The sequence below is a fragment of the Achromobacter sp. LC458 genome (assembly GCF_001005835.2).
Lineage (GTDB): Bacteria > Pseudomonadota > Gammaproteobacteria > Burkholderiales > Burkholderiaceae_B > Achromobacter > Achromobacter spanius_B.
Genome location: NZ_LBHW02000008.1, coordinates 53,928 through 161,554, shown reverse-complemented (window position 1 = coordinate 161,554; position 107,627 = coordinate 53,928). Strand labels below are relative to the sequence as shown.

The following is a 107,627-nucleotide window of genomic DNA, read 5'->3' as shown; positions in this document are numbered from 1 at the left end:
CCGTCAGCAGGTATCGGGCAGCACCCCCGGACACTACGCTGCGCGCCGTGCTGGCGCGCTGGGCCGGTGATTCGGGCTGGACCTTTCGCCCGCAACACTGGGCTGTCGACGTCGACATTCCCCTGTCCGCCTCGGCCGATTTTTCCGGCGATTTCAAATCCGCTGTCCGCGAATTGCTGAGCGCCACCGAGCTGGCCGACAAGCCCTTGCAGCCTTGCTTCTACGGCAATCAGGTCCTGCGTGTGGTGCCGTTGGCCCAACCGTGTTCGCGGGCCGCGCCTGCGCAAGGGGGTGGGGCATGAACCGGCTTCAATGGTTTGGCGTGGCTGCGACTTGCGCGCTAGCTGGCTGCGCGGCAACGGAGCAGGTGGCGCACTTGAATCGGGCGGCAAACGAACGGCTTGATGTTGTCTCCGGCCATCACCGCGCGTTCGCCCAGGGCTTGTCCGACCGCCAGGCGCGCATCGCCGCGCAGGACGTGGCGGCGCCGTGGGTGGCCGGCACGCCGCAACCCTTGGCGCGCGACGTGTCGCTGCCGCCCGCGTTGCGCGAGAACGTGCCCACCACGTTGATGCTTGCGGACGACGCCGATCTTTTCGGATTGGCGCAACGCCTGGGCGCTGCCACCGGCATCCCGGTGCGAGTGCAACCCGAAGCGTTGCTGCCGCTGGAGCAATTTCTGCCGCGTCTGGCCGTAACGGGCGGCTTGTCCGTGCCGGCGCCGTACCGCATGGAAGTCCGGGACGGCCCCTTGCCGCTTGCCGACTTGCTGGACGCGTTGGCTGCGCGCTTTTCGGTGCATTGGCGATACGTGCGCAACGCGCTGGAGTTCTACCGCACCGAGACGCGCGTGTTCGACGTGCGCGCGCTGTCGTTGGCAAGCGCGGTCGACGTGCGCCTGGGCAGGTCCGGCAACGCAGACGGCGAGGGCTTCGAAAGCACCTCCAGCACCACATTGGCGGCCAAGGAACACAACGCGCTGGCCGTGCTGCGGGCCAGCATCGCGCCGTTCCTGACGCGGTCGGGCTTGATTGCCGATGCGGTGGACGGCGCATCGTCCCTCGTCGTCACTGACACTCCCGACGCGTTGGAGCGCATCGCGGTCTTCCTCGAACGCGAAAACAAAGCCATGACGCGTCGCGTACGCCTTGTCTTCGAAGAAATCACCGTCATCGTCAAGCAATCGGCCTCGGGTGGCCTGGACTGGAACGCGCTATACGCGGCGGCGGGCGCTTCCGCGCGCTACGCCATGCCGGCCGTGGCGGTTGCCGGAGCAAGCACGCTTGACGTGTCGGCGGGGCGGGGCGCCTGGCAAGGGTCGCAAGCGCTGGTGTCTGCGCTAAGCACAATGGGCGCGATCGTCCGGCACAACAAGGTTCCTGTTTTGACGCTTAACCGGCGCCCGGTCACTCATGCCATTCGCACCACGTTTTCCTACATCGATCGCGTACAAAGCACCGCGGTGCCGGGCACCACGGCGGGGGGCGCCAACGGCACGTTGCCGGCCGTGTCCATCACGCAGAAAGAAGAAACCGTGGGCTCGTTCCTGACCCTGGTTCCTGATATCCAGCATGACGGCCAGATCTTGCTGTCCGTGGCGTATGACAACGCGGTGGCGCAACCACTGAAGACCATCACCTTTGGCGAGCGCGGCAATCAGGTCCAGGTGCAGCAGATCACGATTGACGGCAATGGCACGGTTCAGCAAATAGAGCTGCGGCCGGGGCAACCCGTGATTTTGTCCGGCTTCGACCGCAGTACCGACCAGCATGCAGGCCAGCGCCTGGCCCCGGGGCTACCGCTGATCACCGGCGGGCACGACAGCGCCGAGCAGGCGCGCGAGACGACGTTGATGCTCGTCACCGCCCAAGTAGAAGAGGGGTACTAAGCCGCCATGAAACGAGCCCCCGACCCGTTATTGCTTGACTGCCCCGGCGCCGGCCATCGCCTGGCGTTCGGCCTGCGATGGCTGGTATTGATCGGCTCCGACACGCAGGCCCTTGCGCGCGCGCGTGGGCGCCGGTTGCGCGCCACGCACGTCGTCGTAGGCGGTTCGCCTGCAACGATGGCGGGGTACGGGCGCCTGCGCGGAATGCGGCGTGCACGCGCTGGTGAATGGTGGCGCAATCGCGTAGCCAAACACGTAGACGGCCACGTAGGCAATCGGGCAGCGGACGCCGCGCCTGGTCGCGCGGCCCGCCGTCCTGCAAGGCCCTTCGTCCTGGCTGCCGCGCAGCTTTACGCGCTGCGGTTTCCGTCCGGCGGACACTGCGTCATCGCGCTTCCTGATGGTCGGTACTGGCTGGTCGCAGCTCAGGACGGTGTGGTGCTGTCCCAGGCGGATCGTGTGTTTGTGTCTCACGATGACGCGTTGCAGGCGCAAGCGCGGTTGCAAGAACAACGTCCTGGCTTACCGGCGCACGATCCCGACTCCATCTGGGCTTGCCTGATCAGCGCGGTGGATTCGGGCGCCCGCCTCGCGCCTTTGCCATCGCGCTGGGCGGGCGTGCCGTTTGCGCTGCGTCTGTTTCTGCTGTGCGTCGCCATGGCGGCCCTTGCACCGCCGGTTTGGCGGTCGGTTGTCCCTTATGTTCTGTCCCATTGGGCGGCAGCGCCTGCTGAGGATTCCGTGCCACCCGATCCGCGAAGCGCCCATCAGGCTATGTTGGGCGCCCTGACCGCGCATGGGCCGAACGATGTCGCGCGGCTGCTACGCAGTGTGGGACTGTTGCCCATCCAGGTACAGGGCTGGGCGCTACGCCGCGCGCAGTGCGATGCCGGCCAGGGCGTTTGGCGTTGTGCGGCGGTCTATGCGCGCGCGCACCGTTTCGCGACGAATCAACGCTTGTACGCGCGGCTGCCCGCTGGCTGGCAGGTGTCATTCAAGCCCTTGAATGAAGCCACGTTAGCGTGGCGCGTGGCATCCGAACCTATTCCTCTGACTGCCTTAGCGCTGCCTAGCGGCTTGCATGTCGACACCGAACTGGTGGCCGCATTGCAGCGCTTGCAGCCTGCATTCGCGTCAGTGTCGCTGGCGTCGGCGGTGGCATTGCCGCTGTCGTTGTCGAACGCATCGGTCGTTGGCGCCCAAGTCTCCCCGTCGCGGACCCTCCCGGTATTGCGACGGCGCGCGCTGCGTCTGCAAGGTCCGTTGCGGTCGATCGGCCTTATCCCCACCGCGCTTACCCCCGCGCTTACGCCCGCGCGTTGGTCTCGTCTTGTGGTGGACGTCCAAGCACAGGCCAAGCCTACCTTGGTGGCCAGCACGCTGGTTGCCGAACTACAAGGAGATCTCTATGAACAAGACTAAACCGGGACTTGTCGCCATTGCGTTCGTGGCGCTATGCGGCGGCGGGGCCTCACATGCAACAACGCCGCCGCTTGAAGACGCCCGGCCCTGGCCGGAGGTTGAAACGGTGCAGACCTTGTTGCGTGCCGACGCGGCTGCCGCGCTGGCCGATTGCCGTGTGCCCGGCATCTGCCCGTCGGGCCGCGCGACGGCACCGCCCGACGAGCCCACGGCCCGGCAGGTAGACGCCATCCGCGTGGCGGCCATTTACGGATCTACCCGCCGCCTCAACGTCGACGTCGTTATCAACGGCGCGCTATTGCGCTATCGGGCCGGCCACCAAGCCCCTGTCGCCGGCGCCTACTCTGCGCGCGCTTATCGACTGCTGGCCGTCGAAGGCGCCTGCGTGCATTTGCGCCGCGACGATCTTGACCACACCGCTTGCGTCGATACCGGAGCAGCAACGCCATGATCCCGCGCGTTATTCCAAGCCCCTCGCAGCCGCCTCCATTGTTGGGCACCCTCGATGACATCGCGCGGCTGACCCCCGCGCTTGTGCGGGCGCTGGCCCGCGAGTTCGACCTGGCCTCGTTAGCCGGCAGGCTGTGCCCGGTTTTGCTGGACAGTGGCGAGGTGGCCATCTTCGCGGTCAAGGAATATGTTCACGGCGATGCCATCGACGAGTTGCAGCGCATGGTGGCTGCGGCCGGCTACCGCCTGGCCGTGCCCCTGCGTTACCAGTTGCCCGCGCCCTTGCTCCTGATGATTGCGCGGGGCCAATTGACAGCGTCCGGCGTGGGCGGATCGGGCGCCGGTCCTCAGGCGGATCGCGCATCTGCCCTGGCCGCGCTGTTCCTGGACATTGTTCGCTGGGGCGTCTTGCAGGGCGCCAGCGATGTGCATATCAACGTCAATCGACGGCACGAGACCTGCGACATCCGCTACACGATCAACGGCGACTACGTGTCCACGGACCGGTTCGCCGGGTTGTCGAACGACACGCTGCTGGAGGTGCTGGCGGTGGCCTGGATGGACGTGCGCGGCGGCAATGGCGCCGTCTTCGACCCCGCGCTTGAACAGCAAGGGCGATTGGCCTTTGTGGTCGATGGCATTCCGATCGTGTTGCGATGGGCCTCTCTGGCCGCCGATGCCGGGCCGTCGGTGTGCTTGCGCATCCTGCGCCTGGACGCCACGGCCGACGGCAACCTCCAGACCCTGGGCTACCCGCCCGGGCAAATCGCCACCTTGCTACGCGCCCGTGACCGCGAGGGCGGCGCCATCGTGCTGGCCGGCGTGGTCGGGTCGGGCAAGTCCACGACCATCGCGACCTTGATGCGCGGTATCGACCCCACGCGCAAGGTCATAACGTTGGAGGACCCGGTGGAATACATCATCGCCAATGCGTTGCAAAACACCTTGGGTGGTGCGTTGGCGGAATCCGCCTGGGCGTCATTCGATGCCAAGTTGAAGACCATCAAGCGCTCGGCCATGAATGATCTGCTGATCGGTGAAATCCGTGACGTCAATACGGGCCGCGCGTTCATGGACCTTGCCAGTTCGGGCATCAGCCTTTACGCCACGACCCATGCGGGCGCGGCCGCCATGATTCCCGAACGCCTTGCTTCGGATGCCATCGGGGTGTCGCGAGATTTCCTGGCCACGCCGGGCATTTTGAAATTACTGGTCTATCAGACGCTGTTGCCGCGTTTGTGTCCGGCGTGCGCGTTGCCGGTGGACAGCCTCTGGCGGGCAGCTGATGCCGTTGGGGGCGTCGAAGGCGCCTACGCGGCGTACGACGCGGCGGGTTGGCGGGCGTGGGTGCACGCACTTCAGATCGCCTATCAGTTGGATGCCGGCCAGCTACGGGTCAGGAACGCGGACGGATGTCCGGCGTGCCGACGCCCACAGTTGTCGCAGCTGAACGGCACGTCGGGTCGCTGTGTAGCGGCCGAAATGATCGAGCCCGAGCGCCTGGACGGATTTCTGGACCGCGTGCGCGACCGTGATAACGCCGGGCTGGACAAGCTGGTGCGCGAGGCGGGTTTTCAGTCGGGCACGGAGCCGGAGGCGGCTGGGCAAGACTGGCGGGAATCCGCCACGCGAGGGGCACGCGCGCTGCACTGTGCACTGCTTAAGGTCAGCACTGGCGAGGTAGACCCGCGCGCGCTGTTGCGGCGTTTCGATGTCCCGATGGGGGCGCCGGCGGCGGCTGTGCGTCAAACCCCGCGAGGCGCCTCATGAACCGACCGCAAACACTTGCTCGCGGGTGGCCGCGAATCACAGGGCAAGGCATGTCGCCATGGTTCGACGCACTAAGGTTTCGGCCTCATCGCGCGGATTATTACGCGTATCTGGCCGATCTTATCGAGGGCACGCAGGGGCGTAAAAGCCTGCGCGACATCTTCGAGGACGATGCGCGCCGCTATGGCCCGCGAACAGTGCGTGGCCGCCTGTCCCGACATTGGGCGTCTTCCTATCAGGAGGAAGGCGGCGACCTTGGTGTTGCATGGTCTGGCACCTTGCCGCTGGACGAATGTCGTCTTGTCAGTTGTGTGCAGGAAGAGGGCGGTGACCTTGCCGCTGCGTTGCGCGATCTTGCCGGGGCCGTCCGCTTGGCGGGGCAAGCGTGGCTGGCCGTCGCCTCTGCCGCTGCCGCGGGAGTGGTCGCGGCCACGGTCGCCTTTGCGTTGCTATGCGCCATTCCGTACTTCACCGTGCCGCGCCTCCAATCGGTCTTCCAGCTGGTGCCGCCGGAAGACTACGGCCGCTTGACGCGCAACCTGTTCGGGCTGGCGGGCGCGCTGGATCAGTGGCTGCTGCTATGGCTGGTGCTGAGCCTGGGCATCGCCTTGCTAAGCCTCTGGTCCTTGCCGAATCTGACCGGCGGCGCCAGAGCCGCTTTGGACCGATGGTTGTTATGGCGCTTGTATCGCGACTTTCAGGCGATTCGCTTTCTGTGCCTGTTGTCTGTGCTGATCCGGCAACGCGGGTCGGCGGACACCCGGCTTCGTCGTGCGCTGTCGGTGCAGGCGGGGGGCGCGTCGCCTTGGCTGCACACGCATCTGCAAGCCATGTTGGACCACATTGATGCGGGCGATAGCGGGCCGGACATCTTCGCCACCGGCATGCTGGACCAGGAAACCTGGTGGTACATGGCCGACATGATGGATGCGTTGGGGCTTGAAGCGGGCTTGGCGCGAGTACGCCAGCGTGTCGAAGCGCGCCTGCTGGCGCGGGTGCGCAGACAGGCGACCGCATTGCGTTGGTCGCTGCTTGTCGCCTCGCTGGCAACGGTATTGGGCATCACGCTTTGGCACTACGGCGTCATTGACGAGTTGCGGCGCGCCCTTACGAATTTTTATGCAAGTCAGTAGCGCGGGGCAGGACTGTACCGAACCACCACTCGCGCACATTTCATTTATCCACGGAGGCAGCGATGCAGCGAATACCCATGAACAGTAAAAACCGGCGTCGATGCCGCATAACGCGGCAGCGGGGCTTTTCCTTGATGGAGGTGTCCATCGTGACCGCCATCGTGTTGTTGATCGCCATCGTCGGGATTCCGGCGATAGGCGCCTATGTCATCGAAAACAAGGTGCCCAAGGTCGGGGAAGAAATTCAGCGTTTCATTGCCAGCATGAAAATCAATGCCCAGGGTGGTGGCGTGACGCCGTACGAGGGGCTGGACACCGGCGCGCTGGCGAATGCGCTGCGCGACTCCAGCGTGCTGGCTGTCGTGGGCAGTGGGGCGTCGGCACGGGTGGTGCACGGTCTGGGCGGCAGCGGAACGGGCCGCAACGGTGTGGTCGAGGTGGCTGCCGCCGCGTCCGGCGGGGGCGGGCTGGGGTCGGCATTCGTCGTCACCCTGACTAACGTCAGCCATGCTGCGTGCCCAGCGCTGGCCTCGGTGTTGCAACGGGTCTCGGACGCTATCTCCATAGGCGGCGGCACGGGAGCAAAAGTCGTGAAAGACGCGCTGGCCGTTCCCGACGTGCCGTATCGCGCCGCCCTGGCGCAGGCGCAATGCAGCCAGGGTGAAGTCAACACCTTCACTTTCACCGCAAGATGACGCCGCCGCTCTTTGGCAAGGGCGCGCGCGGGTCGCCGCGCGCATGCCGGCCCCAAGGCGGGTTCTCGCTGGTCGGTCTGGCGGTGGCGCTGGCATTGACGTCCATGATTGCGATTTGGGCGTCAAACCAGCTCGTCCAGCGGATCGAAGACGCGGCGGCGCGCTCCACGGGCGTGTGGCTGATGCAGGTCAGACAGGCGATGGCGCAAACGCTCCAGCGCCATTTCGACGCCTTGTCCAAGGGCGGCCCTTTGGTGGGCGAGGGCGGAGCCCCGTTGTTCGCTGACCCGTTTGCACCCACCGTGGCGGAATTGCGCACGCAGGCATATTTGCCCGCTGATTTTCCGGCGCGCACGGCGATGGGATTCGGCGTGCGGGTTCATATCGTGAGACACGACGCGTGCCCCGGTCCGCGCTGCCGGCTTGATGCCCTGGTCTACAGCGACACGCCCGTGCTGAAAAAGGGAACGCATGCGCCGGATCGAGTCGGCATCTCCACGATCATCGACGCTGCGCAAGGGTATGCGGGCGCGGTGTGGCCCGAGGCGCCCGGGCGGGTGAGGGGGCCGGCCTTCAGTTTTCCCAACCCCTTGGCCAACGCCCCGCCCTATGCGGCGGGCACCGTGGCGCTCTGGGCGGGCATCGGCGGACAAGCCGAGACCAGCGTCCAGCCCGTCATGCCGGACCTGACGCCGTACGTAAAGATTGGCGATGCGCGGGACCCCAGCTTGGCGGGGTCGCTCACCGCGGCATCCTCCATCATCGCCGGCGGGTATCTTTCCGTGGGCGCCCGCGGCACGGCTGGTCACCCCTGCAACGTCGGGGTTGGCACCGTGGCGTCATCCCACGAAAGTGAATTGTTGACGTGCCAGTCCGGGGTTTGGCAGCGTGCATCAAGCGGTTTTGGCGGCGCCTACAGCCTCAATCATCCGCGTGGGTGCAGGCATTACACCGGCGTGTCGACGGCCAATCCCGTGACAGGGCAGTGTTCCTGTCCCCCGGGCTTTGCCGGGGTCATCGTGTCCGCGGGCGGAAAATGGACGGAAACGGAAGGGTGGACGACGGGATATGTGTGTGTCAGATAGGGCAGCCGGACCGGCCTTTTCCGCGCTTTCGCGCTAACCCTCTATAATCAAAGATTCGCCTAAATCTGCGTCATCCACGATGAAATCCTCCGAGATTCGCCGCCAGTTTCTGCAATTCTTCAAGTCGAAGGGGCACACCATTGTCCCGTCGTCCTCGCTCGTTCCCGGCAACGATCCGACCCTGCTTTTCACCAATTCGGGCATGGTCCAGTTCAAGGACGTGTTCACGGGCAAGGAATCGCGGTCGTACACGCGGGCCACGTCCTCGCAGCGCAGCGTGCGCGCGGGCGGCAAGCATAACGATCTGGAGAACGTGGGCTACACCGCCCGGCACCATACGTTCTTCGAAATGCTGGGTAACTTCAGCTTTGGCGACTACTTCAAGCGCGACGCCATCCAGTACGCCTGGGAGCTGCTGACGCAGGTCTACAAGCTGCCGGCCGAAAAGCTCTGGGTCACCGTCTATCAGGAAGACGACGAGGCCTACGACATCTGGGCCAATGAAGTGGGCGTGCCGCCCGAGCGCATCGTGCGCATCGGCGACAACAAGGGCGCGCGCTACGCGTCGGACAACTTCTGGCAGATGGCCGACACCGGGCCCTGCGGCCCTTGCTCGGAAATCTTCTTCGACCACGGCCCGGACGTCTGGGGCGGTCCTCCCGGATCGCCCGAAGAAGACGGCGACCGCTACATCGAAATCTGGAACCTGGTTTTCATGCAGTTCGAGCGCGACGCCGAAGGCAATATGCCGCGTCTGCCGCGCCCCTGTGTCGATACCGGCATGGGGCTGGAGCGCATCGCCGCCGTTCTGCAAGGCGTGCATTCCAACTATGAAATCGACCTGTTCCAAAAGCTGATCCACGCCGCCGCGCGCGAAACGGGCGTGCAGGACCTCGAGAACAACTCGCTGAAGGTCATCGCGGACCACATCCGTGCCTGCTCGTTCCTGATCGTCGACGGCGTGATCCCCAGCAACGAAGGTCGGGGCTACGTGCTGCGCCGCATCGTGCGTCGCGCCTTGCGCCACGGCTACAAGCTGGGCCAGACCAAGCCGTTCTTCCACCGCCTGGTGCCTGATCTGGTCGCCGAAATGGGTGAAGCCTATCCGGAATTGGCCAACATGGCCGACCGCGTGGCGCAGGTGCTCAAGCAGGAAGAAGAGCGTTTCGGCGAAACGCTGGAACACGGTATGCGCATCCTGGACACGGCCTTGGCCAATGTGCCCAAGGGTGGCGTGCTGGACGGCACGACGCTGTTCACCCTGTACGACACCTACGGCTTTCCCGTCGACCTGACCGCCGACATCTGCCGCGAACGCGAAGTCGAAGTCGACATGGCGGGTTTTGAAGTGTCGATGGAACGCCAGCGGGATCAGGCGCGCGCCGCCGGCAAGTTCAAGATGGCCGAAGGCCTGAGCTACGAAGGCGCCGAAACGCGCTTCGAAGGCTACGAAAAGCTGGAGCTCGACAACGTCAAGGTCACGGCCCTGTACGTGGACGGCACGCAGGTCCAGCAGGTGCAGGCTGGCCAGAATGCCGTCGTGGTGCTGGACGCCACGCCGTTCTACGCTGAATCCGGCGGCCAGGTCGGCGATACCGGCTTGCTGGAAGCCGACGGCGTACGATTTGCCGTCGCCGACACCCTGAAGATTCAAAACGGCGTGTTCGGTCACCACGGAGTGCTGGAAGCGGGTTCGTTGTCGGTAGGCACGACGCTGCTGGCGCGCGTGGACGCCGTGCGCCGTGCGCGTACCGTGCGCAACCACTCGGCCACCCACTTGATGCACAAGGCCTTGCGCCAGGTGCTGGGCGCGCACGTGCAGCAGCGCGGTTCGCTGGTCGATGCCGACAAGACCCGCTTCGACTTCGCACAAGATGCGCCGATGACCGCCGAGCAGATCGCGCGCGTCGAAGCCATCGTCAACGCTGAAGTGTTGGCCAACCATCCCACCGTTGCCCAGGTCATGGCATACGATGACGCCGTCAAGGGCGGCGCCATGGCGCTGTTCGGCGAGAAATACGGCGATACGGTGCGCGTGCTGGATATCGGCTTCTCGCGCGAGCTTTGCGGTGGCACGCACGTCAGCCGCACCGGCGACATCGGTCTGTTCAAGATCGTGTCCGAAGGTGGCGTGGCGGCGGGTGTGCGCCGTATCGAAGCCATTACCGGCGACAACGCGCTGGCCTGGGTGCAGAACCAGAACGCCTTGCTGACCCAGATCGCCGGCATGCTGCGCAGCACGCCGGCCGACGTGCCGGCGCGTATCGCGCAGGTGCAGGATCAGATCAAGGCGCTTGAGAAAGACCTTGAGCAGTCCCGCAACAAGCTGGCGGCCAGTGCCGGCAACGACCTGGCGACCAGCGCCGCTGTCGACGTCAAGGGCATCAAGGTCCTGGCCGCCAGCATTGGCGACGTGGACCCGAAGGCCCTGCGTGGCATGGTCGACAACCTGAAAGACCGCCTGAAGCCGGCTGTCGTGCTGCTTGCCACCGGCTCGGCCGACGGCAAGATCAGCGTGGTGGGCGGCGTCACCGCCGACCTGACCGACCGCATCAAGGCGGGCGACCTGGTTGGCTTCGTCGCCAGCCAGGTGGGGGGCAAGGGCGGCGGACGTCCGGACATGGCCATGGGCGGCGGCACCGACCTGGCCGCCTTGCCGGCCGCCATCGCCGGTGTGCAAAAGTGGGTGGACGAGCGTCTCTGATGAGCAGCGCGGATACCGGTGTCGACGCCGGCGCGCAAGCGCCGGCTTTCGAGCACGAGATCGATGCCAGCGGCCTGACGTGCCCGCTGCCCATCCTGCGCGCCAAGAAGGCGTTGGCGCAGATGGCCAGCGGCGAAGTTCTGCGCGTTGTCACCACCGACCGCAATGCAATCCGCGACTTTCAGGCGTTTGCCCGTCAAACCGGCAATACGCTGGTCGCGCAGCACGAGGCCGAGGGGCGCGGCGTGCATTACCTGCGCCGCCGATAGCCGGCGCAGCCGTTTATTCCCGGATTGCGCCGCGCAGAAGCGCCATTAGGTCCGCAGTCCGCTACCCGCTACCCGCTATCCGATACGCACCGGCAAAAAGGCCCGCTTGCATCAAGCGGGCCTTTTCTTTGCCGGTGCTCGGTTTATTTGTGGATGGCCGCGGCCACGGCTTGGGTAATCGTGAAATCCACCAAGTCGCCTTCCTTGAGTTGTTGCAGGCGCGCTTGCAAGGCGGGGTCTTTGACCTGGATCGTGCGCATGCCGCCCTGCGGCCCCTTCAGCGTGACCAGGTTGGCGCTTTTGTTGATGTGCCAGATCTCGGCGGTGATGGTGGTTTGGCGGCCCACTGCGCCGCCCGGCTTGGCGCCGTCGGCGCTGCGTGTCGCCGCCGTTTCAGTCTTGACTTCGGGGGCGCCCGAACCCGCCGGGCGCACATCCACCCCCACGGATTCGTAGTAGTCCAAGGTCAGCATGTCGCCCGGCTTGATCTGCTGGAAGTTGCGGACCTCGGGGCCGGCGACGACCTCGACCGTATTGCCGTTGTTGCCTTGCAAGGTAATGGCGCGCGTGGCCGGGTCCACGGCGGTGACCTTGCCCGTAGCGGTGGTCATCGCCGCGCCGACGATGCGGGCAGAAGCGGCGATGGGCATCGCCAGCGTGCCCAGCAATAGGCCGGTCAAGGCCAGGCGTGCGACGGGTTTGAAGACGGATGTCGGGTTCTTCATGGTGTGGCACCCTCCGAGAGAGGAAGTGTGGGGGAAAAAACACGAACGAACAGGCGTAACGATGCCGGAAGGAGTAAATCCGTCGTCAGGATGAAGATTGGAAAACAGGGGAAATGCCGCGCCGAAGGGGCACAGCGAAAGGCAGGCAAACGGGGGGTCTGGCGTAGGACGACATAAATCCGATCTCTCCAACCGGTTATTTCTTCAAACGCACTAAGGTGATTCGCAGGAAATGCGGGCGAAAGCGCGGCCAGGCGGCTACACTTTGGCCTGCGGCGGGCTTCGGCCCGTTTTGTAGAATACCCGGATGCGGTGTTTTACGATACAAATTGCGCCGCCCCGACTGATTCAGCACCTGCATTTGCCAGCTGGCTTGTTTAAGTGCTAGAATTTCCCGTTTTTCACAACTAATTCAAGGGATTACCTATGGTGGTGATTCGCCTGGCCCGCGGTGGGTCCAAGAAGCGTCCGTTTTACAACCTGGTGGCCACCGATTCGCGTAACCGTCGCGACGGCCGCTTCATCGAGCGCGTGGGTTTCTACAACCCCGTAGCTAGCGAAGGCACGGAAAACCTGCGCATTGCGCTGGATCGCGTGCAGTACTGGACCGGCAATGGCGCCCAACTGTCGCCCGCCGTCGAGCGTCTGGTCAAGGACTACTCGGCTAAGGTTTCCGCCGCAGCTTAATTGCCTGCGTCGTACAACCGAACCGTTAGTTCAGCTGTAAAGCTACCATTCTTAGCTGTTTCATAATTACCAAGAGCACGATACATGTCTGATGCCGCAACCTCTAACGCGGCGCCTACGGATTTGATCGAGCTGGGCCGCATCACTGCAGCCTACGGTGTGAAAGGCTGGGTTAAGGTGCAGCCTCATTCGGCCAATGCCGAAGTGCTGCTCTCAGCATCTCAATGGTGGTTGACTCGCCCTGTGCCTGAATTGGCGCGGGGCGCTGTCGCGTCTGCGCCTGTCGCAATCAAGGTATTGCAATCCCGTTCACAGGGCGCCACAGTGGTGGCCCAGCTGGCGGGTATTGCGGACCGCGATCAGGCCGAAGCCTTGCGCGGATATTCCGTCCAGGCGCCGCGCGGTTCCTTTCCCGCGCCCAAAGAAGACGAATACTACTGGGTCGACCTCATCGGCTGCGCGCTGTATACCAGCGCCGACGGTGAACCCACGCTGATTGGCGTGGTGGACGAAGTCCTTGATAACGGCGCTCATGCCGTTTTGAAGGTCTTGTGCCAGAAGGTTGGAGCCGAAGGGCCCGAACCTATTCTGAACGCCAAGGGCCGACCCGCCGAAATGCTCGTTCCGTTCGTACGCGCGCACATCCACGCCGTCGATCTGGCTGCTCGCCGCATTGACAGCGACTGGCCGGCGGATCTTTGATGCGATTCGACGTCATTACGCTCTTTCCCGAAATGTTCGGGGTGGTGCGCGATTTAGGTGTCACCGGTCGGGCGCATGCCCAGGGCCGGTGGTCCCTTCATGCGTGGAATCCTCGCGATTTCACGCAGGACGTCCATCGCACGGTGGACGACCGCCCCTACGGCGGCGGCCCCGGAATGGTGATGATGGCAGCGCCACTGGAAGCTGCCGTCAACGCCGCCCAGGAGGCGCGCGCCGCGCAAGGCCTGGGCCGTGCCCCCGTGGCGCTACTGGCTCCGGTCGGCCAGCGCTATAACCAGGCGGGCGCCGAAACCCTGGCTGCCAGCGACGGCATCATCTTGATTTGCGGCCGCTACGAAGGCGTTGACCAGCGCTTCATTGAACGTTGCGTTACGCACGAGATTTCGCTGGGCGACTTTGTTCTGTCCGGCGGCGAAATAGCCGCGCTTGCCGTCATCGACGCCGCTGTGCGGCTGTTGCCTGGTGTGCTGAACGATGGCGATTCCGCATTGCAGGACTCGTTCAACGACACCTTGTCCGGTCTGCTGGACAGCCCCCATTACACGCGCCCGGAAGTCTACGAGGGCGAATCCGTGCCCGCGCCGCTACTAAGCGGCCATCACGCGAACATCGCCCGCTGGCGGCGAGAGCGTTCGCTGGCATTGACGGCCTCGCGCCGCCCGGAGCTGATTGAATCCGCGCGCGCCAAGGGCTGGCTGAACAAGGCAGACGAGCGCTACCTGGCCGAGCTGGCCGGCACGTACGACCCCACAGCCGATGCACCCAAGCGCCGGCGCAGGTCCGCCGCATCTCCCTCCAAAAAAGCCGAAGCGCCCGACGCGTCCTGAGCATTTCGCTCCCGCGTCCCGGCGTGTTGCCGCCAACTTCGGCTGTTCCTATCCGCTGTCCGGCACCCGTCCACAACCGCTAGGGATGTTCCTAGGTTGTGAGCTTTTGGCGTGCTCCTTAGTATTGAAAATTACACCACCGTGAAATTTTCACATGAGCAGATCCGAGCCTGGCGGCTCGCGTTCGACGCGGACCGCCCTTGATAGCCATCCCGAGTCGTCGCCTGCGTCGAAGGCCTTGCCGGCCGATCGGCCCGAGTCCGCCGTGGACTTATGGCTGGGCCAACAGCTGCGGCAGCTGCGTAAAGAGCAAGGCCGTTCACTGGCTGAAGTGGCGCGTGCCTGCGGCATGTCCTTGGGCTTGCTCAGTCAGATCGAACGCGGCCTGAGTTCCGCTTCCGTCAAAGTGCTGCACCTGCTGGCGCGCGAATTTCATGTCTCGGTCAATTCGCTGCTGCGCAATGCCGAGCCGACGCAGGGCGAAGATGGGGGCCGCGTGGCGCGAGCCGGCACGCACCGCTTCATTGACCTTAGTGAAAAAGGCATCAGCAAAGAGATGTACACGCCGCCGGCCTGCCGCAGCATGGACCTTTGCCGCGCCAGTATCGAGCCCGGCGGCTCCACCGGCAACGAGCTGTTCGTGACGGGGCAGGGCGAGCAGATCGGTGTTGTGCTGAAGGGGTCTCTGGAATTGTGGGTGGGCGATCGCGTGGTCCTGCTCAATGAGGGCGACAGCTTTTGTTATGCCAGCAGCACGCCGCGACGCTGGCGCAATCCCGGCTCGCAGACGACCGAGGTCATCTGGGCCATTTCCAACATCACACCAGCCGCGGGGGACGACACGCAACAGGCGCCATAAGCGCGCAGCAGCCACATCCGCGCGACGACACTGGGGATTGTCGCGCCACCGGACACGCAGGGCGTTGCCCGGACTTCTTTGCCACGATGAGGAAATGTCATGAAATTCAAGACTCTTGTTGTCTCTGTATTTGCAGCATTGTCCATGGCCGCGGGCGCGCAAGCCCAAACGGTGTTGAAGGTGGGGTCCACGCCCACCGGCAGTCCTTTTACGTTTCTGGACACCAAAGCCAATAGCATCGAAGGCGTGATGGTGGACATCGTGAAGGCCGTGGGCAAAGAGGCCGGCTTCGAGGTTCAGATCGAACCCATGGCGTTTTCCGCATTGATTGGGTCACTGACATCCAAGCGCATCGATATCGTGTCGGCCGCAATGTTCATCACTCCGCAGCGCCAACAAGTCGTGAGCTTTTCCGAACCGGTCTATCGCTATGGCGAAGGACTGATGGTGCTTAAGACCGACAACAAGGAATACAAGTCGTTCGCGGACATGAAGGGCATGACCGTTGGCGTGCAGGTGGGGACGGCGTTTGTCGAACCCATCCAGAAGAGCGGTGTGTTCAAGGAAGTGAAGCTGTACGACAATCCGCCGGACATGATGCGCGACGCCAACGCCGGCCGCATCCAGGGCGGGTTCATGGACTACCCGATCGCCGCCTACATCCTGACGCAAGGCAACTACCCCAATCTGAAGATGGCACAAGCCTATCAACCTACCGTGATGGGTAGCCTGGGCCTGGCCACGCGCAAGGAAGATACCGCGCTGTTGGAACGTATCAATAAAGCGCTGGCTAAGCTCAAGGCCGACGGCGCAATCGACGCCATCTTGAAAAAGTGGGGGCTGTCCGGCGCATAACGCCGGCTGCTTGCAGGCAACCAACGTTTTTCGCAACTGCCAAGCTGACGCGCGTGCGTGCGCGTCGGCGGGCGGGACGCATCCCGCGTCCCTGCCGGCGGTCGAGCCTGGGTGGATGAGGTCATGACGGAATTCTTCAACGACGCGGCGGAGTACCTGCCGATATTGCTGCAAGGCGCCAAGCTGACGATCCTGGTCACGCTCGGTTCGCTGGCGCTGTCCACGGTGCTGGGCCTGGTGTGGGCGCTGATGCGCGTCTCGGGCAATAAAATCCTGTCCAAGATCAGCGGCGGGGTGATCAACCTGCTGCGCGGTATCCCGATTATCGTGCTGCTGTTCTACATCTATTTCGTGATGCCGGACATGGGGGTCTCGTTGACCGCCGTGCAGGCGGCCATCATTGGTCTGGGCGTCGCGTATTCCGCGTATCAGGCCGAGAATTTCCGCGCCGGTATCCAGGCCATCGACCGCGGTCAGATCGAAGCGGCGATGGCGATGGGCATGAGCTGGAGCATGACGATGCGGCGCGTGGTCTTGCCGCAGGCAGTCAAGATCGTGCTGCCGCCGTACGGCAACATCATGATCATGATGTTGAAAGATTCGTCACAGGCGTCGACGATCACGGTGGCCGAGCTTGCGCTGCAAGGCAAGCTGATTGCGGTCTCCACCTTCAAGAACGCGACCGTCTTTTCGCTGGTGGCGCTGATGTACCTGGTGATGTGCGTGCCGTTGATCCTGCTGGTGCGTCACCTGGAAAAAAGGAGCGCCACCAAATGATCGAACTGCAAGGAGTGCGCAAGAGCTTTGGCTCGCTTGAGGTGTTGAAGGGTATCGACGCCGAAGTCCGCAAGGGCGAAGTGGTCTGCGTAATCGGCCCGTCCGGTTCGGGTAAGTCCACGATCCTGCGCTGCATCAACGGGCTGGAGCGCTATAACGCCGGCCGCATCACCGTGGATGGTGAACTCGTCGATGCCGACGCGGCGTCCATCGTGTCGATTCGCACGCAGGTGGCGATGGTGTTTCAACGCTTCAACTTATTCCCGCATCGCACCGCGCTGGAAAACGTGATTGAAGGTCCCATCTTCGTCAAAAAGGAGCCCCGCGCTCAGGTGATGGAACGCGGGCGCGAATTGCTGGCCAGCGTAGGCCTGGCGGACAAGGCCGACGCACATCCCAATCAACTGTCCGGCGGCCAGCAGCAGCGCGTGGCCATCGCGCGGGCGTTGGCGATGCAGCCCAAGGCGATTCTGTTCGATGAGCCCACGTCCGCCTTGGACCCTGAACTGGTCGGCGATGTGTTGGGCGTGATGCGCAAGCTGGCGGAAGCGGGCATGACGATGGTGGTCGTCACGCATGAAATGAGCTTTGCCCGCGAGGTCGCGGACCGCGTCATGTTCTTCGATGGCGGCGTCATGGTAGAGCAGGGCGCCGCCCGCGAAGTGCTGAATCATCCGCAGCATCCCCGGACGCAGGACTTCCTGCACCGCGTGCTGCATCCCATGTAAGGAACCGTCATGCCGCAAGCGCCGTTTCCCCTCTCTCCGTCCTTATGGGCCGCCACTGCGGCGCCGCCGCCTCCGACCGAGCCGTTGACCGCGTCGACGCAAGCCGACGTGTTGGTGATAGGCGGTGGCTACGCCGGGTTAAGCACGGCCTTGCACCTGGCCGAGCGGGGCGTGAAGACCATCGTGCTGGAGGCTCGCGAGATCGGCTTCGGCGGATCCGGGCGTAATGGCGGTCAGGTGATTCCTGGGCTGAAATACGACCCGGACGATTTGATTTCAATGTTCGGACACGACAAGGGCGAGCGGCTGTTGCGGTTTGCCGGTGCGACGGCCGATTCAGTCTTCAACCTGATCGACCGTCATGCGATGGACGTGCCGCATGTGCGCAGGGGATGGATCCAGGGCGCGCACACCGCCGAGGCCTTGCGCATAGCGCATGGCCGCGCGGCGCAATGGGCCCGCCACGGCGTGGACGCCCAGCCGCTCGATCAGGATCAGGTTGCACGCCTGCTGGGCACGGACCGCTACCTGGGCGGCTGGGTTGATAACCGGGCGGGGGCGGTGCAGCCCTTGAGCTATGTGCGTGGCCTGGCACGCGCCGCGTTGAACGCGGGCGCGCTGATCCACACGGAAACGCCGGTCACGGGCTTGAAGCGCGACGGCGGCAAGTGGACAGCCACGACGGCACGCGGTGCAAGCGTGATGGCGGATCGCGTCGTCATGTGCACGAACGCTTACGGCGGCGACCTGCTGCCCGGCCTGAAGACGTCCATCATCGACGCCAACACTTTCCAGGTGGCGACGGCGCCGCTACCGGAATCGGTGCGCGCCGGAATCTTTCCCGAAGGCCATGTCACGTCCGATACGCGCAACCTGCTGCTGTACTTCCGGCTGGACCACCAGGGCCGCCTGTTGATGGGCGGACGCGGGCCGTTTCGTGAACCCAAGGGGCCGCAGGATTGGGCGCACCTGGAACGCGTGATGTTCAAGATGTTCCCGCAGGTGGCCGGCACGCCGTTTGAATACCGCTGGTGCGGGCGCGTGGCCATCACGCGCGATTACCTGCCGCATTTGCACGAGCCGCAGCCTGGCTTGCTGGTGGATATCGGCTGCCAGGGGCGCGGGGTGGGTCTGCAAACCAGCATGGGGCGCGCGATGGCGCAGTACGTGGCCACGGGCGACGCAACCGCGCTGCCCGTGCCTTTGTCACCGGTGGTGCCGTTTCCGCTCTATGGTTTGCGCCGGCTGTACGTGAACGCGGTGGTCACGTGGTATCGCATGACGGACGGGGGCGTGTAAGCGTAGGCCACCGGCCAAGCCGAAAAAAACCCCGGAACGCGTCCCGGGGTTTTTGTTTGGCGGGCGTTTTGGCCAGAACCGATCAGGTTCAGTCCGCCAGCTTGGCACGCTGTTCGCGCACCTTTTGCAGGGTTTCGCCAAACTGCGCCATGCGCGCCTTTTCCTGCTCGACAACGGCTGCGGGTGCGCGTTCGACAAAGCTGGCGTTGGACAACTTGCCGTTGGCCTTGGCGATCTCGCCTTCCAGACGCGCGATTTCCTTGTCCAGACGGATGCGTTCGGCGGCCACGTCGATCTCAACGTGCAGCATCAGGCGGCTGGCACCCACCACCTGGACCGGTGCGCCGGCGTCGGGCAGGGTGTCCAGCACGTCCACCTGGCTCAGCTTGGCCAGCGCGGCAAGGTAAGGCGCGTTGCGCTTGAGCACGGGCGCATCGCCCTGGGCGCACAGCGGCACCTTCTGAGCGGGCGACAGGTTCATTTCGCCGCGCAATGCGCGCACGGCCTCGACCTGCGCCTTCAGCTCGGCCACGTCGGCTTCGGCCGCGGCGTCCACGGCAGCCAGATTGGCTTGCGGATACGGCTGCACGCTGACGCTGTCGGCAACGCCTTCCTTGCGCTTGCCCGCCACCACCGACACCTTCTGCCACAGTTCTTCGGTGATGAACGGAATGATCGGATGGGCCAGGCGCAACACGCATTCCAGCACACGGATCAGCGTGCGGCGCGTACCCAGTTGCTGAGCCGGCGTGCCGGTCTGGATCTGGACCTTGGCCAGTTCCAGGTACCAGTCGCAGTATTCGTCCCAGACAAAGCGGTACAGCGAGTTGGCGATATTGTCGAAGCGGTAGTCGGCAAAGCCGCGCGCCACGTCGGCTTCCAGCGTTTGCATCTGGCTGATGATCCAGCGGTCGACAAACGAGGTTTCGCCCGCGTCGGAACCCGTCAGGTCATGGCCTTCGGTGTTCATCAGCACGAAGCGCGTGGCGTTCCACAGCTTGTTGCAGAAGTTGCGATACCCCTCGCAACGCTTCAGGTCGAAATTGATGTTGCGGCCCAGCGTGGCGTAGGCGGCCATCGTGAAGCGCAGCGCGTCGGTGCCGAACGCCGGAATGCCGTCCGGGTACTGGCGGCGCGTTGCCTTTTCGATGGCGCCGGCCTGCTTGGGGTTCATCAGGCCGTAGGTACGCTTGGTGACCAGACCGTCCAGGTCGATGCCGTCGATCAGATCGACCGGGTCCAGCGTGTTGCCCTTGGACTTGCTCATCTTCTGGCCGTCGGCATCGCGGATCAGGCCGTGCACATAGACGTGCTTGAACGGAATCTGGCCGGTCATGTGCGTGGTCAGCATGACCATGCGCGCGACCCAGAAGAAAATGATGTCGAAGCCGGTAACCAGCACGCTGGACGGCAGGTAGCGTTCCAGGTCGGGCGTTTTTTCAGGCCAGCCCAGCGTCGTGAAGGGCACCAGGCCCGACGAGAACCAGGTGTCCAGCACGTCAGGATCGCGCTTGAGGTCACCCGTGACGCCTGCGGCGCGTGCCTGCTCGATGGCGCCGGCTTCGTCGTGTGCAACGAAGATCTGGCCGTCTTCCGAATACCACGCCGGAATCTGGTGGCCCCACCACAGCTGGCGCGAGATGCACCAGTCCTGGATGTTGTTCAGCCACTGGTTGTAGATGGTGGTCCAGTTGTCCGGGTAGAACTTGATGCGGCCATCGGCCACCACTTCAAGGGCCACTTCGGTGATGCTCTTGCCCGGGTTCAGCGTGCCTTCGGGCGCGGGCTTGCTCATGGCCACGAACCATTGGTCGGTCAGCATGGGTTCCAGGACGACGCCGGTGCGGTCGCCCTTGGGCTGCATCATTTTGTGCGGTTCGACCTTGACCAGATAACCTTCGGCATCCAGTTGCGCAACGACTGCCTTGCGGGCTGCGTAGCGTTCCAGGCCCTGGAACTGCTTGGGGCCGTTTTCGTTGATGTGCGCGTCCAGCGTGAAAATCACGATCAAGGGAAGATCGTGGCGCATCGCGCAGGCATAGTCGTTGAAGTCGTGCGCGCCGGTGATCTTCACGCAGCCCGTGCCGAATTCCGGGTCAACGAAATCGTCGGCGATGATCGGGATGTTGCGGTCGCACAGCGGCAGCTCGACTTCCTTGCCGACCAGGTGCTGGTAGCGCGGGTCGTCCGGGTGCACGCACAGCGCGCCGTCGGCCAGCATCGTTTCCGGGCGGGTCGTGGCGATGGTCATGCCGCGCAGCGTGACGGTCTGGCCGTCTTTGTCGACGATGGTTTGCGGGCCGTCCACGAAGGGATAGAGGATGTGCCACATGTGGCCGTCGGTCTCTTCGGACTGCACTTCCAGGTCGGACACGGCGGTCAGCAGCTTGGGGTCCCAGTTGACCAGGCGCTTGCCGCGGTAGATCAGGCCCTGTTTATGCAGGCGCACGAAGGTCTCGACCACGCCTCGCGACATGCGGTCGTCCATGGTGAAATACTCGCGCGGCCAGTCCGCCGAGGCGCCCAGGCGACGCACCTGTTCGGTAATGGCGTTGCCCGACTTTTCCTTCCATTCCCAGACTTTTTCCACGAATTTTTCGCGGCCGAGGTCATGGCGCGAAACCTTCTGGGCATCCAGCTGTCTTTCAACAACGATCTGCGTGGCGATGCCGGCGTGGTCGGTGCCGGGAATGAACACCGTGTCGTCGCCGGACATGCGGCGATACCGCACCAGCCCGTCCATGATGGTCTGGTTGAACGCGTGGCCCATGTGCAGCGTGCCCGTGACGTTGGGCGGCGGGAACTGGATGACATACGGCTGGCTTTCTGTCCCCGTTTTTACGTGCTGACCCGCCGTGAAATAGCCGCGCTTTTCCCATTCGGCGTACCAGCGCGATTCCAGTTCAGAAGGTTCGAAGCTCTTGGAGAGTTCCGGGGCGTCGCTCGCGGGGTTCGCGGCGGTGGGGGGAGCAGCTTGAGTCATTACAGGGTTCCGGCAGACAGGGCGCCCGGCGTAGGGATACGGGCAGCAAACCGCTCATTTTAAGATGTAATGCGGTCTTCTCAGCGTGTTAGAATACCGGGTTACTGTAAACCTTTTAGAAGTCCCTGAATTCATTGAGGATTCCTTCAGAAATGTGCGCTTAAAAGCTCCCGTTTCGGTATCCTCGGTAAGAATCCACGGCACGTCCGATCGGTGGCCAGTGTCGAATCCCTGCCTTGGCAAGCGGTTCGGGCCGGCCCGGAATGTTCAACGACATCGTTCAAACACGCCGGACCGCCCGCGCGCCCATCGCGCGATGACACTTCAAGGGTGACACCGACAAGTGCAGAGCCACGCCAGGCAATTCATCAGAAACCAGTCAGAAATCAGCTTTCGGAGTTCCTAATGTCCATCCAACGCACCCTCTCGATCATCAAGCCCGACGCCGTCGCCAAGAACGTCATCGGCCAGATCGTCGGCCGCTTCGAGCAAGCCGGCCTGAAGGTCATCGCTGCCCGCCTGGCGCAACTGTCGCGCGCCGATGCCGAGCGTTTCTACGCCGTGCACAAGGAACGTCCCTTCTTCAAGGACCTGGTCGATTTCATGATCTCGGGCCCCGTGTTCGTGCAAGTGCTGGAAGGTGAAGATGCCATCCAGAAGAACCGCGACCTGATGGGCGCCACGGACCCGAAGAAGGCTGAAGCCGGCACCATCCGCGCCGACTTCGCCGACAGCATCGACGCCAACGCCGTGCACGGCTCCGACGCTCCGGAAACGGCTGCCGTTGAAGTCGCTTTCTTCTTCCCCGAAATCAACATTCACAGCCGTTGATTTTCGCGTAAGCACTGAATTAGTTTTTTAGCGTTACCCAGGTCATGGAATCCGTCGAACGAATCAATTTGCTGGGGCTGGATGGCTCCGCCCTGTCCGAACTTGTCGGGCAGTGGGGCGGCAAGCCGTTTCGCGCCCGCCAGCTGCAGCGCTGGATGCACCAGCGCGGCGCCGATTCGTTCGACGCCATGACCGACCTGGCTCGCGAATTCCGCAGCCAGCTCGCGTCCAACTGCCGTATCGAGGCCTTGCCCGTCAATATCGAGCAACGCTCGACCGACGGCACGCGCAAGTGGCTGTTCGACGTGGGGCAGGGCAATGCCATCGAAACCGTCTTCATCCCCGAAGACGATCGCGGCACCCTATGTATTTCCAGCCAGGCCGGCTGCGTGGTCAATTGCCGCTTTTGCTCGACCGGGCATCAGGGCTTTAACCGCAACCTGAAAACCAGCGAAATCATCGGCCAGCTGTGGTGGGCCAAGCGCGTGCTGGAAGCCGATATCGGCACCGCCCGCCTGGAAAGCGCCAAGGCTACCGAAGATACGCGCGTCATCAGCAACGTGGTCATGATGGGCATGGGCGAACCCTTGCTTAATTACGACCAGGTCCTGCCGGCGCTGCGCCTGATGCTGGACGACAACGCCTACGGGCTGTCGCGTCGCCGCGTCACGGTTTCCACCTCGGGCGTGGTCCCCATGATGGACCGCCTGTCGCAAGACTGTCCGGTGGCGCTGGCGGTGTCGCTGCACGCGCCCAACGATGCGCTGCGCGACGAACTGGTGCCGCTGAACAAGAAGTACCCGCTGAAAGAGTTGCTGGCGGCTTGCGAGCGCTATCTGGCGTTTGCGCCCCGCGACTTCATCACTTTTGAATACTGCATGCTGGACGGCATCAACGATACCGACCAGCACGCCAAGGAACTGATCCAAATTGCACGCCAGCTGCGCTGCAAGCTCAATCTGATTCCGTTCAACCCCTTCCCCGAGTCGGGCCTGAAGCGTTCCAACTCCGCCCGCGTGAAGGTATTTGCGCAGCGGCTGATGGACGCCGGCATCATCACGACCGTGCGCAAGACCCGGGGCGACGACATCGATGCAGCTTGTGGTCAATTGGCCGGAGAAGTGCGCGATCGCACTCGGATTACCGAGCGCAACGCCGCACAGCGCCAGACCATACCAATTAAACAGGTGCATGCATGACGCAGGAATTCGCTTCTGCAGTTTCTGAAACGCCCGCCGGTTCCGCGGGCAATATCGGCTCGGCATTGCGCGCGCTGCGACAGTCCAAGGGTTGGTCCCTGGACGAGGTGTCCAGCCGGATCAAGTTTTCCACGAAGCAGATCGAAGCCCTTGAAAACGAAGCGTGGGCAGACTTGCCCACCGGCGTTTCCCTGCGCGGGCTGGTCCGCAACTATGCGCGTTTGCTGGGTGCCGATTCCCAGGCCATCGTCGACTCGCTTGACCCGAAGGCCCGCGTTACCGGCCCCGTCAAGCTGAGCCCGGGCGCCCTGCATTCGGCGCATTCCATTCCCCAATCCAGTGCTGACGACGAGCGTTCGTCGTCCACGTCCTGGGGCTGGTTGATCGCCATTGTGCTGGTGCTGGCCGCCGGCGTGGCGTACGCCTTCTGGCAAGGCTGGTTGCCGCAGCAGTGGCTGCCGTTCGACTGGCTGCCCAAGCCCACCAAGTAAACCGGTTCCACCGATGCAAGATTCCTCTCTGCCTTGCCACGATGCGCCGCCTCCCTCTGTGGGGGCCGCCATGCGCCGCGCCACCCGTTCGGTGGCGGTGAAGTGGGGCGATCGCGTCGTCATGGTTGGCGGCGATGCCCCGGTCGTGGTGCAGTCCATGACCAACACCGATACCGCCGACGCCATCGCCACGGCGATTCAGGTCAAGGAACTGGCGCAGGCCGGTTCCGAACTGGTGCGTATCACCGTCAACACGCCCGAGGCGGCCCGCGAAGTGGTCGCCATCCGCGAACAGCTGGACCGCATGGGCGTGAACGTGCCGCTGGTCGGCGACTTCCATTACAACGGCCACAAGCTGCTGACGCAGTTCCCGGAATGCGCGCAAGCGCTGTCCAAGTACCGGATCAACCCCGGCAACATGGGTGGCGGCAAGCGGCGCGACGACAACTTCGCGCAGATGATCGAAGTGGCTTGCCGTTACGACAAGCCGGTGCGCATCGGCGTGAACTGGGGCAGCCTGGATCACGAACTGATGGCGCGCAAGATGGACGAAAACAGCCGTCGCGCGCAACCCTGGGAGGCCCAGGCCGTGATGCGTGACGCGCTGGTCGTGTCGGCCATCAGCAATGCGCAGCGTGCCGAGGAATTGGGCTTGCGCCGCGATGCGATCATCCTGTCGTGCAAGGTCAGCCATGTCCAGGACTTGATTGCCGTTTACCGCGACCTGTCCGCCCGCTGCGATTATCCGCTGCACCTGGGCCTGACCGAAGCCGGCATGGGCAGCAAGGGCATCGTGGCCTCCACCGCCGCGCTGGCCGTGCTGCTGCAGCAAGGCATTGGCGACACCATCCGCATTTCGTTGACGCCGGAACCCGGCGGCGACCGCAGCCGCGAAGCCATCGTGGCGCAAGAAATCCTCCAGACCATGGGCCTGCGCGCGTTCACCCCCATGGTGGTCGCATGCCCCGGCTGTGGCCGCACCAGCAGCACGTTCTTCCAGGAACTTGCCGACAGCATCCAGTCCTACCTGCGTCGCCAGATGCCGGTCTGGAAGTCGCAATATCCGGGCGTCGAAAGCATGAACGTCGCGGTCATGGGCTGTGTGGTCAATGGGCCGGGCGAAAGCCGCCATGCCGATATCGGTATCAGTCTGCCGGGAACGGGCGAAGTGCCCGCGGCGCCGGTATTCGTGGATGGCGAACGCACGGTCACCCTCAAAGGCGACCATATCGCCGAAGAGTTCCAGGCCATCGTCGAAGACTACGTGGCGCGCCGTTACGGCGTGCTCGCCTCTCATTAAAAGAAAGGGTGTAGCCGCAAACGCGCCGGCAGGCGCGTGATGCGGCATGATCAAGATGACTCAAGCTTTCCAGAAAGTCGCCGCCATACGCGGCATGAATGACGTGTTGCCCGGGCCGAGCGCCCGCTGGGAACAATTCGAGGAAATCGTGCGCGGCTGGCTGCGCGGCTACGGCTATCGCAACGTGCGTACGCCCGTGCTTGAGCATACGCGCCTGTTCACGCGCGGCATCGGCGAAGTGACCGACATCGTCGAAAAAGAGATGTACACGTTCACCGATGCGCTGAATGGCGAGTCGTTGACGATGCGTCCTGAAATGACGGCCGGCATCGTGCGCGCCTCCATCGAGCACAACCTGCTCTATGACCGCCCGCAACGCGTTTATTCGATCGGCCCGGTTTTCCGCCACGAACGCCCGCAGCGCGGCCGCTACCGCCAGTTCCACCAGATCGACGTCGAAGCCCTGGGCTTTGTCGGCCCCGACGTGGATGCCGAACTCATCGTCATGCTTGCCCGCCTGTGGAAGCTGCTGGGTCTGAAAGACGTGCGCCTTGAACTCAATTCGCTGGGCCAGCCCGCCGAACGCGCCGCGCACCGCGCCGCGCTGATCGAGCACCTGGAAAAGCACCGCGACATTCTGGACGAAGACGGCCAGCGCCGCTTGTACACGAACCCGCTGCGCGTGCTGGATACGAAGAATCCGGCCATGCAGGAAATGGCCAACAGCGCGCCGCGCCTGTTCGATTTCCTGGGCGACGAATCGCGCGCGCACTTCGAAGGCGTTTGCCAGCGCTTGACGGAAGCCGGCATTGAATACAGCCTGAATCCGCGCCTGGTGCGCGGGCTGGACTACTACAACCTGACCGTGTTCGAGTGGGTCACCGATCGCCTCGGCTCGCAGGGCACGGTGTGCGGCGGTGGTCGTTACGACGGTTTGATTGAACTGCTGGGCGGCAAGCCCGCTCCCGCGGTCGGCTTTGCCATCGGCATGGAACGCCTGCTGGACCTCTGGGAACAGAGCGTTCAGTTGGACGCCCCTGCCGAATGCGACGTGTACGTGGTGCATCAGGGTGAAGACGCGCAGCGCCTGGCGGCCCGTGTGGGCGAGTCGCTGCGCGATGCCGGCCTGTCCGTGATCGTGCATGCCGGTTCGGCCGGCTTCAAGTCGCAATTCAAGCGCGCTGATGCCAGTGGCGCCCGCGTTGCGGTTATTCTTGGCGCCGACGAAGTCGCATCGCAGACCGCCAGCGTCAAATATTTGCGTGCGGATGCCCAAGGCGACGCGGCGCAGCAGCAGATCCCGCTTGCGGATCTGGCTGCGGTACTGAACAACAAGGGTTAAGGCATGGCATACGATCTCGAAGAACAGGAAAAGCTGGACGCCATCAAGGCGTGGTGGGCTCGATACGGCACGCTGGTCGTGACGCTGTTTGCGGTGGTGGCGCTGGCCTGGGGCGGTTGGTGGGGCTGGAAGGCCTATGAATCGCACCGTGCCAACCAGGCCATGGGCTACTTCGAAGCGCTGGAAGATGCGGCACGCCTGGGCGGCGCCGATTCGGCGGTGCGCATCAAGACGGCGGCCGCCACGCTGCGCGAGCAGTACCCAGCCACCGGCTATGCCGCGCGCGGCGCCCTGGTGGCGGCTCAGGCCCTGCAAGCCCAGAAGGACGAAGCCGGCGCGCGTGAGCAGCTGGAATGGCTGGCGGCGCAAGGCAAGAATCCGTCAATGCAGGCCGTGGCCCGTCTGCGTCTGGCCGGCATGCTGCTGGATCAAAAGCAGTTTGATGCAGCGCTTGCGCAATTGAACAATCCGCCGGCTGCCTTTGCCGCCTTGTTTGCTGACCGTCGTGGCGATATTCTCGCGGCGCAAGGCAAGCGCGATGAAGCGCGTGCGGCCTGGCAAAGCGCCATTGATGGCTTGGGCACGGCGAATCCGCTGACCCAGGTTGTGCAATTGAAACTGGATGCCCTGAGCGGAGCGTAACTGTAATGCGTAAATTTGCCCCTGGTCGTACGTGGCGTGGCGCGGTCTGCCTGGCAAGCTTGCTTGCCCTGGGCGGCTGCGGTTTGTTCTCCCACGATGACGGCCGATACGATCCCGCCCCGCTGACCGAATACAAGGCCGGCATGTCCGTGCGCCAGATCTGGTCCACGTCGATCGGCAGCGGCTCGGGCCTTGGCTTTGCGCCCACGGTGCTGGGCACGGCCGTCTACGCCGCCACGCCGGATGGCTCGGTCGGCAAGTTCGACCTGCAAAGTGGCCGCCCGTTGTGGAAGGCCAAGACCGAAGGCAAGCTGTCCGCCGGTGCCGGCAGCGACGGCACCACGACCGCAGTCGCCTCGCCCGATGGCGACGTGATCGCGTTCGACGACACCGGCAAGGTCAAGTGGAAGGTCCGCGCGACCAGCGACGTCACGATCCCGCCGGTGGTGGGCTATGGCATTGTCGTCGTGCGCAGCGGCGACTACCGCATTCAGGCGTTCGACGCCAATAGCGGCGAACGCGTCTGGAACGTGCAACGCCCCGGTCCGTCGCTGGCCTTGCGCAGCGTGTCGCAAATGGTCCTGGCCGAAGGCCTGGTGATCACTGGCCTGCCTGGCGGCAAGCTGATGGCAATCGCGTCCGACAGCGGCAACGTGCAATGGGAAGGCACCGTGGCTACGCCGCGCGGCGCCAGCGACCTTGAACGCCTGACCGACGTCGTCGGCACGCCGCGTATCACGGGCAACCTGCTTTGCGCAGTCGCCTACCAAGGGCGTATCGTCTGCTTTGACGTGACCGCCGGCGGCCGTCCGTTGTGGGCCAAGGACTTCTCCAGCGTCAGCGGCATGACGCTGGATGACCGTTTTGCGTACTCGGCGGATCAAAATAGCGTTGTCAACGCGTTTGCGCTGGATAATGGCGGCAATGTGTGGAAGCAAGCGGCGCTGAAGAATCGCCAGCTGACCGCCCCGGCCATGCTGGGCGGCGCGCTTGCCGTGGGCGACCTGGAAGGTTATCTGCACTTTCTGTCGCGTAGTGATGGCAGCCTGATGGCCCGGCTGTCCGTGGGTGGAGGCGCCGTCGTTTCGCCGCCGCAAACCACCCCCCAAGGTGTGCTGGTCCAGACGGGCAATGGCAATCTCGTCATGATCGGCGCCAACTAAAAACCTATAGAACAAAGCCTTACACCGTGTCTTTCAAGCCTGTCGTTGCCCTGGTCGGTCGCCCCAATGTGGGGAAGTCGACCCTTTTCAACCGCCTGACGCGATCGCGCGCCGCGCTGGTGGCCGATTTTTCCGGCCTGACCCGCGACCGCCATTACGGTGAGGGCAGGGTAGGCGAGATCCCGTTCATCGCTATCGATACCGGTGGTTTCGAACCCGTCGCCAAGGACGGGATCCTGCTGGAGATGGCGCGCCAGACCCGGCAGGCCATCGCCGAGGCTGACGTCGTGGTGTTCCTGGTGGACGCTCGCGCCGGCCTGAACGCCCACGACCACCAGATCGCCCAACTGCTGCGCAAGTCTGGCCAGCAGCGCGTGCTGCTGGCGGTGAACAAGGCCGAAGGCATGGGCTTGGGCCCCGCCATTGCCGAATTCCACGAACTGGGCTTGGGCCAACCCTTTCCGATTTCGGCGGCGCACGGTGACGGCATCGTCGACCTGATCGAACTGGCCCTGAAGGACCTGGCCGAACCGCCGGCCGAAGACGAGGCGTTCGAAGAAGGCGAGGGCGAGCACGATCACCGCATCAAGCTGGCCATCGTCGGTCGTCCCAACGTGGGCAAGTCGACGCTTATCAATACCCTGATGGGCGAAGAGCGCGTCATTGCGTTCGACTTGCCCGGTACGACGCGCGACGCCATCGAGATCGACTTCGACCGCGATGGCCGCCGCTATACGCTGATCGACACGGCCGGCCTGCGCAAGCGCGGCAAGGTCTTTGAGGCTGTCGAGAAGTTCTCGGTCATCAAGACGTTGCAGGCCATCGAGGCCAGCAACGTCGTGTTGCTGATGCTGGACGCGCACACCGAAATTTCCGAGCAGGACGCCCACATTGCGGGCTTCGTGCTGGAAACGGGTCGTGCCGTGGTGGTCGCCATCAACAAATGGGACGGCCTGGACGGCGAGGAAAAGGAACGCATCGAACGCGAGTTTCAACGCAAGCTGCGGTTCCTGTCGTTCGCGCGCATGCATACCATCTCGGCGCTGCGTGGCCAGGGCATCAAGCCGTTGCTCAAGTCCATCAACTCGGCGCACGCCGCGGCGTTCGCCAAGCTGTCCACGCCGAAGCTGACGCGTGAGCTTCAGGCCGCTATCGAACAGCAACAGCCGCCGCGCAAGGGTATCTTCCGCCCCAAGATGCGCTACGCGCACCAAGGGGGGCAGAACCCGCCGCTGGTCGTCATTCACGGCAATGCCCTGGATGCCATCCCCGATTCGTATCGCCGCTATCTGGAAACGCGTTTCCGCAATGCGTTCGATCTGGCCGGCACGCCGCTGCGCATCGAATTCAAGTCGTCGCACAACCCCTACGCGCAGGAAAGCTGATCCATGAGCCGCTTCTGGAGTCCCGTGGTCGGGACGCTTAGTCCGTATGTCCCGGGCGAGCAGCCCAAGCTTCAGAACCTGGTCAAGCTGAATACCAACGAGCACCCGTACGGGCCGTCGCCCAAGGTGCTCGAGGCCATCCGCGCGGCCGCTGACGACACGCTAAAGCTGTATCCGGATCCGGCTTCGGACCGGCTGCGCCAGGCAATCGCGACCACCGTCGGCGTGCAAGCCGACCAGGTCTTCGTCGGCAATGGATCCGACGAGGTGCTGGCGCACGCATTTCTTGCGCTGCTCAAGCACGACAAGCCGCTGCGCTTTCCCGACATCACCTACAGCTTCTATCCGGTCTACTGCGGCTTGTACGGTATCGAGTACGAAACGGTGCCGCTGGCGGCGGACTTTTCCATCAATGTCGACGACTACCTGCCGGGTGCAAACGGGCAGGCAGGCGCCATCATCTTCCCCAATCCCAATGCGCCGACCGGCCGGGCGCTAAGCCTGGCCGATGTTGAACGCATCGTGGCCGGCAACCCGGAGTCGGTTGTGGTGGTGGACGAGGCCTATGTGGACTTCGGCGGGGAATCCGCGGTGGGCCTGGTGGCCCGCTATGACAACCTGTTGGTCGTGCAGACGCTGTCCAAGTCGCGCTCGCTGGCAGGGTTGCGCGTTGGTTTTGCCGTGGGCAGCGCCGAACTCATCGATGGCCTTGAGCGCGTAAAGAACAGTTTCAACTCCTACCCGATAGATCGCCTGGCGTCGGCCGGCGCAGTAGCGGCATTGGAGGATACAGAGTACTTTGACAAGACTCGCCAAGCCGTGATCGAAACCCGGTCGCGGATGACGGCGGGCTTGCAGGCGTTGGACTTTGACGTTTTGCCGTCGGCCGCGAATTTCGTGTTCGCGCGGCATTCTTCAAAAGACGCTGCGGGCCTGGCCGCCGCCTTGCGCGAGCGCAGCATCATCGTGCGTCATTTTCGTCATGCTCGCATCGATCAGTTTTTGCGCATCACTGTGGGCACTGACGAGCAGGTCGACCTGCTTTTGAAGGCGCTTGAAGAGGTCCTGAAAGCGTGATCTTCAGGGGCATTTCAGCTTGAAATTTCTGGTGTCACTTTTGCTTCCTGGCCAAGTAGCACGGGCCGGGAAAACCCTGTAGAGTACATGTTTCGGTGTGCTCCACCAGCACAAGAAAGCACATCATCACTCAATAACAAACAAATGGAGCCTGGCCAATGAGCAATAAAGGGCAAACTCTGCAAGATCCGTTTCTGAACACGCTGCGCAAGGATCATGTGCCCGTGTCGATCTACTTGGTAAACGGCATCAAGCTTCAAGGGCAAATCGAATCTTTTGATCAGTACGTGGTGCTGCTGCGCAATACGGTTACGCAAATGGTTTACAAGCATGCCATTTCCACCGTCGTTCCCGCGCGCGCCGTCAACTTTCAGGTGGAAGTCCCTGCTGAATAATCTCGCTCCAGCTGTACCTTTTTTTGCCCGCCTGACGGTTGACGTCGGCGGGCATTTTCGCTTTGGCTCCAATATGGTGCATGTATGCGCGCTCTGATTATCAGCGTGGACCTGGGTGACCCGGACCACGCTGCCCACGCCGAAGAATTCACCATGCTGGCCAAGGGTGCGGGCGCGGAAGTCGTCGGTACGCTGACTGCTCGGCGCGATCGCCCCGACGCCAAGTTCTTCATCGGCTCGGGCAAAGCGGACGAAGCCGTGGCGATGGCGCAAGCCTTGCTGGCTGATATCGTTCTTTTCGACCAACCTTTGTCGCCAGCTCAGCAACGCAACCTTGAACGCGCCTTCAATCTGCGTGTGGTGGATCGCGTGGCCCTCATTCTGGACATTTTCGCGCTGCGCGCAAAAAGCCACGAGGGCAAATTGCAGGTCGAGTTGGCGCAGTTGCAGCATCTGGCCACGCGGTTGACCCGCATGTGGAGCCACCTGGAACGTCAACGCGGCGGTATCGGGATGCGCGGTCCGGGCGAATCGCAGCTTGAAATGGATCGCCGCATGATCGGCGCCAAGGTCAAGACGCTGCGCGAGCGGCTCGATCGTGTCGAGCGCCAGCGGGTGACGCAACGGCGCGCCCGGGCCAGGGGCGGTGCGCTGTCGGTGTCGCTGGTGGGGTACACCAACGCCGGCAAGTCCACGCTGTTCAATGCGCTGACGCGTGCTGACAGCTACGCCGCCGACCAGCTGTTCGCCACGCTGGACACGACCACCCGTCGTATCTGGATCGATGGAGCCGGCTCGGTGGTGGTGTCAGACACCGTCGGGTTCATCCGCGACCTGCCTCACGGCCTGATCGCCGCGTTCCGCGCAACACTCGAAGAGACTGTTCACGCCGATCTGCTGCTGCATGTGGTCGACGCCGCCAGCCCGCAGCGCGACGAACAGATATTTGAAGTGAACAAGGTTCTTGCCGAAATCGGAGCCTCCGCGATTCCGACCATTCTGGTATACAACAAGATTGACCGGGCGGGTTTGGAACCCCGGGTGGAGCGCGATGCACATGGTACGATTGCGCGAGTATTTGTAAGCGCCACCGAGCGCGCCGGTCTGGATGCGTTGCGCGGGGCAATTGCGGAGACCGGACAGATTGTGGGAAACAATGCCGCGAATTATCAAACTCTTCAATCTGAATGACCCCGGTTGGGGTCGTGGGAACAACAATGGCTCCGAGCCGCCGCCGAAGCGGCCTCAAGGCAATGGAGACGGCCCACCTGACCTGGACGAAGTCTGGCGCGATTTCAATAATCGCATCGGCTCCTTGTTCGGTCGCAAGGGCGGTGGCGGTGGCAACAACCGCCCCGGTAACCGAGGCGGCATGACGCCGCCATCGCCGCGCGGTACGCGCATCGGCCTGGGCGTCATCGCCCTGGTCGCGGCGGGTATCTGGCTGGCCAGTGGCTTCTACATCGTGCAAGAAGGCCAGGTCGCGGTTGTGACCCAGTTCGGCAAGTACAAGAGCACGTCGCAAGCTGGCTTCCAGTGGCGCTTGCCGTACCCCATTCAAAGCCAGGAAATCGTTAACGTGTCGCAACTGCGCACGTTCGAAGTCGGTTTCCGTGGCGGTTCGCGCAATAAGGTCCTGCCTGAAGCGCTGATGCTCACGACGGACGAGAACATCGTCGATATGCAGTTCGTCGTGCAATACCGCCTGCGTGCCGACGGTGGCCCTGACTATCTCTTCAAGACACGCGACCCGGACGAATCCGTCCGCCAAGCCTCTGAAACGGCGATGCGCGAAGTCGTGGGCAAGCAGTCGATGGACTTCGTCCTGTACGAAGGCCGTACCGCTGTCGCCACGCAAGTGCAGGCCTTGATGCAGCAAATCCTGGATCGCTATCAAAGCGGTGTGCAGGTCAGCACCGTTGCCATCCAGAACGTGCAGCCGCCCGAACAGGTGCAAGCCGCCTTCGACGACGCCGTCAAGGCCGGTCAAGACCGCGAACGCCAGATCAACGAAGGCCAGGCCTACGCCAACCAGGTCGTGCCATTGGCCAGCGGCCAGGCATCGCGCATGACCGAGCAGGCTGAAGGCTACAAGGCCAAGGTGGTGGGCGATGCGCAGGGTAATAGCTCGCGCTTCACCAGCATCCTGGGCGAATACGAAAAGGCGCCGCAAGTCATGCGCCAGCGTATGTACCTGGAAAGCATGCAAGACATCTTCACGCGCGCCAGCAAGGTCATGGTCGACACCAAGAGCAACAACAACATGTTGTATTTGCCTTTGGACAAAATCATGCATCTGGCTGCCCAGGACGCCAGCAAGTCCAGCGTCGGCAACCCGGGTTCGCCTGCGTTGATCAGTCCGCCAGTCCAACCGCCGTTGCGTAGCAACGCGGCACCGGCGCCCCAGTCTTCCGGCAGCAGCAATAGCAACACGCTGCCCCGCGACCGCACGTCGCGCTAACCCGGAGGATTTCTGATCATGCAACGTTTTATGCCCATCCTGGTCGGCCTGCTTATCGTGCTGGCTGCCCTGTCGTCATGCGTCTTCGTCGTGCGCGAGCGCGACTACGCCCTGGTGTTCTCACTGGGTGAAGTGCGCAAGACCATTAATGAACCTGGCCTGTACTTCAAGGCGCCGCCGCCGTTCCAGAACGTGGTGACGCTGGACAAGCGCATTCTGACCATCGAAACCAACGAAGCCGAACGCATCCAGACTTCTGAAAAGAAGAACCTGCTGATCGATTCCTACGTGAAATGGCGTATTGCGGACCCCCGCCAATACTACGTTTCGACGGGTGGCAACGAGCGCGTCGCACAAGAGCGCCTGCAAGCGCTGATCCGCGACGCCTTGAACGCTTCGGTCAACGTGCGTACCGTGCGTGACGTGGTTTCGACCGAACGCGACAAGATCATGGCCGAGATCCTGACCAACGTGGCCAAGCGGGCCGAGCCCCTGGGCGTGCAAATCGTCGACGTGCGCCTGCGCCGCATTGAATTCGCGCCCGAGATTTCGGAATCGGTGTACCGCCGCATGGAAGCGGAGCGTACGCGCGTCGCCAACGAGCTGCGTTCCATTGGTGCCGCCGAGGGCGAGAAGATCCGCGCCGAAGCGGATCGCCAGCGCGAAGTGATTGTGGCTCAGGCTTACGCCACGGCGCAGGGCATCATGGGTGAAGGCGACGCCGCCGCCGCTTCGATCTATGCCCAGGCTTACGGCAAGAATCCGCAGTTCTACACGTACTACAAGAGCTTGGAGGCTTACCGCGCCTCGTTCTCGAAGCCGGGCGACGTGCTGGTGGTCGACCCCAGCTCCAGCTTCTTCCAGTTCATGAAGGACCCGGCGGGCGAAGCATTGGCGCCGGTCACCGTGCCCGCCAAGTAAGTCGCCACGCGCCTTGCACACTGAAAACCCCTTGGGATACCAAGGGGTTTTTTATTGCTGCAAGAGACCTTCAGGGCTGGGCTGCGGCGCTTGTTCGAACAAGCGGGGACGGCTTTCGGCCCTGATAATCCCGGCTGGCGCTGCCGGCCGACTCATGTACAATACCGCGTAAGCTAGAAAACATTCCGCAGCGGCTGAGCGGGCTTACGCCCCCTCAGCCGCTTTTTCGTTTGGGCGACGCCCACGCATCACTTGGCGTTATTCAGGTAAACATTCATGGGTAACTGGTTGCTGCCCGAGAGCCTTGCCGACGTACTTCCGGCAGAGGCCCGGCGCATCGAGGAATTGCGCCGCGAACTTCTCGATTTGTACCGTACATACGGCTTCGAGCTGGTCGCGCCGCCCCTGGTCGAATACATCGATTCATTGCTGTCCGGCACCGGTAGCGATCTGGATCTGCGCACGTGCAAGCTGGTTGACCAGCTGACGGGTCGCACGCTGGGTGTACGGGCCGACATGACTCCTCAGGTCACGCGCATTGATGCGCACTTGTTGAACCGTGCCGGCGTGACGCGCCTGTGCTATTGCGGCAACGTGCTGCACGCTCGCCCGGCGGACCTTCTGTCCAGCCGCGAGCTTCTGCAGATCGGCGCCGAGATTTACGGCCATGCCGGGTTTGAAGCCGATCTGGAAATTATCCAGCTCGTGTTGGAAACGGTAGCAATCGCCGGTGTGCGCAACCCCCGTCTGGACTTGTGCCATCCGGGTGTGGTGCGCGCCATCGTCGAATCCGACCCTGCCGCCGTCGCTTTGGCCGAAGATGTCATCCGTCTGCTGCGCGAGAAAGACGTGCCAGGGCTGGGTGAACTGGCCGAAAAGGCGCCCGGCATGCGCGAAGAAACGCTGAATGCGCTGAAGTTGCTGCCAAATTTGTATGGTGGCCCCGAAGTGCTGAAGAACGCACGTCGTGACTTGCCTTTGTTGCCTGGCGTGGCGGCGGCGTTGGATGCGCTGCAGGCTCTGGTGGATGCGATGCCCAACGTGGCATTCGGCGTCGACCTGGCTGATGTGGGCGGCTATGGCTACCACTCCGGCGTCAAGTTCGCGCTGTACGCCGAAGGGTGGCACGACGCGCTGGTCAGCGGCGGACGCTATGACGATGTCAGCCGAGCATTCGGCCGCGCCCGTCCCGCCACGGGCTTCAGTCTGGATTTACGCAAACTGGCGGCGGGTTTGCCGCCAGCAGAGCGGGCGCGTGCGGTTCGCGCGCCCTGGGGGCAGGCCCCCGCCTTGACCGAGGCGGTTCGCCGTCTGCGCCGGTCAGGGGAAATTGTCGTTCAGGTATTGCCCGGTCACGAGCAGGATCAGGACGAATTCGTTTGCGATCGCGAGCTGGCGCTGCAAGATGGTGCCTGGACGGTCAGAACGCTGTGACTAACTCCCTCTTGGAAACGAGAGGGCCGCGGGGAGATTTCCGGATTTCCCGAGAAACTCGATATTGATTCGTAACATGAGCAAGAACGTAGTCGTAATCGGCACCCAATGGGGTGACGAGGGCAAAGGCAAGATCGTCGATTGGCTGGCGGAATCCGTCCAAGGCGTGGTCCGCTTCCAAGGCGGTCACAACGCCGGCCATACGCTGTGGATCAACGGCAAGAAGACGATTCTTCGCCTGATCCCGTCGGGCATCATGCATCCCGGTGTCACCTGCTTTATCGGCAATGGCGTCGTGCTGTCCCCGGAAGCCCTGCTCAAGGAAATCGAAGAGCTGGAAGCCGCCGGTCTGGATGTGCGCTCGCGCCTGCAGATTTCCGAAATCTGCCCGCTGATCCTTCCTTATCACGTGGCCATCGACAAGGCGCGCGAAGCGCGCAAGGGCGAAGGCAAGATCGGTACGACCGGTCGTGGCATCGGTCCGGCGTACGAGGACAAGGTTGCCCGCCGCGCGCTGCGCGTGCAGGACCTGTTCAACCCGTCGCTGTTTGACGAGAAGCTGGCCGAAGTCCTGGATTACCACAACTTCGTGTTGACCAAGTACCTGGGCGCCGAAGCGGTTTCCGCTGATGAAGTGCGCGATCAGGCCATGGCCCTGGCTCCGGCCATTGCTCCGATGGTCAAGGACGTGTCCAGCAACCTGTATGCCATGCAGCAGGAAGGCAAGCGCATCCTGTTCGAGGGCGCGCAAGGCGCGTTGCTGGACGTCGACCACGGTACGTACCCCTTCGTCACCAGCAGCAATTGCGTGGCTGGCGCGGCGTCGGCGGGTGCGGGTGTGGGTCCGCAGCAGCTGGATTACGTGTTGGGCATCACCAAGGCCTACACCACCCGTGTGGGTTCGGGCCCGTTCCCCACGGAACTGGTCGACGAAATCGGCACGCGTCTGGCAATCATCGGCAAGGAATTCGGATCGGTTACCGGCCGTCCGCGTCGTTGCGGCTGGTTCGACGGTGCTGCGCTGAAGCGCTCGGTTCGCCTGAATGGCATTTCCGGCCTGTGCATCACCAAGCTGGACGTGCTGGATGGCCTGGAAACGATCCAACTGGGCGTCGGCTACCGCGTCAACGGTGAATTCCGTGATGTGCTGCCTTACGGCGCGCACGCCGTTGCGCAAGCGCAGCCGGTGCTGGAAGAATTGCCGGGCTGGTCCGAGTCCACCGTTGGCATCACCGAGTACGACAAGCTGCCCGCCGCGGCCCGTCGCTACCTGGAGCGCGTTGCCGAAGTTTGTGGCGTGCCGATCGACCTGGTGTCGACCGGTCCGGATCGCAATGAAACCATTGTCCTGCGTCATCCCCTGAAGGGCTGATCGGGTTAATATTCCAAAGGCCGCCGCCGGTCTCATACCGGCGGCGGCCTTTTCGTATTTTTAAGCAGGAGATGCTTACCTATGAGCGCACCGACCAATGATGAGAGCCATCTGTGGGTGACGTGGGACGATTACAACCGGCTGATCGAGCGCCTGACCTTGCAGGTGCACCAGTCGGGATGGAAGTTCGACAAGATTCTTTGCCTGGCGCGCGGCGGTATGCGCGTGGGCGACGTTATGTCCCGTATTTTTGATGTGCCGCTGGGCATTCTGGCCACCAGCAGCTATCGCGAAGCCGCCGGCACCAAGCAGGGCGACATGGACATCGCGCAGTTCATCACCATCACGCGCGGCACATTGTCCGGGCGGGTGTTGCTGGTGGACGACATGGTCGACACCGGCAAGACGTTCAGCAAGGTCTACGACCATCTGAAGAGCCAATTCGCCGACATCACGGAATTGCGTAGCGCCGTCCTCTGGTGGAAAGGGCATTCGCAGGCCACGCCCGACTATTACGTCGAGAAGCTGCCGACGAACCCCTGGATTCACCAGCCGTTCGAGGATTACGACAGCCTGCGACCACATCAGCTGGAAGCGTGGATCCGCAAGGGTTACAAGAGCTGAGCTCGGTCGGTCTGAAGTCCAAGGCAGGAAAGGAGGGATGCATGTATGCGTCAAGCGTCCCTCCTAGTAGTCAAAGCGGGCGTGACCATGCTAGAATCGCTGGTTATCGCTAAACCGAACTTGGCTTGTTACTCTTTGGGTAGTCTTTGGGTAACGGAAACAGCCAGCGGAAATCCGAGAAATACGTAAAAAACGGGCAAGAGTGGGTACGCATCAGTACTGCTAAAGCAGCGCTGCATGTTTTCCCGCTACGTCGTTTTTCGAGAACTTGGGTTGCGCTTTCAAGGTTCCTCGTTCCGCGGTTATTGGTTACCGCGGACCTGGACCCGCGCAGCGTTGCTGGTAAGCAAGCCAGGTTTGTCATCAACTTTTGTTACCCTACAAGCAGGCCAATCACTTTATGCCTATCGTTCGACTGAAGGAAAACGAACCGTTTGAAGCCGCTCTGCGCCGCTTCAAGCGCACCATCGAAAAGACCGGTTTGCTCACCGAGCTGCGTTCGCGCGAGTTCTATGAGAAGCCCACGGCCGAGCGCAAGCGCAAGCACGCCGCCGCCGTGAAGCGCCACTACAAGCGCATTCGTAGCCAACAACTGCCCCCGCGCCTGTATTGATTTTTGATTCCCGAATCTATTGATTCCAGAATCATTCATCCAGGATCTACTCGCCCGAGTCGACGTCGTCGACGTAGTCGGGCGATATGTGCAGTTGCGAAAGGGTGGGGCCAACTTGCTTGGCCTGTGCCCCTTTCATAACGAAAAAAGTCCGTCTTTCACTGTCAGCCCCACCAAGCAGTTTTATCACTGCTTCGGCTGTGGAGCCCATGGCAGCGCCATCACATTCCTGATGGAACATACGGGTACCAGTTTCCCCGAAGCCGTGCGCACGCTCGCGGCTTCGGCGGGAATGACGGTCCCGGAAGAAAATCGCAGTCCACGTCAGCAGCAGGAAACCGCGCGCCGCAAGGCCGAGGAGTCCCGCCATACGCAGGTGCTGGATGCCGCCCAGGCGCACTACCTGAAACAGTTGCGTGCATCTCCGGCCGCCATCCGCTACCTGAAGCAGCGTGGCCTGACGGGCGAAATTGCCGCGCATTTCGGCTTGGGGTGGTCGGGAACCGACCGGCACGGCCTTGCGCAGGTCTTTCCCAATTACGACGACCCCACGCTCGTGGAGTCGGGGCTTGTCATCGAATCCGAAGATGGGCGCCGTTATGACCGCTTTCGCGAGCGCGTCATGTTTCCGATTCGCAACGCACGAGGCAGTCTGATCGGGTTTGGCGGTCGCATCATCGGCAAAGGCGAACCCAAGTACCTGAATTCTCCCGAGACGCCGCTTTTCTCGAAGGGCCATGAGTTGTACGGCCTGTGGGAGGCGCGCCAAGCCATCCGCCAGGAAGGCCAGGTGATCGTGGTGGAAGGTTACATGGACGTGGTCGGGCTGGCGCAGCAAGGGATCGCCAACGCGGTCGCGACGTTAGGCACGGCAACGACGCCGGACCACGTCAAGAAGCTGCTGCGCGCCAGCGACAAGGTGATATTCAGCTTTGACGGTGACGGCGCTGGTCGGCGTGCCGCATGGCGCGCGCTGCAAGCCTGTCTGCCCGTTCTGCGCGACGATATCGCGATCCGTTTCCTGTTCTTGCCGTCCGAGCACGATCCGGATTCGTACGTGCGGGAGCTGGGCGCTGAAGCATTCCGCGCATGCCTGGGCGACGCTGTTGCCCTGTCCCGATTTTTGCTGGACGAATTGGCCTCGCGCCACAACATGAATGAAGCGGAAGGCCGCGCCAGTTGCCTGCACGAGGCCAAGCCTTTGCTGGCAGCGATTCCGGAATGCGCGTTGCGCGTCCAGATCGAGCGCGAAATGGCCAAGCTTGTGCAACTGACGCCCGAGGAAATGTCGCAGATCCTGGCGCAGCAGCCGGCCAAACCTTTTGCCCCGCCTGGCGCGGCGAAAGCCAGCGCAGGCGAGGCCGGTGCACCGTCAGGACATTCGGGTTCGGATCAGGACGGCGGTCACTCCGATATGGGGTATGACTTTGCCGGCCATGATTTCCACGATATTCCCGCCGAAGAGCCCGATTTTGGCGATTACGGGCATTTTCCGTCGGCGGGTGGGGATGCGGCGGCGGGCTCCGGCCAACGCTCCGGCGGGAAGCCCGAATGGAAGAGCAAAGGCGATTGGAAGGGCAAAAGCGACTGGAAGGGCGGCAAGGGCAACTGGAAAGGGCGCCGGGACAATGATGTCGGCGGCTTTGAGGGGCGCCGCACCATGCCGTCCCTGGCCAAGCGTCTGCTGGGGCTTGTGCTGGCTCACCCCGAACTTGTCGACTCGATGGGCGATCAGCAACTTGAAGTCATCGATCATGGCCCCCATCTAGGTTTGGTACGGGACTTGATCATGCTGGCTCAGTCCAGCGGCGCGCGCCATGTCGGCGCCCTGTTGGAGGCAGCCGAGCCCGATTCGGACCTGGCAACGGTCCTAAAGGGGCTGCGCGCGGACATCCTGTCTCAGGAAGATTTGCCGGATCCGCAAACCGAGTGGGATGACGCCTTGCGGCGCATTGAATTTGATTCAGCGAAGCTTGAAATGGCCAAACTGGCGGCGACGGGTCTGTCTACCGAGGAAGCTCGGAAGCGCTATCTGGAGCTGTCCAGCCGATTGGCGGTGTTGAAAGGTGCTGGGATACGGTAAATGCGCTAAAATCGAAGGTTGTCCGCTGGCAAGGGCCATGCGAAGCTGTGTAGTTCCGAGAGTGGTGCGACCATCGAGCATAGTCTTGGAGACTATAGCCTTGGAGCATATAGCCTTGAAGCATAGCCTTCCGACCGTAGCCTTGCATTTTATGCATCGATGTTTGCAGCGCAAAGATTCCTGAAATATTTCTGAATCCTAAGACGACTTGGCCCGAGAGCGCTCGTGCTGAAGGATGCGTCCAAGCCGGCGGAATCAATTTCGGCTAGATGAATCTAATAGATTTTCGCCGTCTTTGCTTGAAGCGGTTTGGCGGGAAGTAAGGCTCGCAGGACGGTGCAGGCACGACGGCACCGCAAGCGTGCATGAATGTGCAGTGCAAGACGTAGTGATGAATCGTAGTGATGAATCGTAGTGATGAAGATTGATGCGAAAGCAGTATTGAGAAAGACCGAAGTACATCAAAGGTACTTGTTTTAAGTGATTTTATGGCCGACGGCTGGAGCCGAAGGCTGAGCGGTGAATCAGGCAGTTCAGCGGTGAGCATTTTTGCGTAGCGTTAGTGGTCTGGGTGCTGTGTCTACATAGCTGCTAGGGGCAACCGTCCCCATAAGCAAGCAAAGCCTATTTATAGGCAGGCAGCCCCCCCGACGCCCGGAATCCGCCGCAGGATGAGGTTATGCACGTTAAGCGCCCGAACGGTATTGCACCGGCAAGGCGCCAAGCGGGCTCGCAAGAGCTGGCGCTGCGAACAACGCAGCCGCGTGATCTTGGCCGGTTTATCTGTTTTACCCGTATCTGCGTCGCGCTGGGCCACCGTCCAGGGTGAACCAGCGCGGTGCAACATGCCCAAACGGGTTGCGACGACCACGGAAGCGACTATGACCAAATCCACCGGCAAATCCTCCTCTGCAATTGATGCGGCTGAAACTCAGGCCCCCGCGGCCAAGCGTGCCGTAAGCATGGCGGCGGAAAAAGCGCCCGCCAAGACGGCGGTGAAGGTCGCCAAGCCTGCCGCCAAGACGGCTGCCAAAAAGGCAACCAAGACGGCCGCGGCTGACAAGCCCGAAAAAGTGACCAAGGCTCGCGCCAAGAAGGCTGAGGACAAACTCGCCGACTTGGTCGGCGGTAGCGCACCTCGTTCGGGTCCGGTACCCAGCGGCCGCCGCCCGGGCCGCCCCGCCAAGAACGCCAATAACGACGGCGATGGTTTCGACGACACGATGGACGGCGAAGGCGAAGTGCTGCCTGACCTGAAGCCGCCCAAGCGCGGCGGCAAGCGCGGCAAGGCAGATCCCAAGGATCTGATCGCGCGCGGCCCTGTCACGCCTGAAGAATACGAAGCTCGCCGCAACCGTCTGAAGCAGCTCATCAAGCTGGGCAAAGACCGCGGCTACCTGACATACGGCGAAATCAACGACCATCTGCCTGACGACCTGGTCGACGCCGAAGCCATTGACGGCATCATCAGCACGTTCAGCGACATGGGTATCGCGGTCTACGACCAGGCCCCCGACGCCGAAACGCTGTTGATGAGCGAGAACGCCCCGGTTGCGTCCAACGACGACGATGTCGAAGACGAAGCCGAAGCCGCGCTCACCACCGTGGATTCCGACTTTGGCCGGACCACCGATCCCGTGCGTATGTACATGCGCGAAATGGGCTCGGTTGAACTGCTGACGCGCGAAGGCGAAATCGAAATCGCCAAGCGTATCGAAGACGGCTTGAAGCACATGGTCATGGCCATTTCGGCCTGCCCGACCACGATCAACGAAATCCTGGCCCACATCCTGCGCGTGCGGGAAGGCCAGGCGCAGATCGACGAAGTTGTTGACGGCCTGGTTGATCCGGAAGACGGCGAAGAATACGCCGGCGCCGGTGTGACCGCTGACGAAGACGAAAGCGATGACGGCCCCGCGGGCGGGATGTCCAGCAAGCAGCTGGAAGACCTGCGCGTGAAGGCGTTGGCCAAGTTCGACGAAGTGGGCAAGCAGTTCGACAAGATGCGCCTGTCGTACGAGAAAGACGGCTACAAGTCGGACATCTACGTGCGCGCGCAGGAATCCATCCAGAACGAACTGATGGGCATCCGCTTCACCGCGAAGATGGTCGAGAAGCTGGCTGACACGTTGCGCAACCAAGTGGAAGAAGTACGCCAGCTTGAACGCGCCGTCCTGCACACGTGTGTGGACCGTGCCGGCATGCCGCGCACGCACTTCATCAAGGTCTTCCCGGGCAACGAAACCAACCTGCAATGGGTCGTTGACGAAGTCAGCGCCGGCCATCCTTACGCCGAAACGCTGGAACGTCAGATTCCCGCGGTGCAGGAACTGCAGCAAAAGCTGATCGACCTGCAAACGCGTGTCGTGCTGCCGCTGAAGGACCTGAAAGACGTCAACAAGCGCATGGCCACGGGCGAAGCCAAGGCTCGCAAGGCCAAGCGTGAAATGACCGAGGCCAACCTGCGTCTGGTGATCTCGATTGCCAAGAAGTACACGAACCGTGGCCTGCAATTCCTGGATCTGATTCAGGAAGGCAACATCGGCCTGATGAAGGCCGTGGACAAGTTCGAGTACCGTCGCGGCTACAAGTTTTCGACGTACGCCACGTGGTGGATTCGTCAGGCCATCACGCGTTCCATCGCTGACCAGGCGCGCACCATCCGTATTCCGGTTCACATGATCGAAACGATCAACAAGATGAATCGGATCAGCCGTCAGATTCTGCAGGAAACCGGTGCTGAGCCGGATCCCGCGACCCTGGCGCAAAAGATGGACATGCCCGAGGACAAGATCCGCAAGATCCTCAAGATCGCTAAAGAACCGATCTCGATGGAAACGCCGATCGGCGACGACGATGATTCGCACTTGGGCGACTTCATCGAAGACACCTCGACGCTGGCGCCTTCGGACGCGGCTTTGCATGGTTCCATGCGTGATGTGGTCAAGGAAGTGCTAGACTCTCTGACCCCGCGTGAAGCCAAGGTTCTGCGTATGCGTTTCGGTATCGAAATGAGCACCGACCAGACCCTGGAAGAAGTGGGTAAGCAGTTCGACGTGACTCGCGAGCGCATCCGCCAAATAGAGGCTAAAGCGCTGCGCAAGCTGCGTCACCCCAGCCGCGCCGATAAGCTGAAAAGCTTCCTCGAAGGGCAGTAATCGTTTCCTGGGCCTCTAGCTCATGCCTGGTTAGAGCAGCGGACTCATAATCCGTTGGTGCCGAGTTCGACTCTCGGGGGGCCTACCAAGAAAATCCTGAGTAATCAGGTACGTACAGCCGCCAGCAATGGCGGCTGTTTCGTTTTTGGAGCGAAGAGGGGCCTTCAGTGTGTGCAGAATATGTGTCATTGAGAAACAGCGATATCTTTGTTGCCGTTAAGCGCCCATAGTGGCTGCGGGAATATTTTTTCCCTGTACATCTAGGACATACATTGAAGATAGAAACTGGTATCGTGAAGTGGTTCAACAACGACAAGGGCTACGGCTTTATTTCGCCGGAACTGGGTGGTAAAGACCTCTTTGCGCATTACTCGGAAATTCAGGGTGACGGGCACAAATCTCTTGAAGAGAACCAGCGCGTTTCTTTCGTCGCCGGCCAAGGACAGAAAGGTCCTCAGGCGACCATGATCAAAGCGATTTAATAACCTGTTTGCCCGCTGCCAGGCGGGCAGGTAGGTAGCAAGCTGCGGGGCCGAATCCATTGGAACAATGGATTCGGCCTTTTTGTTTGTGAGGCCGGTCTAGCGTTCGCTCTTGGGCTAACACGGGGGCTAACACCAGGGCCAACAGACCAGATCTTGTGAATCTTGGCTGATTCTTTGTGCAGCCAAGGCGGGTATGCGGAAAGGTATGCGGCGGCCCCGACAAAAGCTATGGGCTTTGGCCGGGGCGTTCGCAGTCTTCATTGTGCAAAAGTCATACGGATATGGCCTTTACCGCCTCGTTCGGGAGCGTGTGAAACGCCCCCTTCCCTTTTCAAGGTCGGTAACTGCTGAAGGCACATCCGTATGGTGGGTTTCCGTGGGCTTATCTAATGCCTGCGGGCGTCGCCTGCCTATTCATTCGGATCCGGGCGCATGCCTCTCGCTTCTTGCAACGCTATCTCTGCGCAGAACGCTCGGATCATCGTTATGCAAAGCTCTTTGTCGGCTTCGGAGAGCGCCCGGAATTCGGCGGGCGGGAAATCGGGATAGGGCCATGTGTTCATTCAGACACTCTAGCAACGGGATTCGCTTCTGTATCGTCTGAAGCCCGGAACTAGGACTGATTGACGGGTCTATGCGCGGCGCTCCGGGGCTTGTGGCCTTGCCTTTTCAGCGCGGGGCCATTCCCTTGCGAAGCTTGTCAGGAGCCTCTAGCAGCGAGGCCGCCAGGCTGTCGCGCTCTTGCACACAGGGCTCGTCGCACAGACTTTTGACGAAATCATCGTACAGTTCGCCCGTCACGCCGGCGGGCCGCTTGAAGTCTCCCGATAGTTGATAGGCGCGCAGGATCACCGACCTTAGGCGCTTGACCTCCCAAAGCAGCGAGATCACGTCGGAGTTCCAGGGTTGACGCTCGCGGATCGTCCGGAGGTCGTCTAGGGTGAGGGGGGCTTTGAACGTCATGGTGCAAGACACTGTTTATATATCCAGTATATTCCACCAGAAACGGGGTCATTTCACGGCGTCGGCAATTAGTTTCAGGGCCGGATAGGCGCCCAGAAGGTCACGCGTCTCTTCCGGAGGCGCGCTCAGCCAGTCTTGGTACGAACCTTCCGAAAGGATCACCACCATCCGCTTTTCCTCGTTTGGCCGGTGGTATCGACTGAACAGCGGATCGTCGTCGGCGTTGATGGTCAGCATTGTGTAGCTTTCGTACAGGTGGCCCGCGGCGTCGCGCCACCTGTCCCAAAGCCCGGCGATGCCTAGCGGCATGCCGTCGGCACGGCTGATCCGAGTCGGAACGGCCGCGCCTGATCGCCAGTCGGGTTCGAAGATGGCTTGGGCGGGGATGATGCAGCGTTGCGCGCGGCGCCAAGCGTTGCCGAACGTGTATGACTTTGCCGCGGTTTCGCTACGAGCGTTGAAGGTGGACAATTTGGCGGCTTTATCCACCGCATCCGGGCGCGTCGCCGCCGAGATCAGGCCCCATCGGCCGATGACAGCCTCTCGTTCCGGCACCGCTTCATCACCTGAATCCCACTCTATCGGCCGGCGGACAAACAAGCCTTCGTAACGGGGCCACATGTCGTACTTCGTGCTGACGGAAGGGGCGCGAACGCCGAATTTCTGCAGCAGCAGCTCTGCGTCTTTCAGCGTCTGATAGTGGGAACACATGCGTGCCTCAATGGCTGAGAAAAGTCGACGCCAAAACGGAAGAGCGCCCCAGCTCAAGATGAGTCTGAGGCGCTCCTGCCCGGCTTCGCACGCGATGGGTGTCAGACAGCCCGGCAACTCAAATCTACTGCTGGAAAAAACGACCGGCAATAGGGAAAACCCCAAAAGAATTAGCGGGTTACAAGATCTCGGTCTTACGCAGGTCGTTCCGCTCTGAACCCTGTTTATGACGCGTCCGGCGTCAACGAATTTCTTGCCCGCTGGGGCGCTCTTCAACGCGTCAAGGCCCGGGGACACATTTGCCCACCTCGGCTTGTGCGAATTGTGGCGCCTGAGTGCGACGTCGACACTGACGCCTACTTTCAATGCAGCGGAGAGCAGAAATGTGGAGCAGTCGAAAACGTCAGCTTGGTCAGGGCATGACCGAATACATCGTCGTCGTAGCGCTTGTGGCGGTCGCGGCGATCGCCGTCTATCAGTACTTCGGACAAGTGGTTCGCTCGCAAACCGCCGCGATGGCGCGCGAGCTGGCCGGAGAAGACGGCGGGACGCAGACGCGCGCGGCGCAGCAAGCGGCTCAGAAGGCGGGCGCGCAGGCAAAGGCCCGCTCGTTGAAGTCTTTCACCGGCAATGCGACGGAAGCGAAGTGAAGATGTTTACTCGTACGCCAGAGTCCCTTCAACATGGCCAGGCCCTGGTGCTCGGCATGGTCGTTGTGTCGGTGGCAGTGGCGTCCCTGGTCGTGCTTTACAACCTGGGCCAGACCGTCGAGGGCCGCGTGCGGCTGACGCATGCCGCGGATGCGGCGGCGTACAGCGGCGCGCTGGAACAAGCGCGCACGCTCAACGCGATCGCCTACGTCAATCGCACCCACATTGCCCACCAGGTCGCCATGGCGCATCTGGTCACCCTGGCAGCGGCCGCGCAGTACGGCGGCGCCTTGCACACGCAGCATACTCGTCGCAATCCGCCGGGGGGCCTGATAGCCATGCTGTTCGGCGCGGATATGGGCCTGGCCTATCGGGCCGGGCAAGCCGCATCGGACGCACAGTGGCGACTGGCCGGCGCGTTTGCTCAACATGATCGGGCGGTACATCGCGTTTTGAAGGCGGGTGCGGAATCGGCCAGGGCGGGTCTTGTCGCTACTCGCGATCGCATCATGCGCAAGGTGCTTGAAGCCAACATGGTCGACTCCGGGTCCGGTTCCGATTCTGGTGTACGCGCACGTTCGTCGGGCTTGGCGCTGGATCTGTTGTCCGACAACTGGCCCGGCTTTATTGGGCGTAGCGCAGCTACCCGAGGCGCGGGCCTGCGTCCGGCCGTGGAGCAGGCCACCGAACGTTATCGCTTTGTGAATAGCCGCGATGCAACGCGTCGCAATGCCTGGCCGGTCAGCCGCCGATGTCCGTTGAAGCGGCATGAATTGCGCCGTCGTGGAATGACCTGGCTTGGCCCGGACGGGCGATGGGGCGCGTTGGATACGCAATCGTTCCATGCGCTGCGTTCCAATCGCTGGATTGGGTGCTACTTCCGTGAATGTGCGGATCAAAAAGAAGAGCCGCGACTGGCGCGGCTCTCCGGGGTGTTGCGTAGCTTGTTCCTGCGCTCAGGGTACATCTGAGGGTACAAACTGCTTTTTGGCCCAATCTCGGACCTCATCGGGATCCCAGATCGAAACCTGGGGGCTGATCTTGGTCCCCTTCGGAAAAGTGCCGGCCTTGATGCGTCGATAAATTTCCGTCTTGGATAGACCGATGGCGTGCGTCACGTCGCCGATCCGGTAGACCAGCTTCGGCGCCGCGGCCGGTGCCTGGTGTTGGGCTGCGTGTGCCATTTACTGCTCCTTGTTGTCGGTGGTGGCGCGCATGTTCCACTTATCGACGTGATCGCCCTTATCTGACCAAGGGGCTTGCGCGCCGCAATGGCCGCACTTGACGAAGTAGGCCGGGTGAAGAATCGTGCCTTCGATATGTTCGGTTTCGGGATCGCTGTGGCCGCAGAACGGGCACGGTTTCAGGTCAGCCACGTCCGCCTCCGTCCGTGCGGGGGTGCTTCTGCGCGGCCAGGGCGGCATTGATCACGGTCTGTGCGTGTTCCCTCATATGCGCGCGGCCCTTCTCCGGCATCTGCGTCCAGGGGTAGTCCATGCACTCGGACAGCGCCTTGGCCGCAGCTTCCAAGTCGATGACCGCATCCTTCGCGCAATCCCCGCCGTCCTTGTCAGCCTGGGTTTTCAGGGCGCGAATTCGTTCAGCCTGCATTAACAACGCGCCACGGACAATGCTCGCTGTCTCGTTCACGCGAGGCGTATCAATTGCCTTGGCCTCGCACAGTGCCGCCGCTTCCTCCAGCGCCCGATTGCGCACCGCCTCGCTGGCCTGGGGGGCGGCATACACTGGATATTCACCATCCGGCATCCAGTCGCACGCCACCACACGCGGCATATCATTTTCGCGGCCCGGCGTACCGCGTTCGAATCGTAGGATTGCCAAAGAGCGCGCCTCCCCGGCAACAGGGGCGCTTGCCAGGCCATCAGCCAGTGCCCCAAGTTCGCTAGGGTCGTCTGCTTGTGTTCCGGTCGGCATCGGCCCCCATTCGGTAGCTTGGGCGCGGCGGTCCTGATAGGCCTGCTGTTCTTGGCGCGCTTTCTCCCGCAGAGCCTCGGCCACCTTCGCCATCGGGGATTCATCGGCTACAGAGGCGCTCGCCAAGGCTGCGCGGGCTTCCCGTTGCAGGTGGTCGGCGAACTGCTGCGGCGTGGCCGTGCGGTTGACCGTGTAGGCGATGTCGTGCAAGGCCGATTGCAGCGCCTGGATGGCGTCCGAATATTGCTTCTCCGCACCCTTGGCCGGCTTGCATTCGTGCAGCGCATTGAATGCAAGATTGGCCGCGCCGAGAAGGCTGATCCGCTCGTCGGCTACAGGGGCGCTATGTCCAGAGCTTGTGTCCACAGGCTTATGTCCAGGGGCGACGTACTTAGGGTTGCGCATCATGCCCTGTTCAATGTCGTGCGGGTCGTCGATCCATTCCGGCTCGGCTACACGGGCGCGCAATTGAGAACGCAGGGACTGCACCAGATCTTCCTCTTTCTCTTTCCCTAGGTAGCAGTCTCCGTTAACCGAGTCCAGCAGTTGGGCTAGTTTTGCAGTGTCGATCATGGCTACAGGGGCGCTTGCCAGGGCGGCACGGGCAATCTCAACGCATCTCGCGTGGCGGTCGCCGGAGTTCGCCCCGTCTTTTGCTGTATCCACGATTCTTTGCAGCGCCGCCCGCTCATCGCCCGCCTGCACGCCCTCCGCGCGCAGCTTGGACAGCAGGGCGCGGGCAAAGCGGATGTGACGGTTCCATCCGGGGCTTTGGGGACTGTCTTTGCAAGCTTCATCCCAAAGCGCTTGAATTGCGGCATCCGTCAGCCCAGGCTGGGCGGCGTTGTTCTCAGTCATGGCTTTCCTTGGTGGTGGCCAGCTCTTTCCCGAGCTTGGTAATCCAGCGGCGCGCGCTGGCGCGGGCTTTCTTGGCGGCCTTGCGTTGCTGGATCAGTTGATGGGCGCGCAGCGCGTGCGGGCAGTTGGCCGCCAGGTACTTGTCCACGTCCCCGTCGTGGTGGACATAGACTTTCTCGCCATCGCTGTAGGGTGTCTCTTCCTCGTATTCCATCTGGTACGCCCGCTCCAGCCAGTTGACGGACAGATGCCGGTAGGAAATCACACCATCCGGCGGATCCTGCGCCACAAGGGAAGCTTCGATCGCCTTCCCGATTTCCTCAGATAGGCGCCCCACTTCCTGGACGGCCACGTTTAGCGCGAGAATGGCTTGCTGATATTTGTCCATCACGCCTCTCCCTTCTGCTGGGCAATGGCGGCGGTAATCACGGTTTTTGCGTTCTGCCGCATCTGCTCGCGGCCCTGTTCAGGCATGTGTGCCCACGGGTAGTCCATGCACTCAGCCAGGGTCTTTGCTGCCGCGTCCAAGTCGAGGTTCGGCAACAGCGCATCGCCAGCAGCGGGAGCGGCAACGGAAGCGCGGCCCTTCCAGCCAAGCCAGCGGTTGTAGTGATGGGTCACCTCGGGCACGTAACTGCCGAATTCTCTCTTGTGCCACGCCTCGAACGCCTGGCGCTCATCCTCCCCCGTCGCTCCGGTGGGTATAGGGTGCGAGGTAGGGGCGGGGGAACAGTCCGGGCACGGCTCGGCGTTCAGGATGTTGCCGACTGCGCCATGACCATTGCAGGTCGAGCAGGGATCGGTGGGCATGGGCTGCCACAGCGTCGGAACTTCGCTGCCTTCCAGCCGAAGGGCCTGGGGCCACTGCGTGAACCAGTCCTTGGCGAACAGCGTTTCCTCATCCCAGGCGTCGAGCTCGTCCTGGGTCATTGGGAACGAGTCGGCCGACGTGTAGCTGGCGATGAATTGGCCGCAGTCGTGGCGCCAGGCCAGGATTTCGGTGCCATCCTTCGGCGCGCTGGCGATAGGCTTCCATTCTGTGTTCATGCTCTCAGGCTCCGGGGGCGCGCGCGGCGTCAAGCTCAGCGCGGATCTGGGTTTGCAATAGCAGGTCGGTCTGGTCGTCCGGGTCGGCGGTCGCCATGGCCCGGCGCAGGGCGGGCATGGTGGTGGCCAGGCCGGCCATGGTTTCGGCGCGGATCGGCACCAGGTATTTCAGGGCGATGTGCAGCTCGCGCAGGGGTTCCAGCGGCAGCGTGCGGTCGTGCCGCGTGCACCACATTTCGAAGTGCCAGATAACACCCTCAATCGCGCCGTCGGACTCGTACCATTTACCGTCACCCGCGCGGAATTGCGGGATGCCCTTGGCGTCGGTGTGCACGGTGCCGTCGCGGTTGATCTGGTCGATGATGGCCTCCAGCGGGCGCAGCACCAGGTCGGTCGCGACGAGCATGGGCGCGCGGATGGCGCGGGGCCGATAGGCCTTGTTGCGGCGGGGCTTGCGGGCGTGGGTCATCACTGCACCGTAGAGGGATATGCGTCGCCGTCTTCCATGCGCTGCGCGACGTGCATGGATGTGCGCAGCAACAGGTCGATGACGGCGGTCTGGTTGGACACGAACCCATAGCCCAGAGCCGCCGAGCTGATGAGCATTTCCAGCGCCTTGCGTACCTTCTCCGGATCGCCGTAGGCGCCGACCTGCTGGATGTAATCGCCGATCAAGCGCTGGGAACTGGCTTGGCAGGCGGCGGGCGTGAAATCGGGCATGTCGTTCTCTGTGTAGATGGCCGGCACCGGCAGCGGTTGGGGGTGGCTTGAGGTAGCCCCGCCGCCGCGCCGGCCGAAGGGGTTATTCCAGGGTCAGGCCCAGGCTCTGCTGCTTGTCGACAGCGGGAGTGACGCTGATATCCACCTCGCCTCCCAGAACTTCGTACAGGCGCTTGATCTGCTCGCCGGTGGGGTTGCACTTGACGCGGAAGCCGTAGCGCGCGCTGCCTCCTTCCATCAGTTCGACGGAAAAATGGTCAACGTCGGCAGTTTCGAAGTCGATGTTGGATGCGCCGCCAAGGCCAAAGCCGATCACGACCTGCGCTCCCTTCAATTCATGCTTGAGGCGCAGCGCGCCGATCAGGTCGCCGAACTTGCGCACAGTCAGCGCGTCGGCCGGGCTGCCTTCGAAGATCTCTTCCTGGTCCGGCGGCGTCTCTTCGCGGCGGTACAACGCATCGCGCAGCACCGGGTGGAACATGGCCAGCAGGCCGTTGCTCTCGGTGAATGCGATCTTCAGGTCCGCGCCGCCGACCTTCTCGTCGCCGTGGTTCTCGGGGCGCACGTTCAGGTGTGCGAGCGTGACTTTCTGGCTTTCCAGGCTGAACATTCGTCAGTCTCCTAGGTTGTGCTGCTGGGGAAGGGTTAGGCGTCTGCCGCGCCAGCCAGGATCCCGGCCAAGAAAACCAGGCTGGCGGAAGCGGGCGGGTTGGTATCAAGCGCGCCAATGTCCAGTTCTTCGGCGAGCTTGGCGATCATTTCCTTGACCTCAAGAAGCTCAATGCCAGCCAGACCGGCCTGGCGCTTCATGGGATTACCCGAAAGCTGGATAGCGGGGCTTTGCGCAAGCTGGCGCGCGGCCAGGCGCAGGATGTGGGCGAAGATGTCGACCTCACGGCCATTGGCCGACACATAAAACGAGCGGGAAAGTTCGCAATTCATGGAGGTTCCTTAAGCAGCCTTGCGGCGCAGGGTGTCGACCATCTCGCACAGTTCAACTTCGAACTGGAGCAGGGCGGTCAGCAGGGTCTTGATGTAGGCGTCGTCGCGCGGGATGCGCTGCACGTACAGGCGCCAGGGCTCGGCCATGCGCGGGTCGTAGCTGATGAAGTCCCACCACTGGCGGCCGGTCACAAGCATGTTTCCCTGCACCTGGGGGATGTGGCCTTCGGGCATGCCCTCCAGCCACGTCTGGATGTGCACCTGTTCGTCGTGCGGGCATTTCGATTCGATGCCGCCGTCTGCGCCGATCAGGCCGTCAGGGCTGGCGCCGATGAACGAATGCACCGGGTGCAGGACAAAGCCGCTTTCCTCCACCAGCGCGCCCTTGTCGACCATGTAGGCCTCTTTGGCGACGTCTTCCAGGTCGCGGCCCCACGACAACGACTTCGCCCCAACTTCGCGCTTGGGGATGCCCGCCAGGCGCTCAAAGGCCAGCGTGCGCATCAGGCGCGTGCGCTCCAGCGTCGGTTCGGGCTTCTTCGGCTGGCCCTTGCGCGGGCCGGTCTTGTAGACACCCTCGCCGGGCGTGACCGCGATGGCGGCGGCGAAGTTGCTGGCGGTAATCTTGCCCGCGCGCTCCTGCCGCCATTCCTCGGTGCGCTGTTCGGCGGGCGCGTTCATTCTTGGACGCCTTCGAAGGGGTTGTCTTCGGTGGCCTGCGCATCCGGCGCGGCGTCCGGCTGGGCGGCCTGCGTGGGCGTGGCGTCCTCGGCGGCGGCCAGGGCCTTGAGACGCTTGATTTCATCTGCGCCCACTGCCGCGCGCTCGTCCTTGCTCAGCTTCTTCCAGGCGGATTCCAGATCGGCGATGCGCTGCGGCGCGGCGTCGTCGCTGCGCGCGATCATTTCCAAATCGCGGATGACCTGGTCGCGGTCGACCTGTGCCGCCGGCTGCGGCTTGGCGGCCTGGGCGAACTCGGCGGCAGTGCGCGGCGTGATGTCGCGCTCGCGCGGTTGGGCAGTGCCGTCCTGCTCGTCTTCCGTGTACACGCCCAGGATCACGTCCGGGGTGTAGCGGCGCGCCCATTTGCGCACGGCCAGATAGGTGATCTGCTGTTGCGGGTCGGTGGCCCATTGCGTCGAGAAGCGCGGGTAGGCCTGGGCCATCATCACCTGCACTTCGCGCGGTGCGGCTTCGCCGCGAATGGTGCAGCGGCAGATAACGCCAAGCCCTTCCTCGTCCGCCTTGGTCCAGTCGGCAACGTAATACTTGCCGCCCTTGTCCGACTTCATTTCCTTGACGCGCCCCAGGATGCGGGACCAGTCGCCAAGGAATTCAAACTCCGGGCGGCCGGTCACCGGTGCGCGCGCGATCACCACGGCATTCACCAACTGCGCTTCGTAGCCCAGGGCGCCGCCTTGGGTGACGTGGGTTTTCTGTGCCACTGCGAACGGGTTCATGCCCCATTGCATGGACTGCATGATCACGGCCATGCAGTCCGAAGCGTTGCCCTGAAGGTGACGCGGCACCGTGGCGCGGCCGGCGGCCATCATTTCAGCAGCGCGCATCATGCTGTCCATATTGCGCGCGTCCAACACCAGGCCGGTGGTGCTGGTGTCGGCCGCCGGCAGGTCCAGGGCGGTGGTTTGGGATTCGATCGTGGTGGCTTCAGACATTGCTTTCTCCTGCCCGAGACTCGGCCGGGCGTAGTGGATGGTTAGGCGGCCAGATCGGCCATTGCGGGGTTGGTGAACTTGGCCAGCCAGGTCAGAACGTGCTCGGGCTCGACGCCGTAGTGCTGCGCCAGCACGGCGACGATTTCGGCGTTGCCCGGGCCGTTGGCCAGGAACTCGGCTTCTTCGCGGCGGGCTTGCTCGGCGAGGCGTTCGCGCTCGGCTGCTTCGGATTCGGCGCGCGCGGCGGCTTCCTTTTCCTGCTGGGCACGGGCGGCGGCTTCGGCCTTTTCTTGCTCAGCTCGGCGCACGGCGGCCTGCTGCGCTTCGAAGTCGCGGCGCTGACGGTCGATTTCTTCCTGCTGGGCGCGCAGCACCGCGGCGGCTTCGTCCTGCTGGCGCTTGAGCGCTTCGGCGGCTTCGGCATCCTTGCGGGCCTGCTCTGCGCGTGCGGCTTCCTGACGGGCGTTCTCGGCGTCGCGGTCAGCTTGCAGGCGGCGCTGCTGTTCTTCCAGTTCGGCGCGTTCCCTGGCTAGGCGCTCGTCTTCTGCCTTGCGGGCAGCGGCGGCTGCGGCTTCCTGTTCCAGGCGCTGGCGTTCCAACGCGGCGCGCTCTTCGGCCAGGCGCGCGGCTTCCTGTTCCTGCGCCAGCGCGGCGTCGTGCATCTGCTCCAGCTTGGCGCTGGTGTCCGCCTGCAAAGCCATGGCTTCGCCCGCGCGGTGTTCGTACAGTTCGGTGGTGATGGGCAACTCGGCCACGGCGGCCAACAGCGCGGCGATGTCGGCGGCGCTCTTGCCCGCGGCCTGCACCGGGTACTGGCCGATGGCGTTGATACGTGTCTGGATCGCCTGCTGGCGCGCCAGTTCGGCCGCTTCCTTCGCCGCCTTGATTTCCGCCTTGCGGGCCTCTTCGGCCTTGATCTGCGCATCGATCGGCTCTTCAACCGCCTTCACCTCATCCTTGATGCTGGACAGGATGGCGCGCATTTCGCGCTGCTTGGCCAGCATCGGCTTGTTCCAGCCTTCATAGGCGGCATCGGCCGACGTGCGGATGCTGACGCAGCGCGACCGCGCGGCACGCGCTGCCTTGTCGCCGGCCGAGGTGCTGACGTCGAACTGCACGCCGGCCAGGTCTTTGCGAAGCTCGGCCAGGCCTTTCTGCACGGCGTTGTATTCGGTGATCGAGGCGGGCGCGTCCAGGATTTCGTCTGCTACGGTGGTCATGGTGGTGGTCTCTCAGGGTTGGCGCGCGGCCACGGCGGTCTTGCCGCAGCCTTCGCAGGCGGTGAGGGTGGATTGGGCGTCAAGCGTCGGGCCCAGCACGCAGGCCATGAACACGCCGGCGCAGAGGGCAGCGGCACCGATCAGCAGGTCGCCGTGGGCGCGCAGGAGGCGGCGGATCATCGAAGGCTCTCCATCTGCGACTGGTAAAACTCATGGGCGCGGCCGAGCTCAGCGCGCAGATAGTCCTGCCACCAGTCGACGTCGCCGCCACCAGCGGAAGACAGCAGGCCGGCGTCGTACTCGTCCAGTTCCGGCGTTTCGCGCGGCGACAGGTCATCAGCGGCGGAACGAAGCTCGGCGGCCATGGCCTGGGCCTCTTCCTGATTCAGCAGGCCGGATTCGATGCTGGCGTTTCCTTCGCTGACGGTCATCTCTTGATAGGGAAAGCCAACGCGGCGCACATTGAATTTCATGCTTCGCTCCACGGATCGAGGCGGACGTACAGGCGCGAAAAGAAGTCGCCCACACGGCCCAACGGGTAAGCGGCTATCAGGCCGCACAGGATGAAGAGGGGGAGGGTCATTGCTTGCGCCCGAACGTCACGCGCTGGCCGTCGTCGCACAGGTCAACCAGGTCAGACACCAGCAGGCCCTGGGCCAGCAGCACCCACTGGCGGAAGAACGCGCCCACGACAACCGGCGCATCGCCGCGCACCGAAGCGGCCACCGCCATCACAAACGCCTGTTCAGCGTTCGCGTTGCCTTCGGTCGCCGAATACAGCGCCTCGGCTGCACGCTGCGAATAGTCGTGCTGGCGATGCACTGTCAGATCACGCACCAGGGCGGCGTGCACATCAGCGTCCATTTCGCGCAGGGCAGCCATACGGCGCTGCACGTCCGTCAGCGGCGGCATGATCGCGGCTGTGCCGCACTCAGTCGGGTAGGTCAGGCGGGCCATGATTAATTCCGCCCTTCGCGTTCGGCCTGACGGGCCATTTCCTGGTAATGCACCACCGTCGCGTACTTGCGGAATTCGTCGGCCCACGTCGTGCGGATGCGCTTGCGGTTGTTGGCGTCGGCCAGGTCCCATGCAGCAGCCAGGGTCTTGATGAACATGTCACCGTTGACGAGCATCGCGCGAACGGTCTGATAGTCCGTCACAGGCGGATAGGGCATCTGGAAGACAACCTGGGCCTTGGCGTCCTTCCAGCTTTCGCCCTTGTCGTAGGCATCCAGCGACTTTTCCGCAGACACCAGCGCGGCCATCGCGGAGCTGATCGCCCCTTCGATATCGCTGCCGTTTTGATGTACCACCGCAACCAGAACGGCGCGGATCGTGTCCTCGGTAAGGTGCTTCATCGTCTTCTCCCGTTTGCTCACCGGGTGGTGAGTGCATGGGAGAAATTAAAGCATTCTTTCTTTCAGAAAACAAGCATGCTTTACTTGAGACGCAAAAAAAACCGCCCGTAGGCGGCTTCACGATGTGCGCGGTCGGCTACTTGCTACGCGCCCTCACTGCGTCATCGACACGAGTGTATGCAAACCACGCCACCACAAAGACGGGAATCCAGCACACCGTCAAATACGGATGCTGCCAGGATTCCGGAACTTTCAGGCCGACGTACCACACGGCAATCATTGCTATGAACCCCGCCACGGCGGCGAAGCAGGCCGGGGCAATCGATTTGGCTCCGCTGTTTCTACTCACTTGCTTCCCCCTTGTTTGCACGGGAATGCCTGCATAAGAGACGTCATCACCAGCACGTCGCCCGACAAATGGCGATTGCGCGGCGTGTCGACCAAATACTTCAGAAAAACGTCTTTCAGCTGTCCAACCGTGACGTTCTTAGGCACGCAAAAATAAGGAGCGGTTTTGCTCAGCTCTTCATGAAGGGTTATCCCATCCCAAACCCCGCGCACGTAGGCGAGGCAAAGCATATTCTGCGCTGCGACTGTTGATTGGCAGACCGGCAGCCAGTAGTTGCCAGAAGAAAAATCGTCCGCGCGAGCTGAATAGGACGTCGCCATTACCGCCGCAAAAGCTGCCGCGGACATCATCCTTTTTTTAAACATTGACTTCAATCTCCTCACGGGACCAAACCAGTTTTATCCAATCCGGCCTATGCGGCGCGCGGGGAGCTCGGGCTTTTCAGGCCGACGGTTTCTTTCAGCACACCCTCGGCGAAGCCTTCGACGCGCCCCTTTTGAGCATCACTGAGGGCGTTCCACTGCTCCACGGTGACGGCAGTGAATGGCCATGGCGCCGAGGATGCCTGAAGCGGCTGTTCTTCACCAGTGGCCAACCAGAACGGATTCACCCCGAGGTACCGCGCCGCGCGTTCCGAATTTTCGGCGGTAAGGGCTTTTGTCTTGCCCATGATCACCTGGCCAACGGCCTGAACGCTTACAGAAATTGCGGCTGCTAGTTCCTGACGCTCGCGCCCGGCAAGGCGTAGCGCTTCGGCCAATCGGGATCCGTACGTGCTTTTCATGGGCGCAAGCGTACTTTCATTCGGACAAAGCATGGTTGCTCCGTAAATTAAAGAATGCTTTAATGCACGCATGAAGAAAACTGAAGCTACCCGACTGCTTGGCGGCACTACCGCGGCCGCCGCCCAAGCAATGGGCATTACGCCGCAAGCCTATTACCAGTGGCCCGACGAGCTGCCCCCCCGGCTCCAGGACCGCGTGGTCGCTGCCATCGCGCGGAAGCTGCTGCCCGGCGCGCTGCTTGGGGACCCGCCGCCGGCGAGCAAGGAAGCAGCATGAACACATCAATGCACCGACGCGCTTTCGCGCCCGTCCGAGGCCCATGCCATACGTGCGCGTTCGGCGAGCAGCGCATCGAAGACATCAAGCACCGCCTGCTCGCTTGGCTCGATAAAGGTCCGGCGCGCGATTTGTTCGGCGTGCCGCAGAAGTTGTTCCGTTTCAGTCAGTTTTTCCATACCGCCAGTCTGCCCAGGGGCGTATTCCGGGGCATTCCCTTTATTTGGAATAGCCATGATCCCCATTGAACCGGCCGGAATGACCGGTCCTCACGTCATCGAAACGGCCTTGCGCTTGGCAATGGCCAACCAGATCCAGCGCCAGAAACTGCTGGATGCCACTGGCTGGGACGCCAGCATGCCGTCCAAGGTGTGCTCGGGTGCCACCGGAATCACGCTGGAAAAGCTGGACGCGATGTGCCGCGCCCTGGGCCTGACCATCGTTGAGGTCGGGTACATGGACTACCTGGCGCGTGGAAATGAAATCGGCTCGCGTTGCTGCAAGGCGCGCTTGAGCCTTGGCAACTGCGGGGCGCGCTGACGATGGGAGCCGCCAATCCGAAAGCGAAGGGCGGCCGCCGTGCCCGCCTCGCTGGCTGCCTTTGCAGCAACCCAGAATTTCAGGCCTTTTGCAGCGCGCGCAGCGCCGACGAAGCCGCCGATTACATCCGCCGCGTGTGCAACGTTGAATCGCGGGCGCAACTGGATCACAACCCGCAGGCCGCCAATCTCTTCGATGAGCTGGTGCGCAAGCCGTTTGCCTATAGGACGGCGCCATGAATTACTACCCGCACCACATCGGGGATTACCTGAAAGACACGGCCCACCTCACGATGATTGAGGACGGCGCCTACCGTCGGCTGATCGACCTGTACTACCTGCACGAGCAGCCTTTGCCGACCGAGAAGCGCCAGGTGTACCGCCTGGCCCGCGCATCGAGCCCGGCCGAAAAGAAAGCGATCGACACCATCCTGGGCGAATATTTTTCGCCCGGCGAGGAAGGCTGGATGCACCGGCGCTGCGAGGAAGAGTTGAGCCGTAGCCGTGTGAAAGGCGAGGGCGTCGACACCAAGCGCGAGAACGAAAAGGAGCGCCAGCGCCGCCACCGCCAACGCCGCGCGGAGCTGTTTGAGGCGTTGCGCGGTCACGGAATTGTCCCGCCATGGGACATGTCTACGGCCGATCTTCAGACCGAACTGTCACGCGCTGAAAACCGTGACGGAAACGCACCGGTCACGCAACCTGTCACGCGTGACGCAACGGCTATCCATAAGCCAATAACCAATAACCAAGAACCAATAGGGGGAAATCCCTCGTCATCTCCACCAGAAACGCGTGACGGAGCAGAGAGCGATTCACCCCCTGCTGGCGATTACCTGCCCAACCCAACGCCCTACGGCGCCATGGCAAAGCTGCTGCGCGCCAACGGCATCGGCGATGCAAACCCCGGCAACCCCTCGCTGCGGGCATGGGTCGACAAAGGCCTGACTGCCGACGAAGCCCTGGCCGGATTGCAGGCCGCACGCTCCACGAAGTCCGCGCCCAACCCGATGGCCTGGCCGTACCTCGCCCGCGTCCTGGAAACCCAGCGCGAACGAGCCGCGCAAGGCGTACCGGAAAAATCCAATCGCGCGCCCAGCACCACCGACCGCCGCGCCGCGTGGAACGCAGAACTGCAAGCCGTCATCGGCCAGGCGGATCAACGCCAGCCCCGAGAAATCGACATGGGAGTCATCGATGCAACTGGCACACACGACTGACGCGGTGCGCGTCCCGCCCGTGGCCTGGGCTGCTCGCCTCATCGAACGCATGCAGGCGATGTACGGCGCCAAGTTCGCCCAGCAGTGGGACGGCATCGCGCCTGCCAAGTTGGCCGAAGTCTGGGCCGAAGAAATCATCGACTACACCGCCGAAGAGCTCCAGCGCGGGCTTGCCGCTTGCCGTGGCCGCACCTTCGTGCCCACCCTGCCCGAATTCCTGGGCCTGTGCCGTCCGACGCTGAACCCGGAAACTGCGTATCACGAAGCCGTCGCCGGCATGTCCGCACGCGCCAGGGGAGAGCACGGCGTATGGACCCACCCCGGCGTCTACTGGGCCGCCATGCGCATCAGCCAGCACGACCTGCTGAACCAGGGCTGGCAGGCCATCAAAACCCGGTGGGAATACGCCCTGCGCGACATCATGGCCCAGGGCCGTTGGGAACCCGTGCCAGCCCCAAGCCTTGCGCTTGTCGCACCAGGCGGCACCGTGGCCACCCGCGAAGAGGCGCAGAGCTTCCTGCGCGAGATCAAGCAGCGCACCGGCAAGGGCATCTTTTCCCCCATCACGGACCACCGCGCATGGGCACAACGCATCGTCGCGCGTGCCAAGAAGGGCGAGGCCGTCACCCCCACCATCCTCCGCATGGCGCATACCGCCATGGCCGAACCGACCGAATCGAGGGACGCATGAACGACACCATCCTTTCCATGCCCGAACTGGAGGCGTATGAGCCCTTCGCGGGCACTGCGCACTCGCCGTCCATCGCGCGCGCGCACGTTTCGGACGCCGCCGACCCCTGGGCGCGGGGTGGCCATGAAATGGCCCCAGATGCCTCGCCACGCCGCGCCGATGCTGGCTCTACGGTGGCCAGCGGGGCGGGCGTGAACGTCTGCATCCTGGCCCTGGACCTGGGCACGAAGACCGGCTACGCGCTGCGCCGCCGCGATGGCTCTACCCGGCATGGCACCGAGGTTTTCACACCGCGCAAGTCGTGGTCCGAGGGCCAGAAGTGGGCGCGTTACCGCGCGTGGCTGGCCGGCGTCATCAACGACGAGAAGGTCCACCGGGTGGTGTACGAGCAGGTCATCCGTCACGAAGTGAAGGGCCGCCCGGTCTGGGATGCCGCCCACGCCTATGGCGCGTTTGAGGCCATCACGCACATGGTCTGCGACGGTTTCAACATCCAGGCGCACGGCGTCAACCTGTCCACCGTGAAGAAAAGCTTCACCGGCAGCGGGCGGGCGAAGAAGGAAGACATGATGCTTCAGGCGAAAGTCCGGGGTTTCAAGGTGGTGGACGACAACAACGCCGACGCCTTGGCCATCCTGCACTGGGCCGTGGCGCAGGAGCGTGCCGCATGACGTGGTGGCAGATCCTGCTGGCCGTGTTGGCCTTCATCGTCCTGATCGTCTTCCTGGCGATCTGGGCCAAGGCCGCCGCTTACCGCCGCGACGCCGAAGAACACGGAGACAACGATGCCCAGAACCGCTGACGAAATCATCACCGCCCGCAGAGCGCGCAGCCAATCGGCGACGAAACTGCGCAAGCTGGGCTACCAGTTCGCCAAAAAGTCCGCGACGCAGGACGAGGTCATATCGGCCATCCACCGCTACACCGGCTGGCCCAGGCCGGAGCGCGGTGGCATCGTGGGATATCTGGTGCGCTTCGCTGCGCTGGAGGTGGGCGAGCCGGCACCCAGCCGCCAGCGAGACGCCCTGAACGCGCGGGACTACCGCCTGGACCGTTGGATGCGTGTCGTCGCCGAACGGGCCGCCCAAGCCCAGCGGCCCCTGGTGCATGCCGTCAGCCGGATCGACAACTGGCGATTGATGGGAGGGACCGGAGCATGACGCCCATCACGCCCGCGCCGCCCATCGACTGGAACCGGGTGTTCCTGACCCTGCGAAACGAGGGCTACACGCTGCACGACGTGGCCGCGTACACGAAGATCCCGCGCGGCACGATGCAGAGCTGGGCGACCGGTTCAGAACCGCGCCACCAGGACGGCGAGACCATCATCAAGTTCTGGAGCGAGGCCACGCAGCTGCCCCGCGAGTCGCTTCCTGTGCGCGTCGTGGGCGAGTTCTCAAGCTGGATCGCCCTAAGCCGAGCCTAAAAAGCCGAGATTTCAGCAGCACGCGAGAACCACAATCGGCTCCGATCTTCCCCCCAAAGACGGAGCCGAGTATGTCCAAGCGCACCCACAACGTTCAAACGCCGGGCGACGTCCCGCAGGCCACCCAGGGCGATCAGCCCGAGGACAGCACCACCCCAGTGGTCGATACGCCCGACCAGACCCCCAGCACGCCCACCGAGCCGCAGGCCACCGAGCCGGCCAAGCTGAAGGCCGCCAAGGCACCGAAGACCCGCGCCGAGTACGCCACGACGCCGGCAGCCGACGTTGACCCCAGCACGATCACTGCGCCCGTCCTGTCCCGTGACGGCTGGGTGATCCCGCTGCCCAAGGCCTGATCATGGGCAAGGTCGTCAAGAAAGTTGCAGGGGTCGTCAACAAGATCGACCCCATTGGACGCGCGGTGGACAAGCAGCTGACCAAGTCCGGCTTGCCCACGGCTAGCGACTTTGGCGACATGCTGGGCGGTGCTGAACCGGTGGAAACCCCGGCGGCCGGTACCGGCACCGCCACGGCTGAAGACCAGCGCGTCAAGGACGAGCAGGAAGCGGCGGCCCTGGCCAACCGCGCCACCGCCGAACGCGCCAAGCAGCGCCGGGCTGGCAGCCTGCTGGCATCGGGTAGCGGCTCTGGCGGCTCCGGCCAAACCTCGTCCGTCCTGGCCTACGGCAAACGCACCTTCGGGGAGTAGCCCACCGTGACAGAAGATCAGCTTGCGTGTGATGTGATCCGCCGTCTTGGCACCCTCAAGGGGCTGCGTTCGCCGCACGAAGACATCTGGCGGGAGTGCTTCGACCTGTCCTTTCCCATCCGGTCGCAGGGCTTCAACGGCGACACCGAGGACATCCAGAGCGTGGCGGGCAAACGGGCCCGCCTCTTCGATTCCACGTCCACGGACGCCGGGCGCATCCTGGCATCGGGCATCCAAAGCGGCATGACGCCAGCGAACTCGCGCTGGTTCGGCATGACCGTCTGGGACGAGACCGACGAGGAACGCCGCTGGCTGGACGATTCGGCCGAGCGGTTGTGGGAAAGCATCCACGCCAGCAACTTCGACGCCGACGCGTTCGAATCCCAGCTGGACATCGTGGGCGCTGGCTGGTTCGTCCTGTTCATCGACAACCAGAAGGACGACGACGGATCGGTGACGGGCCTGCGCTTCGAGCAGTGGCCTATCTCCGGCTGCTACTGCGCCGCCTCCAAGCCTGGCGGCGAAATCGACACGATCTACCGCCCCTACCAACTGACCGTCGAACAGTGCGTGAGCGAATTCGGCCTGGCCAAGGCCAGCGACAAGGTGCGCCGGCTGTACATCGAAGGCAAGTACGATGAGCTGATCAACATCGTGCACGCCATCTACCCGCGTCGCGTGTCGGTGGTCAACGCCAAGCGTGCCAAGAACCTGCCGTATGCGTCCGTGCACGTGGACTGTGACGACAAGGCGGTGCTGCGCGAATCCGGTTACCACGAGAAGCCATTCGCGGCCCCGCGCTGGACGGTCATTCCCAAGTCGGTCTATGCCGTCGGCCCCATGTTCGACGCGCTGCCCGATATCCGCACGCTCAACAAAATGAGCGAAACCGAGCTGATCAACGGTGACCTGGCCACGGCCGGCATGTGGATCGCCGAAGACGACGGCGTACTGAACCCGCGCACGGTCAAGGTCGGCCCGCGCAAGATCATCGTGGCCAACAGCGTCGACTCGATGAAAGAACTGAAGTCCGGTTCCGACTTCAGCTACTCGTTCACCAAGCGCGCCGAGCTGACCGCCGCTATCCGCAAGCTGCTGATGGCCGACCAGTTGCAGCCGCAGGATGGCCCGGCCATGACCGCGACCGAAGTGCATGTGCGCGTGCAGCTGATCCGCCAACTGCTTGGCCCGGTCTATGGCCGCCTGCAAGCCGAATACCTCAAGCCGCTGATTCAGCGCTGTTTCGGCCTGGCTTTCCGGTCAGGCCTGTTCGATGCACCGCCCGAATCTCTGGGCGGGCGCACGTACACGATCACCTACATGTCGCCGATGGCCAAGAGCCAGAAGTTGGAGGAAGTGAGCGCCACTGAAGGCACGTTGGCATCTATCGCGGCAGTGGCCGAAGCCAAACAGGATCCGTCTGTCTGGGACAACATCAATTCGGACGAGGCCGTGCGCGTGATTGTGGAGGGCCGCGGTGCCCCGGCCAAGATCGGCAACACCGCCGAAGAAGTGGCCGCCATCCGCAAGCGCCGCGCTGAACAGCAGGAAGCCGAGCAGCAGCAGGCCCAGCAGCAACAGATTGCCCAGGTGGCCGGCGAGGCCGCTGCAACCCGTATGGCAGAGGCCGCATGACCAAAATCACACCAGCCGTCTACAAGGCGATCTTCGAAGACGACCGGCGCGGCGCCGCCATCCTGGAAGACCTGATCCAGAAGTTTGCACGACCAGCCGTCACCACTGGCGGGATTGACGCGATTCTCAAGACCTACCAGCGCGACGGCATGCGAAGCGTGGTCGAGCACATCACCGCGCAGATCAACCGGGCGAACGGCGTCCCGGATCCCAACGCCGACCAAGGAGAGTGACCAATGTGGAAAAAGCGATACCCCCTCATGAACGAAGCGGGCGCGGCGGAAGCTGGTGGCAGCGGTGGTGGCGATCCCGGGGCCGGTGGCTCCGTCGTCAATGACGCTCCTGCCGGTGGTGATGTAGCCGCAGCAGCAGCCACCCCGCCCGCCGCCGCAGCACCTGCCGCGCAGCCGCCCAACCTGCTGAAGCAGGGCGTGGAAGAAGCGGCACCCACGGAGTACATGCCCGAAAAGTACCGGGTCATGAAGGACGACGGCACGCTGGATATCGAAGCGTCCGCGCGCAAGCTGGCCGAGGCCCATGGCAGCCTGGAAAAACGGCTTGGCAGCGGCGATGCACCGCCCAAGGCGCACACCGATTACGCCATCACGCCGCCCGAAGACTTCAAGGACATCGACTTTTCGGACGACGCGGAGATGCAGAGCTTCCTGAGCGAAGCCCACAAAGCCGGGTTCAGCCAGAAGCAGATCGACGTCGCCCTGGACAGCTATTTCAAGATGGCGCCCCTGTTGGCTGGTGCTGGCGCGGAAGCCACGGCCGAGGCTGCCGAAACGGCGCTGAAGCAGGTATGGACCACGGACGCCGACTTCAAGCGCAACGCGGGCCTGGCGCACGTGGCCACGGCTGCTGCCGCCGAGAAGGCGGGTATCTCCATGGACCAGGCTTATGCCGAGTTGGGCAACAACCCGACCTTCCTGCGCTTGATGGCGGCGCTGGGTCCGGAGTTCCAGGAAGACAGCACGCCCGGCGCGGCCAGCTTCAAGGCGGTCACGGAAGACGACATCCACACCATGGAAATGTCCGAGGCCTACAAAGACCCGAAGCACAAGGACCATGAGCGCGTCAGCGCCACCGTCAAGAAGTTCTACGACCGACGCTACGGCACCGAAGCCGCCGCGTAATCCACCCCTCAAAAAGCCGAGATTTCGGCACCCCCCCAGCGCGACCATTGCGGGCAATTCACCGGCCCGCACTGGCGCGCGGATACCCGGAATAGCCCTCCCAGTGGTGCGGTAGCCGGTACCAATGGGCGAATCCCGGGCCCGTTCGCGGACACCCCGCAAGGCGAATCGAGCAGATCAATTCACCTTCGGAGCATTCCATGTCGAACACCATCACCCAAGCATTCGTAAAGCAGTGGGACACCTCGATCCGACTGCAAGCCCAGCAGAAGGACAGCCGCATCGCCGGCAACGTTTTTGACCGTGGCACGATCACCGGCGAATCCTTCACGGCAAACCGCCTGGCGCCGCTGGAAGACACCCCCGAAAACACCGTGCGCCACGGCGACACGACCTGGTCGGAAGCTGAGCATTCGACCCGCGTGGCCATCATGCGCGATTTCTACCAGGCGCTGCCGGTGGACCGCAACGACGAGCCCAAGCTTTTGGCCAACCCGCTGAGCGGCAGCTACAACGAATCGCTGCAAGCCGCGCACAACCGCCGCAAGGACAGCATCACGTTCGACGCGATCCTGGGCAACTCCCAGACCAAGGATGGCGCCCTGATTGCCCTGCCTTCCACGCAGATCATCACGGCCAGCGCTACCGGCTTCACCAAGGCCAAGCTGATCGCGGCCCGCAAAATGTTCCGCAAGAACGAGGCGGACGAGCACAACGGCGAAGAGCTGCACATCGCCTACAACGCCGACATGCTGGAAGACATCCTTTCGGACACCACGCTGACCAGCGCGGACTTCATGGCCGTGAAGATGCTCCAGGACGGCGACGTGTCGGGCAAGTGGATGGGCTTCAAGTGGGAACCGTACGAGCGCGTCAAGCTCAACGGCAGCACCGCGACCACTGCCGCCTGGGCCAAGTCCGCCGTGCACTTCGGTACCGGCTTCGTCGAAGGCAAGGCATCGCGCCGCGCCGACAAGAAGGACCTGATGCAGGTGTCCATGGCCGCATCCCACGGCGCTGTCCGCGTCTGGGAAATCGGCGTCGTGGCCATCGAATTCACGTTCTAAGCCCCGACACCCCTTTTCAAGACTTCAGGAGAACACCATGGCAGAAGTTAATAGCGTGCAGGGCGCCAAGATCGTCGCGGGTCAGAAGTTGCTGCCCGCCGAATCCCACGGCCGCCAGCGCATTCTGATTGCAACCCTGGCAGCTACCCATGCCGCATACGCGATCAATGACACGATCTTTCTGGGTCGCGTGCCCGCCAACACCCGCTTCCTGACCGGCGCCGTGATCAGCGTGGGCGGTGCTGGTACCGCCAGTTCCACGGTGGACATCGGCACGCGCAACACGGTCACCCAGGCGGTGATCGACGCTGACGGCATCACGGTGGGCGCGGACATTTCGGCCGCCGGCAAGATCGTTGCCGACACCGGCGCCTTCATCGCCGCGGCTGCCGATGTGCTGACGGCCACCGAAGTGGACGTTTACGCCACAGTCAAGGGCGCGGTGCTGGCCGCCAACCAGCAAATGCGCTTCGAGATCCCGTACGTCACGGACTGATCACACAGTTGGTCTACTCCCCTGGCATCCAGGTGGAATTCGCCGGGGGCTTGTCCCCCGGTTTTTTTGTTTTAGGTGCCTGCAAATGTCGTCAGCCAATCCCGTATCCATCTGCTCCAACGCGCTGCTGCGCCTGGGCGGCAAGGCAATCGCCAGTTTCGAAGAGCCAAGCACGCAGGCCGGGCAGTGCGCCAACCTCTGGCCTACTGTGCGAAACAAGCTCCTGCGTGCCCACCCGTGGAACTGCGCGACCAAGCGGGTGATCCTGGCGCCGCTTGAAGCTGCGCCGGCATTCGACTTCCAGTATCAGTTCCAACTGCCCGGCGACTGGTTGCGCACGCTACAGGTCGGAAAGAGGGATTGCCCGATTCCGTTCCGCCAGGAAGGCCGGCGCATCTTGGCCAACGTGACGCAGCTGCCGCTGGTCTACATCTGGCTCAACGACAACCCAGGCACCTGGGACGACGCCCTGGTGGACGCCGCCGAACTGAAGATGATGGCGGTGCTCGCTTATCCGGTCACGGCGTCTACGACCCTGCGCGATACCTGCTTCCAAGAAGCGGCCATGGCGGAAAAGATCGCCAAAGCGGTCGATGGGCAGGACGAGCCGCCCGAAGTGCTGGGCGGGTCGGATCTGGTCGAAGCGCGACTGGGCTGGAGGTCCTAATGGCCCGTATCGACACCATCCAGACCAATTTCACGGCGGGCGAGATATCGCCGAAGGTGCGGGGCCGCACTGACATTGCGCGGTATCAGAACGGCGCTAAGGCCCTGGACAACATGCTGGTGGACATCTACGGCGGCGCCGCGCGTGCGCCGGGCACCGAATACATGGCACCGAACGCCGCCGCGGGCCAGCCCAGCCGCCTTATCCCTTTCGTCCTGAACCGTGACACCGCCTATCACCTGGAATTCGGCTACGGAGTGATGCGGGTATTCAAGGCTGGCGCGGGCCAGGTGTTGTCCGGCGGTGTGCCGTACCAGATCGGGACGCCCTACACGGCGGCCCAGGTGGTAGAGCTGCGCTGGACGCAGGCGCCCAATGCGATGTTCTTCGCGCATCCTTCGTTCCCCGTACACATGCTGCGCCGGCTGGCAGATGACAGCTGGGTGCTCGCCCCGGTGCCGTTCTCGGTGCTGCCATTCTCGGAGACGGGCGCCCGGTTCGCTGCCGGCCTGACGCTCAGCGACGCTACTGTAGGCGTCGGCCGCACGGCCACCGCGAGCGGAGCGACGTTCATGGCGTCGGACGTCGGTCGCCGGATCACCTACGAAACCGGCATCGCGCTTGTGACAGCCTATGGTTCGTCCACCAGCGTCACGGTGGAAGTCACTTCCCAATTCCCCAGTGCTGCTTTGCCCGCGCTGCAATGGGTCCTGGAGGATTCACCGCAGACGACGTGCACGCCCAGCGTCAAGGGCACCGTTGGCCTGGCCATCACCTTGACCCTGGCCGTTGACGGCTGGCGCGCCGAGGATGTGGGCAAGTACGTCAGCATCAACCGTGGGCTGGTTCTCATCACTGGCGTGACCAGCGCTACGGTGGCCACAGGCGTAGTCAAGGCCGACATGGATTCCAATACCGCAGCCGAGGCCAGCGCCTGGACGCTGCAAGGCCCGGTGTGGAGCGCCAACGAGGGATATCCAGCGGCAGTCACGATCAACCAGCAGCGCCTTGTGACCGCCGGGACCACGCGATATCCGAACGGGGTATGGGGCAGCCGCAGCGGGGAATATTTCGACTACACCCAGGGCGTGAACGACGCCGACGGCTTTTTCTACGCGTTGGACGGGGAAAGCAACGGCATCGAGCATCTGGCCTCTGTGCGCGCGCTGATCGCGCTGACGCCCGGTACCGAGTGGACGATGGTGGGTGGCGTGGAAAAACCGCTGACCCCTACGAACGTGAATGCCAAGGATCAGACGGTCTACGGGTGCAGCACGCCGCGTCCGGTCCGTGTGGGTGACGAGCTGCTGTTTGTGCAGCGGGCCGGCCGCAAGGTGCGCGCCATGAGCTACCAGGCTGCGTCCGACGCCTACAGCGCGCCGAACCTGACCACGCTGGCCGAGCACATCACGGAATCCGGCGTGGTTGAAATGGCCTATCAGCAGGAACCCGGTTCCGTCGTCTGGTGCGTGCTGGCCAACGGCAAGCTGGCCGCCATGACCATCGATCGGGACGAGGGCGTTATCGCCTGGACACCCCACGACACGGACGGTTTCTACGAATCTATCTCGGCGGCGCCAGCCGGTTCTAAGGATGAGGTACTGGTGGTGGTGCGGCGCGAGGTAAACGGCAGCACCGTGCGATACGTCGAGCGGATGAACGCGGCCTACATGGTGCACAGTGGCATCGTGGGCACTGCGCCCGGTGGCGCTCAGGTATGGGGGGGTCTCGGGCACCTGGAAGGCAAATCGGTGGACGTTCTAGCCGACGGTTCGCCGCAGGGGCTGATCACCGTAACCGGCGGCCAGATCACGCTGCCGCGTGTCGCGAATTCCATTCAGGCCGGTCTGCGCGTGATACCCCGTGTGAGTCTGCTGCGCCCCGAGGTCCAGACGCAGACGGGCACCGCGCAGAACAGCCAGATGCGCGCGCACAAGCTGAACGTGCTGGTGCTCAACACCATCGGCGCGACCATCAACGGCAAGGAAATCCAGTTCCGCCAGTTCGGCGCCAGCATCCTGGACAAGCCCCCGGAGCCGTTCTCCGGCTGGAAAGGCGTGGCCGAGACTGGATGGCAAGAAGGCGAGATGGAAGTGGAGATCACCCAGGAACAACCCCTACCTTTTCACGTACTGGCCATCGTGCGCCACTGGACGACCAACTCATGATCCGACACGCAACCCTTGCAGACGTCGAGCGCCTGGCCGAGCTGGCGCGCGACATGCACGCCGAGTCCCGTTTCCGGGATCTAAATTTCAATCTGGACAAGGTGGTGGTGTTGTTTGCCGGCCTGGTCGAGCAGGAGAACGGCTGCATGCTGGCCGTCGATATGGCCGGCGAACTGGTCGGGTTCCTTGCCGGCGGCATCGGCGAGGACTATTTCGGCGACGACCGGTTTTCGTTCGAATACGGCGTCTATGTGGCACCCGCACATCGCGGTTCGATGGCTGGCCCAAGCTTGGCCCGCGAGTTTCTGAGCTGGTCCGACGAGCGCGGCGCCCGCTACAAGAACATGGCCGTCACCACTGACATCACCACTGAACGCACCGGCGCGCTATACGAGCGCCTTGGCGGCAAGGACGTGGGCAAACTCTACTCTTGGGGGCTGTAATGGCTTGGGCACCATTGGTACTGGCCGCCGTGGGCGGCGTCATGGCAGCAAAAGGGCAGATGGACGCGGGCCGCGCCCAGCAGGAAGCCGCGAATTTCAACGCTGAGCAGGACGAGATCGAGGCGGCGCAGACCCGCGACGCTTATCGCGACCAGGCAGAGAAGATCCGGCGCATTGGCCGGGCGCAGGCGTCCGAGGCAAAGGCAGCCTATGCCGCGTCAGGCGTTTCGATTGGCAGCGGCACGCCGGTGCTTATCAACGACCAGATCCAGAACGACACCGAATCGGATGCGTACAACACCATCCTGACGGGGAACCGGCGGGCCGATGCGCTGGAATCCCAAGCGAGCCTTGCCCGCCGCTCCGGCGCGTCGATGGCGACGGCCGGCCAGCGCGCCGCGACCAGCAGCCTCCTAAGCACGGCTGGTAGCACCTATTCGACCTGGAAGAAGACCAAATGAAGATCCCTACCGGAAACCTTGGAAATGTGGTTGCCCAGCCTGGCCAGGCCGTCAATGCGCCGGCTACTGCGTTCGGTGCGGCCGAAGCGCAGGCGGCTGTGCAAACCGGGCAGACGCTGACCAACGTCGGCAACCAGATCGCCGATACCCAGAACGAGCTGAACCGGGTCAAGGCAATCCGCACCATGGCCGAAGCGAAGAACGGCCTCTACAACCTGGAAGACGAACTGACGCGGGGCATTGCTGACGGTACCGTGCCAGCGGCCGAGGCGTCAGCGCGCTGGCAGGAGCTGGCGCCCAAGCAACTGGAACAGAGCCTGAAGGGCATCAGCGGGTCGCACCGCGCGGTCGTGGATGCTCAGCTTGCCGACACCACGGCATCCCTGGGCCGGCGCGTGGGAGACGCTGTCGTAAAGCGCAACCAGCAGGACATCGGCGGCGAACTGGTGGCGCTGGGAGGGCAACTGGAACGGGAGGCCGTGCGCGACCGGGCCGGCGCCAACTCCCGGTATGAACAGACCGTGCGCGCCATGGGCCCGCAGGCCGGTATGTCGCCAGCCCAGATCGAGCGCGACGTAATGCGCTTCAAGGAAAGTTCAGCCAGCACAGTCGCCTATGAAATGGTGCACGGTGCCCGGAACAATGGCGCGGCGCTGAACGAGGTGGAAAAGCGGCTGACGTCGGACGAGTTCAGCGACCTGGACCCCCAGCGGCGCGCGGTGCTGCTGAACACCACGGCCGGGTACAAGACGGCGCTAGAGCAGCGCGCGGTGGCGCAGGCGCAGCGGGCCGAGATCCAGGCGGCCAAGCGCGACCGGCAGGCGGCCGGTATCTTTGCCGAGGTTCAGCAGCTGTCCACCCAGGGCAAGAAGCTTGACCCGCAGTACCTGGCCGGGGCTGCCGCTGCCATGACCGGCACCCCCTATGAAGCTGCGTTCAAGGCTGCCGTTGAGCAAGCGCCGGCAGGCACGGCCTTTGCAATGCAGCCGCTGCGCGATCAGCGCGAACTTCTGGACGGGTTGCTGGCAGAGGGCAACCGCACCGGCTGGACGCCCTCCCGTCAGGAGTTCTACGACAAGGCCCAGAAATCCTACGAAGCCTCGCAGCGCGAATACAAGGAAGATCCGCTGCGCGCTGCCGTTGACCGGAACGTGCTGCCTGAGCTGGCCCCGCTGGATGTGTCTGGCGGCATTGCAGGGATCACGCAGGGGGTGCAGGCGCGTCTGGCACAGGCCCAACAGGTTGAGGTGGTGGCGGGCCGCCCGGTGTCGCCGTTCACGTCGGACGAAGCCTTGCAGGTGGCAACCGTGCTTAACGCGCTGCCGCCCGATCAACGCGCCACCAGCATCGCAACCCTGTCCAAGGCGGTGGGCACGCGCACCATGTCGGCCATCGCCGCCCAATTGGACAGCAAGGACCGCACCCTGGCACTGGCGGCCGCCTTGGGCGACCAGCAGCGGCCCAACGGCGGGCTGGTGTCAGAACAGATCCTTCGCGGCGAACAGGCCATGAAGGACAAGCGCGTGCCCGACGCTGATGTGACGCGCTGGCGCTCCGAGATTGCTGCCCAAGTACGCGGCGTGTTCGCCACCCCTGAAATGGAAGACGCAGTGATCGACGCCGCCGTGCGCGTGCGTGCCGATGCCGACGTGCGCAAGGAAGGGCGCAGCATCCGCACCGCCATCGAGAACGTGGCGGGCGGCATTGTCGAATTCAACGGCGGCAAGATCCCGCTGCCGCTGGGCATGACCGAAAGCCAGTTCGAACGCGGCCTAGTGGCGCTGACGCCTGACAGCTTTACCGACCAAGCGCCAGACGGCAACGTGTTTGTCGCGGGCAAGGCTGTGCCGGTGGCGGAATTCGTCAAGGGGTTGCCCAACGCGGTGCTGCGCCATGCTGGCCAGGGCCGCTACACCGTGTCGTCCGGTACCGGCGTCGTGCTGAATCAGGCCGGGCAACCACTCATCGTAGGAATTGGCGCAGGCGCTGCACCCGCCGCGCGTCCCACGCAACCGGCAGGCCTGTTGGAGGCGGGAAACATCAACCTGAGCGCGCGGCCTGTCGTTAAGAATAAAGACGGGAGCATCAGCACTGTCCGTTCCATGTCGTTCGAAGAGGACGGGCGCGAGGTACTGGTACCGACGGTCAGCGAAGACGGGCGAATCATGAGCGACGAAGAGGCGATAAAGACCTATCGAAGCACCGGCCGTCATCTGGGTAAGTTCGCCACCTCGAAGGCAGCCGACCAATACGCGCAGCAATTGCACAAACAACAAGAGGCTATGTATGGCACTCGATGATGCCTACCAGGGCGAGATCAACGAAGCACTGCGCAACCGCGCGCAGCTCGCGCCGATGGCGCCAGGCCCCGAGCGGGGCTTTAGTCTTTGGGGAATGGCAAAGGCGCCATTCACTGGTGCGGCAGCTGGCACGGTAGAGGCGGGCGCATTCCTGTCCGACACCGTGGGGGCCTTTGGGTCGGCCATGGCATCAACGGGTTCCACTGGCGTACTGCCATTCGCCGAGACGGAAGAGCAGCGCGTGTGGCGCGAGCAGGGTACCGGCGCGGCCAAGAAGGCGCTGGACGACGGCACGGCATTCAGCAGCGACACCGGCGACACCCTGCGAGACGCCAGCCGTTGGCTTGGGCCGAACCCGCAGACCGCCAGCACCGCTGAACAGATGGTGTTCGGTTTCACCAAGACCATCACCAAGGCGGTGGGCTACACGCTGGCCACCGGCAACCCGCTGACGGGCGCCGCACTGACGGGCGCGGATGAGGGCGTCACGGCGGCTGATGAGCTGCGCCGACAGGGCGTCGACCTTGCCACCCGCACGGGCGTGGGCGCGGTTACCGGCTTGGCAACGGGCGTCGGCGTTGCGCTGCCGGTCGCGGGCCAGACGATTGGCGGCACGATTGGCTATGCCGCTGCCGGCGGGCCGGGCCTGTTCATCGCCCAACAGCAGATGACGCGCGACATCCTGAATAACGCCGATTACAGCAACCTGGCCGACCAGTACAACCCCTTCGACCCCGTGGGCCTGGCCGTGTCCGCCCTGGTGCCCGCGGCGTTCGGTGCCTGGGCGCTGCGCGGGCGGACGCGGGCGGCGGCAAGGGAAGGACAGGCGGCGCCGGCGCAGGCCGCCGAAGCAGCAGAAGCGCCGCGCGGCCCGGTGGCGCAGGAGCTGGTCGACGCGGCGCGCGTGCAGCGCGTGCGCGAGGTGGTTGATTCCTGGAACTTGGCCGACCCGTCCGACGTGCGCGCCGCCAATGACGCCATGATGTCGGTCATGCGCGCGTCGTCGCAGATGGCCGACGGCCTTCCGGTGTATGTGGCCGACCAGTTCCCCATGAAGGAAGCGTACGCGGCGCGCGCGCTGGAAACGATGGTGGCCCGCTCAGAAGCCGCCCGCGCGGAACTGCTGCCCCAGGCGGAAGCGCTGGCGGATCCTGGCGCCATCCGTGCGCTGCGCACTGAGATACAGGCGCTGTCCCAGGCGCGCCGCGTCATTGGCGACGACGCCGAGCTGCGCGCGCTGGCCGACCAGATCCGCGCCAGCGAGCCGCGCACCGGCGCCCGCGCCGCACTGAACCGCGCGCGCAAGGAACTGGACGCGCGCGCGGAAGAGACGGATGCGCGCATCGCCGCGTTGGAAGCGCAGATCGACGCCAACGCCGACGCAATGACCGCGCGCCAGGCGCTGGCCGTCCTGGATGAGCGGATCGAGCAGATGCGTGCCGAGCGTGCCGCCATTGATGCGCCAGCCACTGCCATGACGCCGGTTGCTGCCGGTGTGCGGGAGGCGGCCCGCACGGGTGAGTCGGGGTTTCAGATCCCGGAGCGCGGCCGGCAGGCGACCGCCGAGCGAGCAAGCAGCACCGGCGCGCTACCGGGCGCCCAGGCCTTTGCATCCGGCACCGATCTGGTCACGCCCACCGCCGCGCGTGCAGACGTTGACCCTATCGCGCCGCCTGCCAAGATGCCCACCACCACGGCCGAGGTCACGAACGAGGCCTATGTGTCCGGCCGCCTGGCCGAGATCGAGGCCACCAACCCCGACATGCTGGTGCGAATGGACGGGGACGCCGAAGACGTGCCCATCACCGAAGCCATCCGCCGGCTGAATGAACAGCTTGCGCGGGATGATGCCGACGCCGGCTTGCTGGCCGTGGCCGCCAACTGCTTCCTAAGCGCCGCATAAGGAAACGACATGCTCAAGAAATGTATTGATCAGGTGAACGCGGCAGCAGGCCGCACGCTCAGCCAGGCGGAAATCGCCGCCATCGATGACCGGCTAACTGGCACCGCCCAGGCGATGGCCCGGCAAGACCGCGCGGCGTGGCTGGCCCTGACGCCCGCTCAGCGCACCCTGGCCGCCGCTGAGCGCGCCATGCAGGACGCCAAGGCCGAAGCACGATTGAAGCTCCAGCGCCAGCAGCTCCAACTGGTCAAGCGGGCCGACGTGGACAGCGAGATTGCCGGTATCCAGGACCTGTTCAATGACAACCGGTCGCGTGCGCTGGTCCGCCACATGGAGCAGACGGATTCCTACATCAAGGGCGTCAAGGACCAGTATTGGTCCCAGCTTCGCAGCCTGTTCGACGCGGCCACGTCCACTAACGGGGTGTCGGCCGGGCGCCGTGCGCTGCAATTCCTGTTCGACGTCGAAAACCCGCAGATGACGCGCGACCTAGCTACCGAAGTCTTCGCTCGTGGCGAAGGACGGACGGGCAACAAGCTGGCGGTGGAAGCGGCCAAGGCCTGGGATACGACCATCGAGACGATGCGCCAGCGCTTCAACAATGCCGGTGGCGACATTGGCCGGCTGGAATACGGGTATGTCCCGCAGGCCAGCGACCAAGGGCGCGTGCTGGCCGCTGGGCAGGATGCATGGGTGCAGAAGACCATGCCGAAGCTGGACCGCAGCCGGTACGTGCGCCCGGACGGGCGCCAGATGGACGATGCGGAAATGACGGCCTTCCTGCGCGCCACCTGGGAAACGTTGTCGTCTGGCGGCCTGAACAAGTTGGAGCCGGGCGGCTTTCGCGGTACCGGGTCGCGCGCCAATCGCGGCAGCCAAGCCCGACAACTTCACTGGAAAGACGGCCAGGCCTACGTCGAATATATGGGCGAGTTCGGGCAGGGCAGCATGTACGACGCCATGAACAGCCATATCTCCGGCCTGGCGCGTGACATTGCGCTGGTCGAGCGCTACGGCCCCAACCCCGCCCACCAGTTCCGCGTCCAGGCTGATATCGCCGAGAAGCAGGACGGGGGCATCAAGCGGTCATTCATCAACCAGCCCGAGGCCTATTTCGACGTCCTGACCGGAAACGCCGGCGCGGTGCAGAACCCCAGCCTTGCGCGCGTCGCGGCGGACGTCCGTAACCTGAACGTCGCTTCTAAGCTGGGCCGTGCCGTCTGGGCGTCCATCTCGGATATCCCGACCTACATGGTGACGTCGGGCTACAACAAGCTGCCCTACTGGCAGGCGCTGAAGAACATCGGCGCTCAGGCAAGCGGCGAAACGCGCGAGTTTCTGACCGCGCATGGCCTGATTGCTGAATCCCTGGTGTCGGACCTGAACCGGTTTTCCGGCGACCACATTCGCAACAACTGGTCGGGCAAGGTTGCCAACAGCGTGATGAAGCTGTCCTTGATGAACGCCTGGACGGACAGCATGCGCCGCGCATTCCAGATGACCATGATGGGCGGCCTGGGCAAGATGGCCGGCAAAGAGTGGGGCGCACTGACCGAGTGGGACCGCTCGCACATGGCGCGCAAGGGCATCACTGAGGACGATTGGGCGGTGATCAGCCAGGTGCAGCCCACCGAGTACCGCGGGCAAAAGTACCTGACGCCCGAATCCATCATGGCGACCGGCGCCGACAATGCGCCGCAACTGGTGTCCAAGGTGCTGGGCCTGATCCGCGACGAGTCGGAATATGCGGTGATCAATCCCGATCTTGCCACGCGCGCGGCGCAGACGTGGGGCGGTCAACAGGCGGGCACCATTGGCGGTGAGCTCGCGCGCTCCGTCATGCAGTTCAAAAGCTTCCCGATGGCCATGATTTCCCGACACTACCGCCGCATGATCGACGCGCCGCGCGGTCTACACGGCGCGCCGGCGGCGGCCAACCGGCTGGCCTACGGCACCGCCATCATGCTGGGCACCACCATCGCGGGCGGCATCGCCTTCCAAATCAAGGAAATGCTCTCTGGCCGCGACCCCGTGGCATTGAACAGCGGCCGGTTCTGGTCTGAAGCGCTGTTGCAGGGTGGCGGCCTGTCCATCGTGGGCGACATGCTTTTCCAGGATCCCCGCGAGACGCCCGGGGGCTTCGCCGCATCCGTGGGCGGCACTGTGCTGGGGCCGTCTGCCGGAACCATGTTCGACGTCGTGGGCCTGGGCGTCGAGAACGCATGGCGCGCGGCCAGCGGCGATGATCTGAACCTGGGCGCCGGCGCGGCGCGCACGGTACGCGGCACGCTGCCGTATCAGAACCTGTGGTGGTTGTCGGGCGCCATCGATCACACCTTTTTCCACGCCTTGCAAGAAAACCTCAGTCCGGGATACTTGAGCCGAGTAGAGCGCCGCGCGTCGCGCCAGCACGACCAGGACTATTGGTGGCAGCTTGGGCCAGGCCTGCCGGAGCGCGGCCCCGACCTTTCCCGTGCCTGGAGCCGCTGATGCGCCAAGACCAATTCGAACGCCTGACCGAATACGCCGAGAAGCTTATTGACGTGCTGGTGCAGGAAATGAACCCGGACAACTGGCCGGGCCACGGGGTCGACCCGAACAAGATGGATGCCCAGACGCGGGGTGATCGGTTCTGGGCAAAGAAGAATCCGATTGCCACCGTCACTCTGGCCATGAAGCTGAACAGCCTTATCGACCTGACGCGGCGCCAGACGGCTGATCCCCTGGGCGGGGCGGTCGCGGTGGACGACCATGCCGAGCCGGATGACGGCATGGAAGGCGAGGTGAAACGTGCCGAGAAGGAGGCCGCCAAGTTCCTGGAGAAGGTCCAGAAGGCGGCCGGCGCCACGCGATGAAACGCAAGATATCGTTCCTGGCCTTCTTCCTGATGTGGGCGAAGGTCCAGGGCTGGACCGTGCCGGCCCTGCACGTCCGAATCTGCCATTGGCTGGGGACCTGCGACGATCCGGTGCGCGTGCTTCAGGTGTTCCGGGGCGCGGCCAAGTCCACCATCTACGCCGTCTACAAGGCGTGGCAGCTTTATTGCGACGGCACATGGGTGTCGCTGATCTGGGCGGCCGACGGGCCACTGGCCAAGAAGCTGACGCGCGACACCATCAACGTGCTGCGCCGGCATCCGCTGTGCGGTGGCATGCTGCCCACCAAACCCGGATCGCAGATGTTCTGGGTGTCTGGTGCCAACGACCCGCGTAACGCCAGCATGACCGCCGTGGGCGTCAACCAGAACGTCACCAGCGCCCGGGCGCGCGACATCGATTACGACGACGTCGAGGTGCCGAAGAACATCAAGACGGCCGACGCCCGGGAGAACCTGCGCGCCAAGATCCAGGAAGCCACCTTCATCCTGGTGCCCGGCGGCCAGGAAACCTACATCGGCACGCCGCACACGCACGACTCCATCTACCCGGAAATGATCGCGGCCGGCGCGGCGTCGTTGACCATCCCGCTGCTGGAAGACCAGATTCGGTACGAGGACACCACGAAGCGCACGCGCTACCCGGTTCCATTCAAGCCGGCCGCAGATGGGCTGTATGTGATGCTGGGCATCTACAAGCATGCCCGGCTGCTGGTGGAAGGGCGCGACTATCGATACGAGCGCGGCGAGGTGGTATTCGCCAAGCCGCCGGGCGGCGCCGTGCTGGATATCTACGCGCGCTGCGCCTGGCCCGAACGCTTCACGCGGGCGGAAATCGAGATCCGCCGCAAGAAAACTCGGACGCTGAACTACTGGGACTCCCAGTACCAGCTACAGGCCAAGCCCATCAAGGAGTCCAGATTGGATCCGGAAAAGATAAAGCCCTATTCAGTGCATCCGCGCGTCGAGCTCGCCAACCGCGCCGTGCGCATGATGCTGGGCAACGTTCAGATCGTCAGCGCTCGCGCGTATTGGGACTGCGCCTTGGGCAAGATTCGTGGCGACGTGTCGGCTTTTTCCCTGGTGCTGGATGATGCGGCGGGCAACACGTACTGGCACGTCGCCGAAGCCATGATGGGCGAGTTCGCCGAATTCTCGGACGCACGCAACGCCAAGATCATCGGCGGCCAAGTGATGCAGGCATGCCGCCTGATCGAGCGTTTCAACATCCCCAACGTCTATGTGGAGACAAACGGCAACGGCGCCTTCGTCCCGCAACTGCTGCGTCAGGCTCTCAAGCAGGAAGGCCTGCGGTGCGGTGTCACGGACGTGCAGGTCAGCGGCGGCAAGAACCTGCGGATCCTGGATGGATTGGAGCCGGCCATTAAATCCGGCGTTCTGTGGGCGCACACCGATGTGCTGGACGGCCCGATGTGGGACCAAATGAAGGACTGGAACCCCGAAGTGAAGGAGCAGCCCGACGACTACCTGGACAGCGGCGCCGGCGCGATCCTACAAGCACCCGTCCGCATCGGCCGGATGGTCAGGGAAAAAGCCGAGATTTCGGCAGGCCATGGGCGGGAAGATTGGCGCCCAACAGGGGGTGTTCACGAGGTCACCCTCGAAACCTAGCCGCCGGCGGGCCCGGCGCAAGAGCCGGAGCCGCCACCGTGACCGTCCCCCAGCAGCCAACGCGTACCACCCATGTTGGCAATGGCGTAACCACCGTCTTTGCCTACGATTTTCTATGTCTCGCCAAGCGCGATCTTGAGGTGATCGTCGCCGGCGCCGTGGTCGATCCTTCCGTCTACACCGTCTCCAATATCGGGCAGGGTAGCGGCGGTGACGTTACCTTCAACACCGCGCCTGCCGACCAAGCCCAGATCGTCATCCAGTTGGCCATGGTCCTGGATCGGGAAACCGACTACCAGACCAACGGCGACCTTTTCGCCAAGACCGTCAATTTCGACTTTGACCGGCTCTGGCTTGCTATCCAACAGGCGTTTGGGTTCCTGAATAGAGTGCCGCGCCTCGGGGATTCGGACGTAGATGGCGTTGGCGCGTACCGTGCTAAGGGCAATCGAATTCAGGATCTTGGCGACCCGATCAACGATCAAGATGCCGTCAACCTGCGAACGATGTGGGCCTTCGTGAGCGATTACGTGGACCGCGCGATAGCTGGTGTTGTGGGTGGCTACGGCTTTTTTATGCAGGCCGGTATCGGCGCCATCGCGCGCACCTTTCAGGAGAAAGAGCGCGAAGTTGTCAGCGTGCGCGACTATACCGGCGCCGACCCCTCCGGCGCGGCAGACAGCGCAGCCGCCGTAGACGCGGCGCTGGCCACCACACGGACGCCGTACTTCCCCGATGGCGTCTTCCGCTACACCGGCGACGTGGATGCGCTATTCGACCGCCAGCCGTTTGGCCCCGGCGTTGTTCGCTTTGACGGATACGACTACCCGGTGGCCCGCGAGCGAAAAGACAATGCGCTTTGGGCCGGCGACTTCGCCGCGTGGCCGATGGGGCACGCGCTGAACACAGTGCCTGAACAGCGCGCGCACATTCCGGCAGGGATGACGCACGCACGTATCGGCCTGGCCACCGGCACGACGATTTCCCACGTGCAGGGCATGCGATCCGAGAACGCGCTACAGATTCAGCGAATTGTTGGCAACGCCAGCACGGCCAGCCACGTGGCAGTCATGAATATGACGCGCGAAGAAACCAAGGCAGTAGCGGGCAAGCGCTGCGTGTTGGAACTCAACGGGCTGCGCAGCCCGAACTACACCGGCGCCGCGGTCACCGTACGGCTGCAAACGTCCATCGAACCTGAGCAGCCGATCTTGAAGGATGACGGCACCTACACGAGTGGCCATGTCACGCTGGCCACGAAGGATATTGTTCTTTCCCCCGAATCGCGCCCCGCCAGCGCGCCGTTCTTTCTGGCGGCGGATATCCCGGCCGACACGATCCAGGTTTCGGTGGCGCTTGTCGTCCCGTTCACTGGCGTAGCACCGGCCGACGACTATGTGCTGTTCGAATCGGTCCGGCTGTACCCAGGCAACGCGCCCCACTGGATCGAGCCCGCGCAGTTCGCGCAGCAAGAGGTACGTGCAGCCACGCGCTACCAGACCAGCTTTCCCTACGGCGCGCCGCGCAGCTCGAACACGGAGCAGGGCGCGGTATCGGACGTCTTGCGAAACACGAACGTTAACTGGGCCATCGCGATCCCGATCAAGTTCAGCCCTGCCATGGTGATCCCCCCGCAGTTCATGTTCCAGTCGCCCACGAGCGGCACGGAATCGCGTCTTTTGAACAAGGACACGGGGCTAAACGTCAACGGCCTGGCCGTCGATATCAGCGAGCGCGGCGCCGTCATCACCAACAACGCGGTTCTCACCGCAGGCCACCGGCTGCTGTGCCAGTGGACCGCCCAGATCATTTTCTAAGGAGGCGGTGATGCCCGTCGTTATTGGCTTCAAGGATCGGTACGAATTCCGGGGCACCGATCTGGAAAATAACCCCTGCCTGTTCCCGCGCGACATGCGCAACTTCGTGTGCGCGCAGGCCTTCGACTTCAGCACCAAGGTTATCGCCGAGGACCCCGCCAAATACCTCGCGTTCCCCCAAGCGATGATGCTGTCTGGCTCCATCGTCGGCATTTACAGCGATGGCAACTCGCACGCCGCGTCCGATCGGCAGATCATGTTCCGGTCGGATGACCTGGGGAAAACCTACCGGTTTGCCACGTTCTTCGAGAACAGCACGGGCGTATACGATTTTTCGCTGCTGCTGGACCTGATCCCGCCTGGCGGTTCCCAGGTGTTCAAGGTCTGGACCGTGCGCAACATCGCTGGGGTGTTCTCGGCGGTGGTCAACAGCACGGTGGCCTATGGCGGCCTGAACTATGCACAGTGGTCCCCGGTGCGCGCAGGTGCCGACGGCCTTTTCTACCGTACCGGCTACGCGCCCACGGGTGGCAACATCCAATCTGCGGTGTTCGTGTCCAGCGACAAAGTGACGTGGACCGGCAAGTCGATCAGCTTCGCGGGGTCAGGCTTACTGTTGAGCGAGTCCGATATCGTGGAAACGTCGTCGGGGAATTGGCTCTCGGTTTGCCGCGAAGACTCCGGCGCCGGCAACCCCCTGTACCGCGCGATCAGCACGGACAACATGGCGACCTGGTCAGCGGCCACTGCATTCACCACTACCAACATCAACGGCCGGCAACCGAACCTCACTAAGCTCTCTGACGGCTCCATCATCCTCGCAACCGGCGACCGTAGCGGCAGTTCGGGCTATGGCGGCTCAGCGGGCGACCAGGTAACCGGCTTCGATACCACGGGCATCACCGTGTTCCGGACGACGGACCCCACGGGCGCCGAAGCGAACTGGAGCTATCGCACGCGCGTCGCGCCCATCTATTCGACTGATGGCAGCCAGCCGGCGACGGTCGAAATCAGCCCGGGCCGTATCAATGTCATCCACTACGCGCGGCGCGCCACCCGGCAGACGCCGGGCATTGGCAGTTCGCTGCTGAACGTGGCGAACCTGTGAGGACCGCAGTGGCCTGCCTTTTCGTCTATAGGGGACGCGATTGAACATCCAAGACTTCGACGCCCTCGCGGCAAAATTCGCCGGCGTGCTTGGTGCGGCGGTATCCATGCGCTACCTGCAAGGGTCGTGGATGGCGAGGATAAGCATGGCCGCCAGCGGGTCGCTGGGCGCTTACTACGCCGCGCCTTACCTGTCCGAGGTGCTGGGAATTCCCGAGGGCCTGATGGGCTTCTTGGTCGGCATGTTCGGCATGGCCATCGTCTCGCGCGCGTGGGAGGCAGTCCAGGCAGTGCCCATACCCGCGCTGTGGCAAGCCGTCATCGACCGCGTTCGCGGAAAGGGGGCATGACCATGGACAGCACCATTTATCTCACGCTATGGGCCGTCCTGACGTTTGTCTGCTGGCTTGTGGTCGCAGGCGGCGCCGTGCTGGCAGTTTTCTCGAAGGCCATCAAAGACACGACGCTGGAGCGTATTGGTCTGGCCGCCGTCTGCCTTACCGCCACCGGCGCAGCGTGTCGCGTGTTCGTGGCCGGCTGGGCCAGCGCTGGCGATGCTGCGCTCGCAGCCTCTGCCGCCTTCTATGTGGCCGCCGTGACGGCCAAGCACATCAGGACACCGAAGCCATGACCCTATCCGAGATCATCAGGACGGGTATTGACCCGGCGCTGGCGCTGCTGCCCGCCAGGATGGACACGCCGGCCGCGCGCGTGATGCTGCTGGCCATCGGGTTGCAGGAAAGCCGGTTCGAGCATCGCCGCCAACTGGTGGGCAAGCCGCCGCGCCCGACCGGCCCGGCCAAGAGCTTCTGGCAGGGAGAGCAGGGCGGCGGCATGGTACATGGCGTCCGCCTGCACACCGCTACCAGCGCGGCCGCCGCGGCTCTCTATCAAGCGCGCGGCGTTCCGGCCCGTGATGCGGCTATCTGGGATGCTATCGAGAACGACGATGTGCTGGCCGCTGGCCTGGCGCGCCTGCTTCTATGGAGCGATCCCGGCCGCCTGCCGGCTGTGGGTGACGCGGATGCCGCCTGGGCGCTGTACCTGCGCACTTGGCGCCCCGGCAAGCCCCATCCGGACACCTGGCCGGATCTTTACCGCCAAGCCGTCGCCGAGGTGGTGCCATGAACCCGCTGGCCAAACTGACGGGCGCATTGGTGGGCTGGAAGGGCTACGCCGCGGCCCTGGTTGTGGGCGCCATCGTCGCTGGCGGCGCGGCGTGGAAGGCGCAGAGCTGGCGTTATGGCGCCGAGATATCCGCAATGAAGGCCGATCAGTCGGCCGTCGTCGCCGAGTCACAGCGCCAGGCGCGCGAGATTCTTGAGCGGCGCGTGGCCGAAGTCGGCCAGATCAACGAACGGAATGCCAAGGCCGAATGGGCCGCTTATGGAGGGATGCGGAATGCGCAAGTTCAGGACGACGGCCTGCGGGCTGATGTTGATGCTGGGCGCCAGCGGCTGCACGTCGCTGCCACCTGCCCCGCCGCCGGCAGTGGAGTGCCCAAAGCCGGAGCCGGCGCCCGCGTGGGTGATGGAACCCGCGCCGAACTTAATCCCGCTGCTCGATCGGATTATTTCGCCCTCCGGGCTGGAATCCGGCGAGTGACGGCGCAGCTTGAGGCGTGTCAGGCGCGCTTACCTTAGACCTTCTCCGCCCGCTTGACCGCCCAGAACCAGTGGCTGTGCTTGGCGCGCTTGGCCTTCTGCTTTCGGAAGGTAACGCGCACGGTGCCCAAGTGGCCGGCCTCTATCACCACGTCGTAATCCCGATCCTCGGCGGTGGCCGCCGGCGGCAGCGTCTGGGATGCCTGGGCGATGAATGGGCCCGGCACCTGGGCCAGAATTCCGTTTTCGGTCATGGTGTTCCTGTCAGGAGGCGGCGCGCAGTTGTACCACTTTCCCGCGCCCCGGCTGCACGCGCACGGGACCCCATCCGTTCGGATCGCCCAGCAGTTTGGTCAGGTGGGTGCCGAGCGTGTCGAACGCTTCCCGGCGCTGCGGCAGCATCTTCTGGCGCTGGTAGACCTTTACCAGTTTCGTCTGCTCCGCGTGGTTCAAGCACTTTTCCACCACGTTTTCCGCGATGCCCAGCTCGCCCATCATGGTGGCGCCGGTGCGGCGCAGGTCGTGGGTGGTCCAGGCGCCGCCTGGCAGAGACAGCTCGCCGCGCACCGTAAGCCCTTGATGACCGCTGGAGCTCTCCTGGCGCATCGTGGCCTGGTGACTGAACGAACGGTAGGAGACGTGGCCAACGCCGCCTTTGCCTGGGATCAGGTAATCGCCGGGGCGTGGCTGCTGGCGCAGGACTGTCAGCCAATACATGGCGAAGTCTGATAGCTGGATGACATGTTCCCGGTTGGATTTATTCTTGGCGGCGGGAATCGTCCATTCGCACGCATCCCAGTCCACCTCACTTTCGCGGATTGCCGCAATCTCGCCGGCGCGCGCCATTGTAGATATGGCGATCCAGTAGGCAGCATGCGCCGTGATGGTCACACCGGTGGCGGCCAACAACTTGTCGCGCAGCATCTTGATTTCGTCGTTGTCCAGCACGCGTTCACGCACCACGTCCTTGCCGCCGACGGTGGCTTTCTTAATAAGCATGGCCGGGTTGGCTTCGATCCATTCCCGCTCGGCGGCATAGGCCAGCATCTGCTTAATGTCGATCAGGACGCAGTTCGCCTGCGGCCCGTGGCCACTGCGCACGATGGGCGCCAGCAGATCCAAGATTCGAGCCTTGGTCAACGAGCCGATGCGATCATTTCCGGCAGTCGCCAGCACATGCTTGCCCATGCGCGAACGGCAGGCATAAACCCCCTTGGCATTGCGCCGCTGAGAAAGCGAGTCGCGCACCCAAGTGTCGAATAGCTTCTGGACGGTATCGGGCCGTCCTTCCACCTTGGACCCTGGGTCAATTCCCTTCTGCAACTGCTGGCGCATCTGCGCGGCCTTTTGCCTGGCTTCCAACAACGACACGCTGGGATAGGGGCCCAGCGACTTCTTGGCTGGCTTGCCTGCGGCCGACGTGTAGCGGAATAGCCAAAGGCGGGAACCATCGGGGCGCACGCGCAGGTTTAGGCCCTCGCCATCGGTCAGCAGATATTCCTTGTCTCGGGGTTTGGCGGTGGCTACCTTGCGGTCGCTCAGGACGTTTTGTGCCATGCAGGGCTCCGGGGTACAGCTCAGGGTACAAGTCGGCGCGTGCTTGGTTGGGACGCGCTGGGGCGAGTTTGTACAAAATCCGTTTTATATCATGGGCTTGAAAATATGGTGTGTCCGGGGTGGCACTGGTTGGGCCTATCTTGATGCTACTTCCGTGAGTACGCCATGGGTTGGGGCACGGCCCAAGGAAAAAAGTCCCAGACGCCTGACGGCATCGATTACGTGGATGAACCGCCCGCAGATTTCTCCCAAGAGGATTTTTGGCGATGGGTGCAGCAGTCCACTGGGTGGGACATTTTCAGCGGCGCGACCAATCCCATGGCCAACTCCTATGCGATGGCTTCAGCGCAGCGTTGGCCCGCCGGTGGCTTGCCGTCTTATCTGGAAATACCCACTGAGCGTATGCGCGACCCGCTGCGTTTTGCCGTGCGCGTGGCCTGGTCAGGCGCACGGCTCAAGGCGACGGATGCGGATAGCGCACTGGCGCAACCTCGTGGTCGCTTTCGCTATGACGGCTTGGGCCAGTCGGGCGCCATCACCGTCGCCAGCGCCGCCGAAACGTACTTTCTGCGGCCGGAACCTAGAGCCGACAAAAAAAGTGAATTGCCGACATTGTTTCGACCCTATTGGCAGGCACGTCTATCCGCAATCACTCGCGACGAAGCGCTGCGAATCCGGGAGGCACGATGAGCTCGATGTCGACTCGCGCTGGCTTTCCGGCCGCCCAGCAAGGGCAGGCAATGGTTGAAGCGCTGCTGATGCTGCCGTTGATGGCGGCGCTAGTGTGGAGTGTCACCTGGATCGGAGGGTTGCAGTTTTCGGCGCAACAGTTGGCGCATGCCAGCCGCAAGGCGGCGATGGCCGGCGCGTTGGGCGAACCGGTGACGCCACGACATTCTTTCGCAGCCGCCGCGCAAACTCGGCGGGTACTCGGCCTTGCTGACATCGCAGCGCCAAACCTGTCCCGCTTGCAGCACGAGTGGTTTGGAGCCGGGCTCCATTTGCTTGCGGTGTACGCCCGGTCGGCGCCTTCAGGGCGAGACGGACCGCCGGCGCCTTTGATCACGCGTCATACGCACGTGGCGGTCGGCACGGGACACGCACACGGAGACGCCGATGCACGCCGACGCATCGCCAACGCGCCCACGGCATGGCGTCACGTCGAACAAACGTCTCTTGCCGAGGCGCGTCGGATGGCGCCGTACGTCCAGCGTATGGACCGCGCATGGGGCAGGGCGGCGATCCACACTGATTGGTTGTCGGCGTGGGACGACGTCGTCCCGCCGGGCCGATTGGGCCAACAAAAGGAACGATCCCGATGACCGCGACTACGAACACGACGCAGAGACAAAGAAGGCGCGCTGTCAGCGCCGGCCTTCGTTCGCTGACGGCCGGCGTGCTGCTTGGCTGTATGGCCGTATCTTCCGTCGCGTGGCCTTCCGGCCGTTCGGCGGTATCGCCTGGCGTTACGTTGAACCGACTACGTTTTCCCGAAGGAAGCCGGCATGACATGTTGGCGGATCGGATATGGCTGCATGGGCTTCCCGCCCAGGTGCTTGTGTTCGACTCGCCTGTAGCAGTGCCCGACCTGATCCGCGACTTGTCGACTCAGCAGCCGGCCTTGGTCGACTTGAATGTGCTTCCCGATCAAATCATTTTGTCTGGCTGGGTCGACGACATGCAATGGGTGGTGCAGCTGCAAGCTGCGGGCCCGAGCCGCACGGTCGGCACGGTTTCTACGCTGCGCATGAATTCCGTTCCAGGCATTGCGACCCCGGCCTGGCTGCCGCAGGGCGCAATACCGAGGCTGGATCTTGCGGTGCAGGAAAAGGGAGGCAAAGTGTCTGATCGCATCTGGCAACTGGCCTTGCCGCCCGCCCGGCTTGGGCCGTTGCTGCAAGGCGCGTTGCGCCGCGAAGGATGGGTATTTGAAACCGAAACCGAAAGTGGTGCAGAGCAGTCGTGGGCACAGGCTGGCGAGCGTCTGCAGATATCGTTGACTGCGTTGGACGGGGGCAGCGGGCTCCACGTCAGAAGGTGGACGCCATGAAGGCCGCACTGATGCACGGCGTTCTGCGGTTGCGGCGCGTTGGCGTTTATGGGTTGGCATTGGCGGCCGGGCTGGTGTCCGCGTGGGCCGTGCGCGAGCATGTGCAGCAGCGAGTGGAAGCGCTGGAAGCCGAAGCTCGGGCGCCTGTCGTCGAGCGCCTGGTGGCGGCGTATGACTTGGCGGCGGGGACGCAGCTTGAAGAAATCGACCTGGCCGTGCGAGAGATCCCGGTGAAGTGGGCGTCTGCCGCCAGTTTGGAGCCGCAGGCCGTGAACCATCTTCTTGGCGGCACGCTGGTCGTGGATGTCGCCCAGGGCGAACCCCTGCTGAAGTCGCAGGTGACGTTCACGGCGCCGGCGCCCGCGTTGGCCACCCGATTGCGATCGGGCCAACGGGCGCTGACCGTCAGCGCCGCGGACCTGGGCGGCTTGGCCGATAGCTTGCGCGCCGACGACCTGATCGACCTTTACGTGACCTTCGTCCATCACCAACGAGAGGTCACTGTGCCCTTGCTGCAAGGGATGCGAGTGCTGACAGTAGGCGCCGGGGCCGACGAAGACGGCATCGTCGGCTCGGCCGGCAGCATCACGCTTGCCGCCGATCCCGATCAAGCAATGAAGTTTGTTGCTGCCAGGCAGGCAGGCGCGCTAACCGCCATGCTGCGGCATCGCGACGATGTGGCCACCGTGGCTGATTCGACTCAAACGGACCTGGCGTCCCTTATCGGGCTTGACCCCGAGCCCAAGCGCGCGCCGGACGTGACCATTTTGTATGGAGATCGTATGGACAAGCAGTCGGTGATGTTCCCACCGGAAGCCGTCGACGCGCCGGACTATTCCGCGAGGCGGCCATGAGACAAGTCATGGTGATTTTGCGGACTCTCTGCGTGGCGGCTGTCACTGCGCTTCTGACTCCCAGCACAGCGGCCGCCCTGGCGAACTCGGAAGTGCTGGAGCTACAGGTCGGCGAAACCCGTGTTCTTTCCCACCCCGGTGTGAAGCGCGTGGCGATCGGCAACGGGCAGGTACTAAGCGCCATTGCCGCCGAGGGCCGCGACGTGGTGATCTTCGCGCGCGCGGAAGGAATGTCGTCGGTGCACGTCTGGACTGCCGCCGGCCGCGCGGCTGCGTACGAGCTGCGCGTGGTGCCTGCGGGGGCGCCGCGCTTGCGCGCGGAGGTCGACTCGCTGCTTTCTCGCATTCCCGGGGCGAGCAGCACGCACGTGGGCGGCCGTATCGTGATCGAAGGGGATGACTTGTCCGACGACGACCGAGCGCGCATTGCCGCCCTGGCTGAACGCTATCCCGCCATCCTGGATTTCACCGGACAGGTGGGATGGGACCGCATGGTGCTTCTTGATGTTCAGGTCGTGGAAATCCCCACCTCGCGGATGCGAGAGTTCGGTGTGCGCTGGGACGGTGTTTCGCAGGGGGGCTTGAATGCCGGCGTCGCCTGGGACGCCGGCTCCAGAGGACGCATGACGCGTCCGGGCGAACCAGTGATCGAGACGCCGGGGCCCATGTCGACCGCGGCCGGATACTTCGGGGTCAACGCCTTGCTGTCCGCGCGTATCGCCGCGCTGGCCCAGAGCGGCGAGGCCGTCATGTTGGCTCAGCCGCAATTGCTGGCGCGCAGCGGCGCCAGCGCCACTTTCCTGGCTGGTGGCGAGGTCCCCTACACATCGACGGACTCGCGTGGCAACCCTACCACCTTGTTCAAACCGTATGGGGTGTCCCTGAACATCACGCCGCGCATCGACCGCAACGGCGTGATCCGTTCATTGATTGAAGTCGAGGCAAGTTCCGTGGACAGCTCGATTAGCGTCGCAGGAGGACCGGCGTTGCGCACGCGGCGGGCGTCTACCGAATTCAATGTCAGGTCAGGCAACACGCTGGTTATTGGCGGCTTCTTGTCGCGCGAGCAGGGGCAAGAGTCCACCGGATTGCCGTGGCTGAAGAACATTCCCATTCTGGGGGCGCTGTTTTCGTCCCGACGATTCCAGCAGCGCGAAACGGAACTGGCCATATTCGTGACGCCAAAAATCGTGTCGCAAAGCGAGCCGGCCCTGATGGACCGCGTGCAGCGGGGGCGGGGCGTTATTGACGCCGCATTCCCGGAGCCGCCCCGCCTGGGAACGGCGGCTCCGGTCGCTAGCCAGGGATGGGATCCCTATTCCGGCGCGGGCTCCCAGTGGGCCGTGAATGATGAACCTGCGCAGCCGCCAGATCAGCCCTGAAGCCATGCTAGACATCGAAATGACCTATGAAGATGCCGGCGTTCGCCGCCTGGCCACCACCGCGCCGGTACTGATCGGGCGAGGTGCCCAGTGCGGCCTTCGTATCGTCAATTGGCGAGTGGGGCGGCAGCATGCCCGACTGCTGCGCGAGGACGGCCATATCGTCCTGGAGGATCTGGGTACGCTTGCCGGCACCATCGTCAATGGCGCTCGCGTCGTGCGGCATGCGCCGGTGCTGCCGGACGACGCCATCCTGATTGGACCGTGCCGCCTCAGGGTGCGCTTGGCAACCCCTGACGCAGCCGCGCTGCCGGATCCGTCCGCCAGTGCCTCGGCGCATTGCCACGCCCCGCCCGGCGGTGATGCAACCGCCCATTTGCCGCCGGCCGCCATCTCCCGGTTAACCCCGTCCCCGTCCCCATCCCCATCCCCATCGCCATTGCCATTGCCATTGCCATCGAGCCTGCCGGCGCCCACTCCATTGACCGCATCAAACGCATCAAACGCAGCGACCACGGCAACGCAACAGGAGCCAACGCCCCCACCTCGACTTCAACCTCAACTTCAGCCACAGCAGGTGCAGGCGCGCCGCCGCCTGCATGCGGCGCTGTTGGACGCGCTGGACCTGCGCAGGCGCGATGTGGCAGGCATGAGCGATGGCACGTTGCGCGCCGAGGCCGAGCGCCTGCTGACGCGGATCGTGGCGTCGGACACCGATCTGCCGCCGGACGCCGACAGGCAGGCCCTGTGCGCCGAGGTGCTGGACGAGGCTGTGGGCCTGGGTCCCCTGGAACCGCTGCTGGCCGCGCCCGATATCACCGAGATCATGGTCAACCGCTATGACGAAATCTATGTTGAACGCGCTGGGCGTCTATGGCGGCATCCGGCCGCGTTCACCAGCGAACAGTCGGTCCGTTGGGTGATCGAACGTATCGTCACGCCGCTGGGCCGCCGCATCGACGAAAGCTCACCGATGGTGGATGCACGCTTGCCGGATGGCTCGCGCGTGCACGCCATCATCCCGCCCGTCGCGATGAAGGGCGCAAGCCTGACCATCCGCAAGTTTCCGCAGCGTCGGCCTCAGATGGCGGATTTGATTGCGGCGGCGTCATTAAGCGGTCCCATGGCCCGCTTCCTTGCGCTATGCGTCAGGATGCGCAAGAACGTCGTCGTGTCCGGCGGAACGGGGTCCGGAAAAACGACATTGCTGAACATCCTGTCCGACGAAATCCCTGAAGGTGAGCGTGTCGTCACCATTGAAGACGCGGCCGAACTGCGGCTGAATCACGATCATCTGGTTGCGCTGGAAGCGCGTCCCGCCAACCAAGAGGGCAGGGGGCATATCGCGATTCGTGAATTGGTTCGCAACGCGCTGCGCATGCGGCCCGACAGAATCGTCGTAGGCGAATGCCGAGGGGCCGAGGCGTTCGACATGCTGACGGCCATGAACACCGGGCATGAGGGCTCTTTGACCACTTTGCACGCCAATTCCCCCCGGGATGCACTGGCGCGGCTTGAATCGATGATCTTGATGGCTGGCCTGGATTTGCCTCTGTCGGTGGTGCGCGAACAGATAGCCGCCAGTGTGGACGTGATTGTGCAGCAGGCAAGAATGGCAAACGGCCGGCGAGTGGTGACATCCATTGTTGAAGTCGCGGGCATGGAAAGCGGTCGCATACAGATCCAGCAGCTATTTCGGTTTGATCGTGCAGCCGGCTTCAGCGGGTGCGGAGCCTTGCCCGGCTTCATGCAGGATTGGGCCGACGAGGGTGTGTCGCTGGAACCGGCATGGTTCTCCGAGCCCGCCTCCATACCCGGGCCGGTGGATGCCCATGGCGTATGGGGGGCATCATGATCTGGTTGGCGGCTGGGGCGGCGATGTGCTGCGCAGCGATGCTGGCTTGGCATGCGCAGGCCTGGTTTGCGCCGGCGTTGCGCCGCTATCGGGCGCTTTATACACAGGACGCCGGCGTGCGCTTGAGCGAGGTCTTTCTGTTTATTGACCCGGCGCAGTTATGGGCCGCCGCCATGGCGTTTGCGGCAATGTCCGCGGCGCTGGTCTTTTCATTGACGGGCAGCGGCATTTTGGCTGCCTTGTTCGCGGGCGTGGCCTCCAGGGCTCCCCGCATGACGGTTGGCCTGTTGCGGCGAAGACGGGCACGACGTTTCGAACAGCAGTTGCCCATGGCTTTGTTGATGCTGGCGGCGGCACTGCGCGCGGGCGTCGCGTTGACGACGGCGTTGCGCCATGTCGTCGAGCAAAGCGGCGCGCCCCTGGCGCAGGAATTCGGGTTGATGCTGCGGGAACAGCGCCTGGGCGTGCCCTGGGACGTCGCGCTGGAAAACCTGCAAGCGCGGATGCCGGGGGATTCCACTGCATTGGTGGTGGCGGCAATGCGTATCGCTGCGCAAACTGGCGGGAACCTGGCAGAAGCATTGGACAGCATCGCGCAAACCCTGCGGGCTCGCCTGCAGCTACAGGCGAAATTGCTCGCCTTGACCTCTCAAGGGCGCTTGCAGGCGTGGATCGTCGGCGCGTTGCCCGTGCTGTTGCTGGCTGTGCTGGACCGCCTGGAGCCCGATGTGATGGCCGTGTTGTGGCACACGCCGATGGGTTGGGGCGTCCTCGCGATATTGACCGTGCTGGAAACGGCCGGGGTGCTGTTGATCCGGCGCATCGTCCGAATCGAACTCTGACAGGGGGGAACCATGTTGCTCACTTTGAGCATGATGATGGCCGCAGCGGCCGTGGGCTGGTTGACTTGGTCCGCATTGCGTCCGTTGCTGGGCGGCAACCGATTGGTATTGGCCGGGCTGCCATGGTGGTGGCGGGTGGCTTGGCCGTGGGTGTCGGCCGTGGCGCCCCTTGTGGGGCCGCTTTGTTCGTGGCGTCTGCGTGCCCGCCTGGCCCGTGCAGTCGAACTGGCCGGGCTGTCTGCCGAGGTTGGCTACGCGCACGTCGCGGCGTTGGGCGTCAGTGCGGCGTTGCTTGCAGGCGGTGTGTGCGCAGCCCTGACGACGGTCTTTGACGCCTTCTTTCAAAGCGGGTGGCTGTGGTCGATAGCCGCGGCCATGGTGGCCGGCGTGGCGCCACGCCTGTGGTTGCATGGGCTGAGCGAAGCGCGGCGCCGCAGCATTGAACGCGACTTGCCCTTTGTGTTCGACATGATGACGCTATGCGTGGAAGCGGGCCTTAGCGTGCAGGGGGCGCTGCAAGTTGCGGCGCAAAGTGGGCCGAAGGGCGCGCTGCGCGATGCCCTGTCAGAAGCACTGTCGGAAATGCGGGCGGGCGTGACGCGCACAGTGGCGATCAAAGCGTTGGCTGACCGCAGCAATAGCCCGATCGCCCGGACGTGGGCTGCGGCGCTGGCTCAAGCCGAGACGCTGGGCATCAGCCTCGGCCCCGTTCTGCGTGCGCAGGCGGCGCAGTGCCGTGGTGACCGGCATGTGCGGGCCGAACAGCAAGCGATGCAGGCGCCGGTAAAAATGCTGTTGCCCTTGATTGGCTGCATCTTCCCGTGCACCTTCATTGTGCTGGCCTTTCCGATCGCGGTTCAGCTGCTTCAGAGCATTCCATGAACCGGAACAGCCAAAGCCAAAGCCAAAACCAAAGCCCCTTGCCGGTGGCCCGGCTGCGATTCCTGCGCGTGCTTGACTGGAAAGGGCGGATGCGCGGACTGCTCGGGCGTCGACCGCCCGGCAGTCGGTCCGGTGTGATGCTGATGCCTTGTGCCGCTGTGCATACCTTTGGCATGCGCTACGCCATCGACGTGGCGTTTGTGTCGCGCGATTTAAGCGTGATAGCGGTGCGCCGGGCGCTGCCGCCATGCCGCATCGCCCTATGCCTGGGCGCTATTGCCGTTGTCGAGATGCGTGCTGGCGTTATTGATGCCAAACACGGAGGTATAGGCAGGATAGAAGCTGCAATACAACGCGCCGCCTGCGGCGATGTTGAACGGAATCTGCAACGTGCCGGCAAACTGCGGCGACAACCCCATGTAGACCAACAAGCCCGCGCACAGGTCGATGAAAAGAAACACCAAGGCCCACGTGGCGCCATACACCAGAAAGGGCCACTTATTACGCCAGCACGCGATGCCAGAGAAGAACAGGGCTTGCACCAGCCGCAGGCCGTGCCAGGCGACCAGAACGGGCGCATGCCAGAACAACGCGGCAATCACCACATAAATGATGGCGAAGATGGTCAGCGGCACGCGCATGGCCATCAGGATCGGGTCCAGGGAACGTTCGACCGATGCAATCCGATAAGCTTCCGCCATCGAATCCATGAACGGCATAAATGTCAGCAAACCGGCCGCCATGCTCAAACCGGCGTACAGCAGGCCCATGACGAAAAGTTTTCTGAACACGCCCGGTTGCTTCAGCGGCTTGCCCCACATCGACGGCAACATGACGCGGTCGGCTTCGACGTGCTTGCACGCGGACAACGTCATGAGGGTGATGATGGGCATGAACGCCACGACCAGGATGGGGCCGACGGGCGGTGTCGCGCTGGCGAAAACGACCAGCAGGCTGATGAACATGGCCCAGGTGAACATGGCCAGGGGTTGCTTGCGGAACAGGCGGAAGCCGTCTCGAACCCATTGCCAGCCGGATGTCGCGGGTAGGAATGCTGCTTGCATGGCTCTCTAAAGGAGGGATAGCTCTCAAAAAGGGACGCGCTAGCCCCATTATGGGGGGCGTTACGGTTACGGCAATATTGGCAAGCCCGGGCGGTGGCGCGCCTGCAACACTCTTTCAAAGTGTCGGGGGTCATGCGGCTTAAGCGTTTGGGCCGGGCGGGGCAGATAAAAGTCGTAGAGGCGCGACACCCAGAACCGCAACGCGGCGGCGCGCAGCATCAGCGGCCATACCTGGCGTTCGGCGTCGGTGAAGGGGCGCACGGCGGCATAGGCCGACAGCCAGGCTTGCACCAGTTCGGGGACGAACTCGCCCGTGTCACGTTCGATACACCAATCGTTGACGCTGACGGCCACGTCGAACAGCCAGGTATCGCAGCCAGCGAAATAGAAATCGATGATGCCGCCCATGAGCGGATCTTCGAAGGTGCCCGCGAACAGGACGTTGTCGCGGAAAAGGTCGCAATGGGCCGGGCCGGTTTGCAGGGCTTGCCAGGCGGGCGTGGCCACCGCGGCCTGCTGGGCAGCCAATTCAGCAGTCAGCAGCTCGGCTTGCGCGGGCGCCAGGAACGGCATCACCTTGGGGGCCGTATCCAGCCACCAGTTCAAGCCACGCAAGTTGGGTTGGTGTATGGGAAAGTCCTGCGCCGCCAGATGGGCGCGCGCCAGGGTCGCGCCGGCAAGGGCGCAGTGCGCGGCGCCGGGAGCCGGCTCGTACCCGCCGGGCAGGCGCGACACGATGGCGCAGGGCTTGCCGTGCAGCGTCGTCAGGCGGGTGCCGTCGCGCAGGTTCTGCGGCCGAGGCACCGGGATGCCGCGTTCCGCCAAGTGATACATCAATTCGATATAGAACGGCAGTTGGGCGTGGGTCAACACTTCGAACAACGTCAGCACATATTCGCCGCGGGTCGTATACAAGAAGTAGTTGGTGTTCTCGATACCCGCCGTAATCCCTCGAAGCGAGACGAACTCGCCCAGATCGAATTGCGCCAGCAGGGCGCGCGCGTCGTCGTCGGATACGGGAGTAAATACGGCCATTGATATGCAGGGAATAGGGGTTAACGGACGCTGGGACAAGCCCGTGCGGCGGCGGCGGCGCAATTTTAGACCACATAGCGTCCGGCCGTTCGGAAGCGCCGGGCACTGTCTGGCAGGGCGTCCCGGACATAATGCCGCGAAGCCCGTAAAATACCGCATCCCCTTGTTTTGTAGAGTGATTCTTGGACTCCCCCGACTGGCGGCTGTGCGTCGCCCCGATGATTGATGGTAAGTTCATCGGTCGGAGAGCCGCATAAAGCCTGGGTTGTAGCAAACCGCGTAGCACTGCCGTAGCACTGCTAAACACGGGTTGCCTCGTACTCGAGCTTGGCGGACTCGCGCATAGCGTCCAGGTATGCGGCCACGTCCCGCAGGTCGGCGTAGACGTTTCGACCTTCTTTATAGACAGGGACCGGCAGTTCACCGGCAGACTTCATGTTCTGCGCCCGGTGCAGGCTGACCCCCATGAAGTCGGCCAACTCGGCCAGGCTTAGTCGGGGCTTCTGGTATTTCGCGAGCAGCAGGAATTCGCTGTTCATATCGCCTCCAAAACGAAGCCCGCGCTAGGCGGGCTGTTTCATCCAATTCTTGCGGGTGGTTCTGAGCATCTGCTCAATAACGTCAGACATCGGGGACTTCTTCTCCGTACTTGCTGGCAACGTAGGTGCGCATGGCGGCGATAAGGGGAGTCGGACCGGTTAGCATGGTTCTCATGTGCAGAGCGCGCCACGACTCATCACCATAGGGTTCATGAGTCGAAACCGTGATTCGCTCGTTCTGGATTATTGGGCCACCGTGTTGCCAGTCTACCGATGGCCAGAAATGGAAGCCCAATTGACCGAGATTCAAATCCCGGCGGATTTTGATTGAGTCGAGGATGTTTTCAGTGATCCAGCCATGGGTCATGCCATCTGATCGATCATGTAGCGTCCAGCAGTCGGTACCATAGGCTCTGAGCTCTATGTCCTTCCAGGCGCCGCCATTCAAGATGTTGGCCTGCGCAACCCAGTAATCCAGCTTTGGGCCTTTCAGTTCAGATACTTTCATGATTCCTCCTTCTCCGGATTAGCCTTCACCCAAGCCCTCGCCCATCGCTCCATCAGTACGCCCGCATGCGCCCAGTTTTCAGCGTATCGGTCGATCAGGTGGAATGCGATGGCGGGGTCACGCTTGGACCAGTCGTCTGTTTCAGGGTCGATTTCGGGGAGCATGGTCATGGGGATTCCTTTGCCATTGCGAGTTCTGGCAGCGCTCGAACCGCAGCACCGATCAGTGCCATGTAGCCCGCGCGCTGCTCAAATGTCGCCTCAATTGCTTCCCGAATGCGCGGGTCGACGGCAACTCTCGCCATCGCCACCAGCGCATCCCGCTCGGCTCGCGACAGGGTGACCGCTTCGCCATCCGCCTTGCAGTACGTAGGCCGCTGCGCGATGGCTTCGATTTCTTCCGGACTCATGTTCGCTCCATATTTAAGGCATTGCGGCGCCCGATGCGCCATATCTGCTACATCAACGCCGACCTGTCCAACCTCGTTGCTACCCGTGCAGGCATAGCGATGGTCTGCCGCCCGAGGACAACGCTTGTTCCCGCACACCGGGCAGAGCACCATCCGCATATCCCCGAACGACACGGGGCGGCAGGTGGCGCACCAGCACGGCTCAGCCACGTCCGCCTCCGTCCGTGCGGGGGTGTAAGACGCGGAACTCCACGACCCAGACCCAGGGGTTGGCATCCCAAGATCCCGGGCCGTTGATCGATTCCCATAGCCGCTGAAAGCACTGCTCCATAGACAGGTGCGACCAGTCGTCGGGGTGGCCTGGGAACAGGTCGGGCAATACCCTGGTGGGGTAGTCGCCGCCGAAGCATTCCGCGTCCACGTCTTCCTCGCTGATGTCGTTCAATCGCTCGACGCGCACGCCGGTAATCTCCAACATCAAGCGGCAGGCATGCCGGGGCATGTGGATGCTGGGGCGCCAGCGCTCGCAGAGTCTGCCGTGCGTGGTGCCGTCAGCCGCATACACGAACGGGCCGTCCTCGTCGCGCTTTGCTGCCAGCGCGTGGATACCAAAGGCCCACGTCTCTCGCACCCACAGGCGGTCGCCGGGCTTACCGTAGGGGCAGTTCCCCAGGTGCTGGTCAAACGAATAATTGAACACCTGGCCGTCCATGACTTTGTGGGAGCCGTTGGCGTTGTTCAGCCAGCCACTGATCGGCTCTTTCACCGCCCGCCGCGTCTGGGTCTTGTTGCCTGCCAAGATGGCTCGCACCATCGGACCGCTGAACAGAATAGGGCGCTCACGCATCGCTCTCTCCTTTCTCGCCCGTCTGTGTAGCTGTCAAGGATTGCTTGACGACTGACGGGGTGGACAGGGCGGCGAGTTGCTGGCGATCGATCCAGTCCTTGATCGCCCGCGAAGCCGCGATAACGCGCGCGGGGTCGAGGGGGCCGTTCAGGTGCAGGACGATGGTCCCGGCGATGAAATGCAGGTCACCTTCCCCCGCACCCTTCGCGCAATCCAGCAGGCCACCCCCAAAGCCAATATCGGCGCTGGTTTCCGGCTGATTCTCTGCCTCTACGTGGCCACCCTTCGCGCAATCCCCGCCGTCCTTGTCAGCCTGGGTTTTCAGGGCGGCGCGGGCTTGTTCCATAGCGGCAGGCCAGAGGCGGCGGTATTCCGCCCACTCGTTTGAGCGCTGCGGGTTCGGGAAACGGTTCTGACTGTCTTTGGCATCCTGCAATCGAACCAACGCCGCCAGTGCATTGCGCACCGCCTCGCTGGCCTGGGGCGCGGCATAGAAGACTGGCGTACCAATCGGCATTTCCCATGCACTGCGCTCCTTATCCCATTCGAGATACCTAGATGCGTCATCGCCCGCGACCCAGGCTACCGGCTTCGCAGTGACATCGCCGACGGCACTTGCTAGCCGCTTGGCTTCGCGGCGGATGTAGGCCGCGGCCAAGGCGGCGTTTTCGTTGCCCACGATACTTTCCAGGCCATCAGCCAGTGCCCCAAGTTCGCTAGGGTCGTCTGCTTGTGTTCCGGTCGGCATCGGCCCCCATTCGGTAGCTTGGGCGCGGCGGTCCTGATAGGCCTGCTGTTCTTGGCGCGCTTTCTCCCGCAGAGCCTCGGCCACCTTCGCCATCGGGGATTCATCGGCTACAGAGGCGCTCGCCAAGGCTGCGCGGGCTTCCCGTTGCAGGTGGTCGGCGAACTGCTGCGGCGTGGCCGTGCGGTTGACCGTGTAGGCGATGTCGTGCAAGGCCGATTGCAGCGCCTGGATGGCGTCCGAATATTGCTTCTCCGCACCCTTGGCCGGCTTGCATTCGTGCAGCGCATTGAATGCAAGATTGGCCGCGCCGAGAAGGCTGATCCGCTCGTCGGCTACAGGGGCGCTATGTCCAGAGCTTGTGTCCACAGGCTTATGTCCAGGGGCGACGTACTTAGGGTTGCGCATCATGCCCTGTTCAATGTCGTGCGGGTCGTCGATCCATTCCGGCTCGGCTACACGGGCGCGCAATTGAGAACGCAGGGACTGCACCAGATCTTCCTCTTTCTCTTTCCCTAGGTAGCAGTCTCCGTTAACCGAGTCCAGCAGTTGGGCTAGTTTTGCAGTGTCGATCATGGCTACAGGGGCGCTTGCCAGGGCTGCGCGGCTCAACCAGAAGACCCACTCGGTGTTCATAGTCACGTAGTCGCCGTCTGCATCACGAAGCAGCAGGGAAGGCGCGGAAACGCCGTACTCCGCTTGAACTGCGGCCTCAAATGCCTCCCGCTCATCGCCCGCTTGCACGCCCTCCGCGCGCAGCTTGGACAGCAGATCCCCGATCAGCGCCTTCACGCGGCGGAATTGTTCTGTCTGCTGGTAGGGCACGCGGTGAGGTAGGAGTTTGTCCAGCCGATCCGCGTGCGGGGCGATGTGCTTCTTCGCCAGGGCTTCGATCTCGTCATCCGTCAGCCCAGGCTGGGCGGCGTTGTTCTCAGTCATGGCTTTCCTTGGTGGTGGGCTGGGCGGCTTTGGCATCGTGAAAGCTGACGCCTTCCAGGTAGTTCCTGTGAGCGTGCTGACCCGGCTTGTACGGGTTTGCGCTGGCGGCCAGAGGCCCCATGTACTCGGCGGCGATTTGCCCGAGGCGGAAGGCCGTGATGCGGCCCCAACGCTGGCGGGTGAGATCCCGGATCTGTTCAATGTCGCCCATCACGCCTCTCCCTTCTGCTGGGCAATGGCGGTGCGGACACCGCGCACGGCCTCTCTGGCATCATCCCGAATGTTCTCGTAAGCCATCTCTAAGACCTCCCCGTAGGACAGCCCAATGCGCTTTTCGGCATCGCGTTCGATCTGCTTGAGCGTCATGTAGCCCGTCGCTATTCGCTTGAGCGCGAGCCGCATGCGCTCGTAGTCAGTGCGTTCTTTCTGGCTCATCGTCATCACGCATCCCCCTTGCATTGGGCAGCCATGCCGGCGTCGATGAATGCATCAATTTCGACATCCGCGCGCGGTGCGACATAGCGCAAATTAGGATTCATAATTCGGAATTCATTTGCCGCGACCCAGACGTTATTGCGCAGCCAGCGATACCGCTTGGCATCCAGCGCATCGCCAGCAGCGGGAGCCGGTGAGAGTATGTCAATCACCTCGTCCGCCGCGTCGTCAATTCGCGTTTCCCGGTCCCATACGCCGGTAATCACTTCCATGACGCGAGCGCGCATATCCTCCCCCGTCGCTCCGGTGGGTATAGGGTGCGAGGTAGGGGCGGCGCTCTCTTCGTCAGGAAGATCAGATTGCGGCTTCCAGTGCGTCGGCTGAACTTCAACCTCGCGAAGCTCGTAGCGCTTTTCCTGGCCCAAGCAGAAGAACAAGCCAGCCGCATACCATTTCCCGTTGTGGCGGAATCCAGTGCCTACGGACTGATCGCCTTCCGGCCCCCAGCACAGTTCGCAGAAGAGCGGGCGCCCTTCGTTTTCGGGCGCGCTGGCGATAGGCTTCCATTGTGTGTTCATGCTCTCAGGCTCCGGGGAAGAAGAATTCCACCGCGCGGCGGCAGATGAATAGGATTGTTCCGATAACGGCGATGAACCCGATAACGAAGCCCGGCAGACCCACGGACATCACCAAATTGACTACCGGGTCTTCGTCGTACTGAGGGGAGTCTTTGGATTCCACGTGGATCTCCAGGCAATAGAAGGGCAGCCCCGGACAGACGGCGGGGTACGGGGCTGCGGGGAGGAGTTACGCGGCCAAGCGCTGGAAGGTCATGCGGCGGTGGGCTTCGCGGGCCTTGTGAACGTCATCGGCGCAGTACGCGATCAGTTCGGCAATGCGTCCGGCTTTCCAGTAGTCGTAGACCTGGCTGCCGTCGATCTCGCCCTTACCGGGGAGGCCCAGGGCGGTGCAGAGGTCGTCCAGCGAGATACGGTTGCCATGGCCGGCCCATTGCGTCATGGTGTCGAATACAGAATCGTCCCAGGGGCGCGCGCCGAAGGGGATAGCCAGCGGCGGCTGTACGCCCGTGATGACTGCGCGCTGGTAGATGAAGCGAAGGTCAAAGCCGGTCACGTTGTGCCCGATGAACACCGGGCGGCGATTCGGGTCAATGCCTTGGCGAATCATGTCGAACGCGACGGCCAGTGTTTCCGCCTCGGTCGAGGCATGGGCGACCACCGGGTCAGCGTCATCGAATGCAAGCCCAATCATCAATACTTGGCCGCTGGCGCCATTCAGCGCCGTCTTGCGCCATTCCTGCTCGGCGACCTCCGGCCCCTTCGTTTCCTTGAAGGTGGCCACCCAGTTCGAGATCATGGTTTCCTTGCTGACGAACTTGATCTTTTCCTTGTCCGTCAGCCCGAGATCGGCCGCTGCCTGCTCCTTCGTCAGCGTCGAGGGTGCCTTAAAGTTCTCCTTGGCGTCATCGATGAAGGCTTGCAGCGCGCCTTCGCGCATGTCCGGCAGTGTTTCGATATCGATGTAGACGTGGGTCATTGGCTGTCCTTCGATCCAAGCATCTGCATTTGGTCTGCGATGATCTCGGTGACGTAGCGCTTAGTGCCGTCTTTCTCGTACTCGCGGGTTTGCATGCGGCCCTGAATGAACACCTGTTTCCCCTTTTTCAGATAGGTGCCGCAAATGCTCGCCAGCTTCCCAAAGGCGGTGACTCGTACCCATTCTGTGCCTTCTTTGCTGCTGGTCTTCCAGCCGCAAGCCAGAGAAAAGGTGGCCACTTCAGCGCCGTCAGGGGCATAGCGAATTTCTACGTCTTTGCCGAGTCGGCCAATAAACTGGCATTGGTTCAGGTCGTTGCTCATTACGCTGCCTTTTTGAGTTCGCTCATGCGTTTGTTGAAGTGGGACGTGGCCGCGCGCTTTTGATCGGCAGTCAGGCTATTCATGATCTTTACGAGGTCCGGCACAGCCACCGCTGCGTTCATCTGGGCGGTGACTTCGGCATCCATCTCGGCGGCTTCGGCCGGGCTGTCGTCATTCGCGGATGCGACTTGGTGGGTATGCCCATCCGCGTCGTTGTCGCCCTCGGTGGGGATGCAGAACGCTTGGAATGCGGCGTACTTGTAGGCGGCTGACATTGCCTTGTTGGTGGCCTTGTCGCCGCTGTCCATCGCCTCGCCAAATGTCTTGACGGTGTGCTTGCTGCCGTCTGCGGTGGACACGAAGTCAAATTCGGCCTCTACCGTGATGTAGAACAGCGCACCGCCTTGCTTGCTGACGCGCTCCACCGACTCGCGGGAAAGGACGCGCGGGAGGATGCATAGTCCCTTATCGGCCAACAGCGGCGCCAGGGCGTTGTAGATGTCGTCAATGCCCCGGAAGTTGTACCCGGAGCCTTGTGTGTTCCTGCGATCCTTGCTGATGCCGATCTTGGCGAGTTCCGCCTGCACGGCATTGATTGCCTTGTAGACTTCCATGGTCTTGCTCCTGATGTTCGAGTTCTTGCTGGTAGGCCAGCGCGGCGGATTCGTCGTCGTGGCTCATGGCGTCCTCAGTATTTGATTGCGACCGCCGGGATTTTCCCCTTGGCGATCAGCGTGACGGCCAACTTGGCGCACTCTTCCGTCATGCCGCCCTGGACGAATGCAGCCAGCGCCGCGCGGTTGACCTTGCCCTTGTGGGCCTTGTCGGCTTCACGGCGGGCGGCTTCGGCTTCTTCTGCGGCCTTGGCGTCGGCCTGGCGCTTGATTTCCGCCTGGCGCGCCGCCTCGACGGCTTGCTTTTCGCGTTCAATGGCGGCGAGGCGGTCTTGTTCTGCGCGTTGCTCGGCGGCAATCTTGTCGGCCTTGGCCTGGGCTGCTGCCTTCTCTGCCTGCTCCGCTTGCAGCTTCAGTTCAAGTTCCCGGCGATCGGCTGCGGCTTTGGCTTCCTGCTCGCGGCGGATCACTGCTTCGCGTTCTGCCTGGGCGCGGGCGTCGGCTTCGCGCTGTGCTTGCTCGGCGGCTTCGCGGGCAATGCGCTCTTCGCGCTCTTTCTGCTCGCGGGCAGCTACCTCGGCACGCAAGCGGGCCAGTTCGGCCTGCTCGGCGTCGTACTTCTCGCGGGCCACCAAACGGTCGCGAAGGCCGGACAGTGCCTTATCCTTGGCTCGGGCGGCTTCCGCTTCGAATTCTTCCCAGCCAGGGTTGATTTCGATCTGCTCTGCCTCGATGATGGCGGCGCGCAGGTCGTCGACAGATTCCCCGCAGTTCACCACCAGGGAGACGATCCAATCGATTGCGTCCTTATGCCCCTGTACGCGCGCTTCCTCGGCTTGCTGCCATTCCGTCAGCGGAAGGCGAACTTCATCAGCCAAAGCGTCCAGTGCGTCCCGCATCCGCTTCCGCTCGGCGTCGATCTTCTTGGGGATCTCCTTCAAGCGGTCAACCTGCTCCTTGCCCAAGTCGTCCAGGGCAGTCTTCGCCTTGCGGACCTTGTAGGCAAGGCTGGCGATCGCGTCGCGGCCTTTCTTGGTAGTCAGATCGGGCACGTGGCCGGAGACCTCGGCGCGGATTCTGTCCAGCCAAGGATCAAGGCCATTGGGCTTGGAGTAAACCTCCAGTGCGGTTTCTTGGGGCGGTAGTTCCGCAAGTTCGGTCGTCTCGGTCATATCAGTCCTTGGCTGCGTATTTCGTCGTGCCATCACCCGCGAGGCGGGCGGCTTCGTCTTCCTGTTGCAGGACAGACATGACGCCGACGATGGCGCAGATGATCGAAAAAAGGCCCACGGCGAGGTGGGCATCGGTTTGGAGTAGCTTGCGCAGGAGGCGGATCATTGGGAACCTCGGGCTTTGGCGATGGCGGCGCGGCCGGCATCTTTGGCCGCGTCTTCCGCGTCCTCAATCTGTTGCAGCAGGCGCTCGCGCGTGTCTGGGTCAACGTCGCTCATTGCGAGCTGGGCATAAGCGGCATCGGCTTGGGCGCGCTTCTCCAGCGCTTCCAGCAGATCAGGCGCGGCGGCAATAAGGGCAGCGTCCGCTTCTTGCCGCTCGGCAGTCACCCCCATTACCACGAAGCCGCCCTCAGAACCCCTGACCACGTAGGGTGGCTTGCCGTCCCGACCTGGTTCATGGCGCCAGGGTGCAGGTGTGTGCTGGTTCGTCATGTCCTACCCCTCCAGTTCGATGTTGATCGCATGCTTGATATCGCGCTGCAACCCAAGCACCCAAGGGCTGTTGCTGTACATGACCGCGTACAGAATCGCCATCCAGTCAGCCGGTCCGAGATTGGCGAAGAAGTCCGCATCCCCCAGCCGCTTGGCCCAGTACAGCGCGTCGTGGCCGTCTGCATCCCAGCTAGCAGGATTGCCCAGCGTCTGGCATACGTCTTGGACGGTGGCCGTTAAGACCTCGTACTGCTCGTCTCCGTGAAAACGGTCCATGTCACCACCCCACGTGATAGATCAGAGGGCCAAGGAGGATCGCGTAGTACCAGCGCATGTCCCAGGCGTTGCGAAGCATCTGCTTTAGGTCATCCATCGCGGGTCTCCGGGATGAGGGCCGCGCGGGCTTGCCATGCGACCCAATAGGTTTGAGTTTGGGCCAGTCGATATCCATGACCGGCGCGTTCAACAGCGGTCGGGGTTTCCCCGTCATCGCTAGCCCAATATTCAAACGCCGCACGCTCGTCAATCTTTGACGCCGCCAGAGCACGGCCTACAGAGCATATGCAGACCCCGCGCCATTCGCCGTCAATGCTGTGAACGTCGCCCGTTCCGTCGCAATACTCGCAGCGACGTTCATGCGCCGCCAGAGCCTGGCGTACTGCTTCCTCGGCGTAGGCACGCATTTGCTCCCCGGTGTAAATGTCCTCCGGGACGCACTGAGCAGCCTTGTCCACGCCATCCTGGAACCCGTATTCGGCTGCTTCGTACCGGCTAACGATGCCTCGATCTTCGACACCACAACCCAGGGCGTGAGGATTGAGGTCGGGCCATTCGGGTTCAAAAGGCGCGGGCAACTCCGGCAGCTTTATCGTGCTCATGGTCGTTCCTTAGTCAGTGCGGATGGTGTTGCCTTTGAAGAACAGCTCACCGCACACGATGCCGCTGACCTTTGAGCCATCGCGACCAGTTGCAATAAACCCGGTGTGAACACTGTCGTCTTTGCTGCAACCGAACCAGCGGTACCCAGTGATTAGGACGTCTGTGTAGCCAGCGGCTTTCAGGGTGCGCGTGGCGTCGTCTGCGTTGGTGCAACCGGCCAGCAGAACAGCAGCAAGGAGAATCGCTCGTTTCATGGTGGTTCCTATGTATGGGTGCAGTCTTCCGGCCATCCAATCACGGCGCATCACCGATCACGCACCCGGGCCCGGGATTGCTGTAGGCGAATTGCTTGAACTGGCGCGGGAAGACTGCGTAAGTCGTTGACGCTCAGGTCGGCGAACCCCCAGCCTTGGGTAAGGCTGACGTATGGCGTTAGGTGGGATTGGGATTCGCCGGCCTGAGCGACCGAGGGGGGATGCTGGTTACGGCTCCAGCTCCGGCAACTACTCCGGACGATTGCTGATGGCAGCCGGGTTTGGCCCGGCCCGGCTAGCACGGTACTGCTGCCATCAAGAGAGGCAGTGGGGGTCGAACCCACAAATGCCAGCGGTTTGGGGTACAAGTTCTGGCGCCTTGCTTTGCTCAGCCGAAGCCGCCCTATGCCGCATGCGTCTACCAGTTTCGCCATGCCTCTCTTGATAGCGCCGCGTTTCGTGCGGCTACGGCTGCTATGCAGCACCAGGGGGGAGATATCAGTCGTCGAAGTCTTCACCGCCAGGCATGGCGAATCGAGCGCCGCGCCCTGCCATGTCTTCGCAAATCCAGTTCCAAACTTCCCGCTTGGTCATCAGGCGGAAGCCCTCCGGCATGCTGTCCCGCTCCAGGGCGGCAACAGCATCGCGAACGTCCTGCTTTGTTATCTCCTTACCCGGTTTGAAGCTGACGGTGGCAGTACCTTGCTGGTTAGCTCCATCGGTGATGTAGACAAGCACATCAATGCTTGCCGGGTAGTGGATCGGGAAATCCATCTCTTCTCCTTTGCCCTCGGGCTTATCAACGGGATGGGGGGTTAATCGGTGGCCGCTATCCGCTTTGCAGCGGCCAAAGCGCGATCAAAGCTCTGGAACCGCTTAAGGCGCCCAGCCATCCCTTTCCGGCGGATGGCGAACCAGCCTGGCTCAGCCCGGTAGACCATTAGCGCGGTGTCGGGCAGATTGTGATAACCAAGCGGGCAGAGTGAAACGCCGGGGATATGGGTCACTGATTTCGCAAGCTCGTCTCCGACACAGGCCATGCCACCGTTATGCATTACGTGAACTGTCGCCATGCTCGTTCTCCTTGTTAATCGGTATGAATCCTGAAAGAAGCGGGCCGACCCGGAGCGTCGTCACCTGACGGCCTCAGCCATGGCGTATGAACAGCCATCGCTTGATCAACTGCTCCCTGATAGTCGCGGGCCTCGTAGACGCGGACGTACAAGTCTTTCGTCTGCTGATTGCCTACGATTTTCTTGACTGCCGGGCTGGAAGACGCTTTGTTGAGGGCATCGCTCTGATCCCTGCCCTTGAACTCGCCGGCCAGGACTGGACGAGTCAGGCCGCTGCGTGAGTGAACAAACGCGTAGTAGGTCATAGCGCCTTCCCAAGAATGTCTAGAAGGTAAGGGCGCAAGACATCGAGCGCTTGTTGCTCTTGGCCCATCGTCAGGTGTTGATGAATCTTCCCCATCAAATCCATGTCCAGCGTCGGCGGGTCAAACTCGTGCACGCCGTATCCACGCGATTCCAGTTCGCCCACCAGCGCATCTTCGTCAAGCTCACCGAGGTCAACATCAACCTCTACGGTCACTTTTGCCATGTTGGCCTCCTTGTTCATTCGTAAGCCCGCTCTAGGAACGGGCTGGCGGATGAATTCCGGAGCAGCGCGCTACCTGGCTGTTCCCTCGCAGTTATTCGAGAAATTCGAATACCTGGTCATCGGCTCCAAGATGCGCGCTGCTTCTTCAATCTCAGCCGACCTTCTCGACGCTGAAATCAGCTTCTTCCAGGTAGTAGTACGTCTTGTCGTGCCGGTTGTATTCGCACTTCAACGTGCCGACGTACTTCACGCCGTCGACCATGAATTCTTGGTCGTACACTTCGGCGCCGCAGTTGTAGGAACCTTCGCAATCCTCATGGGCACGACCGCGCAGCATCTCTTCGACTTCGCCTTCGGCATCCTCCAACGTGGCGAAGACGTTGTTTTCTGCCTTCTTCGTCCAGAGCAGCAGAGCCGCCTCCGCGTCCTGCAATGCGCGCTTGGCGTCAGCAATGTCCTGCTCGAGCTTTTCTTTCATCGGTATCTCCAGGTTCATGAAAATGCCTGAGCCGGGAGGGCTGGCATTCAGATAAATCTGGAAGGG

General features: G+C 63.2%; 131 protein-coding genes, 2 tRNA genes and 1 pseudogene (1 of these 134 only partly in view). 81 read left to right on the top strand and 53 right to left on the bottom strand.

The features are described from left to right. Nucleotides 1-302 carry the end of a TcpQ domain-containing protein gene (locus tag YH64_RS09675; protein ID WP_052945961.1) on the top strand. It extends 661 nt beyond the left edge of the window, so only the last 302 of its 963 coding nucleotides appear in the window; its start codon lies beyond the left edge, outside the window; it ends in the stop codon at nucleotides 300-302. Next, entirely contained in the window at nucleotides 299-1,888 is a 1,590-nt protein-coding gene (locus YH64_RS09670) for a type II secretion system protein GspD (protein WP_143215314.1), read from the top strand. The genes YH64_RS09675 and YH64_RS09670 overlap by 4 nt, the downstream gene beginning before the upstream one ends. A gap of 27 nt (nucleotides 1,889-1,915) precedes the next feature. Here the strand turns inward: YH64_RS09670 and YH64_RS30350 are convergent, their stop codons facing one another. Then, nucleotides 1,916-2,155 carry a hypothetical protein gene (locus tag YH64_RS30350; RefSeq protein ID WP_221935899.1) on the bottom strand — a complete coding sequence of 80 codons (240 nt, stop codon included), beginning with the start codon at nucleotides 2,153-2,155 and terminating at the stop codon, nucleotides 1,916-1,918. 168 nt (nucleotides 2,156-2,323) lie between these two features. Between YH64_RS30350 and YH64_RS09665 the strand changes: the two genes are divergently transcribed. The 8 genes from YH64_RS09665 to YH64_RS09630 all read left to right on the top strand — a co-directional run bounded on the left by YH64_RS09665 (nucleotide 2,324) and on the right by YH64_RS09630 (nucleotide 11,416). Continuing rightward, complete coding sequence (locus YH64_RS09665; protein WP_255444261.1) at nucleotides 2,324-3,310, top strand: hypothetical protein; 987 nt, start codon at nucleotides 2,324-2,326, stop codon at nucleotides 3,308-3,310. After that, nucleotides 3,297-3,761 (top strand): hypothetical protein, encoded by a 465-nt coding sequence (locus YH64_RS09660; protein WP_046803702.1) that lies wholly within the window; start codon nucleotides 3,297-3,299, stop codon nucleotides 3,759-3,761. The genes YH64_RS09665 and YH64_RS09660 overlap by 14 nt, the downstream gene beginning before the upstream one ends. Beyond that, entirely contained in the window at nucleotides 3,758-5,530 is a 1,773-nt protein-coding gene (locus YH64_RS09655; protein WP_046803701.1) for an ATPase, T2SS/T4P/T4SS family, read from the top strand. The genes YH64_RS09660 and YH64_RS09655 overlap by 4 nt, the downstream gene beginning before the upstream one ends. 50 nt (nucleotides 5,531-5,580) lie before the next feature. Then, nucleotides 5,581-6,663, top strand: coding sequence for a hypothetical protein (locus YH64_RS09650; RefSeq protein WP_046803700.1), 1,083 nt, complete (start codon nucleotides 5,581-5,583; stop codon nucleotides 6,661-6,663). A 77-nt stretch (nucleotides 6,664-6,740) separates the two neighbouring features. Continuing rightward, nucleotides 6,741-7,358: a type 4 pilus major pilin gene (locus YH64_RS09645; protein WP_046803699.1), complete on the top strand. Its 618-nt coding sequence runs from the start codon at nucleotides 6,741-6,743 to the stop codon at nucleotides 7,356-7,358. Further along, nucleotides 7,355-8,443, top strand: a complete 1,089-nt coding sequence (locus tag YH64_RS09640; RefSeq protein WP_046803698.1) for a type II secretion system protein J — start codon at nucleotides 7,355-7,357, stop codon at nucleotides 8,441-8,443. The genes YH64_RS09645 and YH64_RS09640 overlap by 4 nt, the downstream gene beginning before the upstream one ends. Before the next feature lie 79 nt (nucleotides 8,444-8,522). Continuing rightward, nucleotides 8,523-11,147, top strand: coding sequence for an alanine--tRNA ligase (gene alaS / locus YH64_RS09635; protein WP_046803697.1), 2,625 nt, complete (start codon nucleotides 8,523-8,525; stop codon nucleotides 11,145-11,147). Next, the gene (locus YH64_RS09630) at nucleotides 11,147-11,416 is read left to right on the top strand and encodes a sulfurtransferase TusA family protein (protein ID WP_046803696.1); all 270 of its coding nucleotides are present in this window, start codon (nucleotides 11,147-11,149) and stop codon (nucleotides 11,414-11,416) included. The genes alaS and YH64_RS09630 overlap by 1 nt, the downstream gene beginning before the upstream one ends. 143 nt (nucleotides 11,417-11,559) lie before the next feature. On the opposite strand, the gene YH64_RS09625 is transcribed toward YH64_RS09630, so the two are convergent. Continuing rightward, complete coding sequence (locus YH64_RS09625; RefSeq protein WP_046803695.1) at nucleotides 11,560-12,141, bottom strand: hypothetical protein; 582 nt, start codon at nucleotides 12,139-12,141, stop codon at nucleotides 11,560-11,562. A gap of 426 nt (nucleotides 12,142-12,567) precedes the next feature. Between YH64_RS09625 and rpsP the strand changes: the two genes are divergently transcribed. From rpsP to YH64_RS09585, 8 genes are all read left to right on the top strand, one after another. After that, nucleotides 12,568-12,828: a 30S ribosomal protein S16 gene (gene rpsP, locus YH64_RS09620; RefSeq protein ID WP_006218566.1), complete on the top strand. Its 261-nt coding sequence runs from the start codon at nucleotides 12,568-12,570 to the stop codon at nucleotides 12,826-12,828. Between the two features lie 84 nt (nucleotides 12,829-12,912). Beyond that, entirely contained in the window at nucleotides 12,913-13,530 is a 618-nt protein-coding gene (rimM, locus tag YH64_RS09615) for a ribosome maturation factor RimM (RefSeq protein ID WP_046803694.1), read from the top strand. Continuing rightward, nucleotides 13,530-14,378, top strand: a complete 849-nt coding sequence (trmD, locus tag YH64_RS09610) for a tRNA (guanosine(37)-N1)-methyltransferase TrmD (protein WP_046803693.1) — start codon at nucleotides 13,530-13,532, stop codon at nucleotides 14,376-14,378. Before rimM ends, trmD begins: the two co-directional genes overlap by 1 nt. A 154-nt stretch (nucleotides 14,379-14,532) precedes the next feature. After that, nucleotides 14,533-15,237, top strand: a complete 705-nt coding sequence (locus tag YH64_RS09605) for a helix-turn-helix domain-containing protein (protein WP_046803692.1) — start codon at nucleotides 14,533-14,535, stop codon at nucleotides 15,235-15,237. 99 nt (nucleotides 15,238-15,336) lie between these two features. Further along, nucleotides 15,337-16,092 carry an ABC transporter substrate-binding protein gene (locus YH64_RS09600; protein ID WP_046803691.1) on the top strand — a complete coding sequence of 252 codons (756 nt, stop codon included), beginning with the start codon at nucleotides 15,337-15,339 and terminating at the stop codon, nucleotides 16,090-16,092. A gap of 123 nt (nucleotides 16,093-16,215) precedes the next feature. After that, nucleotides 16,216-16,869 carry an amino acid ABC transporter permease gene (locus tag YH64_RS09595; protein WP_046803690.1) on the top strand — a complete coding sequence of 218 codons (654 nt, stop codon included), beginning with the start codon at nucleotides 16,216-16,218 and terminating at the stop codon, nucleotides 16,867-16,869. Next, the gene (locus tag YH64_RS09590) at nucleotides 16,866-17,597 is read left to right on the top strand and encodes an amino acid ABC transporter ATP-binding protein (RefSeq protein WP_046803689.1); all 732 of its coding nucleotides are present in this window, start codon (nucleotides 16,866-16,868) and stop codon (nucleotides 17,595-17,597) included. The genes YH64_RS09595 and YH64_RS09590 overlap by 4 nt, the downstream gene beginning before the upstream one ends. Before the next feature lie 9 nt (nucleotides 17,598-17,606). After that, a complete protein-coding gene (locus YH64_RS09585; RefSeq protein WP_046803688.1) occupies nucleotides 17,607-18,896 on the top strand; it encodes an FAD-binding oxidoreductase in 1,290 nt (429 codons plus the stop codon). Between the two features lie 88 nt (nucleotides 18,897-18,984). On the opposite strand, the gene YH64_RS09580 is transcribed toward YH64_RS09585, so the two are convergent. Further along, entirely contained in the window at nucleotides 18,985-21,879 is a 2,895-nt protein-coding gene (locus YH64_RS09580) for a valine--tRNA ligase (RefSeq protein WP_046803687.1), read from the bottom strand. A gap of 405 nt (nucleotides 21,880-22,284) precedes the next feature. Between YH64_RS09580 and ndk the strand changes: the two genes are divergently transcribed. The 21 genes from ndk (at nucleotide 22,285) to YH64_RS09475 (ending at nucleotide 44,852) form a co-directional block, all read left to right on the top strand. Continuing rightward, nucleotides 22,285-22,710 carry a nucleoside-diphosphate kinase gene (ndk, locus tag YH64_RS09575; RefSeq protein ID WP_006218576.1) on the top strand — a complete coding sequence of 142 codons (426 nt, stop codon included), beginning with the start codon at nucleotides 22,285-22,287 and terminating at the stop codon, nucleotides 22,708-22,710. A gap of 44 nt (nucleotides 22,711-22,754) precedes the next feature. Beyond that, the gene (rlmN, locus tag YH64_RS09570) at nucleotides 22,755-23,909 is read left to right on the top strand and encodes a 23S rRNA (adenine(2503)-C(2))-methyltransferase RlmN (protein ID WP_046803686.1); all 1,155 of its coding nucleotides are present in this window, start codon (nucleotides 22,755-22,757) and stop codon (nucleotides 23,907-23,909) included. Beyond that, entirely contained in the window at nucleotides 23,906-24,400 is a 495-nt protein-coding gene (locus YH64_RS09565; RefSeq protein WP_046803685.1) for a helix-turn-helix transcriptional regulator, read from the top strand. The genes rlmN and YH64_RS09565 overlap by 4 nt, the downstream gene beginning before the upstream one ends. A 13-nt stretch (nucleotides 24,401-24,413) precedes the next feature. Continuing rightward, entirely contained in the window at nucleotides 24,414-25,700 is a 1,287-nt protein-coding gene (gene ispG / locus YH64_RS09560; RefSeq protein ID WP_046803684.1) for a flavodoxin-dependent (E)-4-hydroxy-3-methylbut-2-enyl-diphosphate synthase, read from the top strand. Nucleotides 25,701-25,755: 55 nt separating this feature from the next. Further along, nucleotides 25,756-27,042, top strand: a complete 1,287-nt coding sequence (hisS, locus tag YH64_RS09555; RefSeq protein ID WP_104145742.1) for a histidine--tRNA ligase — start codon at nucleotides 25,756-25,758, stop codon at nucleotides 27,040-27,042. Nucleotides 27,043-27,045: 3 nt separating this feature from the next. Beyond that, nucleotides 27,046-27,684 (top strand): tetratricopeptide repeat protein, encoded by a 639-nt coding sequence (locus YH64_RS09550; RefSeq protein WP_046803682.1) that lies wholly within the window; start codon nucleotides 27,046-27,048, stop codon nucleotides 27,682-27,684. Nucleotides 27,685-27,689: 5 nt separating this feature from the next. Then, the gene (gene bamB / locus YH64_RS09545) at nucleotides 27,690-28,847 is read left to right on the top strand and encodes an outer membrane protein assembly factor BamB (protein WP_046803681.1); all 1,158 of its coding nucleotides are present in this window, start codon (nucleotides 27,690-27,692) and stop codon (nucleotides 28,845-28,847) included. A 26-nt stretch (nucleotides 28,848-28,873) separates the two neighbouring features. After that, entirely contained in the window at nucleotides 28,874-30,232 is a 1,359-nt protein-coding gene (gene der / locus YH64_RS09540) for a ribosome biogenesis GTPase Der (protein WP_046803680.1), read from the top strand. A gap of 3 nt (nucleotides 30,233-30,235) precedes the next feature. Beyond that, nucleotides 30,236-31,309 carry a histidinol-phosphate transaminase gene (hisC, locus tag YH64_RS09535; protein WP_046803679.1) on the top strand — a complete coding sequence of 358 codons (1,074 nt, stop codon included), beginning with the start codon at nucleotides 30,236-30,238 and terminating at the stop codon, nucleotides 31,307-31,309. Nucleotides 31,310-31,467: 158 nt separating this feature from the next. Further along, on the top strand, nucleotides 31,468-31,704 hold the full coding sequence (gene hfq, locus YH64_RS09530) for an RNA chaperone Hfq (RefSeq protein WP_006218585.1): 237 nt from the start codon (nucleotides 31,468-31,470) through the stop codon (nucleotides 31,702-31,704). An 84-nt stretch (nucleotides 31,705-31,788) separates the two neighbouring features. After that, the gene (hflX, locus tag YH64_RS09525) at nucleotides 31,789-32,895 is read left to right on the top strand and encodes a GTPase HflX (RefSeq protein ID WP_046803678.1); all 1,107 of its coding nucleotides are present in this window, start codon (nucleotides 31,789-31,791) and stop codon (nucleotides 32,893-32,895) included. Beyond that, complete coding sequence (gene hflK / locus YH64_RS09520; RefSeq protein WP_046803677.1) at nucleotides 32,861-34,165, top strand: FtsH protease activity modulator HflK; 1,305 nt, start codon at nucleotides 32,861-32,863, stop codon at nucleotides 34,163-34,165. Before hflX ends, hflK begins: the two co-directional genes overlap by 35 nt. Before the next feature lie 18 nt (nucleotides 34,166-34,183). Further along, nucleotides 34,184-35,086, top strand: a complete 903-nt coding sequence (hflC, locus tag YH64_RS09515; RefSeq protein ID WP_046803676.1) for a protease modulator HflC — start codon at nucleotides 34,184-34,186, stop codon at nucleotides 35,084-35,086. Nucleotides 35,087-35,362: 276 nt separating this feature from the next. After that, a complete protein-coding gene (locus tag YH64_RS09510; protein ID WP_046803675.1) occupies nucleotides 35,363-36,520 on the top strand; it encodes an ATP phosphoribosyltransferase regulatory subunit in 1,158 nt (385 codons plus the stop codon). A gap of 76 nt (nucleotides 36,521-36,596) precedes the next feature. After that, entirely contained in the window at nucleotides 36,597-37,892 is a 1,296-nt protein-coding gene (locus YH64_RS09505; protein WP_046803674.1) for an adenylosuccinate synthase, read from the top strand. 81 nt (nucleotides 37,893-37,973) lie between these two features. Next, nucleotides 37,974-38,516 carry a phosphoribosyltransferase gene (locus YH64_RS09500; RefSeq protein WP_046803673.1) on the top strand — a complete coding sequence of 181 codons (543 nt, stop codon included), beginning with the start codon at nucleotides 37,974-37,976 and terminating at the stop codon, nucleotides 38,514-38,516. 400 nt (nucleotides 38,517-38,916) lie between these two features. Continuing rightward, the gene (rpsU, locus tag YH64_RS09495; RefSeq protein WP_006218592.1) at nucleotides 38,917-39,129 is read left to right on the top strand and encodes a 30S ribosomal protein S21; all 213 of its coding nucleotides are present in this window, start codon (nucleotides 38,917-38,919) and stop codon (nucleotides 39,127-39,129) included. A gap of 19 nt (nucleotides 39,130-39,148) precedes the next feature. Further along, nucleotides 39,149-41,212 (top strand): DNA primase, encoded by a 2,064-nt coding sequence (dnaG, locus tag YH64_RS09490; RefSeq protein WP_046803672.1) that lies wholly within the window; start codon nucleotides 39,149-39,151, stop codon nucleotides 41,210-41,212. Nucleotides 41,213-42,093: 881 nt separating this feature from the next. Beyond that, on the top strand, nucleotides 42,094-44,370 hold the full coding sequence (rpoD, locus tag YH64_RS09485) for an RNA polymerase sigma factor RpoD (RefSeq protein ID WP_046803671.1): 2,277 nt from the start codon (nucleotides 42,094-42,096) through the stop codon (nucleotides 44,368-44,370). Between the two features lie 9 nt (nucleotides 44,371-44,379). After that, a tRNA-Ile gene (locus YH64_RS09480) sits at nucleotides 44,380-44,458 on the top strand. A 190-nt stretch (nucleotides 44,459-44,648) separates the two neighbouring features. Then, a complete protein-coding gene (locus YH64_RS09475; protein WP_172616244.1) occupies nucleotides 44,649-44,852 on the top strand; it encodes a cold-shock protein in 204 nt (67 codons plus the stop codon). Between the two features lie 672 nt (nucleotides 44,853-45,524). On the opposite strand, the gene YH64_RS09465 is transcribed toward YH64_RS09475, so the two are convergent. Further along, on the bottom strand, nucleotides 45,525-45,818 hold the full coding sequence (locus tag YH64_RS09465) for a hypothetical protein (protein WP_046803669.1): 294 nt from the start codon (nucleotides 45,816-45,818) through the stop codon (nucleotides 45,525-45,527). A gap of 48 nt (nucleotides 45,819-45,866) precedes the next feature. After that, nucleotides 45,867-46,529, bottom strand: a complete 663-nt coding sequence (locus YH64_RS09460; protein WP_046803668.1) for an SOS response-associated peptidase — start codon at nucleotides 46,527-46,529, stop codon at nucleotides 45,867-45,869. 383 nt (nucleotides 46,530-46,912) lie between these two features. Between YH64_RS09460 and YH64_RS09455 the strand changes: the two genes are divergently transcribed. Both YH64_RS09455 and YH64_RS09450 read left to right on the top strand, forming a co-directional pair. Beyond that, nucleotides 46,913-47,179: a hypothetical protein gene (locus YH64_RS09455; protein ID WP_046803667.1), complete on the top strand. Its 267-nt coding sequence runs from the start codon at nucleotides 46,913-46,915 to the stop codon at nucleotides 47,177-47,179. 47 nt (nucleotides 47,180-47,226) lie between these two features. Further along, nucleotides 47,227-48,150, top strand: a complete 924-nt coding sequence (locus YH64_RS09450; RefSeq protein WP_255444250.1) for a hypothetical protein — start codon at nucleotides 47,227-47,229, stop codon at nucleotides 48,148-48,150. Here YH64_RS09450 and YH64_RS09445 read toward each other — a convergent pair. From YH64_RS09445 to YH64_RS09365, 18 genes are all read right to left on the bottom strand, one after another. Next, a complete protein-coding gene (locus YH64_RS09445) occupies nucleotides 48,136-48,363 on the bottom strand; it encodes an AlpA family transcriptional regulator (RefSeq protein WP_046803666.1) in 228 nt (75 codons plus the stop codon). The genes YH64_RS09450 and YH64_RS09445 overlap by 15 nt on opposite strands. Next, nucleotides 48,364-48,555, bottom strand: a complete 192-nt coding sequence (locus YH64_RS09440; RefSeq protein WP_046803665.1) for a Lar family restriction alleviation protein — start codon at nucleotides 48,553-48,555, stop codon at nucleotides 48,364-48,366. Further along, complete coding sequence (locus tag YH64_RS09435) at nucleotides 48,548-49,972, bottom strand: hypothetical protein (protein WP_046803664.1); 1,425 nt, start codon at nucleotides 49,970-49,972, stop codon at nucleotides 48,548-48,550. Before YH64_RS09435 ends, YH64_RS09440 begins: the two co-directional genes overlap by 8 nt. After that, nucleotides 49,965-50,360 carry a hypothetical protein gene (locus YH64_RS09430; protein ID WP_046803663.1) on the bottom strand — a complete coding sequence of 132 codons (396 nt, stop codon included), beginning with the start codon at nucleotides 50,358-50,360 and terminating at the stop codon, nucleotides 49,965-49,967. The genes YH64_RS09435 and YH64_RS09430 overlap by 8 nt, the downstream gene beginning before the upstream one ends. Beyond that, complete coding sequence (locus YH64_RS09425) at nucleotides 50,360-51,019, bottom strand: hypothetical protein (protein WP_143215312.1); 660 nt, start codon at nucleotides 51,017-51,019, stop codon at nucleotides 50,360-50,362. The genes YH64_RS09430 and YH64_RS09425 overlap by 1 nt, the downstream gene beginning before the upstream one ends. Before the next feature lie 4 nt (nucleotides 51,020-51,023). Beyond that, nucleotides 51,024-51,488 carry a hypothetical protein gene (locus YH64_RS09420; protein ID WP_046803661.1) on the bottom strand — a complete coding sequence of 155 codons (465 nt, stop codon included), beginning with the start codon at nucleotides 51,486-51,488 and terminating at the stop codon, nucleotides 51,024-51,026. After that, complete coding sequence (locus YH64_RS09415) at nucleotides 51,488-51,739, bottom strand: hypothetical protein (protein WP_046803660.1); 252 nt, start codon at nucleotides 51,737-51,739, stop codon at nucleotides 51,488-51,490. The genes YH64_RS09420 and YH64_RS09415 overlap by 1 nt, the downstream gene beginning before the upstream one ends. 82 nt (nucleotides 51,740-51,821) lie before the next feature. Beyond that, complete coding sequence (locus YH64_RS09410) at nucleotides 51,822-52,349, bottom strand: hypothetical protein (RefSeq protein ID WP_046803659.1); 528 nt, start codon at nucleotides 52,347-52,349, stop codon at nucleotides 51,822-51,824. A 35-nt stretch (nucleotides 52,350-52,384) separates the two neighbouring features. Beyond that, a complete protein-coding gene (locus YH64_RS09405) occupies nucleotides 52,385-52,681 on the bottom strand; it encodes a hypothetical protein (protein WP_046803658.1) in 297 nt (98 codons plus the stop codon). Between the two features lie 9 nt (nucleotides 52,682-52,690). Next, nucleotides 52,691-53,362 (bottom strand): lambda exonuclease family protein, encoded by a 672-nt coding sequence (locus YH64_RS09400; protein WP_046803657.1) that lies wholly within the window; start codon nucleotides 53,360-53,362, stop codon nucleotides 52,691-52,693. Further along, entirely contained in the window at nucleotides 53,359-54,357 is a 999-nt protein-coding gene (locus YH64_RS09395; protein ID WP_046803656.1) for a RecT family recombinase, read from the bottom strand. The genes YH64_RS09400 and YH64_RS09395 overlap by 4 nt, the downstream gene beginning before the upstream one ends. Nucleotides 54,358-54,398: 41 nt before the next feature. After that, nucleotides 54,399-55,577: a hypothetical protein gene (locus tag YH64_RS09390; RefSeq protein ID WP_052945960.1), complete on the bottom strand. Its 1,179-nt coding sequence runs from the start codon at nucleotides 55,575-55,577 to the stop codon at nucleotides 54,399-54,401. 12 nt (nucleotides 55,578-55,589) lie between these two features. Beyond that, the gene (locus YH64_RS30165; RefSeq protein WP_185975357.1) at nucleotides 55,590-55,757 is read right to left on the bottom strand and encodes a hypothetical protein; all 168 of its coding nucleotides are present in this window, start codon (nucleotides 55,755-55,757) and stop codon (nucleotides 55,590-55,592) included. Then, entirely contained in the window at nucleotides 55,754-56,050 is a 297-nt protein-coding gene (locus tag YH64_RS09385; RefSeq protein WP_046803655.1) for a hypothetical protein, read from the bottom strand. The genes YH64_RS30165 and YH64_RS09385 overlap by 4 nt, the downstream gene beginning before the upstream one ends. 106 nt (nucleotides 56,051-56,156) lie before the next feature. Continuing rightward, nucleotides 56,157-56,534, bottom strand: coding sequence for a hypothetical protein (locus YH64_RS09380; RefSeq protein WP_046803654.1), 378 nt, complete (start codon nucleotides 56,532-56,534; stop codon nucleotides 56,157-56,159). A 2-nt stretch (nucleotides 56,535-56,536) separates the two neighbouring features. After that, nucleotides 56,537-56,935 (bottom strand): hypothetical protein, encoded by a 399-nt coding sequence (locus YH64_RS09375; protein WP_046803653.1) that lies wholly within the window; start codon nucleotides 56,933-56,935, stop codon nucleotides 56,537-56,539. A 345-nt stretch (nucleotides 56,936-57,280) separates the two neighbouring features. Continuing rightward, nucleotides 57,281-57,649, bottom strand: coding sequence for a Rap1a/Tai family immunity protein (locus tag YH64_RS09370; protein WP_046803652.1), 369 nt, complete (start codon nucleotides 57,647-57,649; stop codon nucleotides 57,281-57,283). A gap of 47 nt (nucleotides 57,650-57,696) precedes the next feature. Next, a complete protein-coding gene (locus tag YH64_RS09365) occupies nucleotides 57,697-58,068 on the bottom strand; it encodes a helix-turn-helix domain-containing protein (protein ID WP_046803651.1) in 372 nt (123 codons plus the stop codon). A gap of 70 nt (nucleotides 58,069-58,138) precedes the next feature. Here YH64_RS09365 and YH64_RS09360 point away from each other — a divergent pair, with 70 nt between their 5' ends. Beyond that, a complete protein-coding gene (locus YH64_RS09360) occupies nucleotides 58,139-58,345 on the top strand; it encodes a hypothetical protein (RefSeq protein ID WP_046803650.1) in 207 nt (68 codons plus the stop codon). Between the two features lie 5 nt (nucleotides 58,346-58,350). On the opposite strand, the gene YH64_RS30160 is transcribed toward YH64_RS09360, so the two are convergent. After that, nucleotides 58,351-58,524: a hypothetical protein gene (locus tag YH64_RS30160; RefSeq protein WP_185975360.1), complete on the bottom strand. Its 174-nt coding sequence runs from the start codon at nucleotides 58,522-58,524 to the stop codon at nucleotides 58,351-58,353. A gap of 55 nt (nucleotides 58,525-58,579) precedes the next feature. On the opposite strand from YH64_RS30160, the gene YH64_RS09355 reads away from it, so the two are divergent. From YH64_RS09355 to YH64_RS30345, 30 genes are all read left to right on the top strand, one after another. Beyond that, a complete protein-coding gene (locus tag YH64_RS09355) occupies nucleotides 58,580-58,885 on the top strand; it encodes a transcriptional regulator (protein WP_046803649.1) in 306 nt (101 codons plus the stop codon). Nucleotides 58,886-58,887: 2 nt separating this feature from the next. Next, the gene (locus YH64_RS09350) at nucleotides 58,888-59,124 is read left to right on the top strand and encodes a hypothetical protein (RefSeq protein WP_046803648.1); all 237 of its coding nucleotides are present in this window, start codon (nucleotides 58,888-58,890) and stop codon (nucleotides 59,122-59,124) included. Then, complete coding sequence (locus tag YH64_RS09345) at nucleotides 59,121-60,104, top strand: YdaU family protein (RefSeq protein WP_052945959.1); 984 nt, start codon at nucleotides 59,121-59,123, stop codon at nucleotides 60,102-60,104. Before YH64_RS09350 ends, YH64_RS09345 begins: the two co-directional genes overlap by 4 nt. Next, on the top strand, nucleotides 60,082-60,795 hold the full coding sequence (locus YH64_RS09340; RefSeq protein ID WP_046803647.1) for a hypothetical protein: 714 nt from the start codon (nucleotides 60,082-60,084) through the stop codon (nucleotides 60,793-60,795). Before YH64_RS09345 ends, YH64_RS09340 begins: the two co-directional genes overlap by 23 nt. After that, the gene (locus tag YH64_RS09335) at nucleotides 60,792-61,466 is read left to right on the top strand and encodes a hypothetical protein (protein ID WP_052945958.1); all 675 of its coding nucleotides are present in this window, start codon (nucleotides 60,792-60,794) and stop codon (nucleotides 61,464-61,466) included. The genes YH64_RS09340 and YH64_RS09335 overlap by 4 nt, the downstream gene beginning before the upstream one ends. Further along, nucleotides 61,463-61,597: a hypothetical protein gene (locus tag YH64_RS30500; protein ID WP_255444248.1), complete on the top strand. Its 135-nt coding sequence runs from the start codon at nucleotides 61,463-61,465 to the stop codon at nucleotides 61,595-61,597. Before YH64_RS09335 ends, YH64_RS30500 begins: the two co-directional genes overlap by 4 nt. Next, complete coding sequence (locus YH64_RS09330) at nucleotides 61,581-61,955, top strand: hypothetical protein (protein WP_046803646.1); 375 nt, start codon at nucleotides 61,581-61,583, stop codon at nucleotides 61,953-61,955. Before YH64_RS30500 ends, YH64_RS09330 begins: the two co-directional genes overlap by 17 nt. Beyond that, complete coding sequence (locus tag YH64_RS09325; RefSeq protein WP_046803645.1) at nucleotides 61,952-62,221, top strand: hypothetical protein; 270 nt, start codon at nucleotides 61,952-61,954, stop codon at nucleotides 62,219-62,221. The genes YH64_RS09330 and YH64_RS09325 overlap by 4 nt, the downstream gene beginning before the upstream one ends. Before the next feature lie 71 nt (nucleotides 62,222-62,292). Continuing rightward, nucleotides 62,293-62,577 (top strand): hypothetical protein, encoded by a 285-nt coding sequence (locus YH64_RS09320; protein WP_046803644.1) that lies wholly within the window; start codon nucleotides 62,293-62,295, stop codon nucleotides 62,575-62,577. A gap of 2 nt (nucleotides 62,578-62,579) precedes the next feature. Then, entirely contained in the window at nucleotides 62,580-62,930 is a 351-nt protein-coding gene (locus tag YH64_RS09315; protein WP_046803643.1) for a hypothetical protein, read from the top strand. 6 nt (nucleotides 62,931-62,936) lie between these two features. After that, on the top strand, nucleotides 62,937-64,565 hold the full coding sequence (locus tag YH64_RS09310) for a portal protein (RefSeq protein ID WP_046803642.1): 1,629 nt from the start codon (nucleotides 62,937-62,939) through the stop codon (nucleotides 64,563-64,565). Further along, nucleotides 64,562-64,798, top strand: a complete 237-nt coding sequence (locus tag YH64_RS09305) for a hypothetical protein (protein WP_046803641.1) — start codon at nucleotides 64,562-64,564, stop codon at nucleotides 64,796-64,798. Before YH64_RS09310 ends, YH64_RS09305 begins: the two co-directional genes overlap by 4 nt. A gap of 3 nt (nucleotides 64,799-64,801) precedes the next feature. After that, nucleotides 64,802-65,704, top strand: coding sequence for a hypothetical protein (locus YH64_RS09300; protein WP_046803640.1), 903 nt, complete (start codon nucleotides 64,802-64,804; stop codon nucleotides 65,702-65,704). A gap of 200 nt (nucleotides 65,705-65,904) precedes the next feature. Continuing rightward, nucleotides 65,905-66,771, top strand: a complete 867-nt coding sequence (locus tag YH64_RS09295; RefSeq protein ID WP_046803639.1) for a phage capsid protein — start codon at nucleotides 65,905-65,907, stop codon at nucleotides 66,769-66,771. 37 nt (nucleotides 66,772-66,808) lie between these two features. After that, on the top strand, nucleotides 66,809-67,267 hold the full coding sequence (locus YH64_RS09290) for a hypothetical protein (protein WP_046803638.1): 459 nt from the start codon (nucleotides 66,809-66,811) through the stop codon (nucleotides 67,265-67,267). A gap of 85 nt (nucleotides 67,268-67,352) precedes the next feature. Further along, entirely contained in the window at nucleotides 67,353-67,934 is a 582-nt protein-coding gene (locus YH64_RS09285; protein ID WP_046803637.1) for a hypothetical protein, read from the top strand. Next, nucleotides 67,934-70,102: a hypothetical protein gene (locus YH64_RS09280; protein ID WP_046803636.1), complete on the top strand. Its 2,169-nt coding sequence runs from the start codon at nucleotides 67,934-67,936 to the stop codon at nucleotides 70,100-70,102. The genes YH64_RS09285 and YH64_RS09280 overlap by 1 nt, the downstream gene beginning before the upstream one ends. Then, the gene (locus tag YH64_RS09275; RefSeq protein ID WP_046803635.1) at nucleotides 70,099-70,545 is read left to right on the top strand and encodes a GNAT family N-acetyltransferase; all 447 of its coding nucleotides are present in this window, start codon (nucleotides 70,099-70,101) and stop codon (nucleotides 70,543-70,545) included. Before YH64_RS09280 ends, YH64_RS09275 begins: the two co-directional genes overlap by 4 nt. Beyond that, a complete protein-coding gene (locus YH64_RS09270; RefSeq protein WP_046803634.1) occupies nucleotides 70,545-71,006 on the top strand; it encodes a hypothetical protein in 462 nt (153 codons plus the stop codon). The genes YH64_RS09275 and YH64_RS09270 overlap by 1 nt, the downstream gene beginning before the upstream one ends. Then, nucleotides 71,003-73,306 carry a hypothetical protein gene (locus YH64_RS09265; protein ID WP_143215311.1) on the top strand — a complete coding sequence of 768 codons (2,304 nt, stop codon included), beginning with the start codon at nucleotides 71,003-71,005 and terminating at the stop codon, nucleotides 73,304-73,306. The genes YH64_RS09270 and YH64_RS09265 overlap by 4 nt, the downstream gene beginning before the upstream one ends. Further along, nucleotides 73,293-75,209, top strand: coding sequence for a hypothetical protein (locus YH64_RS09260; RefSeq protein ID WP_046803632.1), 1,917 nt, complete (start codon nucleotides 73,293-73,295; stop codon nucleotides 75,207-75,209). The genes YH64_RS09265 and YH64_RS09260 overlap by 14 nt, the downstream gene beginning before the upstream one ends. A gap of 9 nt (nucleotides 75,210-75,218) precedes the next feature. Next, on the top strand, nucleotides 75,219-77,699 hold the full coding sequence (locus YH64_RS09255; protein WP_052945956.1) for a hypothetical protein: 2,481 nt from the start codon (nucleotides 75,219-75,221) through the stop codon (nucleotides 77,697-77,699). Then, nucleotides 77,699-78,064 carry a hypothetical protein gene (locus YH64_RS09250; protein WP_046803631.1) on the top strand — a complete coding sequence of 122 codons (366 nt, stop codon included), beginning with the start codon at nucleotides 77,699-77,701 and terminating at the stop codon, nucleotides 78,062-78,064. The genes YH64_RS09255 and YH64_RS09250 overlap by 1 nt, the downstream gene beginning before the upstream one ends. Further along, complete coding sequence (terL, locus tag YH64_RS09245; RefSeq protein WP_046803630.1) at nucleotides 78,061-79,716, top strand: phage terminase large subunit; 1,656 nt, start codon at nucleotides 78,061-78,063, stop codon at nucleotides 79,714-79,716. Before YH64_RS09250 ends, terL begins: the two co-directional genes overlap by 4 nt. Nucleotides 79,717-79,754: 38 nt before the next feature. Further along, complete coding sequence (locus tag YH64_RS09240) at nucleotides 79,755-81,533, top strand: hypothetical protein (RefSeq protein ID WP_052945955.1); 1,779 nt, start codon at nucleotides 79,755-79,757, stop codon at nucleotides 81,531-81,533. Nucleotides 81,534-81,543: 10 nt separating this feature from the next. Continuing rightward, the gene (locus YH64_RS09235) at nucleotides 81,544-82,641 is read left to right on the top strand and encodes a sialidase family protein (protein WP_046803629.1); all 1,098 of its coding nucleotides are present in this window, start codon (nucleotides 81,544-81,546) and stop codon (nucleotides 82,639-82,641) included. A 40-nt stretch (nucleotides 82,642-82,681) separates the two neighbouring features. Further along, nucleotides 82,682-82,990: a hypothetical protein gene (locus tag YH64_RS09230; protein WP_046803628.1), complete on the top strand. Its 309-nt coding sequence runs from the start codon at nucleotides 82,682-82,684 to the stop codon at nucleotides 82,988-82,990. Beyond that, nucleotides 82,987-83,271: a hypothetical protein gene (locus YH64_RS09225; protein ID WP_046803627.1), complete on the top strand. Its 285-nt coding sequence runs from the start codon at nucleotides 82,987-82,989 to the stop codon at nucleotides 83,269-83,271. The genes YH64_RS09230 and YH64_RS09225 overlap by 4 nt, the downstream gene beginning before the upstream one ends. After that, on the top strand, nucleotides 83,268-83,768 hold the full coding sequence (locus YH64_RS09220; protein WP_046803626.1) for a hypothetical protein: 501 nt from the start codon (nucleotides 83,268-83,270) through the stop codon (nucleotides 83,766-83,768). The genes YH64_RS09225 and YH64_RS09220 overlap by 4 nt, the downstream gene beginning before the upstream one ends. Continuing rightward, entirely contained in the window at nucleotides 83,765-84,283 is a 519-nt protein-coding gene (locus tag YH64_RS30345) for a lysis system i-spanin subunit Rz (protein ID WP_052945954.1), read from the top strand. The genes YH64_RS09220 and YH64_RS30345 overlap by 4 nt, the downstream gene beginning before the upstream one ends. Here YH64_RS30345 and YH64_RS09210 read toward each other — a convergent pair. Both YH64_RS09210 and YH64_RS09205 read right to left on the bottom strand, forming a co-directional pair. Then, on the bottom strand, nucleotides 84,280-84,498 hold the full coding sequence (locus YH64_RS09210) for a hypothetical protein (protein ID WP_052945953.1): 219 nt from the start codon (nucleotides 84,496-84,498) through the stop codon (nucleotides 84,280-84,282). The genes YH64_RS30345 and YH64_RS09210 overlap by 4 nt on opposite strands. A gap of 10 nt (nucleotides 84,499-84,508) precedes the next feature. Beyond that, a complete protein-coding gene (locus YH64_RS09205) occupies nucleotides 84,509-85,801 on the bottom strand; it encodes an integrase arm-type DNA-binding domain-containing protein (RefSeq protein WP_046803625.1) in 1,293 nt (430 codons plus the stop codon). 165 nt (nucleotides 85,802-85,966) lie between these two features. Between YH64_RS09205 and YH64_RS09200 the strand changes: the two genes are divergently transcribed. The 9 genes and pseudogenes from YH64_RS09200 to YH64_RS30760 all read left to right on the top strand — a co-directional run. After that, nucleotides 85,967-86,491, top strand: a complete 525-nt coding sequence (locus tag YH64_RS09200; protein ID WP_052945952.1) for a hypothetical protein — start codon at nucleotides 85,967-85,969, stop codon at nucleotides 86,489-86,491. After that, entirely contained in the window at nucleotides 86,488-87,123 is a 636-nt protein-coding gene (locus YH64_RS09195) for a TadE/TadG family type IV pilus assembly protein (RefSeq protein WP_046803624.1), read from the top strand. The genes YH64_RS09200 and YH64_RS09195 overlap by 4 nt, the downstream gene beginning before the upstream one ends. After that, nucleotides 87,120-87,851 carry a hypothetical protein gene (locus tag YH64_RS09190; protein WP_046803623.1) on the top strand — a complete coding sequence of 244 codons (732 nt, stop codon included), beginning with the start codon at nucleotides 87,120-87,122 and terminating at the stop codon, nucleotides 87,849-87,851. Before YH64_RS09195 ends, YH64_RS09190 begins: the two co-directional genes overlap by 4 nt. Further along, a complete protein-coding gene (gene cpaB / locus YH64_RS09185; protein ID WP_046803622.1) occupies nucleotides 87,848-88,705 on the top strand; it encodes a Flp pilus assembly protein CpaB in 858 nt (285 codons plus the stop codon). The genes YH64_RS09190 and cpaB overlap by 4 nt, the downstream gene beginning before the upstream one ends. Before the next feature lie 8 nt (nucleotides 88,706-88,713). Next, complete coding sequence (locus YH64_RS09180; RefSeq protein WP_255444243.1) at nucleotides 88,714-90,087, top strand: type II and III secretion system protein family protein; 1,374 nt, start codon at nucleotides 88,714-88,716, stop codon at nucleotides 90,085-90,087. Beyond that, a complete protein-coding gene (locus tag YH64_RS09175; protein WP_370512731.1) occupies nucleotides 90,053-91,942 on the top strand; it encodes an ATPase, T2SS/T4P/T4SS family in 1,890 nt (629 codons plus the stop codon). The genes YH64_RS09180 and YH64_RS09175 overlap by 35 nt, the downstream gene beginning before the upstream one ends. Further along, the gene (locus tag YH64_RS09170; protein ID WP_046803744.1) at nucleotides 91,939-92,784 is read left to right on the top strand and encodes a type II secretion system F family protein; all 846 of its coding nucleotides are present in this window, start codon (nucleotides 91,939-91,941) and stop codon (nucleotides 92,782-92,784) included. Before YH64_RS09175 ends, YH64_RS09170 begins: the two co-directional genes overlap by 4 nt. 12 nt (nucleotides 92,785-92,796) lie before the next feature. Beyond that, complete coding sequence (locus YH64_RS09165; protein WP_046803620.1) at nucleotides 92,797-93,666, top strand: type II secretion system F family protein; 870 nt, start codon at nucleotides 92,797-92,799, stop codon at nucleotides 93,664-93,666. Further along, nucleotides 93,663-93,923: pseudogene (locus tag YH64_RS30760) on the top strand (DUF192 domain-containing protein); the annotation flags it as partial. The gene YH64_RS09165 and the pseudogene YH64_RS30760, both read left to right, overlap by 4 nt. A gap of 3 nt (nucleotides 93,924-93,926) precedes the next feature. Here the strand turns inward: YH64_RS30760 and YH64_RS30495 are convergent. The 27 genes from YH64_RS30495 to YH64_RS09050 form a co-directional block, all read right to left on the bottom strand. Then, on the bottom strand, nucleotides 93,927-94,730 hold the full coding sequence (locus YH64_RS30495) for a BPSS1780 family membrane protein (RefSeq protein ID WP_046803619.1): 804 nt from the start codon (nucleotides 94,728-94,730) through the stop codon (nucleotides 93,927-93,929). 66 nt (nucleotides 94,731-94,796) lie between these two features. Continuing rightward, complete coding sequence (locus YH64_RS09155; RefSeq protein ID WP_046803618.1) at nucleotides 94,797-95,765, bottom strand: homoserine kinase; 969 nt, start codon at nucleotides 95,763-95,765, stop codon at nucleotides 94,797-94,799. A gap of 299 nt (nucleotides 95,766-96,064) precedes the next feature. Next, a complete protein-coding gene (locus YH64_RS09150) occupies nucleotides 96,065-96,304 on the bottom strand; it encodes a pyocin activator PrtN family protein (protein ID WP_046803617.1) in 240 nt (79 codons plus the stop codon). 82 nt (nucleotides 96,305-96,386) lie between these two features. Beyond that, the gene (locus YH64_RS09145) at nucleotides 96,387-96,812 is read right to left on the bottom strand and encodes a phage protein NinX family protein (RefSeq protein WP_052945950.1); all 426 of its coding nucleotides are present in this window, start codon (nucleotides 96,810-96,812) and stop codon (nucleotides 96,387-96,389) included. Beyond that, a complete protein-coding gene (locus tag YH64_RS30155; protein WP_185975356.1) occupies nucleotides 96,809-96,982 on the bottom strand; it encodes a hypothetical protein in 174 nt (57 codons plus the stop codon). Before YH64_RS30155 ends, YH64_RS09145 begins: the two co-directional genes overlap by 4 nt. After that, nucleotides 96,979-97,221 (bottom strand): hypothetical protein, encoded by a 243-nt coding sequence (locus YH64_RS30150; RefSeq protein ID WP_046803616.1) that lies wholly within the window; start codon nucleotides 97,219-97,221, stop codon nucleotides 96,979-96,981. The genes YH64_RS30155 and YH64_RS30150 overlap by 4 nt, the downstream gene beginning before the upstream one ends. A gap of 202 nt (nucleotides 97,222-97,423) precedes the next feature. Further along, on the bottom strand, nucleotides 97,424-98,068 hold the full coding sequence (locus tag YH64_RS09135; protein WP_046803615.1) for a hypothetical protein: 645 nt from the start codon (nucleotides 98,066-98,068) through the stop codon (nucleotides 97,424-97,426). Then, a complete protein-coding gene (locus YH64_RS09130) occupies nucleotides 98,061-99,752 on the bottom strand; it encodes a hypothetical protein (protein WP_046803614.1) in 1,692 nt (563 codons plus the stop codon). Before YH64_RS09130 ends, YH64_RS09135 begins: the two co-directional genes overlap by 8 nt. Continuing rightward, nucleotides 99,745-99,963: a hypothetical protein gene (locus YH64_RS09125; protein WP_046803613.1), complete on the bottom strand. Its 219-nt coding sequence runs from the start codon at nucleotides 99,961-99,963 to the stop codon at nucleotides 99,745-99,747. Before YH64_RS09125 ends, YH64_RS09130 begins: the two co-directional genes overlap by 8 nt. Beyond that, nucleotides 99,963-100,187, bottom strand: a complete 225-nt coding sequence (locus YH64_RS09120) for a hypothetical protein (protein ID WP_143215308.1) — start codon at nucleotides 100,185-100,187, stop codon at nucleotides 99,963-99,965. Before YH64_RS09120 ends, YH64_RS09125 begins: the two co-directional genes overlap by 1 nt. A gap of 5 nt (nucleotides 100,188-100,192) precedes the next feature. Then, nucleotides 100,193-100,765, bottom strand: coding sequence for a hypothetical protein (locus tag YH64_RS09115; protein ID WP_046803611.1), 573 nt, complete (start codon nucleotides 100,763-100,765; stop codon nucleotides 100,193-100,195). A 4-nt stretch (nucleotides 100,766-100,769) separates the two neighbouring features. After that, nucleotides 100,770-100,928 carry a hypothetical protein gene (locus tag YH64_RS30145; RefSeq protein ID WP_185975355.1) on the bottom strand — a complete coding sequence of 53 codons (159 nt, stop codon included), beginning with the start codon at nucleotides 100,926-100,928 and terminating at the stop codon, nucleotides 100,770-100,772. Nucleotides 100,929-100,994: 66 nt separating this feature from the next. Then, nucleotides 100,995-101,744, bottom strand: coding sequence for a ribonuclease H-like domain-containing protein (locus YH64_RS09110; protein ID WP_052945949.1), 750 nt, complete (start codon nucleotides 101,742-101,744; stop codon nucleotides 100,995-100,997). Next, entirely contained in the window at nucleotides 101,741-102,067 is a 327-nt protein-coding gene (locus YH64_RS09105) for a single-stranded DNA-binding protein (protein WP_052945948.1), read from the bottom strand. The genes YH64_RS09110 and YH64_RS09105 overlap by 4 nt, the downstream gene beginning before the upstream one ends. Beyond that, complete coding sequence (locus tag YH64_RS09100; protein ID WP_046803610.1) at nucleotides 102,067-102,681, bottom strand: ERF family protein; 615 nt, start codon at nucleotides 102,679-102,681, stop codon at nucleotides 102,067-102,069. The genes YH64_RS09105 and YH64_RS09100 overlap by 1 nt, the downstream gene beginning before the upstream one ends. 74 nt (nucleotides 102,682-102,755) lie before the next feature. Continuing rightward, nucleotides 102,756-103,853: a hypothetical protein gene (locus YH64_RS09095; RefSeq protein WP_046803609.1), complete on the bottom strand. Its 1,098-nt coding sequence runs from the start codon at nucleotides 103,851-103,853 to the stop codon at nucleotides 102,756-102,758. Between the two features lies 1 nt (nucleotide 103,854). Continuing rightward, nucleotides 103,855-104,019, bottom strand: a complete 165-nt coding sequence (locus YH64_RS30140; protein WP_185975354.1) for a hypothetical protein — start codon at nucleotides 104,017-104,019, stop codon at nucleotides 103,855-103,857. Then, nucleotides 104,016-104,348, bottom strand: coding sequence for a hypothetical protein (locus YH64_RS09090; protein WP_143215307.1), 333 nt, complete (start codon nucleotides 104,346-104,348; stop codon nucleotides 104,016-104,018). Before YH64_RS09090 ends, YH64_RS30140 begins: the two co-directional genes overlap by 4 nt. A gap of 3 nt (nucleotides 104,349-104,351) precedes the next feature. Beyond that, complete coding sequence (locus tag YH64_RS09085; protein WP_046803607.1) at nucleotides 104,352-104,624, bottom strand: hypothetical protein; 273 nt, start codon at nucleotides 104,622-104,624, stop codon at nucleotides 104,352-104,354. Nucleotides 104,625-104,713: 89 nt separating this feature from the next. Then, entirely contained in the window at nucleotides 104,714-105,226 is a 513-nt protein-coding gene (locus YH64_RS09080) for a hypothetical protein (protein WP_046803606.1), read from the bottom strand. Between the two features lie 9 nt (nucleotides 105,227-105,235). Beyond that, on the bottom strand, nucleotides 105,236-105,481 hold the full coding sequence (locus tag YH64_RS09075) for a hypothetical protein (protein WP_046803605.1): 246 nt from the start codon (nucleotides 105,479-105,481) through the stop codon (nucleotides 105,236-105,238). A 319-nt stretch (nucleotides 105,482-105,800) separates the two neighbouring features. Next, nucleotides 105,801-105,921 (bottom strand) — tRNA-OTHER (locus YH64_RS30135). 58 nt (nucleotides 105,922-105,979) lie between these two features. Beyond that, nucleotides 105,980-106,255, bottom strand: a complete 276-nt coding sequence (locus YH64_RS09070; protein ID WP_046803604.1) for a hypothetical protein — start codon at nucleotides 106,253-106,255, stop codon at nucleotides 105,980-105,982. A gap of 41 nt (nucleotides 106,256-106,296) precedes the next feature. After that, nucleotides 106,297-106,554 carry a hypothetical protein gene (locus YH64_RS09065; protein ID WP_046803603.1) on the bottom strand — a complete coding sequence of 86 codons (258 nt, stop codon included), beginning with the start codon at nucleotides 106,552-106,554 and terminating at the stop codon, nucleotides 106,297-106,299. A 14-nt stretch (nucleotides 106,555-106,568) separates the two neighbouring features. Further along, the gene (locus tag YH64_RS09060; RefSeq protein WP_143215306.1) at nucleotides 106,569-106,859 is read right to left on the bottom strand and encodes a hypothetical protein; all 291 of its coding nucleotides are present in this window, start codon (nucleotides 106,857-106,859) and stop codon (nucleotides 106,569-106,571) included. Beyond that, nucleotides 106,856-107,083: a hypothetical protein gene (locus YH64_RS09055; protein ID WP_143215305.1), complete on the bottom strand. Its 228-nt coding sequence runs from the start codon at nucleotides 107,081-107,083 to the stop codon at nucleotides 106,856-106,858. The genes YH64_RS09060 and YH64_RS09055 overlap by 4 nt, the downstream gene beginning before the upstream one ends. A gap of 151 nt (nucleotides 107,084-107,234) precedes the next feature. Then, complete coding sequence (locus YH64_RS09050) at nucleotides 107,235-107,561, bottom strand: hypothetical protein (protein ID WP_046803600.1); 327 nt, start codon at nucleotides 107,559-107,561, stop codon at nucleotides 107,235-107,237. Nucleotides 107,562-107,627: the final 66 nt, after the last annotated feature.

Bases quoted from the DNA above. Each gene is read 5' to 3' on its own strand.
- YH64_RS09670 (WP_143215314.1), top strand. From the start codon at position 299: ATGAACCGGCTTCAATGGTTTGGCGTGGCTGCGACTTGCGCGCTAGCT.
- YH64_RS09660 (WP_046803702.1), top strand. From the start codon at position 3,297: ATGAACAAGACTAAACCGGGACTTGTCGCCATTGCGTTCGTGGCGCTA.
- YH64_RS09655 (WP_046803701.1), top strand. From the start codon at position 3,758: ATGATCCCGCGCGTTATTCCAAGCCCCTCGCAGCCGCCTCCATTGTTG.
- YH64_RS09650 (WP_046803700.1), top strand. From the start codon at position 5,581: ATGTCGCCATGGTTCGACGCACTAAGGTTTCGGCCTCATCGCGCGGAT.
- YH64_RS09645 (WP_046803699.1), top strand. From the start codon at position 6,741: ATGAACAGTAAAAACCGGCGTCGATGCCGCATAACGCGGCAGCGGGGC.
- YH64_RS09640 (WP_046803698.1), top strand. From the start codon at position 7,355: ATGACGCCGCCGCTCTTTGGCAAGGGCGCGCGCGGGTCGCCGCGCGCA.
- alaS (WP_046803697.1), top strand. From the start codon at position 8,523: ATGAAATCCTCCGAGATTCGCCGCCAGTTTCTGCAATTCTTCAAGTCG.
- YH64_RS09630 (WP_046803696.1), top strand. From the start codon at position 11,147: ATGAGCAGCGCGGATACCGGTGTCGACGCCGGCGCGCAAGCGCCGGCT.
- YH64_RS09625 (WP_046803695.1), bottom strand. From the start codon at position 12,141: ATGAAGAACCCGACATCCGTCTTCAAACCCGTCGCACGCCTGGCCTTG.
- rpsP (WP_006218566.1), top strand. From the start codon at position 12,568: ATGGTGGTGATTCGCCTGGCCCGCGGTGGGTCCAAGAAGCGTCCGTTT.
- rimM (WP_046803694.1), top strand. From the start codon at position 12,913: ATGTCTGATGCCGCAACCTCTAACGCGGCGCCTACGGATTTGATCGAG.
- trmD (WP_046803693.1), top strand. From the start codon at position 13,530: ATGCGATTCGACGTCATTACGCTCTTTCCCGAAATGTTCGGGGTGGTG.
- YH64_RS09605 (WP_046803692.1), top strand. From the start codon at position 14,533: ATGAGCAGATCCGAGCCTGGCGGCTCGCGTTCGACGCGGACCGCCCTT.
- YH64_RS09600 (WP_046803691.1), top strand. From the start codon at position 15,337: ATGAAATTCAAGACTCTTGTTGTCTCTGTATTTGCAGCATTGTCCATG.
- YH64_RS09595 (WP_046803690.1), top strand. From the start codon at position 16,216: ATGACGGAATTCTTCAACGACGCGGCGGAGTACCTGCCGATATTGCTG.
- YH64_RS09590 (WP_046803689.1), top strand. From the start codon at position 16,866: ATGATCGAACTGCAAGGAGTGCGCAAGAGCTTTGGCTCGCTTGAGGTG.
- YH64_RS09585 (WP_046803688.1), top strand. From the start codon at position 17,607: ATGCCGCAAGCGCCGTTTCCCCTCTCTCCGTCCTTATGGGCCGCCACT.
- YH64_RS09580 (WP_046803687.1), bottom strand. From the start codon at position 21,879: ATGACTCAAGCTGCTCCCCCCACCGCCGCGAACCCCGCGAGCGACGCC.
- ndk (WP_006218576.1), top strand. From the start codon at position 22,285: ATGTCCATCCAACGCACCCTCTCGATCATCAAGCCCGACGCCGTCGCC.
- rlmN (WP_046803686.1), top strand. From the start codon at position 22,755: ATGGAATCCGTCGAACGAATCAATTTGCTGGGGCTGGATGGCTCCGCC.
- YH64_RS09565 (WP_046803685.1), top strand. From the start codon at position 23,906: ATGACGCAGGAATTCGCTTCTGCAGTTTCTGAAACGCCCGCCGGTTCC.
- ispG (WP_046803684.1), top strand. From the start codon at position 24,414: ATGCAAGATTCCTCTCTGCCTTGCCACGATGCGCCGCCTCCCTCTGTG.
- hisS (WP_104145742.1), top strand. From the start codon at position 25,756: ATGACTCAAGCTTTCCAGAAAGTCGCCGCCATACGCGGCATGAATGAC.
- YH64_RS09550 (WP_046803682.1), top strand. From the start codon at position 27,046: ATGGCATACGATCTCGAAGAACAGGAAAAGCTGGACGCCATCAAGGCG.
- bamB (WP_046803681.1), top strand. From the start codon at position 27,690: ATGCGTAAATTTGCCCCTGGTCGTACGTGGCGTGGCGCGGTCTGCCTG.
- hisC (WP_046803679.1), top strand. From the start codon at position 30,236: ATGAGCCGCTTCTGGAGTCCCGTGGTCGGGACGCTTAGTCCGTATGTC.
- hfq (WP_006218585.1), top strand. From the start codon at position 31,468: ATGAGCAATAAAGGGCAAACTCTGCAAGATCCGTTTCTGAACACGCTG.
- hflX (WP_046803678.1), top strand. From the start codon at position 31,789: ATGCGCGCTCTGATTATCAGCGTGGACCTGGGTGACCCGGACCACGCT.
- hflK (WP_046803677.1), top strand. From the start codon at position 32,861: ATGCCGCGAATTATCAAACTCTTCAATCTGAATGACCCCGGTTGGGGT.
- hflC (WP_046803676.1), top strand. From the start codon at position 34,184: ATGCAACGTTTTATGCCCATCCTGGTCGGCCTGCTTATCGTGCTGGCT.
- YH64_RS09510 (WP_046803675.1), top strand. From the start codon at position 35,363: ATGGGTAACTGGTTGCTGCCCGAGAGCCTTGCCGACGTACTTCCGGCA.
- YH64_RS09505 (WP_046803674.1), top strand. From the start codon at position 36,597: ATGAGCAAGAACGTAGTCGTAATCGGCACCCAATGGGGTGACGAGGGC.
- YH64_RS09500 (WP_046803673.1), top strand. From the start codon at position 37,974: ATGAGCGCACCGACCAATGATGAGAGCCATCTGTGGGTGACGTGGGAC.
- rpsU (WP_006218592.1), top strand. From the start codon at position 38,917: ATGCCTATCGTTCGACTGAAGGAAAACGAACCGTTTGAAGCCGCTCTG.
- rpoD (WP_046803671.1), top strand. From the start codon at position 42,094: ATGACCAAATCCACCGGCAAATCCTCCTCTGCAATTGATGCGGCTGAA.
- YH64_RS09465 (WP_046803669.1), bottom strand. From the start codon at position 45,818: ATGACGTTCAAAGCCCCCCTCACCCTAGACGACCTCCGGACGATCCGC.
- YH64_RS09460 (WP_046803668.1), bottom strand. From the start codon at position 46,529: ATGTGTTCCCACTATCAGACGCTGAAAGACGCAGAGCTGCTGCTGCAG.
- YH64_RS09455 (WP_046803667.1), top strand. From the start codon at position 46,913: ATGTGGAGCAGTCGAAAACGTCAGCTTGGTCAGGGCATGACCGAATAC.
- YH64_RS09445 (WP_046803666.1), bottom strand. From the start codon at position 48,363: ATGGCACACGCAGCCCAACACCAGGCACCGGCCGCGGCGCCGAAGCTG.
- YH64_RS09435 (WP_046803664.1), bottom strand. From the start codon at position 49,972: ATGACTGAGAACAACGCCGCCCAGCCTGGGCTGACGGATGCCGCAATT.
- YH64_RS09430 (WP_046803663.1), bottom strand. From the start codon at position 50,360: ATGGACAAATATCAGCAAGCCATTCTCGCGCTAAACGTGGCCGTCCAG.
- YH64_RS09425 (WP_143215312.1), bottom strand. From the start codon at position 51,019: ATGAACACAGAATGGAAGCCTATCGCCAGCGCGCCGAAGGATGGCACC.
- YH64_RS09420 (WP_046803661.1), bottom strand. From the start codon at position 51,488: ATGACCCACGCCCGCAAGCCCCGCCGCAACAAGGCCTATCGGCCCCGC.
- YH64_RS09415 (WP_046803660.1), bottom strand. From the start codon at position 51,739: ATGCCCGATTTCACGCCCGCCGCCTGCCAAGCCAGTTCCCAGCGCTTG.
- YH64_RS09410 (WP_046803659.1), bottom strand. From the start codon at position 52,349: ATGTTCAGCCTGGAAAGCCAGAAAGTCACGCTCGCACACCTGAACGTG.
- YH64_RS09405 (WP_046803658.1), bottom strand. From the start codon at position 52,681: ATGAATTGCGAACTTTCCCGCTCGTTTTATGTGTCGGCCAATGGCCGT.
- YH64_RS09400 (WP_046803657.1), bottom strand. From the start codon at position 53,362: ATGAACGCGCCCGCCGAACAGCGCACCGAGGAATGGCGGCAGGAGCGC.
- YH64_RS09395 (WP_046803656.1), bottom strand. From the start codon at position 54,357: ATGTCTGAAGCCACCACGATCGAATCCCAAACCACCGCCCTGGACCTG.
- YH64_RS09390 (WP_052945960.1), bottom strand. From the start codon at position 55,577: ATGACCACCGTAGCAGACGAAATCCTGGACGCGCCCGCCTCGATCACC.
- YH64_RS30165 (WP_185975357.1), bottom strand. From the start codon at position 55,757: ATGATCCGCCGCCTCCTGCGCGCCCACGGCGACCTGCTGATCGGTGCC.
- YH64_RS09385 (WP_046803655.1), bottom strand. From the start codon at position 56,050: ATGAAATTCAATGTGCGCCGCGTTGGCTTTCCCTATCAAGAGATGACC.
- YH64_RS09380 (WP_046803654.1), bottom strand. From the start codon at position 56,534: ATGGCCCGCCTGACCTACCCGACTGAGTGCGGCACAGCCGCGATCATG.
- YH64_RS09375 (WP_046803653.1), bottom strand. From the start codon at position 56,935: ATGAAGCACCTTACCGAGGACACGATCCGCGCCGTTCTGGTTGCGGTG.
- YH64_RS09370 (WP_046803652.1), bottom strand. From the start codon at position 57,649: ATGTTTAAAAAAAGGATGATGTCCGCGGCAGCTTTTGCGGCGGTAATG.
- YH64_RS09365 (WP_046803651.1), bottom strand. From the start codon at position 58,068: ATGAAAAGCACGTACGGATCCCGATTGGCCGAAGCGCTACGCCTTGCC.
- YH64_RS09360 (WP_046803650.1), top strand. From the start codon at position 58,139: ATGAAGAAAACTGAAGCTACCCGACTGCTTGGCGGCACTACCGCGGCC.
- YH64_RS30160 (WP_185975360.1), bottom strand. From the start codon at position 58,524: ATGGAAAAACTGACTGAAACGGAACAACTTCTGCGGCACGCCGAACAA.
- YH64_RS09355 (WP_046803649.1), top strand. From the start codon at position 58,580: ATGATCCCCATTGAACCGGCCGGAATGACCGGTCCTCACGTCATCGAA.
- YH64_RS09350 (WP_046803648.1), top strand. From the start codon at position 58,888: ATGGGAGCCGCCAATCCGAAAGCGAAGGGCGGCCGCCGTGCCCGCCTC.
- YH64_RS09345 (WP_052945959.1), top strand. From the start codon at position 59,121: ATGAATTACTACCCGCACCACATCGGGGATTACCTGAAAGACACGGCC.
- YH64_RS09340 (WP_046803647.1), top strand. From the start codon at position 60,082: ATGCAACTGGCACACACGACTGACGCGGTGCGCGTCCCGCCCGTGGCC.
- YH64_RS09335 (WP_052945958.1), top strand. From the start codon at position 60,792: ATGAACGACACCATCCTTTCCATGCCCGAACTGGAGGCGTATGAGCCC.
- YH64_RS30500 (WP_255444248.1), top strand. From the start codon at position 61,463: ATGACGTGGTGGCAGATCCTGCTGGCCGTGTTGGCCTTCATCGTCCTG.
- YH64_RS09330 (WP_046803646.1), top strand. From the start codon at position 61,581: ATGCCCAGAACCGCTGACGAAATCATCACCGCCCGCAGAGCGCGCAGC.
- YH64_RS09325 (WP_046803645.1), top strand. From the start codon at position 61,952: ATGACGCCCATCACGCCCGCGCCGCCCATCGACTGGAACCGGGTGTTC.
- YH64_RS09320 (WP_046803644.1), top strand. From the start codon at position 62,293: ATGTCCAAGCGCACCCACAACGTTCAAACGCCGGGCGACGTCCCGCAG.
- YH64_RS09315 (WP_046803643.1), top strand. From the start codon at position 62,580: ATGGGCAAGGTCGTCAAGAAAGTTGCAGGGGTCGTCAACAAGATCGAC.
- YH64_RS09305 (WP_046803641.1), top strand. From the start codon at position 64,562: ATGACCAAAATCACACCAGCCGTCTACAAGGCGATCTTCGAAGACGAC.
- YH64_RS09300 (WP_046803640.1), top strand. From the start codon at position 64,802: ATGTGGAAAAAGCGATACCCCCTCATGAACGAAGCGGGCGCGGCGGAA.
- YH64_RS09295 (WP_046803639.1), top strand. From the start codon at position 65,905: ATGTCGAACACCATCACCCAAGCATTCGTAAAGCAGTGGGACACCTCG.
- YH64_RS09290 (WP_046803638.1), top strand. From the start codon at position 66,809: ATGGCAGAAGTTAATAGCGTGCAGGGCGCCAAGATCGTCGCGGGTCAG.
- YH64_RS09285 (WP_046803637.1), top strand. From the start codon at position 67,353: ATGTCGTCAGCCAATCCCGTATCCATCTGCTCCAACGCGCTGCTGCGC.
- YH64_RS09280 (WP_046803636.1), top strand. From the start codon at position 67,934: ATGGCCCGTATCGACACCATCCAGACCAATTTCACGGCGGGCGAGATA.
- YH64_RS09275 (WP_046803635.1), top strand. From the start codon at position 70,099: ATGATCCGACACGCAACCCTTGCAGACGTCGAGCGCCTGGCCGAGCTG.
- YH64_RS09270 (WP_046803634.1), top strand. From the start codon at position 70,545: ATGGCTTGGGCACCATTGGTACTGGCCGCCGTGGGCGGCGTCATGGCA.
- YH64_RS09265 (WP_143215311.1), top strand. From the start codon at position 71,003: ATGAAGATCCCTACCGGAAACCTTGGAAATGTGGTTGCCCAGCCTGGC.
- YH64_RS09260 (WP_046803632.1), top strand. From the start codon at position 73,293: ATGGCACTCGATGATGCCTACCAGGGCGAGATCAACGAAGCACTGCGC.
- YH64_RS09255 (WP_052945956.1), top strand. From the start codon at position 75,219: ATGCTCAAGAAATGTATTGATCAGGTGAACGCGGCAGCAGGCCGCACG.
- YH64_RS09250 (WP_046803631.1), top strand. From the start codon at position 77,699: ATGCGCCAAGACCAATTCGAACGCCTGACCGAATACGCCGAGAAGCTT.
- terL (WP_046803630.1), top strand. From the start codon at position 78,061: ATGAAACGCAAGATATCGTTCCTGGCCTTCTTCCTGATGTGGGCGAAG.
- YH64_RS09235 (WP_046803629.1), top strand. From the start codon at position 81,544: ATGCCCGTCGTTATTGGCTTCAAGGATCGGTACGAATTCCGGGGCACC.
- YH64_RS09225 (WP_046803627.1), top strand. From the start codon at position 82,987: ATGACCATGGACAGCACCATTTATCTCACGCTATGGGCCGTCCTGACG.
- YH64_RS09220 (WP_046803626.1), top strand. From the start codon at position 83,268: ATGACCCTATCCGAGATCATCAGGACGGGTATTGACCCGGCGCTGGCG.
- YH64_RS30345 (WP_052945954.1), top strand. From the start codon at position 83,765: ATGAACCCGCTGGCCAAACTGACGGGCGCATTGGTGGGCTGGAAGGGC.
- YH64_RS09210 (WP_052945953.1), bottom strand. From the start codon at position 84,498: ATGACCGAAAACGGAATTCTGGCCCAGGTGCCGGGCCCATTCATCGCC.
- YH64_RS09205 (WP_046803625.1), bottom strand. From the start codon at position 85,801: ATGGCACAAAACGTCCTGAGCGACCGCAAGGTAGCCACCGCCAAACCC.
- YH64_RS09200 (WP_052945952.1), top strand. From the start codon at position 85,967: ATGGGTTGGGGCACGGCCCAAGGAAAAAAGTCCCAGACGCCTGACGGC.
- YH64_RS09195 (WP_046803624.1), top strand. From the start codon at position 86,488: ATGAGCTCGATGTCGACTCGCGCTGGCTTTCCGGCCGCCCAGCAAGGG.
- YH64_RS09190 (WP_046803623.1), top strand. From the start codon at position 87,120: ATGACCGCGACTACGAACACGACGCAGAGACAAAGAAGGCGCGCTGTC.
- cpaB (WP_046803622.1), top strand. From the start codon at position 87,848: ATGAAGGCCGCACTGATGCACGGCGTTCTGCGGTTGCGGCGCGTTGGC.
- YH64_RS09180 (WP_255444243.1), top strand. From the start codon at position 88,714: ATGGTGATTTTGCGGACTCTCTGCGTGGCGGCTGTCACTGCGCTTCTG.
- YH64_RS09175 (WP_370512731.1), top strand. From the start codon at position 90,053: ATGATGAACCTGCGCAGCCGCCAGATCAGCCCTGAAGCCATGCTAGAC.
- YH64_RS09170 (WP_046803744.1), top strand. From the start codon at position 91,939: ATGATCTGGTTGGCGGCTGGGGCGGCGATGTGCTGCGCAGCGATGCTG.
- YH64_RS09165 (WP_046803620.1), top strand. From the start codon at position 92,797: ATGTTGCTCACTTTGAGCATGATGATGGCCGCAGCGGCCGTGGGCTGG.
- YH64_RS30495 (WP_046803619.1), bottom strand. From the start codon at position 94,730: ATGCAAGCAGCATTCCTACCCGCGACATCCGGCTGGCAATGGGTTCGA.
- YH64_RS09155 (WP_046803618.1), bottom strand. From the start codon at position 95,765: ATGGCCGTATTTACTCCCGTATCCGACGACGACGCGCGCGCCCTGCTG.
- YH64_RS09150 (WP_046803617.1), bottom strand. From the start codon at position 96,304: ATGAACAGCGAATTCCTGCTGCTCGCGAAATACCAGAAGCCCCGACTA.
- YH64_RS09145 (WP_052945950.1), bottom strand. From the start codon at position 96,812: ATGAAAGTATCTGAACTGAAAGGCCCAAAGCTGGATTACTGGGTTGCG.
- YH64_RS30155 (WP_185975356.1), bottom strand. From the start codon at position 96,982: ATGACCATGCTCCCCGAAATCGACCCTGAAACAGACGACTGGTCCAAG.
- YH64_RS30150 (WP_046803616.1), bottom strand. From the start codon at position 97,221: ATGAGTCCGGAAGAAATCGAAGCCATCGCGCAGCGGCCTACGTACTGC.
- YH64_RS09135 (WP_046803615.1), bottom strand. From the start codon at position 98,068: ATGCGTGAGCGCCCTATTCTGTTCAGCGGTCCGATGGTGCGAGCCATC.
- YH64_RS09130 (WP_046803614.1), bottom strand. From the start codon at position 99,752: ATGACTGAGAACAACGCCGCCCAGCCTGGGCTGACGGATGACGAGATC.
- YH64_RS09125 (WP_046803613.1), bottom strand. From the start codon at position 99,963: ATGGGCGACATTGAACAGATCCGGGATCTCACCCGCCAGCGTTGGGGC.
- YH64_RS09120 (WP_143215308.1), bottom strand. From the start codon at position 100,187: ATGAGCCAGAAAGAACGCACTGACTACGAGCGCATGCGGCTCGCGCTC.
- YH64_RS09115 (WP_046803611.1), bottom strand. From the start codon at position 100,765: ATGAACACACAATGGAAGCCTATCGCCAGCGCGCCCGAAAACGAAGGG.
- YH64_RS09110 (WP_052945949.1), bottom strand. From the start codon at position 101,744: ATGACCCACGTCTACATCGATATCGAAACACTGCCGGACATGCGCGAA.
- YH64_RS09105 (WP_052945948.1), bottom strand. From the start codon at position 102,067: ATGAGCAACGACCTGAACCAATGCCAGTTTATTGGCCGACTCGGCAAA.
- YH64_RS09100 (WP_046803610.1), bottom strand. From the start codon at position 102,681: ATGGAAGTCTACAAGGCAATCAATGCCGTGCAGGCGGAACTCGCCAAG.
- YH64_RS09095 (WP_046803609.1), bottom strand. From the start codon at position 103,853: ATGACCGAGACGACCGAACTTGCGGAACTACCGCCCCAAGAAACCGCA.
- YH64_RS30140 (WP_185975354.1), bottom strand. From the start codon at position 104,019: ATGATCCGCCTCCTGCGCAAGCTACTCCAAACCGATGCCCACCTCGCC.
- YH64_RS09090 (WP_143215307.1), bottom strand. From the start codon at position 104,348: ATGACGAACCAGCACACACCTGCACCCTGGCGCCATGAACCAGGTCGG.
- YH64_RS09085 (WP_046803607.1), bottom strand. From the start codon at position 104,624: ATGGACCGTTTTCACGGAGACGAGCAGTACGAGGTCTTAACGGCCACC.
- YH64_RS09080 (WP_046803606.1), bottom strand. From the start codon at position 105,226: ATGAGCACGATAAAGCTGCCGGAGTTGCCCGCGCCTTTTGAACCCGAA.
- YH64_RS09075 (WP_046803605.1), bottom strand. From the start codon at position 105,481: ATGAAACGAGCGATTCTCCTTGCTGCTGTTCTGCTGGCCGGTTGCACC.
- YH64_RS09070 (WP_046803604.1), bottom strand. From the start codon at position 106,255: ATGGATTTCCCGATCCACTACCCGGCAAGCATTGATGTGCTTGTCTAC.
- YH64_RS09065 (WP_046803603.1), bottom strand. From the start codon at position 106,554: ATGGCGACAGTTCACGTAATGCATAACGGTGGCATGGCCTGTGTCGGA.
- YH64_RS09060 (WP_143215306.1), bottom strand. From the start codon at position 106,859: ATGACCTACTACGCGTTTGTTCACTCACGCAGCGGCCTGACTCGTCCA.
- YH64_RS09055 (WP_143215305.1), bottom strand. From the start codon at position 107,083: ATGGCAAAAGTGACCGTAGAGGTTGATGTTGACCTCGGTGAGCTTGAC.
- YH64_RS09050 (WP_046803600.1), bottom strand. From the start codon at position 107,561: ATGAAAGAAAAGCTCGAGCAGGACATTGCTGACGCCAAGCGCGCATTG.